The sequence below is a fragment of the Candidatus Thorarchaeota archaeon genome (assembly GCA_021498125.1).
GTDB lineage: Archaea > Asgardarchaeota > Thorarchaeia > Thorarchaeales > Thorarchaeaceae > B65-G9.
This window is the reverse complement of the sequence record JAIZWL010000001.1, coordinates 1,326,446-1,441,788: the sequence shown is the minus strand read 5'-3', so window position 1 is coordinate 1,441,788 and position 115,343 is coordinate 1,326,446. Positions and strand designations below refer to the sequence as shown.

Annotated in this window: 102 protein-coding genes (2 of these 102 running past the window's edge); 43 read left to right on the top strand and 59 right to left on the bottom strand. The window is 47.2% G+C overall.

All coding sequences use genetic code 11. The features are described from left to right. On the top strand, nt 1-282 hold the final stretch of the coding sequence (locus tag K9W43_06815; GenBank protein MCF2136943.1) for a GNAT family N-acetyltransferase. Its footprint begins 588 nt before the window's first position; only the last 282 of its 870 coding nucleotides appear in the window; its start codon lies beyond the left edge, outside the window; it ends in the stop codon at nt 280-282. Here the strand turns inward: K9W43_06815 and K9W43_06810 are convergent. Next, nucleotides 274-1,854, bottom strand: a complete 1,581-nt coding sequence (locus tag K9W43_06810; protein ID MCF2136942.1) for a hypothetical protein — start codon at nt 1,852-1,854, stop codon at nt 274-276. The genes K9W43_06815 and K9W43_06810 overlap by 9 nt on opposite strands. Before the next feature lie 164 nt (nt 1,855-2,018). Here K9W43_06810 and K9W43_06805 point away from each other — a divergent pair, with 164 nt between their 5' ends. From K9W43_06805 to K9W43_06790, 4 genes are all read left to right on the top strand, one after another. After that, nucleotides 2,019-2,606, top strand: coding sequence for a hypothetical protein (locus tag K9W43_06805; protein ID MCF2136941.1), 588 nt, complete (start codon nt 2,019-2,021; stop codon nt 2,604-2,606). Continuing rightward, complete coding sequence (locus K9W43_06800) at nt 2,599-3,222, top strand: GNAT family N-acetyltransferase (GenBank protein ID MCF2136940.1); 624 nt, start codon at nt 2,599-2,601, stop codon at nt 3,220-3,222. Before K9W43_06805 ends, K9W43_06800 begins: the two co-directional genes overlap by 8 nt. 140 nt (nt 3,223-3,362) lie before the next feature. Further along, a complete protein-coding gene (locus tag K9W43_06795) occupies nt 3,363-3,872 on the top strand; it encodes an amino acid-binding protein (protein MCF2136939.1) in 510 nt (169 codons plus the stop codon). A gap of 113 nt (nt 3,873-3,985) precedes the next feature. After that, nucleotides 3,986-5,290 carry an MFS transporter gene (locus tag K9W43_06790; protein ID MCF2136938.1) on the top strand — a complete coding sequence of 435 codons (1,305 nt, stop codon included), beginning with the start codon at nt 3,986-3,988 and terminating at the stop codon, nt 5,288-5,290. A gap of 8 nt (nt 5,291-5,298) precedes the next feature. Here the strand turns inward: K9W43_06790 and amrB are convergent, their stop codons facing one another. From amrB to rimI, 8 genes are all read right to left on the bottom strand, one after another. After that, nucleotides 5,299-6,129, bottom strand: a complete 831-nt coding sequence (gene amrB / locus K9W43_06785) for an AmmeMemoRadiSam system protein B (protein ID MCF2136937.1) — start codon at nt 6,127-6,129, stop codon at nt 5,299-5,301. 115 nt (nt 6,130-6,244) lie between these two features. Next, a complete protein-coding gene (hisS, locus tag K9W43_06780; protein MCF2136936.1) occupies nt 6,245-7,555 on the bottom strand; it encodes a histidine--tRNA ligase in 1,311 nt (436 codons plus the stop codon). A 342-nt stretch (nt 7,556-7,897) separates the two neighbouring features. Further along, the gene (locus K9W43_06775; GenBank protein ID MCF2136935.1) at nt 7,898-9,085 is read right to left on the bottom strand and encodes an anaerobic nitric oxide reductase flavorubredoxin; all 1,188 of its coding nucleotides are present in this window, start codon (nt 9,083-9,085) and stop codon (nt 7,898-7,900) included. 148 nt (nt 9,086-9,233) lie between these two features. Beyond that, nucleotides 9,234-10,562, bottom strand: coding sequence for a DUF4010 domain-containing protein (locus K9W43_06770; GenBank protein MCF2136934.1), 1,329 nt, complete (start codon nt 10,560-10,562; stop codon nt 9,234-9,236). Between the two features lie 101 nt (nt 10,563-10,663). Next, nucleotides 10,664-11,329, bottom strand: coding sequence for a DNA-directed RNA polymerase subunit K (locus K9W43_06765; protein MCF2136933.1), 666 nt, complete (start codon nt 11,327-11,329; stop codon nt 10,664-10,666). Between the two features lie 33 nt (nt 11,330-11,362). Continuing rightward, complete coding sequence (locus K9W43_06760) at nt 11,363-12,997, bottom strand: TCP-1/cpn60 chaperonin family protein (protein ID MCF2136932.1); 1,635 nt, start codon at nt 12,995-12,997, stop codon at nt 11,363-11,365. A gap of 151 nt (nt 12,998-13,148) precedes the next feature. Further along, entirely contained in the window at nt 13,149-14,066 is a 918-nt protein-coding gene (locus K9W43_06755) for an ARMT1-like domain-containing protein (protein ID MCF2136931.1), read from the bottom strand. Beyond that, a complete protein-coding gene (gene rimI / locus K9W43_06750; GenBank protein MCF2136930.1) occupies nt 14,056-14,559 on the bottom strand; it encodes a ribosomal protein S18-alanine N-acetyltransferase in 504 nt (167 codons plus the stop codon). The genes K9W43_06755 and rimI overlap by 11 nt, the downstream gene beginning before the upstream one ends. A gap of 256 nt (nt 14,560-14,815) precedes the next feature. Between rimI and K9W43_06745 the strand changes: the two genes are divergently transcribed. After that, nucleotides 14,816-15,793: an SPFH domain-containing protein gene (locus tag K9W43_06745; GenBank protein MCF2136929.1), complete on the top strand. Its 978-nt coding sequence runs from the start codon at nt 14,816-14,818 to the stop codon at nt 15,791-15,793. A gap of 87 nt (nt 15,794-15,880) precedes the next feature. On the opposite strand, the gene K9W43_06740 is transcribed toward K9W43_06745, so the two are convergent. Continuing rightward, nucleotides 15,881-16,624, bottom strand: coding sequence for a hypothetical protein (locus tag K9W43_06740; protein MCF2136928.1), 744 nt, complete (start codon nt 16,622-16,624; stop codon nt 15,881-15,883). A gap of 103 nt (nt 16,625-16,727) precedes the next feature. On the opposite strand from K9W43_06740, the gene K9W43_06735 reads away from it, so the two are divergent. After that, complete coding sequence (locus K9W43_06735) at nt 16,728-17,309, top strand: adenylate kinase family protein (GenBank protein ID MCF2136927.1); 582 nt, start codon at nt 16,728-16,730, stop codon at nt 17,307-17,309. Between the two features lies 1 nt (nt 17,310). Here K9W43_06735 and K9W43_06730 read toward each other — a convergent pair whose 3' ends face one another. The 3 genes from K9W43_06730 to K9W43_06720 form a co-directional block, all read right to left on the bottom strand. Further along, complete coding sequence (locus tag K9W43_06730; GenBank protein ID MCF2136926.1) at nt 17,311-17,913, bottom strand: hypothetical protein; 603 nt, start codon at nt 17,911-17,913, stop codon at nt 17,311-17,313. 47 nt (nt 17,914-17,960) lie between these two features. Next, a complete protein-coding gene (locus tag K9W43_06725) occupies nt 17,961-20,555 on the bottom strand; it encodes an N-6 DNA methylase (protein MCF2136925.1) in 2,595 nt (864 codons plus the stop codon). Nucleotides 20,556-20,667: 112 nt separating this feature from the next. Continuing rightward, complete coding sequence (locus K9W43_06720; GenBank protein MCF2136924.1) at nt 20,668-21,558, bottom strand: SPFH domain-containing protein; 891 nt, start codon at nt 21,556-21,558, stop codon at nt 20,668-20,670. A gap of 147 nt (nt 21,559-21,705) precedes the next feature. Between K9W43_06720 and K9W43_06715 the strand changes: the two genes are divergently transcribed. Continuing rightward, nucleotides 21,706-22,164: a hypothetical protein gene (locus K9W43_06715; protein MCF2136923.1), complete on the top strand. Its 459-nt coding sequence runs from the start codon at nt 21,706-21,708 to the stop codon at nt 22,162-22,164. A 398-nt stretch (nt 22,165-22,562) separates the two neighbouring features. On the opposite strand, the gene K9W43_06710 is transcribed toward K9W43_06715, so the two are convergent. The 3 genes from K9W43_06710 to K9W43_06700 all read right to left on the bottom strand — a co-directional run bounded on the left by K9W43_06710 (nt 22,563) and on the right by K9W43_06700 (nt 27,094). After that, nucleotides 22,563-25,631, bottom strand: coding sequence for a right-handed parallel beta-helix repeat-containing protein (locus K9W43_06710; protein MCF2136922.1), 3,069 nt, complete (start codon nt 25,629-25,631; stop codon nt 22,563-22,565). A gap of 290 nt (nt 25,632-25,921) precedes the next feature. Continuing rightward, nucleotides 25,922-26,677: an MBL fold metallo-hydrolase gene (locus tag K9W43_06705; GenBank protein MCF2136921.1), complete on the bottom strand. Its 756-nt coding sequence runs from the start codon at nt 26,675-26,677 to the stop codon at nt 25,922-25,924. Nucleotides 26,678-26,722: 45 nt separating this feature from the next. Continuing rightward, nucleotides 26,723-27,094, bottom strand: a complete 372-nt coding sequence (locus tag K9W43_06700; GenBank protein ID MCF2136920.1) for a hypothetical protein — start codon at nt 27,092-27,094, stop codon at nt 26,723-26,725. Nucleotides 27,095-27,200: 106 nt separating this feature from the next. Between K9W43_06700 and K9W43_06695 the strand changes: the two genes are divergently transcribed. After that, the gene (locus tag K9W43_06695) at nt 27,201-27,866 is read left to right on the top strand and encodes a hypothetical protein (protein ID MCF2136919.1); all 666 of its coding nucleotides are present in this window, start codon (nt 27,201-27,203) and stop codon (nt 27,864-27,866) included. 146 nt (nt 27,867-28,012) lie between these two features. Here the strand turns inward: K9W43_06695 and K9W43_06690 are convergent, their stop codons facing one another. The 3 genes from K9W43_06690 to K9W43_06680 all read right to left on the bottom strand — a co-directional run bounded on the left by K9W43_06690 (nt 28,013) and on the right by K9W43_06680 (nt 30,010). Next, nucleotides 28,013-28,573, bottom strand: coding sequence for a hypothetical protein (locus tag K9W43_06690; GenBank protein ID MCF2136918.1), 561 nt, complete (start codon nt 28,571-28,573; stop codon nt 28,013-28,015). A gap of 292 nt (nt 28,574-28,865) precedes the next feature. Next, on the bottom strand, nt 28,866-29,015 hold the full coding sequence (locus K9W43_06685) for a hypothetical protein (protein MCF2136917.1): 150 nt from the start codon (nt 29,013-29,015) through the stop codon (nt 28,866-28,868). A gap of 29 nt (nt 29,016-29,044) precedes the next feature. After that, nucleotides 29,045-30,010: a hypothetical protein gene (locus tag K9W43_06680; GenBank protein MCF2136916.1), complete on the bottom strand. Its 966-nt coding sequence runs from the start codon at nt 30,008-30,010 to the stop codon at nt 29,045-29,047. 257 nt (nt 30,011-30,267) lie between these two features. On the opposite strand from K9W43_06680, the gene K9W43_06675 reads away from it, so the two are divergent. Next, on the top strand, nt 30,268-30,963 hold the full coding sequence (locus K9W43_06675; protein MCF2136915.1) for a hypothetical protein: 696 nt from the start codon (nt 30,268-30,270) through the stop codon (nt 30,961-30,963). Between the two features lie 34 nt (nt 30,964-30,997). On the opposite strand, the gene K9W43_06670 is transcribed toward K9W43_06675, so the two are convergent. Next, nucleotides 30,998-31,471, bottom strand: coding sequence for a helix-turn-helix transcriptional regulator (locus tag K9W43_06670; GenBank protein ID MCF2136914.1), 474 nt, complete (start codon nt 31,469-31,471; stop codon nt 30,998-31,000). Between the two features lie 393 nt (nt 31,472-31,864). Between K9W43_06670 and K9W43_06665 the strand changes: the two genes are divergently transcribed. Next, nucleotides 31,865-33,301 carry a hypothetical protein gene (locus K9W43_06665; GenBank protein MCF2136913.1) on the top strand — a complete coding sequence of 479 codons (1,437 nt, stop codon included), beginning with the start codon at nt 31,865-31,867 and terminating at the stop codon, nt 33,299-33,301. A gap of 133 nt (nt 33,302-33,434) precedes the next feature. After that, a complete protein-coding gene (cyoE, locus tag K9W43_06660) occupies nt 33,435-34,382 on the top strand; it encodes a heme o synthase (protein ID MCF2136912.1) in 948 nt (315 codons plus the stop codon). A 94-nt stretch (nt 34,383-34,476) separates the two neighbouring features. Here cyoE and K9W43_06655 read toward each other — a convergent pair whose 3' ends face one another. Then, the gene (locus K9W43_06655; GenBank protein MCF2136911.1) at nt 34,477-35,676 is read right to left on the bottom strand and encodes a methionine adenosyltransferase; all 1,200 of its coding nucleotides are present in this window, start codon (nt 35,674-35,676) and stop codon (nt 34,477-34,479) included. 119 nt (nt 35,677-35,795) lie between these two features. Here K9W43_06655 and K9W43_06650 point away from each other — a divergent pair, with 119 nt between their 5' ends. After that, a complete protein-coding gene (locus K9W43_06650) occupies nt 35,796-36,359 on the top strand; it encodes a CBS domain-containing protein (GenBank protein MCF2136910.1) in 564 nt (187 codons plus the stop codon). A gap of 36 nt (nt 36,360-36,395) precedes the next feature. Here K9W43_06650 and K9W43_06645 read toward each other — a convergent pair whose 3' ends face one another. From K9W43_06645 to K9W43_06630, 4 genes are all read right to left on the bottom strand, one after another. Continuing rightward, on the bottom strand, nt 36,396-37,166 hold the full coding sequence (locus tag K9W43_06645; GenBank protein MCF2136909.1) for a hypothetical protein: 771 nt from the start codon (nt 37,164-37,166) through the stop codon (nt 36,396-36,398). Between the two features lie 87 nt (nt 37,167-37,253). After that, nucleotides 37,254-38,858 (bottom strand): cation:proton antiporter, encoded by a 1,605-nt coding sequence (locus K9W43_06640; protein ID MCF2136908.1) that lies wholly within the window; start codon nt 38,856-38,858, stop codon nt 37,254-37,256. Between the two features lie 10 nt (nt 38,859-38,868). Then, on the bottom strand, nt 38,869-39,489 hold the full coding sequence (locus K9W43_06635) for a hypothetical protein (protein MCF2136907.1): 621 nt from the start codon (nt 39,487-39,489) through the stop codon (nt 38,869-38,871). Beyond that, entirely contained in the window at nt 39,486-39,743 is a 258-nt protein-coding gene (locus K9W43_06630; protein MCF2136906.1) for a hypothetical protein, read from the bottom strand. The genes K9W43_06635 and K9W43_06630 overlap by 4 nt, the downstream gene beginning before the upstream one ends. A gap of 169 nt (nt 39,744-39,912) precedes the next feature. On the opposite strand from K9W43_06630, the gene K9W43_06625 reads away from it, so the two are divergent. The 3 genes from K9W43_06625 to K9W43_06615 all read left to right on the top strand — a co-directional run bounded on the left by K9W43_06625 (nt 39,913) and on the right by K9W43_06615 (nt 42,640). Beyond that, nucleotides 39,913-41,058: a tryptophan--tRNA ligase gene (locus K9W43_06625; protein MCF2136905.1), complete on the top strand. Its 1,146-nt coding sequence runs from the start codon at nt 39,913-39,915 to the stop codon at nt 41,056-41,058. A 337-nt stretch (nt 41,059-41,395) separates the two neighbouring features. Then, on the top strand, nt 41,396-41,626 hold the full coding sequence (locus tag K9W43_06620) for a hypothetical protein (protein MCF2136904.1): 231 nt from the start codon (nt 41,396-41,398) through the stop codon (nt 41,624-41,626). Nucleotides 41,627-41,812: 186 nt separating this feature from the next. After that, entirely contained in the window at nt 41,813-42,640 is an 828-nt protein-coding gene (locus tag K9W43_06615; protein ID MCF2136903.1) for an acyltransferase, read from the top strand. Here K9W43_06615 and K9W43_06610 read toward each other — a convergent pair. Both K9W43_06610 and K9W43_06605 read right to left on the bottom strand, forming a co-directional pair. Beyond that, the gene (locus tag K9W43_06610; GenBank protein ID MCF2136902.1) at nt 42,603-42,968 is read right to left on the bottom strand and encodes a nucleotide pyrophosphohydrolase; all 366 of its coding nucleotides are present in this window, start codon (nt 42,966-42,968) and stop codon (nt 42,603-42,605) included. The genes K9W43_06615 and K9W43_06610 overlap by 38 nt on opposite strands. A gap of 5 nt (nt 42,969-42,973) precedes the next feature. Next, nucleotides 42,974-43,537 carry a hypothetical protein gene (locus tag K9W43_06605; GenBank protein ID MCF2136901.1) on the bottom strand — a complete coding sequence of 188 codons (564 nt, stop codon included), beginning with the start codon at nt 43,535-43,537 and terminating at the stop codon, nt 42,974-42,976. Between the two features lie 151 nt (nt 43,538-43,688). Between K9W43_06605 and K9W43_06600 the strand changes: the two genes are divergently transcribed. Beyond that, the gene (locus K9W43_06600) at nt 43,689-44,282 is read left to right on the top strand and encodes a tetratricopeptide repeat protein (protein ID MCF2136900.1); all 594 of its coding nucleotides are present in this window, start codon (nt 43,689-43,691) and stop codon (nt 44,280-44,282) included. A 48-nt stretch (nt 44,283-44,330) separates the two neighbouring features. Here the strand turns inward: K9W43_06600 and K9W43_06595 are convergent, their stop codons facing one another. Further along, entirely contained in the window at nt 44,331-46,025 is a 1,695-nt protein-coding gene (locus K9W43_06595) for a phospholipase D-like domain-containing protein (GenBank protein ID MCF2136899.1), read from the bottom strand. Nucleotides 46,026-46,123: 98 nt separating this feature from the next. On the opposite strand from K9W43_06595, the gene K9W43_06590 reads away from it, so the two are divergent. Then, nucleotides 46,124-46,381, top strand: coding sequence for a hypothetical protein (locus tag K9W43_06590; protein MCF2136898.1), 258 nt, complete (start codon nt 46,124-46,126; stop codon nt 46,379-46,381). Between the two features lie 104 nt (nt 46,382-46,485). On the opposite strand, the gene K9W43_06585 is transcribed toward K9W43_06590, so the two are convergent. Next, on the bottom strand, nt 46,486-46,671 hold the full coding sequence (locus tag K9W43_06585; GenBank protein MCF2136897.1) for a 4Fe-4S binding protein: 186 nt from the start codon (nt 46,669-46,671) through the stop codon (nt 46,486-46,488). A gap of 419 nt (nt 46,672-47,090) precedes the next feature. On the opposite strand from K9W43_06585, the gene K9W43_06580 reads away from it, so the two are divergent. Then, complete coding sequence (locus K9W43_06580) at nt 47,091-48,449, top strand: APC family permease (GenBank protein ID MCF2136896.1); 1,359 nt, start codon at nt 47,091-47,093, stop codon at nt 48,447-48,449. Nucleotides 48,450-48,453: 4 nt separating this feature from the next. Here K9W43_06580 and K9W43_06575 read toward each other — a convergent pair whose 3' ends face one another. From K9W43_06575 to K9W43_06550, 6 genes are all read right to left on the bottom strand, one after another. Further along, nucleotides 48,454-48,684 carry an Lrp/AsnC ligand binding domain-containing protein gene (locus K9W43_06575; GenBank protein ID MCF2136895.1) on the bottom strand — a complete coding sequence of 77 codons (231 nt, stop codon included), beginning with the start codon at nt 48,682-48,684 and terminating at the stop codon, nt 48,454-48,456. A gap of 258 nt (nt 48,685-48,942) precedes the next feature. Beyond that, a complete protein-coding gene (gene uvrC / locus K9W43_06570) occupies nt 48,943-50,763 on the bottom strand; it encodes an excinuclease ABC subunit UvrC (GenBank protein ID MCF2136894.1) in 1,821 nt (606 codons plus the stop codon). Between the two features lie 20 nt (nt 50,764-50,783). After that, nucleotides 50,784-53,621 (bottom strand): excinuclease ABC subunit UvrA, encoded by a 2,838-nt coding sequence (uvrA, locus tag K9W43_06565; GenBank protein ID MCF2136893.1) that lies wholly within the window; start codon nt 53,619-53,621, stop codon nt 50,784-50,786. Further along, nucleotides 53,618-56,512 carry an excinuclease ABC subunit UvrA gene (uvrA, locus tag K9W43_06560; protein ID MCF2136892.1) on the bottom strand — a complete coding sequence of 965 codons (2,895 nt, stop codon included), beginning with the start codon at nt 56,510-56,512 and terminating at the stop codon, nt 53,618-53,620. Before uvrA (K9W43_06560) ends, uvrA (K9W43_06565) begins: the two co-directional genes overlap by 4 nt. Then, a complete protein-coding gene (gene uvrB / locus K9W43_06555) occupies nt 56,509-58,491 on the bottom strand; it encodes an excinuclease ABC subunit UvrB (protein MCF2136891.1) in 1,983 nt (660 codons plus the stop codon). The genes uvrA (K9W43_06560) and uvrB overlap by 4 nt, the downstream gene beginning before the upstream one ends. 223 nt (nt 58,492-58,714) lie before the next feature. After that, on the bottom strand, nt 58,715-61,198 hold the full coding sequence (locus K9W43_06550) for a hypothetical protein (GenBank protein MCF2136890.1): 2,484 nt from the start codon (nt 61,196-61,198) through the stop codon (nt 58,715-58,717). 148 nt (nt 61,199-61,346) lie between these two features. Here K9W43_06550 and K9W43_06545 point away from each other — a divergent pair, with 148 nt between their 5' ends. Further along, the gene (locus K9W43_06545; protein ID MCF2136889.1) at nt 61,347-63,251 is read left to right on the top strand and encodes a leucine-rich repeat protein; all 1,905 of its coding nucleotides are present in this window, start codon (nt 61,347-61,349) and stop codon (nt 63,249-63,251) included. Between the two features lies 1 nt (nt 63,252). On the opposite strand, the gene metG is transcribed toward K9W43_06545, so the two are convergent. The 5 genes from metG to K9W43_06520 form a co-directional block, all read right to left on the bottom strand. After that, a complete protein-coding gene (gene metG, locus K9W43_06540) occupies nt 63,253-65,301 on the bottom strand; it encodes a methionine--tRNA ligase (GenBank protein ID MCF2136888.1) in 2,049 nt (682 codons plus the stop codon). 317 nt (nt 65,302-65,618) lie between these two features. Continuing rightward, entirely contained in the window at nt 65,619-66,395 is a 777-nt protein-coding gene (locus K9W43_06535; protein MCF2136887.1) for a hypothetical protein, read from the bottom strand. 22 nt (nt 66,396-66,417) lie between these two features. Continuing rightward, nucleotides 66,418-67,086 carry a hypothetical protein gene (locus tag K9W43_06530; protein MCF2136886.1) on the bottom strand — a complete coding sequence of 223 codons (669 nt, stop codon included), beginning with the start codon at nt 67,084-67,086 and terminating at the stop codon, nt 66,418-66,420. A gap of 183 nt (nt 67,087-67,269) precedes the next feature. After that, nucleotides 67,270-67,425 (bottom strand): hypothetical protein, encoded by a 156-nt coding sequence (locus tag K9W43_06525; protein ID MCF2136885.1) that lies wholly within the window; start codon nt 67,423-67,425, stop codon nt 67,270-67,272. 249 nt (nt 67,426-67,674) lie between these two features. After that, nucleotides 67,675-69,429, bottom strand: a complete 1,755-nt coding sequence (locus tag K9W43_06520; GenBank protein MCF2136884.1) for an ATP-dependent DNA ligase — start codon at nt 69,427-69,429, stop codon at nt 67,675-67,677. A 93-nt stretch (nt 69,430-69,522) separates the two neighbouring features. On the opposite strand from K9W43_06520, the gene K9W43_06515 reads away from it, so the two are divergent. Next, the gene (locus K9W43_06515) at nt 69,523-69,771 is read left to right on the top strand and encodes a 30S ribosomal protein S17e (GenBank protein ID MCF2136883.1); all 249 of its coding nucleotides are present in this window, start codon (nt 69,523-69,525) and stop codon (nt 69,769-69,771) included. A gap of 45 nt (nt 69,772-69,816) precedes the next feature. Here the strand turns inward: K9W43_06515 and K9W43_06510 are convergent, their stop codons facing one another. From K9W43_06510 to K9W43_06500, 3 genes are all read right to left on the bottom strand, one after another. Continuing rightward, nucleotides 69,817-70,770: a hypothetical protein gene (locus K9W43_06510; GenBank protein MCF2136882.1), complete on the bottom strand. Its 954-nt coding sequence runs from the start codon at nt 70,768-70,770 to the stop codon at nt 69,817-69,819. Next, nucleotides 70,770-71,171 (bottom strand): hypothetical protein, encoded by a 402-nt coding sequence (locus tag K9W43_06505; GenBank protein MCF2136881.1) that lies wholly within the window; start codon nt 71,169-71,171, stop codon nt 70,770-70,772. The genes K9W43_06510 and K9W43_06505 overlap by 1 nt, the downstream gene beginning before the upstream one ends. A 343-nt stretch (nt 71,172-71,514) precedes the next feature. Then, complete coding sequence (locus tag K9W43_06500) at nt 71,515-74,223, bottom strand: oligosaccharide flippase family protein (protein MCF2136880.1); 2,709 nt, start codon at nt 74,221-74,223, stop codon at nt 71,515-71,517. Nucleotides 74,224-74,320: 97 nt separating this feature from the next. Here K9W43_06500 and K9W43_06495 point away from each other — a divergent pair, with 97 nt between their 5' ends. The 5 genes from K9W43_06495 to K9W43_06475 all read left to right on the top strand — a co-directional run bounded on the left by K9W43_06495 (nt 74,321) and on the right by K9W43_06475 (nt 78,943). Beyond that, nucleotides 74,321-75,388 (top strand): site-specific DNA-methyltransferase, encoded by a 1,068-nt coding sequence (locus K9W43_06495; protein MCF2136879.1) that lies wholly within the window; start codon nt 74,321-74,323, stop codon nt 75,386-75,388. A 190-nt stretch (nt 75,389-75,578) separates the two neighbouring features. Further along, a complete protein-coding gene (locus tag K9W43_06490) occupies nt 75,579-76,769 on the top strand; it encodes a cation diffusion facilitator family transporter (protein ID MCF2136878.1) in 1,191 nt (396 codons plus the stop codon). Nucleotides 76,770-76,898: 129 nt separating this feature from the next. Next, complete coding sequence (locus K9W43_06485; GenBank protein ID MCF2136877.1) at nt 76,899-77,423, top strand: hypothetical protein; 525 nt, start codon at nt 76,899-76,901, stop codon at nt 77,421-77,423. Nucleotides 77,424-77,642: 219 nt separating this feature from the next. Next, a complete protein-coding gene (locus K9W43_06480; GenBank protein MCF2136876.1) occupies nt 77,643-78,083 on the top strand; it encodes a hypothetical protein in 441 nt (146 codons plus the stop codon). Between the two features lie 218 nt (nt 78,084-78,301). Then, a complete protein-coding gene (locus K9W43_06475; protein ID MCF2136875.1) occupies nt 78,302-78,943 on the top strand; it encodes a HEAT repeat domain-containing protein in 642 nt (213 codons plus the stop codon). Here the strand turns inward: K9W43_06475 and K9W43_06470 are convergent, their stop codons facing one another. The 7 genes from K9W43_06470 to K9W43_06440 all read right to left on the bottom strand — a co-directional run bounded on the left by K9W43_06470 (nt 78,944) and on the right by K9W43_06440 (nt 88,524). Then, on the bottom strand, nt 78,944-79,684 hold the full coding sequence (locus tag K9W43_06470) for a succinate dehydrogenase/fumarate reductase iron-sulfur subunit (GenBank protein MCF2136874.1): 741 nt from the start codon (nt 79,682-79,684) through the stop codon (nt 78,944-78,946). Then, nucleotides 79,684-81,360, bottom strand: a complete 1,677-nt coding sequence (locus K9W43_06465) for an FAD-dependent oxidoreductase (protein MCF2136873.1) — start codon at nt 81,358-81,360, stop codon at nt 79,684-79,686. Before K9W43_06465 ends, K9W43_06470 begins: the two co-directional genes overlap by 1 nt. A gap of 749 nt (nt 81,361-82,109) precedes the next feature. Next, entirely contained in the window at nt 82,110-82,886 is a 777-nt protein-coding gene (locus tag K9W43_06460) for a hypothetical protein (GenBank protein ID MCF2136872.1), read from the bottom strand. 167 nt (nt 82,887-83,053) lie between these two features. Further along, complete coding sequence (locus K9W43_06455) at nt 83,054-84,199, bottom strand: hypothetical protein (protein ID MCF2136871.1); 1,146 nt, start codon at nt 84,197-84,199, stop codon at nt 83,054-83,056. 331 nt (nt 84,200-84,530) lie between these two features. Further along, a complete protein-coding gene (locus K9W43_06450; protein MCF2136870.1) occupies nt 84,531-85,916 on the bottom strand; it encodes a class II fumarate hydratase in 1,386 nt (461 codons plus the stop codon). A gap of 29 nt (nt 85,917-85,945) precedes the next feature. Next, nucleotides 85,946-86,809 carry a thiamine pyrophosphate-dependent enzyme gene (locus K9W43_06445; protein ID MCF2136869.1) on the bottom strand — a complete coding sequence of 288 codons (864 nt, stop codon included), beginning with the start codon at nt 86,807-86,809 and terminating at the stop codon, nt 85,946-85,948. After that, a complete protein-coding gene (locus tag K9W43_06440) occupies nt 86,809-88,524 on the bottom strand; it encodes a 2-oxoacid:acceptor oxidoreductase subunit alpha (protein MCF2136868.1) in 1,716 nt (571 codons plus the stop codon). The genes K9W43_06445 and K9W43_06440 overlap by 1 nt, the downstream gene beginning before the upstream one ends. A gap of 233 nt (nt 88,525-88,757) precedes the next feature. Between K9W43_06440 and K9W43_06435 the strand changes: the two genes are divergently transcribed. The 7 genes from K9W43_06435 (at nt 88,758) to K9W43_06405 (ending at nt 97,751) form a co-directional block, all read left to right on the top strand. Continuing rightward, nucleotides 88,758-90,416 (top strand): TCP-1/cpn60 chaperonin family protein, encoded by a 1,659-nt coding sequence (locus K9W43_06435; protein ID MCF2136867.1) that lies wholly within the window; start codon nt 88,758-88,760, stop codon nt 90,414-90,416. Nucleotides 90,417-90,486: 70 nt separating this feature from the next. Further along, nucleotides 90,487-91,338, top strand: a complete 852-nt coding sequence (locus tag K9W43_06430) for a hypothetical protein (protein MCF2136866.1) — start codon at nt 90,487-90,489, stop codon at nt 91,336-91,338. 53 nt (nt 91,339-91,391) lie between these two features. Further along, nucleotides 91,392-92,339, top strand: coding sequence for a thioredoxin-disulfide reductase (gene trxB, locus K9W43_06425; GenBank protein MCF2136865.1), 948 nt, complete (start codon nt 91,392-91,394; stop codon nt 92,337-92,339). A 199-nt stretch (nt 92,340-92,538) separates the two neighbouring features. Then, on the top strand, nt 92,539-93,756 hold the full coding sequence (locus tag K9W43_06420) for a hypothetical protein (protein MCF2136864.1): 1,218 nt from the start codon (nt 92,539-92,541) through the stop codon (nt 93,754-93,756). Between the two features lie 81 nt (nt 93,757-93,837). Beyond that, the gene (locus K9W43_06415; protein ID MCF2136863.1) at nt 93,838-95,415 is read left to right on the top strand and encodes a hypothetical protein; all 1,578 of its coding nucleotides are present in this window, start codon (nt 93,838-93,840) and stop codon (nt 95,413-95,415) included. Nucleotides 95,416-95,629: 214 nt separating this feature from the next. Further along, complete coding sequence (locus K9W43_06410; GenBank protein MCF2136862.1) at nt 95,630-96,046, top strand: hypothetical protein; 417 nt, start codon at nt 95,630-95,632, stop codon at nt 96,044-96,046. Nucleotides 96,047-96,107: 61 nt separating this feature from the next. Further along, nucleotides 96,108-97,751: a hypothetical protein gene (locus K9W43_06405; GenBank protein ID MCF2136861.1), complete on the top strand. Its 1,644-nt coding sequence runs from the start codon at nt 96,108-96,110 to the stop codon at nt 97,749-97,751. Here the strand turns inward: K9W43_06405 and K9W43_06400 are convergent. Then, a complete protein-coding gene (locus K9W43_06400) occupies nt 97,723-97,917 on the bottom strand; it encodes a hypothetical protein (GenBank protein ID MCF2136860.1) in 195 nt (64 codons plus the stop codon). The two genes, K9W43_06405 and K9W43_06400, sit on opposite strands and share 29 nt — an antisense overlap. Nucleotides 97,918-98,207: 290 nt before the next feature. On the opposite strand from K9W43_06400, the gene K9W43_06395 reads away from it, so the two are divergent. Genes K9W43_06395 through K9W43_06385 form a run of 3 tightly spaced genes read left to right on the top strand, consistent with a single transcriptional unit; the run spans nt 98,208 to nt 100,852 of the window. Continuing rightward, on the top strand, nt 98,208-99,251 hold the full coding sequence (locus tag K9W43_06395; protein ID MCF2136859.1) for a hydroxymethylglutaryl-CoA synthase: 1,044 nt from the start codon (nt 98,208-98,210) through the stop codon (nt 99,249-99,251). A 12-nt stretch (nt 99,252-99,263) separates the two neighbouring features. Further along, the gene (locus tag K9W43_06390) at nt 99,264-100,424 is read left to right on the top strand and encodes a thiolase domain-containing protein (protein ID MCF2136858.1); all 1,161 of its coding nucleotides are present in this window, start codon (nt 99,264-99,266) and stop codon (nt 100,422-100,424) included. 5 nt (nt 100,425-100,429) lie between these two features. Then, nucleotides 100,430-100,852, top strand: coding sequence for a Zn-ribbon domain-containing OB-fold protein (locus tag K9W43_06385; GenBank protein ID MCF2136857.1), 423 nt, complete (start codon nt 100,430-100,432; stop codon nt 100,850-100,852). Nucleotides 100,853-100,854: 2 nt separating this feature from the next. On the opposite strand, the gene K9W43_06380 is transcribed toward K9W43_06385, so the two are convergent. Then, nucleotides 100,855-101,547 carry a metallophosphoesterase gene (locus tag K9W43_06380; GenBank protein MCF2136856.1) on the bottom strand — a complete coding sequence of 231 codons (693 nt, stop codon included), beginning with the start codon at nt 101,545-101,547 and terminating at the stop codon, nt 100,855-100,857. 83 nt (nt 101,548-101,630) lie between these two features. Between K9W43_06380 and K9W43_06375 the strand changes: the two genes are divergently transcribed. Beyond that, complete coding sequence (locus K9W43_06375; protein MCF2136855.1) at nt 101,631-102,620, top strand: DUF359 domain-containing protein; 990 nt, start codon at nt 101,631-101,633, stop codon at nt 102,618-102,620. Here K9W43_06375 and K9W43_06370 read toward each other — a convergent pair. The 3 genes from K9W43_06370 to K9W43_06360 form a co-directional block, all read right to left on the bottom strand. Beyond that, nucleotides 102,613-104,136: an NAD(P)H-hydrate dehydratase gene (locus K9W43_06370; GenBank protein MCF2136854.1), complete on the bottom strand. Its 1,524-nt coding sequence runs from the start codon at nt 104,134-104,136 to the stop codon at nt 102,613-102,615. The genes K9W43_06375 and K9W43_06370 overlap by 8 nt on opposite strands. Nucleotides 104,137-104,254: 118 nt before the next feature. Continuing rightward, complete coding sequence (gene gltA / locus K9W43_06365; protein MCF2136853.1) at nt 104,255-105,679, bottom strand: NADPH-dependent glutamate synthase; 1,425 nt, start codon at nt 105,677-105,679, stop codon at nt 104,255-104,257. Next, nucleotides 105,679-106,518 carry a sulfide/dihydroorotate dehydrogenase-like FAD/NAD-binding protein gene (locus tag K9W43_06360; protein MCF2136852.1) on the bottom strand — a complete coding sequence of 280 codons (840 nt, stop codon included), beginning with the start codon at nt 106,516-106,518 and terminating at the stop codon, nt 105,679-105,681. Before K9W43_06360 ends, gltA begins: the two co-directional genes overlap by 1 nt. Nucleotides 106,519-106,881: 363 nt before the next feature. Here K9W43_06360 and thyX point away from each other — a divergent pair, with 363 nt between their 5' ends. Beyond that, on the top strand, nt 106,882-107,502 hold the full coding sequence (gene thyX, locus K9W43_06355; protein ID MCF2136851.1) for an FAD-dependent thymidylate synthase: 621 nt from the start codon (nt 106,882-106,884) through the stop codon (nt 107,500-107,502). A 301-nt stretch (nt 107,503-107,803) separates the two neighbouring features. Here thyX and K9W43_06350 read toward each other — a convergent pair whose 3' ends face one another. Continuing rightward, nucleotides 107,804-108,259 carry a hypothetical protein gene (locus tag K9W43_06350; GenBank protein ID MCF2136850.1) on the bottom strand — a complete coding sequence of 152 codons (456 nt, stop codon included), beginning with the start codon at nt 108,257-108,259 and terminating at the stop codon, nt 107,804-107,806. A gap of 148 nt (nt 108,260-108,407) precedes the next feature. Here K9W43_06350 and K9W43_06345 point away from each other — a divergent pair, with 148 nt between their 5' ends. Together K9W43_06345 and K9W43_06340 are read left to right on the top strand one after the other, a co-directional pair. Continuing rightward, nucleotides 108,408-109,322, top strand: a complete 915-nt coding sequence (locus K9W43_06345; GenBank protein ID MCF2136849.1) for a hypothetical protein — start codon at nt 108,408-108,410, stop codon at nt 109,320-109,322. Between the two features lie 232 nt (nt 109,323-109,554). Continuing rightward, nucleotides 109,555-111,873 carry a hypothetical protein gene (locus K9W43_06340; GenBank protein MCF2136848.1) on the top strand — a complete coding sequence of 773 codons (2,319 nt, stop codon included), beginning with the start codon at nt 109,555-109,557 and terminating at the stop codon, nt 111,871-111,873. 65 nt (nt 111,874-111,938) lie between these two features. On the opposite strand, the gene K9W43_06335 is transcribed toward K9W43_06340, so the two are convergent. The 3 genes from K9W43_06335 to K9W43_06325 form a co-directional block, all read right to left on the bottom strand. Beyond that, the gene (locus tag K9W43_06335; protein ID MCF2136847.1) at nt 111,939-112,355 is read right to left on the bottom strand and encodes a DUF86 domain-containing protein; all 417 of its coding nucleotides are present in this window, start codon (nt 112,353-112,355) and stop codon (nt 111,939-111,941) included. Beyond that, nucleotides 112,333-112,746 (bottom strand): nucleotidyltransferase domain-containing protein, encoded by a 414-nt coding sequence (locus tag K9W43_06330; protein MCF2136846.1) that lies wholly within the window; start codon nt 112,744-112,746, stop codon nt 112,333-112,335. Before K9W43_06330 ends, K9W43_06335 begins: the two co-directional genes overlap by 23 nt. Before the next feature lie 154 nt (nt 112,747-112,900). Continuing rightward, nucleotides 112,901-113,392, bottom strand: coding sequence for a hypothetical protein (locus K9W43_06325; protein ID MCF2136845.1), 492 nt, complete (start codon nt 113,390-113,392; stop codon nt 112,901-112,903). A gap of 155 nt (nt 113,393-113,547) precedes the next feature. Between K9W43_06325 and K9W43_06320 the strand changes: the two genes are divergently transcribed. The 3 genes from K9W43_06320 to K9W43_06310 all read left to right on the top strand — a co-directional run. Beyond that, nucleotides 113,548-114,153, top strand: coding sequence for a hypothetical protein (locus tag K9W43_06320; protein MCF2136844.1), 606 nt, complete (start codon nt 113,548-113,550; stop codon nt 114,151-114,153). A 131-nt stretch (nt 114,154-114,284) separates the two neighbouring features. After that, nucleotides 114,285-115,214 carry an ABC transporter ATP-binding protein gene (locus K9W43_06315; protein ID MCF2136843.1) on the top strand — a complete coding sequence of 310 codons (930 nt, stop codon included), beginning with the start codon at nt 114,285-114,287 and terminating at the stop codon, nt 115,212-115,214. Beyond that, nucleotides 115,214-115,343 carry the 5' end (the start) of a hypothetical protein gene (locus K9W43_06310; GenBank protein ID MCF2136842.1) on the top strand. The gene runs 722 nt beyond the window's last position, so 130 of the gene's 852 nt are visible here — the first part of the coding sequence; it begins with the start codon at nt 115,214-115,216; its stop codon lies off the right edge, out of view. The genes K9W43_06315 and K9W43_06310 overlap by 1 nt, the downstream gene beginning before the upstream one ends.

The window sequence follows — 115,343 nt, the reverse complement described above, 5'->3', positions numbered from 1 at the left end:
ACACGAGGCGCAGTATACGAATTATATAAAAATAACGAACTTGTTGGAAGCTGCGTAGTTGCAAGAACCAACAATGGCACAGTTGAATTCATTGCTGATGTCAGAGAGGGGAAGGAAGAGTTGCTGAAGACTGTGGCGATCCGTGCAGCCACACTCGCAAAGAAACTTCGGGTGAAGAGAATAAAGACGATCATTCCAAAAGTACAGTGGGAAAAATATGAGGGGATAGCAGACTGGAGTGTGAATGACTCCAATCTGATCCCAATCACCAGACTATTGTGATTGCTCTTCGGCTTCAAGGAACAAGTGGTAGATCCAGTTCGTAAAGATGAGGGTCACACCAATCGCCCAAATGCTTGCAAGGTTAAAGTGCCAGATCGCAAGGCTCAGCGAACTCACACCAAGAGCAAAGAAGATGGCAAGAACAACTACAAAGAAGAGCACATCAAGGAGAACCATTGAACGGACAGGTCTGCGATTCTTTACGCGATATATGGGAATGAAGAAGGCAACAGCAAGTAAGACAATACCACTTGCGATCTCCTCAAGCCGGATCGAGGCAAATCCAAAGTCACGGCTGGTCTCAGCAGTCAGGCCTTCGGGGGTCTCCACGACGATCTTCAGAGTATGCTGCCATTTGCTGTAAGCACCGACATCAAGAGAGAAATTGTACACTCCGGGACTGACGGTAAGATTGCTAAGGGAGGGGACTAGCTCATCATCAACATAGACGTTCACCGTCACGGTATCCCATGTTGATTTGATCTCTACAGAGAAGGTCACTGTGCCAACAACAATGTCCTCTTTCGGAGAAACAACTGCTACTGTCGGAGCCCCATGATTATTGACCACCAAGAGAAGGTAGGTTCTCCAGCTGTGACCAAATCCATCATAGGCAATAAAGGTGATATTATGATTGCCCTCAGAGAGATCGGTTGTGTCAATTGACAGAATAGGAGAATCCTTGTTAACAGTAATGTTGTTCACAATAGTTGTACCAGTGCTTTCTTCAAACACGGACATCTTGAACGTGTCATAAAGTGTGAACACCTTTAATGTCATATTGATGACACCAGACACTTCGCTGTATTGAGTGTAGCCTGCAATTGTGAATCGAATGTAATCAAGGAAGTAGAGTACACGCGAGGCTGTAGCAGAGAGTCCCTCCTCAGTCCACACTGTGACTTCAACAGTATTATCACCATTCTCATATCGGCTTCCGTTGATAGTATAATTTGCAAGTCCTACAGGAACTAAGGTCTGATTATACTCAGGGGTGATCTCACCATTGACAGTGATGTTAAGATACACCTGTAAATAATCCGACGTGATATTGAGTGTGAGATTGTCCATGCCCGTGAAGGTACCATCACTATCAGGTGCCACAATGATTACGTGTGGGGCGCCATGATTATTGACGAGGAACACGAGATGATAGGTTTCTCGCTCAGGTGCCGAAAATGAAGCATTCTCGAAATAAAATGTGAAATTCAGGTTGCCCTCTGCAAGTGTGGTCGTATCAATCGTGACATTCTGAACTCCAGGACTGATCAGAGTCTGATTATAAGACGGGTAGATCTCATTCTCTATGAAGAGAGTAAGATTGAGAGGACCATTGACCGATGTGATATTCAGAGTCACATTAATTGTTCCAACAATTTGAGACTGGTTTGCAGGAGATAGTAGTGTTATCGTGATGTTTTCCGAATCGTACCCAGCAAAGGTATTCACTGAGGTCGGGCTGTCCAACGTAGTTTGGTTGGCGGACAGACCAACATTCGAAGTTTGTACATGGAATGCACTGATGATCATCACCGATACGATTAGGAGTGTAAGCAGACTCGTTTTCCTCATTCTTACGCCTTCCTGATACCCAATAGCATGTAGTCGGGCGATTGAACGCTCAACTTGTGGGGCATTTTTAAAGCTAGCGCAAATGCAGGGAACGTACCAGAATGACGCAAAAGTGTAAAAGTAATCAGTCCATGTTTTATCAAAAATCTTGTACGGCGATATTATTGGACAAGTGGTATGAAGGGAGATCACAAGAAGAAGGTTTCGGACCACCGGAGCCAAAACCTGATCCCCGAAATAAGATAGTGCGTAACATACATTTTGCCCTTGCTGCGATTATCGTGACAAGTCAAATACTAACTGATTCAATTATCTTTGGCATTTACGGTCTTCCATTGGCTGTCACACTCTGCATAGGAGGCTTCTTGTACTCGCGGTTTCCGGGAAGAAACTGGTATGAGAGCGAACTCATTCCATTCCTGTCACAAAGGTATGAAATCTCAACAGAAAAGAAAGAGCGGCTGATCACGTACGCTGCTACGGCCAAGCATAATTTTCTCATTCTCTCATGGCTAGAGGGAGTAATAATCCAGACATATACAAATCCATTGGACTTCTGGTTAGGCGGTGATATGATGTTCATGCATGATCAGATAATGATAATCATAATGACCATAATGCTCAGCAGTGTGATCATTACCATAAATATAGGGACTTTGCAAGTCGTAGTTCGTGGGACTGAGCGCGTTTTCACGGACATCTCAGATCTGTTAAGAGCAGCAAGAGGATACATAGTTTCCGGAATTGATTAGACGACCAACTGACTTCGTCAAAAAGGAAACTGCCACACCACAATCCTTTTTCTATGCAGCTCGTCGCATTGGCCGGGTCCTGCCATTGAAAAATTGGGAGTTTACAAGTACGGACAATAGACACATCATAGTGCGCCACGCCTTTCCTGAAGATGCACAAACACTTCACAAAGGGTTTCGAGAAGTCGTGAGCGAACAGAGATGGCTACCAACACTTCATCCAAATGGGACTGTCTCAGATTGGATATCGTGGATACACCGGACACGTAGAACGACCGAGGCACTTCTTGTTGCGGAGATCGACTATAAATATGCAGGACACTTGAGCCTTCAGCCGGAAGAGTGGGAAGCATCTAAGCACGTTGCACGACTGGGAATCATTGTGATCAAAGGGCTACGGGGGATCGGCGTTGGAAAATCGCTGATGATAGCCGCGGACGACGTAGCTCGTGAAAATGGCTTTGAGAAAATTGTCCTCAGCACTTTTGCGGATAACGAAGTGGCACGACATCTCTACGAATCAGTTGGATATCGACTCGTAGGTATCAGAGAGAAACATTTCAAAATGCCACACGATTACATTGACGAGGTTCTCTATGAGAAGAGAATCCAATAACGGTTGCGCTACTCCGTCGATCTCCACTCAGGTTCGAGGGAGCGAAAATGAACAATGTTGCCCAAATCCGTACATAATATAACGGAGTATTGCCATGTGATAAATGCCCCCAAAATATATTAAAAAAGGTCTGTGATTATATGTGGCAACTTCTTGCCAAGAGATTTCATGACTCGCCCCAACGATTGCGTGTAGCACAAGCAATCATTCGTCATGGATTTCGAGTGGCGGGAATAGGTGATGTTCGATGTGGGGACATCCGAATCCCTCTCAAGTCCTTGGGAGATGCGTTTCGGATCGATCGAAGGACTGTAAGGGCGACTACTGAAATCATCATCAATGACCCAGAACTGCAACCATTCTTTGCAAACTTGAGACCTGCTGGTCCTTCACTTGAACGAGTAGCACATCTCTTTGGTTTTGGGATTGTTGTGATCTTTGTAAAAGACCCGGAAAACTCGGGAATCCTCTCGGAAGTCACAACCACGATTGCTGGCTATGGAATCTCGATCCGTCAAGTCATTGCGGAGGATGCTGGAGTGTATCCTGAACCCTGCCTGAAGGTCATCACACAGGAGGAATTGTCAGGAGGCATCATCAACGCCTTGACTGGCATCCGTGGAGTAAGCCGAGTCGTGATCCAGAAGTAAAAAGAACGTCACAAGATCTGAGCCATGAGCCACGGAGTAGTACATTAAAGATAATGCCGATGCGCATATGTTGAAAAGCAGAGTGCCTATCAAGCTCGAAGGCGAATGAAGTAATGAGTTTTCCATCAGACTCCGAGCAATATCCAGAACCGGACCAACTAGAATTGGCCACGACAACTGAGTCTGACCATAGTACAGGGATGTATCAGGTATGGATGCTGGCGTTCTCATTGGCACTTCTTCAAGTTGGATTTGGGATCGTGATGCCGATCTTTCCGTACTATATTGTTTCACTCGGAGTTGGTGCAACGGAACTCGGAGTCCTTGCCGCATCATTTGCGATCACTAGAATTATATTTGCGGGACCACTTGGCCGACTCTCGGACAAGACTGGAAGAAAACCCGTGCTTCTCGCCTCGCTGATCGGTTTTGCCATTGCGAATGTCATCTATGCCATGGCTGAAGATATTTTCATCATGATCCTTGCGAGGGCTCTTGAGGGTGGAGTCTCAGCCGGATTCTTTCCTGCGGCAAACGCATTCGTATCGGATGTCACATCTCCAGAAAATCGCGGGACCGCCATGGGATACCTGAGCATGGGGAACATGGTGGGATTCATCATTGGCCCGATGATCGGAGGCGCACTCGCCCAGTTCCTTGGAATACGCCTGCCATTCGTGATTGCGGCCATTGCCACTCTAGCAACATTTGTGGCAGTGATGGCACTATTAGTAGAGCCAGCATACAAGTTTTCAGAAGAGCATGAAAAGCAACCGGAGATTCCTTTGAGAGACGTCTTCTCAAGGCATGTGAAGTCATATACGGCATTGGGTATGGCTATGTTCGCAAATATGTTTGCAATGGGCATCCTTGAGGTGGCATTCCTTCTTGATGCGGTTGTGCGATTTCATGTCTCGCCATTGGAGATCGGTGTCTTCTTTGGTCTCATCGGAGTCTTCACTGTCATTGGCAACGTGGGTTTTGGATATCTCTCGGATCATCATGGGCGAAAGTGGCTCATCGTCAGTGGTGGTCTCATTGGTGCGGTCTCGTTGTACATGTTCATGATCTCAGGGGATATCATGGGATTCATGTTCGCGGGAATTGTATTAGCAGTCGGCATGTCGATGCGTGGCCCGACGATCCAAGCACTCATAGGAGACCTCACTGATGAGAGTGCGTATGGAGTAGTCATGGGCACTTTTGGAGCAGTAAGCAACGGAGCCTACGCCATCAGTCCACTGTTGAGTGGGATCATGTATGATAGTAGTGGGGATAGCATATCCAGCCTCTTGTTGGCGATCGTAGTAACACTGGCGGGGGTGGGTGTTGCAGCAGTGGGTCTACCGGGAGGGATCATCATATCTGATGAGACCGCTGCTGATGAAGAACCGGATGCGCTTAACACTTCACTGTAAGATCTACATCAGACAAACTCGGCTGCCACGTAGGCAACAACATTATCATCCGACCCTGTGACAATCCCTGAATGTGTATACTTGAGCAGATTGAATTGGACCGCCCCAACTTCATTAGCAAATACAAGGGCCGCGGTTATGGGACTTGCACCACAGATACTAAGTCGGTGCCCATTCACGAAATCTAGAAACCCATGAGGGTCGAGATTCTCCAAGTACTCCAATGCCTGATAGTCTTTCATACGGGCCGTACTTGCACTCTCAAAATGCGTGAAGTCGGAACTGGCAATGACAAGGATATCCATGTCCTCTGCAAGACGCGCAAGGGTCTTGCCCAGAGATTCTAGTACGACCCAATCACGAGTCATCAGAGAGATGGGGACAATTGAGATAGCATTTCCAAAGATGTACTGGAGAAAAGGTAACTGAACCTCGATCGAGTGCTCGCCACCATGAGCGACCGTATCAACTATCGCATATTTGTTAGAATTCACGATCATGTTCGCCAGCGCTCTATCATTGCTAAGTACACCGAGTGGCGTCTCCCAATCATCGGTTGAAACCGCAACGGGTGCGCCCAGTCCTGTATGATTCGGCCCCAGGATCACGATCCCCTCGGGTTGTCCGTCTTCAAAGAGCCTGAGATAGCTGTGTGCTGCCGCAGATCCCGAGTAGACATATCCCGCATGTGGACATATCAGCGCCTTGATCTGACGCGCTGAACCGATATCCCCAGTGGGAAGCGCACCAGGCCCCTCGGGCCCTTTGAAACAAGCCTCAAGCCTCTGGAGCAAGAGATCACGTTCGCCTTCATAAAATGAACCTGCAACAACTGGCATTCTAACCATCACTATCGCCCAAAGAATACTATCACGTGGCAAGAGAAAAACATTGTCAAAGAAGAAGATGAGAGAGGATGGAACAGAAAACGACCATCCTCAATAGAACACGATCTCACTCAGAGAGATGTGAACGTACCATCTTGACCAAGTTGTCGAGAGAAACCTGCGTGGTCTCTTTGGTCATCATGTCTCGAAGACTGACCTCACGCTTCTCAATATCACGTGCTCCCACGATAATGACCAGCCGAGCCTGCTTTGCATCTGCTCGTTCAAGCTGTTTCTTGAGAGAACGTCCCATGAGATCAACTTCACATGTGAACCCGGCCTCTATGAGCTCCTTCTGAAAACGCATAGCGTATCTCAACATCGGTTGTTTTATCGGGGCAATGAAGACATCGAGTTTTGGTAGCAGGGTCTCACCCATACCACGTGCGAGTAAAACATCAATCAGTCTACTGATTCCAAGCGAGATCCCGGTCGCAGGAGTCGGCGGGCCACCGAACCTCTCAATGAGATGGTCGTACCTGCCACCACCAAGAATGGAGCCGACATTAGGTTTCCCAAGGTACCGACCCTCAAAGACAGGACCCGTATAGTAGTCAAGGCCTCGCGCAAGGGACATGTCAAATTCTATAAAACCCGCAACATGTGCCTCCTCAAAGATCTCCGCCATCAGGTCGAGCTCATTAACTCCCTCAATTCCAACCTCGGAGCCAACCAATAGCTCACGGAATTCTTCAAGTATGTCTCTGCCAGTACCATTGATCCCAATGGCATCTACAAGAAATTCTATCTGATCGGAACTTATACCTCGCTCATGTAGCTCCTCAGTCACGCCTTCCAGACCGATCTTGTCCAATTTGTCAATTGCACGGAAGCATTCGAAGGCAAGGCTATCTGGCACCTCCGCCTTCTCTGTCATTCCACGCAACACCTTACGACTGTTGATGCGGACGACGTACTCTTTTCCCAATAGTCGCCGCAAAGCCTCAAGAGCGACCATGACCACTTCCGCGTCAGCAGCAGGACTTGGAGATCCTATGATGTCAACATCAGCCTGCATGAACTCACGATACCTGCCGGCTTGAGGCCGGTCATATCGCCACGCCTTTCCAATCGCATATCTCTTGAAAGGAAGTGAGAGGTCAGGGCGCGAGGCCACAATTCGCGCAAGAGGAACCGTGAGATCGAATCGCAGGCCCACCTCACGTTCACCCTTATCAGTGAACTTGAAGGTCTCAGCTTCTACTTCTTCACCACCTTTTGCGGATAGAGTCGCCCAGAGCTCCATGACTGGAGAGTCTAGTGGTTCGTATCCAAACTGTCTGAAGACTTCCGTGGCAGTCTCCACAAGGTAGTCACGAACACGTATTTCCGGACCCATGAGATCCCGCATACCACGTACTGTTCTTAGTTCATTCAAAATTAGAACCTCCATCGGAGTTCTGGGACAGATACTCATGATTGTTCAAAGAATTATTGAGGGAGATGAACAAATCCACCAACCATTATCTGTCACCAATTGACCCTGCAAGGAATCACACTTTAAATCTTGCGTTACAAAAGAATGTGCTAGAGAAAATATAGACGTGCTCGATGAACCGGACAAAAACACTTGTAGCACGTTTCTGTTTCGTATACAGATGTGGGGAAACAGAATGCTAAAAGAAAATAATTGAATGGCGTGAGATTTTTCCTCGGTGGCCGAGTCCCCGCCATTCAATAGAATCGATGTCGATCACATCTCAAGAGGAGGAACTGATTTTTAGAGTCCAGCAACAAATTTCTTTCCGAACTCGATGCAGTCTGCGATTGCCTCCTCATTTGGATTCCATAATGCGCCAAGGCCCTCACTGACAATTTCAAAGCCTGCCTCTTCAAGTAGTTTGGTGATCATCTTAGGGCTCTCAGCGGACCAGCCATAGGAACCAAAGGCGGCTGCTTTCTTCCCCTTGAAGCCAAGACCACGGATCTCTTCAAGAATACCTGAGGTCGAAGAGAGAATACCCCGATTGATAGTAGGTGATCCCACAAGAATCGCTTTAGACTTGAACACTTCAGTAATGATATCATTCTTGTCGCCACGAGCTATATTGTAGAGCTTCACGACCACATCTTTGTCAGCCATGCCAATTCCTTTGGCAATGGCCTCAGCCATCTTCCGAGTGCTATTCCACATTGTATCATACAGGATCGTGATCTGGTTCTCTTGGTAGTCCTTTGCCCATTCAAGATATTTGTGCACGATCTGAAGGGGATCATCACGCCAGAGTACGCCGTGACTTGGACAGATCATGTCCACTGGCAATCCGAGACCCAAGACTTCTTCGATCTTTCGGACCACTGACCTGCTGAACGGTGTCAAGATATTAGCATAATATTTGATGCATTCCTGATACAACTCATTCTGATCCACCAAATCGTTGTACAAGAGTTCTGATGCAAAGTGCTGTCCGAAGGCATCATTGGGAAAGAGAATGTTATCACCAGTGAGGTAGGAGAACATACTGTCCGGCCAATGGAGCATAGGAGCACTCACAAAGACCAATTCACGTGAGCCGAGATCGAGCTTGTCGCCTGTCTTGACCGTATGAAAATCCCAGTCCTTATGATAATAGCCCTTGAGCGACTTGACAGCGTTCGGTGTACAATAGATGGGGGTGTCAGGAATGGCCTCCATCAACAATGGGAGAGCACCACTATGATCAGGTTCGCCATGATTTGCAACAATGAAGTCAATATCTTTCAGAGGGATCGTCTTTGCTAGATTCGCAACAAATTCCTCAGCAAAGGGGGACCATACTGTATCAATCAGGACATTATGTTCGTCCTTGATGAGATACGCATTATATGTCGAACCTCTATGCGCAGAGTATTCTTCACCATGGAACTTACGCAGTTCCCAATCGATCTTTCCGACCCAAAATACATTATTCTTTATTTCAAATGCCATTTACTAAGCCTCTGATTTTATTTTTAATAGACCAACGATAAATAAGCGTACGCTAATAGATTAAGGTTTCTCAACAGTCGCGGCCTCTATGAGAACACCAAATGTTCACTCAGGAGACCATCAATGAGGCAGGGGCGTGAAATACGCTCTATACTAATGAAATGACGTTTGCTGCAATTAGCAAGAGATACACGACCACACCAACTGCCATGATAAGTGAATCTTTTGCAACACGGCGAGCAAGGGTCCCCTCGTGATCGGCAGTATAGACGTAGATGATCTTGTTTAGCACAGAGATAGTTGTTGTGATGATCACTGCAAAGACTGCGGTCTGAAGAGAGATGATATGATGTGAGTAGGCAGGCACTGCGATGGCAACGACTGCACCAGCAGATGTAAACCCTCCAAAGAGCGCAGCCACAAGGATACCTACATCACTAAATGCATTCTGTAATGCGATTGAGATGAACGACACTACAGTGAAGACAGCAGCAAATCTGAAAGCGGCCCCAAATTCAAATGGGGACACAAGTCGAATGTCAATATCATGTGTGACGTCATCACGGACCTCATTACGTTCACTGAACATCCTAGTCACACCCACAAGAACTAGAATCCCCAAGGGAATGAGATAATAGCGCATCACTGCAAGGGAATGATCAAACAAGATAATGATAACAGTATTTCGTAGAACCATTGCGAGATTGGCAAAGATCGCACCCAGAGAAACCCGACCAGTGAATTGACGCTCGGTCTTCACATGAAAATCGGTAAGACTTGCCACTGTCGCCTCGCTATTAGCGAACCCACCAAAGAACCCAAAGAAGTATGGACCCTTGTGTTTGTATTTCTTAATGAGAAGATAGTTCGCAAAACTGATGGACAAGAGGAGTACGATCAGCCAGTACGTCTGAAAGATAGGAAAGTTGACTGTACCGATCTGAATAAACTGTGGCATAAGTGGCCAGAGGAAGAGTATTAGAACTGCCAGTTCGACTGCACTGATCATCTCTTCGCGGGTAATCACTGCAACAACTGCACTCAATTCTTCCTTGAACCCAAGGACCAGAAACACAAGAAATGAAACGGTCATAGCGAGTACTGCAAGTGGACCAATGAGATGCGGTGGAGTCGGTGGTTCATCAAGCCCGACGAGAGTACCCAAGACGAAAGAGATCGCAAAGACGATAGCAGTGGTCATACCCTTACGCATTGTGCGAAAGATCTTGTAGACGATTTGTGCTGTGACAAAGACCAGTGAGATTGCTATTGCATAGATCAGTACGACTGCGTTGCCGGTGACCGTATAGGTGTAAGCAGCAAGAGTACCCAATAGACTGTGCAGACCAAAGGAGCGCACACCAATGGCGTCACCCTCGGACATACGTTTCTGTCTCTCGAGACCTATCAATGCACCTACAGCAAAACCCAGAACGCTTCGGATTATAAGATCAGGAGAGAGAAACAACTCTTGCATAATCAGTCACCAACTATGGAGACTGAAGTTGCTACGAAGTGGCATTTAGAGATTGTGTTGACGGAACAAATAGGAAAAAATAGGAGAATGAGGTCTGGAACTTAGTCCAGCCTCGTATTTTTCAACAACACAGCAAGAGGAATGTCTGTATATTCGCCAGTCGGTTTTGAGCGGCGCACAGTCATTGGAAGAACACCTGCACGCAACTCGGCCTCGGCAAGTGCAAATAGGCCAGGAGGTGCAGAGGCCATATCGATCAGAGTGGGTGCACCCATAGCGATCTGTAAGGCACGGGCTCCAATGATCCTTGCCTTTTCAAATCGGGTGAGCCATTTAGGACCAATAGTGATGCCCATCTCTTCCTTCTCGCGTTCAAAGCCAGTGGTCAGAGAGGTGACTTCCTCTTCGGCCGCGAGCTCGTCCATAGGTTCCAACTCATGCCTCTCAGGCTCCGGCTCTACTGCGCCTTTCCGTTTTGACTTGGACTTGTGGGTGAGATCTATAGCCCCGGAGGCCACTGCCTCAAGGAGAGAAACAGCCTCTGCGACCAGTATCTCGGCCTTGGACACACTGAGGCCTGTAACTGCACTCGCAATCTCTTCAGCAGGAGCTGATGCGAATTTCTCAATTGTGTCATAGCCTGCGGCCACCAGTTTTTCTGCGGTCCGGGGCCCAACACCAGGGATATTGGTCAACATGGCGGCCTTCTCTTCAAGTGCCATCTCTTCTTCCGTTGTGGTCTCATTTTCTTCGGGGCTGTTCGACATTCCTATACCCTCGTATTCTGTTGTTTGAATTGTTTAATCTTCGTCACCAAGGTCACGGTCGGGCTGGCCGCCACCGGGCATTGGCGGAGCCTTTGAGCTAATAACATCATCGATTTTTAGAATCATCTGTGATGCTTCAGCCGCAGAGGCTATGACCTGCCGTTTGACGACTGTGGGCTCGACAACACGGGCCCTCTTCATGTCAGACACCTTACCCTTGGTAATATCAATACCGTAACTGGCATTTCCTTCACTGTGGGCAGACCTAAGTGAAACGATGATGTCAATGGGATCGAGTCCGGCATTCTCGGCAAGCGTCGCAGGGAGTGCCTCAAGAGCATCGGCAAATGCATTTACAGCATATTGCTCACGGCCCTCAAGCGAGGATGCATACTCACGAAGCTTCACTGCAATGTGTGCCTCGGCAGCACCTCCACCATAGAGGATCTGAGGATGCTCAACTACATCTTTCACTACATAGATCGCATCATTGATTGCACGATCAACCTCATCAACAACATGATCTGTACCACCACGAACGAGTAGCGTGACAACAGAGCTCTTGGGGGTTCCCTCAATAAAGAGCATCTTATCATCAGCCACACGCTTCTGCTGGACAGACTTTGCCTTTCCAAGACTCTCGGCTGTCAAATTCTGGATCTTGCTCACGATGGTCGCACCTGTGGCCTTGTGGATGCGCTCGATATCGGATTTCTTTATCCTGCGCACTGCCAAAATACCATTCTTAGCCAGATAATGCTGGGCTACATCATCAATGCCTTTCTGGCAGATGACAACATTTGCTCCAGACTCGACAATCTTGTCCACCATCTCTTTGATCATGCTCTGCTCTTCATCAAGGAAGCGCTGCATGGCAAGAGGATCGGTAATTGAGATCTTAGCATCAAACTCGGTCTTGATGATTTCAAGTGGACATTCTAGAAGTGCTATTTTGGCCGCCTCGACCTTCTTCGGCATTCCTGCATGGACAACCTCTTTGTCAAGCACAATGCCATGAATAAGCTCGGTCTCAGAAGTATTCATGCCAACCTGTTTCTGGCGTGGAATGTTAGAGAGATTGATCTCTTCGCCTTCCTTTCGCTCCTTGTTGACTGCAAGAATAGCAGCCACAACAACATCAGCAAGAGCGTCTTTTGATGTGGAAACGAATTTGCTCGACATTGCTGTCTTGGCAACATCCTTGAGGGTCTTCTTGAATGCAGCAGAAGAACTCGGGTCTACTGGTTCAGATATCTCCTCAAGATATTCCATTGCCTTATCGACTGCCTTTCGGTAACCGCTGATGATCGTGGTTGGGTGGATCTTCTGGTCAAGCAAGGTCTCGGCCTGCTTTAGCAGCTCTCCAGTGAGAACTGCGGCAGTAGTAGTCCCATCGCCAACCTCGCTATCGACGGTCTTCGATACATCGATGACCATCTTTGCTGCGGGATGTGCGACATCCATTTCTTTCAAGATGGTTGCGCCATCATTGCTCACGGTAACATCACCAAAAGAATCGACAAGCATCTTGTCCATTCCCTTTGGTCCAAGCGCTGATCTGACAGCCTCTGCAATGACAACAGCAGCCATGATGTTATTTCGCTGTGCATCACGACCACGTGTCCGTTCGGTGTCTTCTCTCAGCACAATAATTGGAGTTTGACTCATTGATACTTCCTCCGCGTAGTAGATCTTTTCAGACTAAGTCCGACAAAACTGTACATGGACTTCGCACCATCTTCCGCATTTAAAGGTTGAGTTTGGACTCTGACCTCCGAAACGCCTGTTGGCATGTTTAAAAGCTTTGTCGAATGAACGTTTACTTGTTCGAGGGCCAACGCCTCACAATATTCTCACCGCTATTTGCACCAAGCGCTTGCGAGATGTGTGGGCATTTTCCTTTTAACACATAATATGCTGCGACCCCAAGTTGTTCTTGAATTTCGGGAAGGGTCTCAACATTAGCCTGACCCTTGGAGATCATGAGATCAGCCTCGCTTACCAAGGAGAGAAATTCGTGGCTGACAAGACTAAGAGGTACACCATGTGCTTTCGCACCAGTGTCAGCAATCTGTGCCAGTTCTTCAAGTTCTGTACCATGAATATCCTCACGAGTCACATCATTAGCCATGGCCCCACCTTTGACGACATATGTGACATGCCAACCCTCATCACGAAGAAGATGGATCAGGGGGATATCAAAGAAAGACTCTCCCGCATTGTCAGCGATAATGACTGCATGACCCTTGTGCGCTTTGATCTCCTGCCACATCAGGGCTGAATCATCAGGGGAGAAGCCAGCATTGAGGATCCCATAGTAGTCCTGGAGAAGAGTGTCAAGATTGGGCGTGTGTGCTGCAGTAGTGTAGTCAATGAGATTTCCTGTGATAGCAGCACTTAGAGCTGCACGAAGACGAGAGAGCCCCTCATACTGGGACACAATGCGATCCACTTCAGGAATCAAATCACGAGCTGCCTCGATACCAGAACGTTTGATCTCAGCATAGGGGTCGGTCACACCAGCCATTTCATAGAGCTGTGTATAGATGGCCACAGAGAGGGGATGTGGACGAGTTCGTTTTTCAAACCCATCAGAAAGTATAGACATTGCATGAGCAAAGTATCGTATTTGCTCATGAGGGTCATCGGTCAGCAGTGGTACGAGTTGGATAAGGCTATGGATAATACAGGCTGAACATCTAGGAATCAGGGGGACTTCGATCTTATCACCAAGCATGTGCATCGACCTCATCAGACACTTTGAGCGTCTTGACCATTAAATACGCATCTTCACCATCTCGATAGTATCCTCTCAGTACTCGTTTGACTGTGAACCCAAGTCGCTCATACACTGAGATTGCATTAGTATTGGTCTTGCGAACTTCAAGAAAGACCTCTGAAGCACCATATTCGATCATGCCCTCAAGACCGCGAGTCACTAGAGCAGTGCCAATTCCCTGATGTCGATATTCAGGACGTACCGCTATAGAAACAACATGCCCTTTCTTTACAGGAAGTCTTCCAAAGCTGGAAACCCCTCGCTCAATGCGACACATGATGTATCCCACGATGTTTCCATCAATCTCCGCCACCAGGAATGTTCGTGGTGCGTGCTGATAGAGACCCATAAAGAATGAGTCGGGATAGTTCTCTGGTAGGCAGGTCTGATTGATACTCATGACTGCCTTCAGGTCATCTTGATCAAAGTGCCGAATGCTCCAGTCGCTCAATTAGCATCACATTCTGGATATTAGCTTGGACTCGTCAGAACTCCACCTCTTTTTAGCGTTTGTTGTGGTCAGATTACTCGTGAAAAGGCTCTACCGAGGCCGTTTAGTCAACCATCGAGTATAACGGATCAAATAGTCAAAACCGTCATTCGTTCATACAAATGGCTATCCTGAAAAAAAAAAACTACGAGTAAACATTCAAAAGACTATTCGTAATGTAAGTGCCAAGAACAGGGTTGCGGACAGTTGATTTGAAATGGGGACAGAGGAACAACACGATAACACATACGAATATTCAGGTTCGCCAGCACCTTTTGTGACGTTTCTAATATTATTTATTCTCACTATAGCAATACCAATATTGAAATTACCGATCACGTTTTTGCCAGAGCCAGTGGTATGGATTCTAGCATTGGTATTCCTACTCATGATCCCACTGACCATTGCGATCAACAAGCAATGGGAAGAGGCTATCATCTTACGGTTCGGCAGATACAAGAGATTGGTCGGTGCGGGAATATTCTTCAAATGGCCATTCGTTGAAAAATTTTTGAGAATTGATAGACGAATCCAGACTATTGATGTGTCCCGTCAGGAGGTCATGACGAAAGACAACATCAGTCTTGTCGCAGATGCGGTCGTCTTTATGAAGGTCGTCAAAACAGCAGATGCATTGATGAATATTCAGGACATCAAGACAAGTGTGATCTCCTATGCTCAGACGACCATGCGGGATGTTATCGGTAATGTCGAGCTTGATGATCTACTTGCAAAAAGAGACGAGATTGCAAATGCCATTGAGGAGATAGTCGATAAGGAGACCGCCGAGTGGGGCATCGATATTATCAGTGTCAATCTGCAAAATATCGAGATTCCTGAGGACATGAAGAGAGTGATTGCCAGACAAGCGGAGGCTGAACGTGAGCGGCGTGCAGTCATTATCAAGAGCGAGGGAGAACTGAGGGCTGCTGAGAACTTGGAGGCGGCTGTCAAGAAGATGAGCACAAAGGCACTCTATCTAAGAACACTCTCGAGCCTCGAAGACATCAGCTTTGATCAAAGCAACACGATCGTCTTTGCAATTCCAATGGACATGACACGTGGAGAGATCATTGGCCTTACTGGACTTGCTGGAGGAACAACCAAGAAGAAGCAAATAGCGGCTCCACCTGAGAAAAGACCAGAGGAGTCAAAAAACGAGGATGAAGAACGTTCTACCAATACGACAGAGTGAGTAGCAGAAAAATATAATAAATTGCACCTGAATTGGCTGCAAAATGATCTCATCTACTGAGTGTGGACGGACGACAAGAGGTCAGACTCACAAATTCTTTCTGCCTCGAAAGAACTCTGTAAGAGACCGTGCCATCACGACTTTGGCAGTCTGAATCCATCGGTCAGCCATCTCCTCAAGATACGAGAGATCGTCATCGGAGGAGTAAATGTCACTCCATGGCCCATTTTCTATTTTCAGGATGATCTCTTTCGGAGTCATCATTGCGAGGTCCATCAGACTCTGTACATTGGCCCCGTAATAGAGCAGGTTGGCCCTATAGATCAGGTCCTCCGCCTCCGACTCGTCAATATCAAGATACTGCGAGAGCTCTTCGGGGCTTATGTCTGCCAGATGACGGAGATGCCGGATCCCAACTGAGAAGAAATCTTCGTCAGTGACCGACTCGTCCTCAACAACTATCGAGGGAGGCATTGGAACTTCGGCTGCTGCACCATCGCTTGGCAGGCTCAGTGAGCTTGTATCTGCTTCATAGATCGATGATGCACGGATTGAGAATCGTGCCATATCACCCGGTTGATCTAAACTACGCTCTGCAAGCATCTGCCGTAGAGAATCGAGGTCCACCGAGGTGGGCTCCCTCTGCATTCGATCAAAGAAGAGATTGCCAACAGCTATAACTATGATGTATAGCACGACCATGAGGAGAACCAGACTGATGATCTTGTTCATAGGCCAGATTACGACTGCACAGGCACTCAAAAACACAGCAATAAGATCTTGTACAAGTGAATGCTGCAATCGTTCATGGGTTTTGGCATTTGTTGACATCAAGGGGCCCCTCAAAAGAGTACTGTATCGTTAGCCTAAAGAACCTTGAGTTGACGGAATCAACATATTGTGATATTGCCAACGGCAAATTCAGTAAAAAAAGGTGGTTGTAAATCTGACAGCGATCATTATTGGCGGCTCACCCGGCACGGGAAAGACTGAGGTTGCAAAAATAGTAGGAGCACTCCTCTCAGTTGAAGTGATTTCCATGGGGGACCTCGCAAGAGAGAAGGGATGCATCAGTGAGATGGACTTCAAGAGAAACACAGGAGTCATCGACGAAGATTGTCTTGTGTCGGCGCTCATTGACATCTTAGACAAAAAGAGAGGCCGCATGATCATCGAGGGCCATTACATAGATCTCGTTCCAAATGGAGAAGTCGAATGGGTCTTTGTACTGCGAACGCACCCTGAGACCCTGAGAACCCGTCTTGAGAAGCGAGACTATACCAAGTCAAAGATCGCTGAGAACGTAGAGGCCGAGGTCATCGGCGTATGTCAGATGGATGCAATAGATGCCTTCGGAGAGGATGCGGTCATAGAGATCGATACCACATCGCTCAGTCCGAAGGACACGGCTTCAAAGATCCTTGGATTTATCAATGGCAAAGAAGAGCGACTGCATATTGATTGGATGGAGATGTTAGAGGAAGAAGGGCGACTAGATGAGTTTCTTGAGCCATGAGTCATTCCCGCTCTCGCATCACAATTGCCAATAGACATAGAACAGCCGCAAGGATCATTGTGAAGGGTGCGCCTGTTGCTGACACGCCGACATTTGGATCCGCAGCCAATGCAAAAGACACCAGATAATACACCGTCATCCCAGACATTGCCATCATCATTGCAGGGATGATTGACACAAATGAACCACGGGGATCCTCATACGCCCAGAATGCGCACATAAACAGAAACACGCCAGAAATGATTGGAAAGACAAAGAAGACCGAGCCATGCTCCAGATAGGCCTGTAAGAATGTGTCAAAACCGATTCCGGCAGGATGGATCATCACGACCAAGAATTCAGACCAGATCGAGAGAATACCAGCACCTACCAGTATGATGGCGGGCCACCTATAATTGAGAACACCCATCTTTCGCTCCTGTAAACGCTTGAGTGCAGCCTTTCCTTTTTGCCTGCGCTCCTCTTCAACCCGGCGCGCTATTTCCCGCTCACGCTTGGTAAGGCCATCGTCTTCAACAGATTCTCTTTCGGAGGTCGCCGCATCTATGAGTTCGTCAGCCATCTCTTTAGAGTCATCATGTGGCTCTGGTGATTCTTCGTTCATCGCGATTCGGTTTGCACATGGAGGCCTGCACTATATAAACATCAACTTCAACGAGACCTTGACATCCGGGGAGAGGTTTCTACTCTACGGACTATCGGATCATCCAACACACTCAACATACTCTGACGGAGAGAGCCGCCGATCAAGTTAGGAATCAGGGTCTGAGTATCACGACCCGCAGCATCTAGCAAAGAGTCTCTTGCTGTAGTATGAAGTTCATCCGAATCAAGAAGATAGAGTTCGTATACAAGAGCATCTGTCAACATCTCAACAGAAGCGATGGCAGCAGAATCATACTTGTTACTAGTATGAACATCATGCAGAATCTCAAAGAGAACAGGGTACACATCAGGGACAGAGAGAGGAGGCACGGGAATCTCCTCAAGGATGCCAGTGTTAAGACAGGTGGTCAACTGCGAGTAGTTCGTAAAGTACCGCAGACAGAGATACCTGACAAAACGGGAATTCAAGATCACAGCAGCCGCTCGTGGGTCTAAGTGTGGATCATCAATCGTGATACGAACTAGCCCCCCACCATGAAGGACTCCGATAGGCTTCAGTGTGCACCGAGGATAGGGTAAATTCTTGGTTGCGACAAGAAACGACTCGTGAAAAGATGCGCGCATCAAACGATCTTGTTCAAACCAATCATCGGAATATCTCATAAACGAATCAACGAACGTATATCGACTCACACAGCGTCCAACTGCTGCATAAGGAATTGAAAAGCGAACGGATGGGGAGAAAGCATAGTGCTCGCGGGGAATATCTCTCCCTCGTGATGCGTGAAAGACTCCTTTGGTTCCCCGTTCCAGAACAAGATCGAGAATGTCATCGTGATACAGGACCACAATCGTGTCGTCCTTTGACGCTCTGCGTGGTATGGCATGAGCCGGTCGTAGATCGGGACGCCGAGAGAGAACACGAATATACGACGACTGGGAATCGCTCACGCTCAAAAAGAGCGTCACGGTCTCAAGGGTCACTCCGTCAAAGGGGCTCCCCTCATCAACAAATTCCTGAGGGAAGAACTGGCTCGTAATGAAAGAACGAGTCTTGGCGAACTGTCGCACCCGGAGAATACTATTCGGTACAAGAAGACCAAGCTGCCCTTTGCTATTCAACAACATCCTTGAACGAACAAGGAAGAGCGAGGCACTATTCCAGGTTCCTGTACGTTCACCACTCACAGACCATGGATAGGTCAGTATAATGTAGGCACGTTCATCATACGACGTGATATTTCCGTAGGGCGGATTACCAATGATAATATCAAATCCCGGATCCTCTCGGTCATATATTTCTGGGAATTCTTTGATCCAATCAAATCGCTTAGGGATGGATGGGACATCCAATGCGTCATGTGAATAGTGCGTACGTCCAACTAGACTGTTACCTACTCGGATATGCAAATGAGTCGGGAGGTCATTCGTGAGAAAAGAGGCGGTATCCAGTGACCAGAGCTTTAGCCGTAATGTGGCACATTCAACAGCAGAGGGGAGTATATCGACTCCGTATAGGTTGTGCCTCACTATCTCGGATCGAATGTGACCATCAGGTCGCCGATCCCCAAGCAGCTTTCTCAATCTCAGCAACACTTGAGCAGCAGCCATAAGAAAAGCCCCACCTCCAACCGCAGGGTCGAGAATACGAATTCGCTCCACTCTGGCGAGGAGAGCCTTTCGCCTGATCTCGTCAAGTTCCAACAAATCATCCGGCTCGTAGATGTCAATCCCCGTCGTCGCAGCAAGCCAGTACGCAATTGCCTGACTTGCAATATAGTAGGCTATGCCCATAGGCGTATAATATGAGCCAATGCGACGATTGATCCCCGATGTTGAGATGAGATACTCATGTAAGAATTCAAGAAACTGCAGGGTTAGAGAACGGGACTGATCGGTATCATCCATCCCAATTGCATAATTTTTGATAAAATTGGCGAGATAAGATCCAGCAAAGGGCGGCAGTGTGTGGGGGATATCCGCATGATCTCCGAAGAGAGTCTCAAGAATCTGCGAGAGAGAGACCCCGGCTACAGTTGAGTCCACAAGGCCCATGCCATCACCCGTGATAATCCGAGGAATTGCCAAGTCAGGACCTACAGAAGATAATAGTAGACGTTCTCCAAAGTCGCGTATCGTTTCTGCACCTTTGACCGTCACCATACCCATCTGTATAAGAAATATAATAGTAAAAAATCTGAAGAGAAGTCCATGCATGACACCGGATCGCTCTCGTTCAAGCGGTCTAAGACTGTCAAGTATAGATGGAAGCCGATCAGTGAAGTCAGGAAGTCCGATCATATCACTGAAGAGCCGTTCTAGACCAGTATGGTCGAATTCACCCGGCTCGTGCTCATCAAATAGAGCTTCGCCACGGTGTTTGCAAATGTAACAGGTCCTGTCAATGAGGCGGAACACCTCAAGATGATCACCCCAGAACCAGATGTAATCGACAAGCATCGAGTCGGTCACAACTGCAACTATTTCCTGAGGCGTGAGCGTCGGAGGCATGTTAAAGTAGAGCAGTCGATTTGCACGGTCATAGTGGAATTCTACTTCGGTGCCCCTGATAGCAAGAGATCCCTTATGTTCTTGAACCATCAGACCGTGCGCCTTTAGGAATTCCAAATCATACTCCATTCGTGCCACTCAACAGAAGTGAAATAATGCAACGTTAATGCCTTTCGGATTCGATAAGACATCCACTAACCAGAATGAATATGAAAATAAAAAGAAAGGGAAGGCGTGTAGCCTACCCGATTTTCGTACCACAGTTCGGACAGAACTTGACACCTGGTGACAACTTCGTACCACAGTTCGGACAGAACTTGGCACCTGCGGGTGCAGCACCACCGCCGCCACCGCCTTGTTGTCCACCACCCATCATGCCGCCCATAGCACCCATGAAGCCCATTCCTGCACCGAATCCGGCACCGGGACTGTGACCAAGTGATTCTGCGGCATCTTTCATTGTTTCCATTCCAGCGACCTGCTGCCCTGAAACTCCACCAGTTCGCAGCCAGAAGAGGCGCTCACGATATTTCTCGGTGGTGTCAATACCTTCGAACTTCAGATCAACAAGCTCTAGACCAATGCGCTCAAAATTCATCCGCACCTTGGTCTTGACCTTCAATGAGGTCTCATCAAGTTGTGTGAAGACTGCTTGTAGGTCATAGTGCGCGAACTCGTCGATAATTCGCTCGTTCATGAAGGAACGAAGGAAATCATTGATCTTCTTTGTCGTGAATGCTCTCTGATTACCCACGACCTCTGTCACGAAGATCTTGGGTTCCTTAACACGGAACCAAAAGTTACCATGAAACATCAGTGGCGCAAGATCACTTGTCTGACCTCTACCTCCAAACTTGCCTTGGAACTGGCCTCGCGATACAAAGATACAGGTGGCCTCAAAGACATCGCCTTTAATCTTCTTTTGTAGCCAGCCAACAAGGCCGGGCATGCTACTGGTAGTCAGTTTATGACGGCCAGCAAGAAAGGTATCGAGTGCCTTTCCATCTCTGTAAAATATCGCAACCTGGTTCTCCATGACGATAAGCTGTGACCCCCATCGGATCCGATTGTCAGGATAGCGCCAGACAATCTCCTCTGGGCCAGCATTTGTCCACTCTATAGCATCAGCCATGAATCTACACTCTCTTAATAATCGAGTCTGCCCATTCTATCGCCTATTGTGTTTTAAACATTCACATGATATAGCTCTGACGTATTTCGCATTTTGCTGATAGAGCCCAAGTTATTAAGACCGACCACAAGGAGTATGTGATTCATAATGGCCACTTTTTCAAGCGAACCAGAAGGTTTCGACATTCCCGGAATGAAGGCAGAACGCCCATTTAATCCGATGTCCACCTACATCTACATTGCCATCGCAATGATCATCTCCTATGCGATCTTCTACATGTTCGGTTACGAGATGCTCATCATCGTTATGCTCTTCTTCACCATTGATGCTCTTCGAATGGCTCATTTCATCCTCGCCCATTCCACTAGATCTCTCGCACGCAAAGCCAGCTATTACAATGTAGTTCTCGCAATTGGCGCATTCATTTTATTAGCAATCAATGGAATCTCATTCGTACACATAGGAAGCTATCTTATTCTTCCCTCCATTGAAAAACTAACCCTTGCCTGCCCCTTACTCATCCTCACAGCAGATTTCGGTCTACTCAATGTTAGGGGTATGTTCATGAACGAACCGGAAAAAAAAGAAAAAACAGGGCCGCCATAGTCAGCACGTAAAAGTCAAGGAAATCGGGGATGGTTATGGGAGGGTTGTTTTTGTCTTGAGTGCAAATGTGATCGCTGAGGCAAAGCCCTGACGTATAATATATAGTATTCAATGTTAATAAGTAATATTGTGATGTCTGTGGATGTGACCTCATCCATTCTCTGTGGATACTGCAGTTCAAAATAATAAAAATAACATACTAGTTAGCAAGTAATGTGCTACACAAACCTATCGTACAGGTGCAATTACGGATCGAAAACGGAGATAACAGTCCGCCACCTAGGAAACAGAATTTTGAAAATGGCGACAAAGGAGATCCGGAAATAAATCTATAAATAGGTCGCAAAAAAAGAGAGAAGACGAGAGGAGGACGTACCTCCTCTAACATCTTATGTATACTATACGGACTTCTTAGGTCGGATAACGAATACAACAACTAGGATAACAATAACACCAGCTACACCAGCCACTACCACAAGAATCATGGTCATGTCCGGTGGAGGTACCTGGATCGTTGTTGGTGTAGTCGTCGTTGTGGTCGTTGTCGTCGTTGTGGTCGTTGTCGTCGTTGTGGTCGTTGTCGTCGTTGTGGTCGTTGTCGTCGTTGTACTTTCAGCTACGACTGTGACGAAAACTGTGTCATATCCAACATTATCAGACTCATCACTGAAAGCAATTGTAAAGTTATACACACCGATAGCTAAGCCATCAATAGAGTAGTGTACCGACGTATTCTCCCATAGGTAACTCCCTACAACAGTTCCATTTCGATACACATAGCATGCATGCGGATAGAGTTCTTCGATAGTCCAATTGATGAAATGACCAGTGGTACCAAATGTGTATGAAAAGTCATCCGGCCCAGTAACAATTGGGGGAGTCGTGTCCTGAACAGTAACCTGAACATAATCCACAGTAGTATGATCGGATCGATCCCAGACGGTCAGTTGGAAATCGTATGAACCAAGATCCAGCCCATCCACATTTACTGAGATGACTTCTGAACTGCTGTTCCACGAACCTTCTCTGATAACATCACTCCCACGCATTATCTGGTATCGGCTGGGATTGCCATCTGACGGATGCCAAGTGATGACATGACCCGTTGTGCCAGCCTCATAAGTGACATCTGCGGGATGGTCAAGCGTTGGCCCTTCATTATCAGTCACTGTGACCATAACAGTATCCTTGGCACTATTACCAGAGGTGTCATAGATCACAAGGGTGAAGTTCTGTTGTCGGTTCTCCATGAACCCGTCAACAATGTGACTTATGTCCGAACCGTCCCACGCAAGTGACTTTATCACGGTGCCATTATGATACAGTACATAATGATCAGGTAAAAGATCCGAACATTGCCACGTAAGTATGTTATCGGTTGACCCCACCTCATAAGTGATATCTGCTGGTTGTGAGATACTTGGAGGGGTCGTGTCGCTGACTGTAAAGATCACAACATCAGTATCATTATGGCCGTTTTGATCAGTCACGTAGAGCGTATAGTTGTATGCCCCTAGCCCAAGACCATCTACATTGATGTCAACATAAGAACGTGAGTCATGTTCTGATGTTTTGTTATAATGGCCACTTTGAATAGGAGTTCCGTTGAGGTAGATAGTGTAGGTATTATTGAAGTATTCATTGATAGTCCAATTGATATTATGTCCTGTAGTACCATACTCGTAATTGTCACCACCTGAATGATACGCCAGTGGATCTGTGGTATCTTCACAGATGAGCCAAGTGGTGAAAGTCGCAGTGTTCCCATAGGTATCATTGACCCACACGGTGAAGTTGAGAGATTCAACATTCCAAGTGTTATGACCAACGCTAATATTATTCGGATTATCCCAAGTTCCCGATACATAAAACGAATTGTTTTTATATATAATATACGTGTCAGGATGAAGATCGGTAGCATTCCAGTTGATAAAGTAAATTTGTGGCGTTTCTATATGGATAGTACCAACTCCCACTATTTGAGGATTGGTGATATCACGAACATGCACAAACACAGTATCAGTTGCATTGTTACCAGCTGCATCTTGAGCCACAGCTGTGTAGTTATGATCTCCAGCAGGAAGCCCATCTACCGACACCGTACCCGAGTCTGAACACCAATACTCGGTCTCATTCTCGACCCCATCAACATAGAGGATCAATCTGTAGGGATGCGCGTCTGAAAAAGTCCACGTGATGTTATAACCTGTGTCCCCTTCATCGTAGGTCACATCCGCAGGTGAGCTGAGCGTTGGAGGAGTCGTGTCTGTAAAAGTCGAAGGATGGTTATCAATAGAACCAGCTGCACCGGGAATCGGCATTGTTCCAGATCCCGTGTAGTTACTCCATGCATTTCCAATCAATACCCCGTCATCCCACGAATTGGAAGAGCCGTTATCAAAAGCGTTTCGACCATTCCAGCCGATTTCGTTGTTAACGATAGTATTACTACTAGATGAATCATTAAGTATGATTCCCGTATCAAACGCCTTGAATATCGTGTTGTCTACAACAGTGGAGCTTGATGTTCGGCGTAACCAAATCCCATTCTGTGCGACCAGATAGATCTTATTGTTCGTAATAGTTACTTGACTATTATAAATATACATACCGTTTTCATTAATACAGTGAATTGTGTTATTATCAATGACTATCGATAGAGATGAAGTAGAAAACCTAATGGCATTGCCGTTTATCTCGTGGATAATATTATTTTGAATAGTCACATAATAACATTGATCGAATTTAATCACATCCGAACTTAGACTGTACATAGTGTTGTTAAAGATGGTCACACGATAACATGATTCTAGGTATACCGCTCCTTCAACAGTAAATCGAGAACCATGCGACATTACGTTATCGCTAATTGTAATATTATAACTCAATGAGGAGGTAGGGACTATCCGTATAAAATCAAGGTCCACATCCTTAAACTCACTATCGCTAATAGTGAAATTGACAACTGTGGCGGTATTGACACCATACCAAGATTCAGTGAACTCAGAATCAAGAACTTCTGTAAAGTTCACATTCGATGCATAGAGATCATAGTAATGGTCAATGAACGTACAATTTTCTATTGTACCATGTGTAACATTTTTCATATACAGCCCATATGCATTCGGAGAGCTTTTACCGTACCCATCAATCAGCGAGTTCCGAATGATGAAATACGAAGTTGAATTCTCGATATGAATCGCTTTCGCATATGTTGCCATTGTTATACTAACATCATCAAGTACATACGGATCAGCTTCGGTCCCAGAACCGCTGAACCCAGCAGCTGTGAAATTATCATTTACAATATTAATTGGGCCATGTGACGTATACGCCAAGACGGACCTATCTGAGTGTACCAGATTTGAAGGGGCAATCGTTCCATTTTTCGTGGAAGAAGAACCACCGAACAAAAGTAGTACGCATAAAGTAACACTTACCATGAGTATTGCGTGCTTTCGAATCATTAGAAAATGACCTCCAAGTATTAGGCGAGCGTCAGTATGAACACCTATATCTTTTTGCGAAACATAATCGCCGATTTGGTTAAAAAAAAGCGATAAATATCAATAATTGATTTCAGAACTGCTATTCGAAATGGTTGATTGTGTGAAGCTCGGTAGTAAATCATTCAATCATTAGAGCAAGATATACAAAATAATTAACTTTCGGAAATCACCCGTTTTGCCAATCTGCACGGGAGAATAGTACTAAATAAATTTCTAAGCCTCGCAAATATGACACACGACTTACACGTTCAAACATCAAAGGTGGTAAGGTCAGTACCCATGAGTGTCTTGGCGTCAGTCCGACGTTGCACGATAGAGAGGACCTGCTCAGCCGATTCAACAACCTCAGGCGGCACATGTGTTAATATAACCACCTTGGGTGCGATCCGCTCGACCACATCAGCTAATTGTAAGGGGCTTGTGTGTACACCGGATGGATGATCGCCGTCAAGCCAGTTACACTCATGAATCAACAAGTCGGTACCGCACGCAAGATCTATCACCTCGGGGCAAGGAGCCGTATCGGAGGTATAGACTACAGAGGACCCATCATGTTCGATGCGAAACGCTCGTGACTCCATTGACCCATGCAATGTTGGACATGTGATCACCGTCACGGGGCCTATATGTACCACATGATTCTCTTCAAGGATCGTGACTTCCATTTTGAGTTTATGACGCAAGTAAGGAAAGGCGACATCAAAGAGACCGCGTAACCAATCACGGATCATAGGAGGGCCATAGAGATGAAGTGTCTTATCGAACCCTGATAACCAAATAGACTGATAGAAGGTCAAAAAATCCGAACAGTGGTCAATATGAAAATGAGAGAGAAAGATGTGTTCGATGGATGTCAGTGGTAGATCTAATTGGGTCAGCCTTTGAAGAATCCCAGATCCGATATCGAAGAGAAGAGGAAGACCTGCTGCCTCAACGAGCACACCCGACTGTACACGGTCAGGGTCAGGATAAGATGTGCCTGTTCCTAAGAGCGTTACACGCATTGTGATCGAACAGCGGATGACATAGAGCAGATAATAGCCTTACTATTAGTCATCCCGTGGGGGCGGAGCAACAAGATTTGTCAGGATATTGAGCATGGCACGAACTTCTCTGATGAGATTCTCAGTCTTAGAACTCGCATCGGTCAGCATTAACCAGAGATCTCGACCATTCACCGCGCGCAGGGTTCGCAAAAGTGAGACAGGTTCAACATCAATCAGACCAATGTTCACATCATGGATAAGCTGAACGATCGAACACATCAGCCGATCATGGAGATAGAGGAGATGGGTGCGTGTCCTGAAACTCGGTTCGCCCAAGAGCAACACATCATACATGGAATTGAGGTACTGGAGAGCCCGTAGATATGATGGAACAATCTCGTGCGCAAAATCTGTAGAGAGAACGTTACGTGACATCAAAGAGACCACCAATTTGTTCAATAGCGGCATATTTAAACTGCTATAATATTCAGCCACTCACGGCGTCCCAATGAGTTGAATTTTGAGACGCGGAGGCGTAATTATGCCAACCTCACAAGAGCACCTTGAAGAAGCAAGGACTCTCCACGGTAGAGGGGAGTTCAAGAAAGGGATGAAAGAGGCCCTGAAGGCACGGAAGAAGTTTTTGAAAGAGGATCAGCAAGGACAGGCCACCGAGGCATTGCGAGTCATGGCGGATTGTACCCTCAATCAGCATGATTTCCAAGAGGCAAAACGGCTTTACAAAGAGCTTCTTGAAGAGGCCCATACAGTTCACGCAACCTATTATGAGGCCGCTGCAAATTGGGGGCTCGGCGAGATTGCAAATCACCAGATGAATTACAGAAAGGCTGCAATCTATTTTGAACTTGGCCTCCACCATGCAAGATCCGTATCAGACAAGTGGTTCGTGGCATGGAATGCATTTGGCCTTGGAAAAGCACTACGCGGCCAAGGAAAGGCCAGTGAGGCAATCCCATATCTGCAAGAGGGAAAGAAACTATTTCTCGAGTTAGGTCATGCGGCCTATGCCTCATGGGTCGAGAAGATGCTTGACGAGATGGGAGGAGACGAGATCGCAACAGCAGAGAGAGAGGTCCGAATCTGGCTCTGCCCGCTCTGTGGTAGCAAGTTCAATCAGAATGAGGCTCAAGCAATTCTCACAGGAAAGATGGCCACCTGCCAGTATTGCGGTACAACTGTGGGATAGATCATGAGTGGCACAAAAGCATAGTATGAAACAATACTGGAACTTGCAACTGGTTAAACGACCTATAAGGAATAGTGTCCAGAAACAGAATAAAAAAACAGAAATGGTCAAGGAAGAGTGAGATCTTCCGAGACCTTGACCAGAGATCAATCTTGATAGCCTTTCATGTAGCCCTCACGCTGCTTCCACTTCTCTTCAAGACGCTGCATGATGGTCCACATGCGATACGTGTAGTTCCAGGCCTCATCAAATTGTCCTTGGTTCATCTTGTCCAAGAACTCTTCGGCGACATCATTGATCTCGCCAATGTCATCAATGATAGTGGCATCGAATTCGTACATGCGATCAAGGGCGTCTTCATTGATCTTTTCCTTGGACCCCCATGCGGCATAACCATAATCGGCGTAGCGAATTGCCGATTCAATCTTGTCGGTCAGGTTCAACATCCTGTCAAAGGTCTCCCACGTCTTGGTGAGATTATAATCGACAGCCATCATCTGCAGCTTCTCGAGGTCTTGCTTTACCAACCTGAGTTGATCTGCAATAAACTCTCTGAGGACTTTATCTGCGGCGCGCCGCTCCTCTTTCTCTTGGTACCCATGCCAGCCAGGAATATAATGAGTGATCTTACCAAAAAAGCCACCCTTAATGTCCTTGGCTGCCTTTTTCCGAATCCGCTTTGCAATTGGGTCAGTGATTTTACCCATGCCGTGTTTTCTCCTTAATTAATTATTTACACAACCCAAATTCCCGTGGTGGTGTGGGTTGTCCTATGCAGAATTTAGACATGTATGCTTTTAAACAATCTTACGAACAAGTCTCTGCAAAAACCAGTTTGATGCACATTCAAGACCACCTTGTCAAAAGGGGTTCTTGGTCAACAGTTGGCGTTCTCGATTATTGTTCTGAAACGGAAATATGATCCACCATTTGCACAGGCCTCTAATGGCGTAGTACCAAAATGGTGCTCATTCAACATACTTGACCTGAAATAGTAGATTATTTCTGTTCATCAATAATTGTGGTACTGCGGTCGCATATCTCCTTAAGTTGTAACGGATTGAGATCCCCTTCAACGGTGATGCAACCACGTAACTCATTGATAACATCCTCAAGATCCACCATCCCTGACACAACCATTTCAGTCATTCAATCTACAACACACGCTAGTGAAACCACTAGACACATTTCAACGACTCATAGACCATCTCAGGAAACTTGAACGTGACCTGAGGTAAGACGAAGGAGGCCTCATCGAGATACTCGTTCGCCTCAGTACGAGTGCGCTCAATTAAATTAAGACGTAAAGCAATTTCAGAGAACATCCTAACATTTCCGTGCACCAGACTTGAAACCATGGTTTCTACTTCATCGCTAGAGCAGAATCCGAGTGCATGAGCCAGTGGATAGATGAGTTCCCCAATACGAAAAGCAAGAGGGAAATCACGAGCCGAGGACTTGACCATCAACTCAAGATTAGAGGCTTGGCGCACTAGTTGAAAGGCACCCCCAAATGCGGTTGCAAATGAGCGTAACATATCGATGTTGATGGCTCTCTGTTCGTTGAGCAAGGCACCAACAATAGCAGCCTCCCCGACAAACGAAGTGACTCCAAACTGGGGGGACTTGAGGATGTGTTCTAGTTGATCCATCAGATCATCGGATGTACTTAATGACAATAATCGAGCACTCAACCTCAAGAGCTGTATGAGTCCGTTTCCAAGATGAACCATACTCTGATGTGTACCATGATCGGCCATGATCCTTGTCGCCTCTGCTAAAAGCAAGTCCCCAGCAAGAATCAGCAATTTGTCAAGCCCTCTACTGCCACCAATAGTACTAACAGATTCAGGCTCGTTAATGACATCGTGTAATAGTGAGGCTGTGCGTACAAACAAGACTGCCGATGCAACATTTAGTGCTCTAGTAGGTAAGACACCCATTGCCTCTGCACTAACAAGTGCCATCACGGATGAAATCTCGATATCATAAGCCTTGAGAAAATCAATGATGACTCCACGGATAAGTGGTTCCGTCGTGCTTCGAGCGTTGATCAATCCAGTTGCAAAAGATACAACATCATCAGTCTTCTGATGTAGAGTGCTGCAATTGAGGAGATTTCTAAATTCAATTTCTGTGTGCAAGAGGCAGTCTCTCCATCTCAATGACCACGGATTTGCCTTAAAAATTTAGACACAAATTCAGGGCATTGATGATTTGTAAACAAGTCAATGCTACATAAACGATTGTTTTTCGGCCATGATCTCAAACTATTGATAGTTACTAAAACATTACTGTGATATTGATAAGATACGGTGACTACAAAATTACTACATTTGTGGTGAACATAGTGTACTCACGGTTCACCTTTAGTTCAACTCAAGAATTGGAGAGATAGTCAATGGACAAGATTGTAAGAAACCTAAGCGTTCTGTCAGCAATTGCTGCGGTCTTAGGAATTGTTAGCGGTTACGGAAGTACCTGCCCCACACTGGATCCACCGACTGATCCAACTAGTAAACTATACATCATGCATACTCTTCAACCAGTCTTCATCATTACAACTGCACTCACATGGGCTGTTGGCATAGCATGGATACTATTAATCTGGGCAATAATAAGTCGTAAGGCTTGGTTCTACACGTCTGCGGTGCTAGTGAGCCTAGTCGGTGCACTAAGTGGCTTCATTCCAGCAATCCTCGTAATGATAAATGGCATGCCGTTTAGCCCCTCACTGCTGAGAGCATTTCTCAACCTATTCATTCTAATCTATCTCGTACTGCCATTTAAAGCACCAACCATCAAGGCTGTCTTCACAGCATCCAGCACTGTGACCACAGGCATCACCTCTTCAATTGTCATGTACATGCTCATTGCGATTGGAATAGTGCTCATGCTGCAACCAATTGTAGTTCCTTGGACGCATGTCATAGACGGGGTCTACGAGTATGGTCTCGAAGCACTGCAATTCTTCGGCGGACTTTTTTCGGTCCTACTCGCAGGATCCATCAAACTCTCTGAACGCATTCATGCAACACATCTACTCAAGCTCGGCAGAGCTACAGAAATTCCCCATGATGAGACCATCACACAATAGCAATAAGCAGTGACTGAGGTAGTAGAATACTGCCTCAGCCTGCCTTTTCATCTGCGTCATTTTCAATGGGCACCTCGGATTCTGGCCCAAATTCAAGGAACTGACGAACCTTGTCAACATTGATCGTAGCAATACCATTGTGAACACATGTAAAGGACTTGCATTTCTTTTGTTGAATATCGCCCCACTTAATGCCCCAACCCTTGAGAATACCAAGGACTACATCAAGATCCCGGCCTTTCTGAGTGAGCAGGTACTTCACACGAATAGGCATACTCTCGGATTCTACCAGTCTAATGACAATTCCCTCCTGCTCCAAAATGGTCAATGACTCCGAGAGCACACGAGCCGATATCTTGGTGCCAGTGACATTGATCACTCTATTCAATAGGTCTGTGAAATACAACTCCTCACCAGTCATCAGTTCGCAGAGAATCCATGGGATCCATTTTCGCCCAAGAATCTTCAATGCGCGCAGAACACTGCAGGTTTCCATCGGTTCGTCCATATGGCAACACTCTGAACGTCTAATTAGTAAGAGAAGAGGAGAAAAATTTCGAGTTTTAAGAATTGTCTTTCGGTCAGCAAATCACTACATCGTAAGCCACTTACAAAATGATTATTCATTAGATCAGTTACACGTACACAAGAACATCATCATCATCATCATTATTATCATACCATCATAGCATATGAATCATGCTATACGATAACACTACTTAGGATAAGCCATAGGAATCGCCACAAGAAAAATGGTTACGGACAAAAGCTCTAATGAAATACATCAACATCGTATATTTCCACCTCGTAGGTTATCAAATGGTAACATGCTTACCGTATTGACACGGATTCCTTTTTAGTGAGGCTTCACCTGAAGAAAATCATTCGGATGGTGATCACCATGTCGTCAGAAAGTGGAGAACAGACAAGCAATAGTAGATTTCAGGCATTCATCAAATGGCTTGGGACCTACAAGGGTTTGATCACAGCAACAATTGTGTTTGAATTTGTTATTGTAGCATTTCTTTCTACAATGTCACAACCAGTTGTAGATATGCTAGGCGGATACATACTTCCCTTTAACTTGAATCCGTCACATGAGGCTACTGTAGCACGAACAATAATGCTGTATCATTCATTGGCAATCACATTCCTCGGTGCAGTCGTATTATTTGCACTGGATATCTGTGATGTGCGACCAAAGTTTGAGAACTTGGTCAAATGGACCATTGTTCCCGGATATTTGATGACCACTATCACAGGACTGATTTTTGCATACATCCTTCCAGGAGAGATGGTCACACACGCCTTGTTCATAGTCGGACTTACACTTGTCTTCTTTAGCGGAGTTCTCTTTTTGATAGGAGTCTGGCCAACCAAAAACTTCCCCGAACGAAAGGAAGAGGGACCGTACATCAAAGGGATCAATCTTGCACAATGGAATCTTGCAATAGCTGCACTCTGTATTCTTATTTCATCCACACTTGGCGCTTCTGTAGGTGCATACTTCGGCAGCGGCGTTGAACCATTTTTGGCGGAGGAACTTCTCAGACTCGAACATAATATCTTCGAGCGGGCGATCATTGGACACCTACACATCATGCTTGCGCTCATCGATACTGCACTCATGCTTATCGTGTTCAGGTGGACTAACCCTGAACAGAAGGGACGATGGTATCTGCTTGGAATGATCCTTACTATCCCTGGGACGATTATCATCTCAGTAGGCGCTTGGCTAGTACCAGTGGGTTATGAGAAGGCCCACACAGTCATCAATGTAGGAGCAACTTTCGCACTCATGGCGGCACTCATTCTGATGTTCTTTGGATGGGTCGAAACATCGAAGAAAGTCCTTGGTGAGAATTACGACACTGCATCACTTGGACGAAAGGTCATTGCGGTCTTTAAGGATCCTGTACGTTTTGCGCTCTATTTCATGTTCATGTGGGTGAATGTAGTTGTCACGGCTCCGGGGATTTATCTGGCGTTCAACCTTGATTACTTTAGAACGATTGACTTTGCAATCGAATTGACGATAGCGATTGGACACTGGCATGTACTAGCCACATTGACAGCAGTGATAGCGTTACTACTTGCATTCGATTATCTCAATATCAAGGGAGTGGCACGACAGATTATTGGATGGACTCTGCTCATTGCAAGCATAGTTGCATTCTTCTTTGCTGACGCATACATGTTCGAACAGGAACTGGGCATTCCGAGATCAATTGCATCATTTGGCATTGATATTGGTCTCATTCTGCTCATAGCAGGTATCGGACTTTTCTGTGTCTACATGCTATCGGAACTCATTCGAGGCCGATACGATAGAGAATAAGACCGTATGATATAGCGATGGACAGAAGGAATCTCTGAGAGCCAGAACAATACTGACAAGAATTAGGTCAGTACCTCTGTCCATACGCAATATCTTTTATCACAAGGCGTAATCGCAAAGTAGGGACAAAGAGATGTCAGAGAGTTCAACTCCCTCCAAAACAAAAGAAGACTCGACCAAATCGTCTATGTTTGGCCTCTATGGAGAATTGATCAAGAGCAAACAGACTGTGCTTCTTGTCTACACAACAGGTTTCGCATATCTGATGAGCACATGGAATGTAGGTATCAACCTACTCCAAGCACTCCTGCTAATCGTAGGGCTCACTCTCGCAGTCTCAGGATCCACTCTACTGAACATGTATATCGACAGGGACATCGATGCAGTAATGATTCGCACACAGAACCGTCCGATTCCAAGTGGGAAGATTGCCGCGTGGAAAGTACTCATACATGGTATCATTCTAGTGGCGCTCGGAGTAATCACCTGCGGACTGTTCATTAATCAGGTCACCATGATCATAGTATTTCTTGGATTCTTCTTGGATGTGGTAGTCTACTCGGTATGGCTCAAGCGCAAGTCCCCAGCCTCTATTCTCTTTGGGGGTATCGCAGGAGGGATGCCAGCCCTGGCGGGTCGAACTGCTGTCATCGGCATGGTAGATCTGACCGGAATTATGATGGCCCTATTCGTCATCTCATGGATTCCACTGCACATCCTAACCCTTGCACTACTACCAGACAATCTTGCAGGCTACAAGGAGGCAGGAGTCCCCATGTGGCCCGTTGTCCGTGGGGAGCATGAGACCATGGTAGTCATAACAATCTCTGCTGTGATTAGTGCAGTCGTAGTGGTGCTCACAGGAATGGTCATGGGATTACATTGGGTAGTCATGCTACCTCTATTGATTCTTAGTCTTGTGATCACTGCACGGGCGGTCTCGAATCTAAGAGGCGCGACACAGGAGGCCACCTTCTGGATCTTCAAGATGGCGTCCATGTATATGGGCTTTGCATTCCTATGGCTCTTTGTAGGAATTGTCATCACACCATTCTTTGTCACATTGGTGCCATGGCCTTGATGGCATGACATCTTCTTATTTTTATTAAAGCGGGAAATATAAAGAAAAAAAGTCACGAGTGGTCAAAAAGACCATCTCGTTAGATTCGTATCATTTACCATAGTTGGAATTCACGCTTTACAAAGCCCTTCCAGACATCAGGCAACTTGGCGATGACCTCTTCGACAATGCTGCCAACGGACTTCTGTGCTGCCTTAAGATCACAGCTGCCATAGAGTTCCACGTTGACGGCCTGAGGCTCGGTAATGGGTGCACCAATTTGGCTGACCACATAACAGTAGACCTGTTCGAGGTCGGGGTTCTCATTAACGATCCGCTCAACAATCTCACGGGCTGCAACGTTGTAGGTCTTACCGACGTGTGAGACCGGGTTCTTACCGGCTGCTGCCTCAAGAGTCATTGGTCTGTATGGAGTAATGAGACCGTTTGCACGATTGCCACGACCGACCTGTCCGTCATCACCATGCTCGGCTGATGTACCAGTGACTGTAAGATAGAAGAGTCCCTGATCAGGTTTGTCAGCCGTATTAACAGCAACATCGACCGGCTTGTCAGTTATCTTTGTAGAGAGATCGAGAAGAAGGTCTTTGATCGCCTGCATGACACTGGAATACTCATCAGCATCATGGGTCTCGGTGGAGATAATGGCTGCTGCCACTTGGAGGTGGATCTGATCACCAACTCGCGTACCCATGACCTTGATGTCCTCACCAATCTGGGGCCACTTCTTCTTAATAGCTTCGGAGTTAAGCAGCTCCTCGGACTCAAGCACAAGCTTCTCTGTTGGTGACAGTGGTGCATAAGCGACACCAAAGCTTGTGTCATTAGCACGGGGAACATCAACACCGACATCAAAGTTTCCAACAAGATCAGTACTGCCAGCACGAATCTTGTAATCGATGATCACATCGGAGTTCACATCAAGATGAGGAAGCTCCTTACTGAGCCAATCTCGTGTATGTTCAACAGCAAATTTACCGACGGGTACCTGACGCTCATAATCTTGATCAACAACGTCAACGGCACGGCCACTCAGCAAGAGATAGATAGGTTCAATGACATCACCGCCACCGAACCGAGCATTGGACTGGCCACCAACAAGAAGCACCTTGTCTACATTGTGATGTTGCACACGTCCAAAGGTCTCGAGGTAGTATTCACTCAATCGAATGGAGAGTTCTTCAGCCGCTTTGTCACAAAGCGTATCTGGATGGCCTCGGCCTTTTCGCTCTACAATCTCAACTTTTCGTTTGGTGACGGGGAGACCCTCACCGCAAGTGACTTCCAGATTCATTTTAATCACTCCTAGAGAGGTCGCGGCGATGGATGGCTTATAAGGTTTGTCATAGGTATTACCCACAGGAATAACTTTAAAGTGTCATTATTACTGACAGTAATATGTTGTGATATACTGTGAAAATTCCGATCGACAGTATTGCGAAGATGAGAAGGCGACTCGGAATCACTCAGGCCGAGCTTGCAGAAAAGGTCGGGGTATCTCAAGCATACATTGCACGATTAGAGAGCGGCTCGCTTGACCCAAAGGTCTCGATTGTCAACAAGATCTTCGAGGTCATCGAATCATGGGGTGTCACGTGCGCAGATGTCATGAGCAGGAACCCTGTGACTGTGGACGCCAGAGAATCAGCAAGTCATGTTGTCAAACTGATGCTCGAACATGGATTCTCTCAACTTCCCGTCGTACGAGTGGGCAAGATCGTCGGAATGGTGACTGAGAAAGACATCATAAAGAACCTGATGCGAGACCTCAAGGAGATGTCAGTACAAGCAATAATGGAGTCGCAAGGTCCACCAGTTGTCGAAGAGGACACACGTGTCGAAGACATACTCCAGCTCTTTGACGCATTTCAAGCAGTACTAGTACGACACAAAGGGAGACTCACAGGAATAATTACAAGGTCGGATCTATTACCGCTAGGAATGGAAGATGCTCCACTGCCTGCTCGAAACAAATAGGCAAACAAATAGGCAAGCCCACCGGATGTGGGCCGATCAGGAAGGAAGGAGCTTTTTGGTCACATCAAGAATACCAAAATCACCCTTGCTCATCAGGGCGTCTCTAAGCAGATCAAGATGCTCATCAAGATCTTTTCGAAGGTCTTCAAGTGTTCTAGGAATGATATTTGGCTGAGCAGTCCAGACGGTGAGATAATTGCTCACAACACCAATGTCAACACCACCCTCCTCAAGATCCTTGAATATTGTGATCTTGACAAGGAATTCCGCCTCGAACATATTGAGAATTTCTTGAATGCTCATCAGGATGACTTCGAGATAACCGATGATGTCTTCAATGAGCGGGCGCTCGGAATCGCCACTATCATACTGGGATTGACCAGTACGACTCCGGCCGTAACGAGAATGTAACAGTTTCTTTATAGATGATGGGTCAGCGTCGCCCAACCAACTGGTGATCGGTTCGGTATTTCCCCTAAGACTCTCTACAAATGTTTGAACACGGGCGGCCTTTGATCGCAGATTTTCAAACATCTTCATGAGCTTTGTAAATTCCTTTATTGAGGACTCAAGTGCTGGGACTAACTGATCAAATAAGGTGACAAGGAGCTTGCCCTTCGTGTTGTCACGGATCTTCTGGAACCCCTCAAGTTTTCCCAAGGGGCCGTCTAAATGCTCGATCTGAACAAGAGTGTTTGTTAGAGCTTGAATTGATTTTACTGAGGCCCGCTGGATCTTAGTCCAACGGTCAATGAAGGAATCGATGCCTTCACGCAAATCTTCAATTTCATCCAAGGGATCGTCCACGGCGCACTCTCCATAATCAACCTCGCGGCGAGGATATATAATTCATTCTGCGGTGGCATTTTATGCGAGTCGCTACAATTTTTTGAGTTATGTGGTCATACCGCGGGAGAGAGAACGCATCCGCATCTGTATCTCCTCGATCTCAGCCTCTAGCTCACGGCGATAGGTCTCATATGAGGAGTCATCAATCTTGCCAGCCTCGTACTGCTTCCGATAATAATCCAACTTTGCTGTAAGGAGCGACTCACGGACTTCAAGCTCTCTTAGTCGAGCACGGGTCTCAGAGATGATCTTACGTAAGTCGTCCTCTAACGTAAAGATCTCTTCCTCCAACTCAGCCTTCAGCCGCGTATAGAGAGCATTGTCGATCTTGCCTTCAGTATAGAGATCAACAAGGTGTAATAGTGCCTGCCGTGTAGCATCACGTCGCGCGGTTATTTCGAGAGTGACATCCTGTTTTTCTGTGAGACCGAGTGCCGAGGCAAGGAACGGGGTAGTGATCCCCTGAACAGTCAGGCTCACCATTAAGACGATAAAGACGATACCGTTGATGGTCCGTGCAATCTCTGCAAAACCAGGAACCGCATAGCGCGTTATCGATGCAATACTGATCGCCGCAAGAGCCGCAGTCGCCACACCCTTGACTCCAGCCCAACTCACAAGAAAACGATCTCGCCAGCCCATCCCCTTGTCGTAGGCGGTCACAAGAAACACCGCAATTGGACGAGCGAGCAAGATGACAAGTGCGGCTGTTATGAGACCGGTCATGACAAGATCGGGATTCAAAAAGAGATGCTGAATGTCCACAGTGGCGCCCAGTAGGATGAAGATGACAATCTCAAAGGCAAATGAGACATTCTTCATCGCACCTCGCATGGATTTTTGCGGGAGAGGATCCATCTTCATCATTCGTCGAGCATTGGCCATGAATATTCCAGCAAAGACCGCCGCAAGAGCACCCGGATGAATTCCCAGTGGAGCAAATAGTTCACCAATACCGTACGCAAGAATTGGAGTAGCAGCAGTGAGTATTGAGAGTGATGTGTCTTCGCCAGTACGAACAATAATACTGCCGATCACATATGCTATACCAAAACCGATGAGAATTCCAACGATCATACTTAGGAAGAACTCTTGAACAACAACAAACCATGGCACAGACAGTGCGGGGATGATGATAGGAGTAAAGACGGTAATAACAAGTACAACGGCCGTTGCATCATTAAAGACAGCCTCACCTTCGAGAATCGAGAACACTTTACGTTTGACACGAACTCCACCGCTCTCAAGAACGGAGAACAACGCGGCAGGATCTGTCGGAGAGAGAACGGCACCGATCAGAAAAGCAACAACACCAAGAGAGGTGAACATCGCAATAGTGAATCCTGCAACAATGGAAGTAACGAGGACGCCTAGAGTTGCAAGAAGCATGACCGAAGTAAGTGAGAAGCGAAGTTCACGGATGTTCATCGTCAGTCCTGCGTAGAACAGAACTGTAGCAAGAGTGAGCTGCGCAATGAGGTCAAGACCGATGATCTCTGTAGACAGGTCGTTGAGAGGAACGACTTGACCGATAAGGACTCCTGCAATGATTAAGGGGATGGGATAGGGAAACCTGTATCTCTCTGAGAGCTTAGCAATGAGTGCACCGCCTATGAGAATAGGAGCAATCAGATAGAGATCAAGTGCCACACATGCCACCTCAAAAGTCGGTCAATATCTCAGCGATCTCTTTCAGATAGTCAGAAATATGCTCAAGCTCGCTCACAATTTTACGCATCATGTAACAGATGAAAGGCGAATCCCCACCCGTTGCAACAGAGACCTGCCTGCAGATGATGATGTTGTCCTCATCGATCTCGCGTTCCAACCGGATAATAGTAGCACTCTCGTTATCGGCAGCCTCTGACTTTTCAATTCTAAATTCGATAAGTCGAGCAAGCGCCTCGAACTGCCCATGAACTTTTGAGGCAATGGATGACAGGGAGTCCATATAGACCTCCTGGAATGATTCACCACGGACCATATCAATTAGGATCTTCACTTGTGCGAAAGTATACTGGATCTTGAGAAGATGCGAGATGATCGAGAGGGCCACTACACCATCTTCATTCTGTGGCAACCTCTGACAGAACTCGTAAGGGGACATCAGATCCCTGAGATGAGAGATGATCGTCTTTCGTTTCTCATGCCAGTCAATAACTTTACCACCACAGTCCTTACAGAGTTTCTCGCTCAGCACCCGACTAATCTGCAGGTGCATCTGGACAATCTCTGCTAGATATTTGAGGATCTCATCTTTTGTGAGATCAGGCTCACTCATTCCTTCTTCACCTCTGTAGTTGGTCGTGTCCATGACAGATCAATCCGGAGATGGATGTACTCTTTCCGGAAGGCAACTTCAATTCCGGTCTCCACAGGTTCGCCGAGAGGCAGAGTGATGATACCATCCCTGAGACTTGGCATTGGGAGCTCCAACTCTGAGCCTTGCGCGACCTGTTCAGCAATCCTCGTAAGGAGTTCTGCCAGATTCCTCAGGGTCTTTTCCTCTTCGAACTCATAATCGTCGATTCTCATGCTATGCACCTAATGAGTCAGTGTCTTCACAATACAACACACTTGGCCCTTTTTAGGCTAACTACATGATACAATTTCGATTGGACAACCAACATCCTTAATTTAGTGCAATCAAGGGTCGAAAGTGATTCGCTCACCAGTGAGTGAATCGCCAAGGAGAAAATAGAAAATGACAAATGATGAAGAGATGGTAGTCACCCCTTGGGAAGTCAAGGGGAAGATAGACTACGACCGACTGATCGAGCAGTTCGGTACTCAGCGAATCAGTGAGAGCTTGAAAGAGCGGATATTCAAGATCGCAGGTGAGAGAAACCTGCTACTCGACCGCGATCTCGTCTATGCACACAGAGATCTCGATTGGATTCTTGACAAGTATGAGAAAGGTGAGAAGTTCGTCCTGTACACGGGGAGAGGCCCCAGTGGTCATGTACACATTGGCCATCTGATTCCTTGGCGGTTCACAAAATGGCTTCAGGAGAAGTTTGACACCCGACTCTATTTCCAGATGACAAATGATGAGAAATTCCTGTTCAATCAGAATATGTCAATTGAGGATGTCCACAAGTACACACGTGACAACATCATAGATCTGCTTGCGCTGGGATTTGAACCAGAGGACACATACATCATCGATGACATCAAACATATCGACCTCATGTATGAGATCGGCATCCGCGTGGCAAAGAAGGTGACCTTCTCTACTGCAAAGGCGGTCTATGGTTTTGAGAACAGCATGAACATTGGGGCCATCTGGTACACAGCTCTCCAAGCAGTACCTGCCTTCCTCCACTCGGAGATATATGGCGTCAAGACTCCATGCCTCATCCCCTGTGCAATCGATCAAGATCCCTATTGGCGTGTCACTAGAGATGTTGCAGAGAAACTCGGATACTACAAACCAGCCTCGATTCAGAACAAGTTTGTACCCGGTCTCGCAGAGGGCGGAAAGATGTCAGCGTCAGATCCCATGTCGGCTGTGTTCACTACTGATACACCAAAGATGGCTAAGAAGAAGGTCATGAACGCATTCACAGGGGGTCGTGCCTCTGCTAAGGAACAGAGAGAGCTGGGAGCGAACCCGGACATATGTTCGGTCTTCCAGTACTACAAATTCATCTTCATGCCTGACGATAAAGAGTTGGCTGAGATCGAACGGAAGTGCCGTGGGGGCGAGATACTCTGCGGCGAGTGCAAACAGATGCTCGCACCGATGATGATGGAGTTCCTTGAGAAACATCAGGCAGCCCGGGAAGAAGTAAAGGATCGTGTTGACGAGTTCTCTGCTGCAAGACTACGAGAGGAGGCGCGGCGATAATATCTCAAGGGGCGTTGTGATTCAATAGCATAACGCCCGTCTTTCTTCAGATCATTGCGGATAACTCACCTTTTGCATGTGGAGTTTCCTCCAATTGCCATGGTGTAAAAATCAACAAGAGATACAAAACATTTGGAGATATTTTGAAGGCGTGGCCATCGGAACGAGTTTTCATCAGATGAATTTCATTCTATCATCGATCTTCAGAAATACAATTACTAACTCGACAGTTTTCATCGTACACTTGTAGCATACTTGATGCTGAGGGAAACTCTTCCTAATGGTGTGTGTAAAACAGTATATATCTACATGCAACATGTTACATAGATGATGCAACATGACGGTTGTACAGACAAAGATCTCTCGTGAGGAGCATGCTCTCCTACTGCAACGCGCCAAGCAGAAGGGAACAACAATCAAGGAGATGCTGCGTCAGATCATCCGCGAATATCTCATGAGGTCAGAGGCGGACTCTGATGACCCATTCTTTAAACTGGAATTCCAAGGCCGAGAAGGTGAACACGGATCAGTAGATCATGACGAGATCCTGTATGGTGTGGGGGAATAAATGCACAGGTATTCCTCGGGTGTACTTTTTTCCGTTCATATATATGACCAATCAGAAATGGACGGCAAAGCCCAAGAGCAAACCTAACTATGCATATGTGTTTCACCGTGAGCGATTCGAAAACAAGATAATCAGGCCACACACGAAATGGAGATTACCTATCCGTTCCCAAGAGAGAATTGAGGTATGATCGAGTTGATACGACTTGGAATAGCCCAGACACACCCCGTGATCGGCGACGCCACCCATAATCTTGAACAGACAGCACGCTTACTTGCAACAGCAGAAGAGGAACGTGTTGATGTTCTCGTATTACCGGAATTAACAAACTCGGGTTATGCGTTTGAGTCACGTGAGGAAACCGAGGCCGCCGCGGAGACTATTCCAACGGGGCCGTTCTCACAACTACTCAAGAAATGGTCAAGAGGCAGATCTGTCGTTGGAGGAATCTGTGAGAGAACCAGTGGAGGTCTCTACAATTCGGCTCCGGTATTTGTTGATGGAAAACATGTTGTGACCTATCGTAAGGTACATCTCTTTAATCGCGAAAAGGAGTTCTTTTCACCGGGTAATCAAGAGCCACCCGTGTTCAAGTTCAAAGACGCAACATTTGGTGTAATGATCTGTTGGGACTGGATTTACCCCGAGATGGCCAGAATACTCGCGCTCAAAGGCGCACAGGTGATCCTGCATCCGGCTAACCTCGTACTTCCATATTGCCACAACGCAATGATCACACGATCTATTGAGAATGGAATATTCACCGCGACCGCAAACAGAATTGGCCGCGAGCGCGACCTTTCCTTCAACGGACGGTCTCAGATCACTTCGAATAAAGGAGAAGTCCTCGTTCAAATGGACGAGATGGAGACCGGGATTCGATGGGTGGATATTGATCCAGCAGAGGCAGATAATAAGAGACTAACGGATCGTAACGACCTGCTCAAGGATCGGAGGCCAGAATTATACACACGACTCATTCACTCGGAGGACCATGGGGAATCCGGCCACTGAACGAGTCCACAGGATACTTTGCTCGATTCTTTTTCATCTTTGACAGAATCGCCTCGGTCAGATCGATTCCGGTGACATCAGCCAATCTGATGAGATAGATCATGACATCCGCGATCTCATCGGAGAGTGCCTCAATGTACTTGCTGTCATGTACATATTTCTGGATATCATCTTCAGAGAGCCACTGAAACAGTTCGAGAAGCTCGCCCATCTCAATCGAGGCTGAGATCGCAAGAGGGAGCGGCCGCTGGTACTTGGTCCAGTTCCGCTCCTCTACAAACTTCCGGACAATGGAAGTTAGCTCGTCTATTGATTTCTGTTCTGGCACAGAGATCACTCAGCATCATCGTCTAGATTCTGCTCACCCTGAACCACACGTTGGACAAGCCAGAGACTGTAAAGCATGAGTACAACAATCATGGTGCTGGCCGTGAGAAGAGACCCCTCAAGACCACTGACAAGACCGCCACCAACAGAAACGAAGAGTAGAGTGTCTATTGTTCCGGCTGCACCTGCGGCAAGTGCTACTGCCAACGTAATCAGACCCGAATAACGGATCTTGGACTTTGTGGGAGTGTTCCAGATCCCAAGACTGATGACAGTCGTCACTATCACGAGAATCCAGAGAAAATACATCCCAACCAGCATCCAGTTCCATTGGGCCCAGATTGGATTTGGTGTGCCAAGGACAATAATGAAACCGATGATCATCAACACGAACGTGGCCGAGGGCCATGGATCTTTGATAAATTCCTGCAACCTGCTCGGAGCAGAGGGCGCTGCGATCTGTTCCTCTAGTGAGGCAGTAGGTTCAAAATCATCATCTTCAGTAGCGGAGAAGGTATCCTCGTCAACCTCAGTATCGTCATCAAATGGATTGTCCTCGTCGAAGGGCATTATAATTCCTCATTCAGTTGTCAACTATTTACAATCCAAGGCTTACAATGCCCCGTTAAAATCCTTGTGACTGACAACAATCTGGATCTGGCAGAACCTGAAATCATAGAGGCAAGATAATGTTAAAACCAAGTCTATCGGAAATTAGGGTATGCCCGACGCAAAACGTCTTTTAATGGAGGCACGAGTGCTCCGTCAGAAGGGAGAAAACAAAAAGGCCATTAAAAAATATCTCGAAGTCCTTGAGGCCGATCCCAAAAACATAGCCGCACTCAATGAGATGGGACTTGTCAGAATCAAGATCGGCGAACAGGATCAAGCAGTACAAGATTTTGACCGGGCAATCTCAATCAATCCTAACGACCCACAGGCATACTCGAACAAGGCTGAAGCATATCTGACGATAGGTGCGTTTGACGATGCTCTAAAAGCAGCCGAAGACGGTCTCAGCAAGGTGCCAAATTCAGGAGATCTTTGGACAAAGAAAGGTCGTGCCCTAGAGAGCATGCTCAAGGTCAAAGAGGCTGCTGCTGCATTTAATGAGGCTCTGAAACATGATACAAATAATCCCGAGATCTGGAAGGCGCTAGCGTTGTGCCTCGATGCTCTGCAACAGTGGGATGAGGTGGCGAGAGCTTACACGATCGCGGCTGATCTCCACAAGCGTAAGGGCGAGATGCGAGAGTACGAGAGCTGCATCAAGTTTGCAAAGATGGCAAAAGAAACAGCGGCCGAAGACGACTAGTATAAAATAAGTAGAGGACAGGGCCCAAGTGGGCACCTGTCATTGAAATTATCGTTTCCTTCTTCTACGAGAGCGCTTCTTGGAGAAAGTGAGAACACCCTTCTTGTAGGCGATCACACCTCCTCCAAAAACAATAGCTACCACTGCTGCAATGACAATCGGGCCATATTGGATCATGAATTGCTGGAATGGTGTCAGAGTTGTTGTTGTCGTTGTCGTTGTTGTCGTTGTTATGGCTGAACCCAATGAATCACGAACACGAATCACCATGGGTACACCAGTATGCCAAGTTGAGCCGACCTTTATTCGTGCAACAACTGTGATGTTTGTTCCATCTGGCTGAGGGTCAAGGGTATAGAAGTAATTCTCGGGATCGCTCTCTGCCGACTCGGTCAGATTATTGACTATTGAGAAGTTCGACCATGCACCATTGCCAATCTTCAGATCCAGCTCGACATCATCGACTGGAGAAGAGTTGAGGGCATGCGCAAAGACTGTGATGTTGATCTTCGAGGTGCTCTTTGGAATGTTGGGATCCCAATACAGGTTCACATCATCTTGGACATCAGTATCACCGATGCCCCAGTCAAAGTCATAGATCGCTTGGTACCATTGAGCAACATCCTGATTCTCGATGATCACTCCCGCCTCACGGTTCTTCGTAATAGAACCCTCAGAATAATTGATGCTGCTGATCAGCACAATTCGACCGTCTGCAATGATACCCTTGTTATGGTTCGCAGTGAACCAGCGTGTGTCCTGCCAGACGATTGGTATGTTGTGCGCATGAAGAAGATCTGCAACTTCCTGATAGTCTTTCTCTTCCTCAGTTATGACACGAACAGTGACGCCTCTGGCCTTAGCGGCGAGAATTGCATCAATGATCTGATCGACCTCTCCAGAATCACCAACATTTGTAAAGTAAGGTATCTGGATGTCAAGGGTCACACGAGCACTATTGATGACGTAGAGGATTCCCTGAAGACTTGTGTCAGGACTGAATATCGGGGTAACATTCATGGGGCCACTGAAGTGACCGGGTGTAGCAAAAGGTCGAGGATAGGTACTGCTCGCTTCGCTATAGCTTAGAGGCGAACCAGTTCCGTCACTAGTACTATAGGCCCTACCACGACCCCAGTCATAATCAAAGACTGAACGATAGTATCCAGTCACATCAGGATCGGTCATGGCAATGCTCCACTCACGATTGGCCTTCTTTCCGGTCTCGGGGAAGGAAGTCTTAGCCCAATTCCCAGCATGAACGACCGTAGTCTTGTTGTCAATGATGAAGAATTTTTGATGCGCATAGGTAAAGTCCGATGAGTTCGTCCACTTGACCTCAAAGCCAAGTTGGGTAAGGTTATTTGCCACGTACTTGTTCGGATCCGGATATCCAAGGGAATTCCAGCCGATCAAGAATTTCATAACAAGAGAAGGACGGGCTGAATGAATCTCATGAATGAGATCAAGAATGTATGGATTATTAATCCCATAGATTTCAACGTAGATACTCTGTCGTGCACTCTGCAACAACTGCCAGAGCGCATCTCTGCTCCCATCAGGACTCGCAAAAGTCGTGACGTTCATATTCTTATTGAATGTCTGCCATGTGAAGGCCGCAGGCTCCAGACTCTGCGTCGGAAGATCTGTGGCTGATGCTGGTGCTAACACAAATGTGAACACACCTGACATCATTAACATGATCAGAAACAGACTTGTAATTTGATGGTGGACTCTCTGCAAATGTAGTCTCCTCGCTATATTAGATTAGACTAGTCACATATCATCGATGATTCACTTATAACTTATCATTGGGCACTTATCCCTTAGAGGCGATATCCTTGAAGCTATACTACCGAGTCGACCCTGTGGTCTACAAAGAAAAGCTGGAACTTGTTAAACAGGAGTTCAAGATGCATGAAGAGATAGATGAAGAGAACACCTTTCTCACCCTTGATGATGAATCAAAAATCGAACTTGTACGCGCGAGCTATGACCCGTCCAGTGATGAGACCGCACATATCCGTGTGGTCATCAATGATGAATCGTTACGCCAGTTCTTCGACTCCGTATTTGGAGAACCATATAGAGTAAAATAGAACAATAAAATCAGATGGTGCTGACAGGGGCCAGCCCCCCAAGGGAGCCTCATCCTGTCACGCTACCGGACGAACGAAAAAACGATCATCCGGTCAATGTTACATTACTCTTCCGAGATTGCACCTTCGGGACACGAGTCAACGCAGGCGTAACACTCGGTACACTCATCTGCACGGTCAACCAGATAGATTGCGTTCTCCTGGATGTCGTACAGTGGGGGATCGACTGGACACACATCAGCACATGTGCCACAGGCAGTACAGAGAGACTCATCAACTTTCCAGATCATTTCTGTCACTCTACCTCCGGACTCGATGTCCGGCACCGATGGCCCAGTATGAATTCCATTTAAATCATTCTCAATATACGAATCTGTGTGAAAAGTCCACAGTCATAGAGTGTTCAAGTCAGAGTGAATCCCGAAAATTCTGAATCCGAACATAAAATGAGGTTCATACTTTTCATAACCACTATGTTACTGACTTTTCACACAGAGCCTCAACATGCGGTATTGCGTGAAATATTCACAACCATAGATCTGTCAAAAAGAAAGAACCGCGCAGAATTTTGGGACCGGACTTGTAAAATCATTCAATTACGGATTTTTCGCGCAAGACTGGCGAATACAAAACTTTCAAAAGCAACACGGATTGCCCATGCAGAAATAACCCGTGTACTGTTGGTTGCAAAGAGCAAGTGGTGACCTATGTGATCGAAAAGTTTGGCGACCAGGAGGGTGAGGAGAAGTTTGCACGACGCCTTGGCCTCATCGGTGCTACGAACATAGGTCTTGGGGCAATGCTGGGTGGCGGTATCTATGTGATCAGCGGTGCGGCTGCGGGGATGATCGGTCCATCACTCATCTTGGCATATCTTGTGACCGGGCTTCTGACTGTTTTTACTGCAATTAATTACGCTGAGCTTGCCTGCTCAATCCCCAAGCAGGGTGGTGGCTACACCTTTGCACAGGGGACCTTTGGAGGGTTCCCAGCATTCTTGACAGGATGGTTTCTCTTCATCGGCAATCTTGTGGCGTGTGGACTCTATTCACTTGCCGTCGCACACACCCTCGCAGTATTTATCCCAAATGCAACCGAAACCACCATTGGCCAGATTGCTGTCGTGATCATCATCATCACGTTCATCACTAATGTCATCAGTATTAGAGGGGTCTCAGGAGTCCTCGGCGTTCTAAATATCCTCCAATCGATCGTCCTCTTTTCGTTTATCGCCTTCGGCCTCTTTTTTGTAAATCCCACCAACCTTGCTCCATTCTTCAAACCGGGAGCGGGACTCTTTGAGTTCATGGGAGCGGTCTCGTTCATCTACATCAGTTTCGTCGGATTCGAACTGATCACTACAGCCAGTGAGGAGATCAAAGAACCTGCGAGAAACATCCCACGCGCCATTCTGTTGACTTTAGTCATTGCAACAGTGGTCTATATGGCCGCAGCACTTGTCATCGTGGGAGTAGTACACTACACCAGTGTTCAAGGATCATTCACGCCCATAGCTGATGTCTATGGGTTTATGTTCGGAACAGGGGCGTTCTATTTTGCTCTCGCAGGAATGGCCGCCTCAAACTACGCTGCACTCAATGCAACGTTTCTCGCCACCGCAAGAGTGGCCTACTCGATGAGCAGAGATCATTACTTCCCGTCAATTCTTGAGAGCGTCAATAAACGCCTAAAGACACCAATCCCAGCATTGATTGTGACCCTGTTCATAGTGAGCTTCTTCGCAATCAGTGGCAATGTCAGTCTTGTTGCATCTCTGTCTGACTTTGGATATTTGATCGGCCTTGCAATAGTCAATGCGTCCGTCATCATGCTACGTGAGAAAGGACTAAGCGTTCCGGGAACCTTCAAGGCGAGATTCTATCCGATAATTCCAATTCTGGGTGTGATAACTTGCCTTCTGTTGGTCCCAAGTCTACATATCGAGACCCTTTACCTTGGCGGAGTTATGACGATCGTGGGCTTTCTGGTCTATATTGTGTATAGCAGACCGCGATCACGAAAGAAGATGCTCACCCAAGAGAATGTGGATACAATTGCAAAACACTAGAATTCTACACCGCAATGAATGACTCAAAATCTGCGATCCCAGTATGGACTGCAAGCACATCCTGAACAAATGCGTGATATGCTTCCAAGTCTGGCACATCTATGATCATGACAATATCGTATTGACCCGCATATACTTTGTATATCTCTTGCACAAGACTATCTTTTACCAGAGTGGACATCACAGTCTCTGACTGATCCGGTTGTGTTTTAATCCCAACAAACACAAGAGGCATTGTTCTCTCCGCAACTACATAATGGACCTTTCCTTTAAGTCCTCGCTGTTAGAGAATGAACGGATATTTGAGAAACATGATACTCATCATTAACAATCAACGTTCTGTCGTATCGTTTTAGACACATTCGAATCATTCTACGAACAGCGTCAAGTAGTGACGCAATTCCTGAAAAATCAACTCGATCGAAGACATAAAAGCAGCAATACAACAGTAGTCAGACAGATCGAGAAATATTGTAATAATCACGCGATGCTTCTAGGAATGTTGTGGATCATCCAGCCACGAATGTAAGGCACGCGCCGCCTGTTCGGTCATACTATCGACTGAGGACAGTTCTTCAACACTTGCCTGCCGAATACGTTCCACGCTCCCGAAGGCTCGAAGCAATGCAGTCCTGCGTTTTGGTCCAATGCCCGGGGCATTCTCAAGAATAGACCCCGAGAGTCGTCGTTCACGAAGTTTGTGATAATATCGTTGTGCAAACCTATGGGCCTCATCACGGATACGCTGGATAAGGCGAAGAGCAGGCGAACTCATCTCCAAGTAGATACCGTCAAGGCGGTCTCGAGTAAAGAGGATCTCTTCACGCTTAGCAATCGAGACAACAGGAACATAGTCCAGCCCGACTTTTTTTAGTGCATCCAAGGCGGCGTTGAGCTGACCCTTACCACCATCAATGACGATCAGATCGGGAAGGGACTCACCTCTTTGAAGGACACCCTTGTATCGTCGATAGACCACCTCATTCATCATCGCATAATCATCAGGAGTCTCTTTGCTGCGAACTCGGAACATCCGATAGCTCTTGTTGTCAGGGGAACCGTTGCGAAAGACAACACACGAACCTGTAGGATCGGTCCCCTGAATGTTAGCGATATCAAAACCCTCGATGTGGAATGGCGCACGACTCAGTCCCAAGACCTCATGGAGTTCCTTGACACCATCATCAACAACCTCCGCCTCACTCTCACCCAAGATGAGAATCTTGCGCAGGGAACGGACTGCATTTTGATTGGCCATCTTGATGAGTCCACTGAGTCGATCTCCATGAGGAACATAGAGCTTTACAGAATGGTCTGTGTTTTCAGAGAGCCACTTGCCCAATATGGAGAGATCAGGAATTTGGAGGGGGAGGAGAATCTCAGCAGGTAATTGTGGCAGTGTGAAATAATATTGTTCTACAAAAGTAGTGAGCACATCCACATCTTTGATCTCCAAGCCGACCTCGAAATAGAAATGGTCAGAGCCGATCAGGCTTCCGCCACGGACCGTCATGACCTCAATAAGGGCAGCCTCTTCAGTTCGCGCAATTCCAATAATATCCCTGTCAATCCCCTCAGTGTCAAAGACTCGTTGTTTTCTCATGAGCATCTGAACATCATCAAGTCGATCCCTCAGCGCAGCAGCGCGCTCAAAGTCAAGATTCTCTGCTGCCCGGTCCATCTCATCGCGGATCATTGTTGCAAGGCTATCTTCATCCCCACTCAAGAAAAGAATAATCTGTGTGATGAGTGCTCGATAGTCAGCCTCGTCAATATGACCTTTACACGGCCCTGAACAACGCCCAATGTGAAAGTCCATACATTCTCTCTTCTGAGATGAAGGATCACGGCAGGTGGCCACGGGAATGAACCTCCGAACCGCATCGAGTAAGCGTTCTAGACGCCGAGTGGAACCGTACGGGCCGAAGTACCTTGCACCGTCTTTTTCAAAGTCACGGGTGACTACAACAGAAGGAATAGGATCATTCACTCCAACACGAATCCACGCATGTCGGCGATCGTCCTTCAATGCCAAGTTGTACTTTGGCTGATACTTTCGGATCAGCGCCGCCTCGACTATGAGAGCTTCTCGCTCCGTTGAGGTAATGATGGTCTCAAGGTCTCGGGCGCGTTGCATCAGTTCCCACGTCTTTCTATCGAGACCTCGAACACGGAGATATGAACTCACTCTTTTCTTCAGGGCCTTAGCCTTGCCAACGTAGATCACCTCACCTGCCTCGTCCTTCCAGAGATAGACGCCGGGAGAGTCAGGCAGGTCCTTGACCAGACGAGTGAGATCAGACATGACGGGCATTCTTAGCACCTCTTCGATAATCAAGTCTTCCCTCGGAGGACGCTCTTCAGAAACCGGCCGGTGTACGATCCACGAACGCGCGCAACCTCCTCAGGCGTCCCCGTCGCAATTACACGACCTCCGGCATCGCCACCTTCAGGACCCAAGTCAATAATGTGATCCGCAGTCTTGATCACCTCTAGATTGTGTTCGATAACAATGATCGTGTTGCCCGCATCGACCAACCGACTGAGAACATTGAGAAGAACATGAACATCCGATGCGGAGAGACCAGTTGTGGGCTCGTCAAGAATATAGAGCGTCCGACCCGTTGCCCTTCGTGACAATTCTGCGGCCAACTTCATTCGCTGGGCCTCACCCCCTGACAGAGTGGTGGCGGGTTGGCCTAGTGTGAGATAACCAAGTCCGACATCCATAAGCGTCTGGAGCTTGTGTGCGATCGGAGGAATGTCACTAAAGAAACCAAGTGCCTCCTCAATCGTCATATTGAGGACCTCGTTGATGTTCTTTCCCTTGTAAGTCACCTCAAGGGTCTCACGATCAAATCGCTTGCCCTGACAGACATCACAGGTGATAAAGACATCACTCATGAAGTGCATCTCGATCGTGAGAACACCACTCCCCTTACACTTCTCACAGCGGCCATCACGTGTATTGAAGCTGAATCGTCCAGGTCTGAAACCACGAGCCCGAGCCTCCGGTGTCTTTGCAAAGAGACCTCTGATCTCATCAAAGACCTTGGTATAGGTTGCCGGATTAGAACGGGGAGTCCGACCAATAGGAGACTGATCGACCAGAACGAGCCGATCAATATTTTCCCAACCCTCAATAGCATCATGAGCACCGGGCTGGACACTCGCACGATTCATCAGGCGCGAGAGAGCCTTGTAGAGGGTCTCATGAACAAGTGTGCTCTTCCCGCTTCCGGAAACACCAGTTATGCAGACCATTTTTCCTAGAGGGATTGTAACATCGATATTCTTGAGATTGAACTGACGGGCCCCACGAATGACTATCGCATGACCGTTTCCTGTGCGTCGTGTCTCGGGAATAGGGATACGACGGTCTCCTGCAAGATATTGTGCAGTCAGGGACTTTGGATGCGCCAGCACTTCCGCAGGGGGCCCCTGAGCGACAACACGACCACCATGGATTCCGGCGTTTGGCCCAAGATCAATAATATGATCAGCAGCCAGAATCGTATCTCTATCGTGCTCGATCACCACAACTGTATTGCCAAGACTCCGTAGATTGTAAAACGTCTTGATGAGCCGATTGATATCTCGCGGATGGAGACCTATGGACGGTTCATCGAGACAGTAAAGCACACCGGTCAGGGCGGAACCAATCTGAGTGGCCAGACGTATTCGCTGGCTCTCCCCACCAGAGAGAGTCATAGATAGCCGATCAAGAGTCAAGTAATCAAGGCCCACTGAGACGATGAACCGTAATCGAGCAACTATCTCTTTGAGGATCAATTCTGCAATCTTCTCTTCTCGCTCGGTCAGTTGAATGTTCTCAAAATGCTCCAGCGCCTGTCCAATGGTCAGAGATGTGATCTCATCAATCGACTTGCCCCCAACAGTCACAGCAAGACTCTCGGGCCTCAACTTTTTTCCATGACAGGCTGGACAGACCGTCTTGCTGCAATACTCATTTGCTATCTCCTGCTTGTACCATTCTGAAGATGTGTCGCGTAGGTGGCGCTGAAGCCTTGGGATCATACCCTCCCAGCGTCGTGTCACCTTGATCTTCTCTGTCTTACCATGCCACGACTTGTCCGTATACTCGAAACTGACCGTATAGGTGGGTCGGCCCCAGAGAATGATATCTTTGACCGTCTGAGAGAGATCCTTCCAAGGAGTGTCAAGTGAGAACCCTGCGGCTTTCGAGAGAGCCTCCAGAAATCGCTGATTCCACGAACTTGGGGACTTGCTCCATGGTTTGAGTGCACCCTCGCTCAATGAGAGAGTCTCGTCAGGAACCACCCGTGCCGGATCAACGTCGAAATTAACACCAAGACCGTTGCATGTTGGACAGGCACCATGAGGGGTGTTATAGGAGAATGCCTTGGGGCCAAGTCGTTCATATTGAATACCACACTTGGGACACATGAGCTGCTCGGCAAAGATCAGATCGGGATTGCCCTCACGAGCAACTATAGCACGACCATCACTGGTCTCAAGAGCGGTCTCAAGAGAATTGATGAGACGCTCACGATTTTTCTGACCCAACTCGAGTCTGTCAACGACAACATCAATATCGTGCTTCTTACGACCATCCATCTCCACAGACTCAATGTCAAAGAACTGACCATCGACCCTGACACGAACGAACCCATTCTCAAGGAGACCTTGAAGAACATCCTGATGTAGCCCGGTCTCTCCACGAATCACTGGCGCAAGCACAAAGATACGTTGACCACCATTCTCCTCGAGAAGCAATCTCGCTGCTGACTCGGCGGTCAATTGTTCCATCGGCTGCCCACATTTGACACAGTGCGGAATTCCAATATTTGCATACAGTAGCCGGAGGTAATCATGGATCTCGGTGCTGGTCGCAACCGTACTACGAGGGTTCTTTGTTCGCCCCTTTTGCTCAATCGATATGGCCGGAGGAAGACCTGTGATCTTCTCGACCTTGGGCTTGTCCAGTCGTCCAAGGAAGCGTCGGGCATATGAGGAGAGTGATTCAATATATCGGCGTTGGCCTTCTGCAAAGATCGTGTCGAAGACGAGTGTAGATTTCCCCGAACCTGAAGGGCCGGTTATTACAACTAGACGGTCTCGTGGAATATCCACAGTGATGGCCTTGAGGTTATGTTCCTCAGCCTTTTCTACATGGATATATCCGGTCACCCTTCAGCCCTCCGAGACCTCTTGTACGTATCTAACACCGAACGCAGATACTTTCCTGTATACGAGTCCGGATTCTCTGCAATCTCTTCAGGAGTTCCTTCTGCTACAAGATAACCACCGTCATCTCCACCCTCCGGACCAAGATCAATTATCCAGTCAGCAGTCTTGACAACATCAAGATTGTGTTCAATAACAAGAACCGTATTTCCGAGATCGACGAGCCGATGAAGTACCTCAAGCAATTTTTTGACATCAGCAAAATGTAGGCCAGTCGTGGGCTCGTCCAAGAGAATCAATGTCTGACCCGTGGCTGGGCGGGAGAGATATTTACTGAGTTTGATCCGTTGCGCCTCGCCACCTGAGAGCGTGGTCGCAGGTTGGCCCATCTTGACATAGCCCATTCCCACATCACAGAGGGTCTGCAATCTTCGTTGAATCGAGGGAATATTCGCAAAGAAGTCAAGGGCCTCATCGATCCTCATGTCAAGGATGTCGGCAATGTTCTTTCCCTTGTAACGTACTTGAAGGGTCTCCCGGTTGTATCGACGCCCTGCACATTGATTACAGGTGACCTGAATGGGCGGCAGGAATTGCATCTCAATGATCTCCACTCCTGCACCTTTACATTTCTCACAGCGACCGCCCTTTACATTGAAACTGAATCGTCCACGTTTGTAGCCACGCACCTTTGCCTCAGGAAGGTTTGCATAGAGTTCGCGTAGCGGGGTCCACAGACCAACATATGTAGCGGGATTGGAACGTGGGGTGCGCCCAATCGGACTCTGGTCGATGACGATCACTTTGTCGAGCTGGTCGATACCAACAATCTCATCATGATCTCCGGGTTGTGCCTCGGCACCGTGAAATCTTCGCGCGAGGGCTCGTTGCAGGGTCTCCACAATAAGACTTGACTTGCCGCTTCCACTCACACCTGTCACACAGACAAAGAGACCAAGTGGAATCTTCACGTCGATGTTCTTTAGATTATGATGACGCGCACCCTTCACCTCAATAAAGCGACCGTTGGGATGCCTGCGCTCGGAGGGGACCTCGATGGTCTCATCACCACGTAGATATCGGCCAGTCAGGGAATTACGTGATCGGAGAATCTTCTCTATCGGCCCGGCGACAACTACCTCGCCACCTTCCGCACCAGCACCGGGACCAAGGTCTACTATGTAATCTGCGTGACGCATGGTCTCTTCATCGTGTTCAACAACTATGACCGTGTTCCCAAGATCACGAAGACGCTTCAATGAGTTAAGAAGACGGAGATTATCACGTGGATGCAACCCGATAGATGGTTCATCACAGACATAGGTCACGCCCACTAAATTTGAACCGATCTGACTGGCAAGTCGAATACGCTGAGCCTCACCTCCGGCCAACGACGGCGCAGGGCGGTTCAGGGTCAGATAGTCGAGACCCACTTCACACAGGAAATCAATACGCCCCATGATCTCGCGTATGATGGGCTTCGCTACAGGTTCCAGATGCGAAGGTATCTCAGCAGATGTAAGAAAGTCACGGAGATCTCGGATTGACAACTCATCAAGTTCTGTGATCGATTTCCCATTAAAGAGAACAGCCAATGCTTCGGGCTTGAGGCGTTTCCCCTTGCAGACAGGACACGGTTGCATTCGCATATACTTCTCAAGCTTCTTTCGTATGTATTCCGATTTTGTCGTACGATAGTTACGTTCCATTCGTGGGATTAGACCCTCGAAAGAGCGATTGTAGATCCCTTCAACAAGAAGCCGAGAAGACTTGTCACCCCACTCCCAGTTCATCTCGAATTCGTCATCGGTGCCGTAGAGAACTATCCGCTTGTGCTCGTCAGAGAGATCACGCCATGGAGTGTCAAGACTGAAACCATACTTCTCAGCGACCAGTCTCAAGAGCTTGCTATTCCGCATCCAGTTATAGACTTCAATTGCACCATCTGCAAGCGAGAGGGAGTCATCAGGAATGACAAGGGCCGGGTCGAACTTGCGGACGACGCCGAGTCCAGTACAGTGAGGGCATGCGCCGTGTGGTGTATTCCATGAAAAGAGCCGCGGTTCAAGTTCGGGAAGACTGATACCACAGTCCACACACGCAAACTTTTCGGATAGCGTAAGATCCCCATTGTCGGTGGAGATGATCACAACGCCCTCCGCCATCTTCAACGCGGTCTCCACAGCCTCAGAAATCCTGCTCTGATGAGCAGCGGAAACCCTCAATCGATCAATGACTACTTCAATCGTGTGCTCAAAGTATCGGTCGAGCGACATTCCTTCTTCAATATCACGGAATTCTCCATCTATACGACAACGGACAAAGCCCTTCTTGAGCAGGTCTCGAAACTCTTTGCGATATTCACCCTTTCGCCCACGCACAATGGGAGCGAGAATGGCGACTCGTGAGCCGTCCGGCAGTCCCAAGACTTGATCTACAATCTGTTGTGATGTCTGTGGGTGAATCTCCTTGCCGCACTTGGGGCAATAAGGCACACCGACTCGCGCATAGAGAAGTCGTAGAAAATCGTAGATCTCGGTAATGGTTCCGACTGTACTACGTGGATTCCGCCCTGCGCTCTTCTGATCAATAGAGATAGAGGGAGAAAGCCCTGAGATATGATCTACCCGGGGCTTCTCTAACATTCCTAGGAATTGACGAGCATAGGCGGATAGTGATTCTACGAACCGCCGCTGCCCTTCAGCAAATATTGTGTCAAAGACAAGACTCGACTTCCCCGATCCTGAAACCCCTGTGACAACTGTAAAGCTCAGACGTGGAATCTTGACGGTGATATGACGGAGATTGTGCTCATGCGCACCAATGACTTCAATAGAACGCGGGCCATCAAAGTCGGTCTCCTTCCCCTTGGCAGAGGTTGTCTTAGCCGTCATGTCGTACGCCCCTCAAGCCGTTTCTTCAGTTCAATGATCTCATCACGAAGTGCTGCGGCACGCTCAAATTCGAGTTTCTGGGCGGCCTCCTTCATCTGTGCCTCAAGATCCACAATCAGTCCGGCAATGTCCATCCAGTCTTCAACCTCAAATTCGTCAATCTCTGTCTGTTCAGAGGTACGCCCATGAATCCCCTGAGCAATGTCCTGAATGGACTTCTCAATCGACCGTGGCGTGATCCCGTGTTCCTCATTGAATTTGATTTGATACCGCCTTCTGCGATTCGTCTCATTTATGGCAGCCTGCATGGCCTCAGAGATATGGTCGGCATAGAGAATGACACGACCGTTCACATTTCGAGCAGCACGCCCCATCGTCTGGATGAGCGCCCAATCCGTACGGAGAAAACCTTCTTTGTCTGCATCAAGAATTGCAACAAGCGCAACCTCAGGAATGTCGAGGCCCTCACGTAGAAGATTAATCCCGACTAGGACATCGAACTTGCCTTGACGAAGTTCACGGACGATCTCAATTCGTTCAACTGTACCAATGTCTGAGTGCAGATATCTTGCACGAACCCCCGATTCGACAAGATACTCTGTGAGCATCTCGGCCGACTTCTTTGTGAGGGTCGTGACCAAGACCCGATCACCCTGCTCTACAGTGGTATGAATCGCTCCCAAGAGATGATCGATCTGATTCTCGATTGGTTGAACGGTTATCTCAGGATCAACGAGACCTGTAGGTCGCACAAGCTGCTCAACAATCTGTTGACTCATCTTGTACTCATACGGTCCGGGCGTGGCACTGGTATAGATCACTCGCCGCATGAAGGTCTCGAACTCATCAAATTTGAGAGGACGATTATCGAAGGCAGATGGCAACCGGAATCCAAAGTCAATCAGATTTCTCTTACGTGCCTGATCACCATGATACATTCCGCGGACCTGGGGAATCGTCATATGACTCTCATCAATGATCATTAGAAAGTCATCAGGAAAGTAATCAAGTAATGTGTACGGTCTGCCCCCTGGCTGCCGACCGTCAAAATATCGTGAATAGTTCTCAATGCCCTTGCAGTGCCCGGTTTCACGGAGCATCTCAAGATCATAGAGGGTGCGCCTGCGAATCCGATCCGCCTCTACAAACTTCCCCTGCCGCTTAAACCACTCAACGCGCTCTTCCATCTCCTGTTGAATAGTATCAAGAGCGGCCAGAATCTTCTCGTGCCGCATGACGTGATGCTTGGCTGGAAATATCTGAATCCAGGTCTCATCAGCAAGCCGATGAGCAGTCACGACATCAATCGTTGAGATTCGGTCGATTCGGTCATCGTCGAGTTCCAAACGAATCTTGTTGCGAGAATAAGAGGGGTGGATCTCAATAACATCCCCGCGCACACGAAAGAGGCCGGGGCCAACCTCCATGTCATTACGGTCGTATTGTAGAGCCACCAGCCGTTCAAGTAGGTCTCGACGATCTACAGTGTCATTGATCTGCAAGAGGAGCGACATCGTATCATACTCTTCCGGATTGCCAACACTGTAGATACAAGACACTGATGCAACTACAATGACATCATTCCGTGTCCGCAGTGATCGAGTCGTCGAATACCGGAGTCGCTCTATCTCGGTATTGATATCGGTCTCCTTCTCGATATACATGTCTTTTGACGGAACATAGGCCTCAGGTTGATAGTAATCATAGTAAGACACATAGTACTCAACAGCATTATCCGGAAAGAATTGGCGATACTCTGAGGCTAACTGTGCGGCTAAGGTCTTGTTATGTGATAGAACAAGGGTGGGTCGATTATACTGAGCAATCACATTGGCCATAGTGAAGGTCTTTCCCGATCCGGTAACACCAAGAAGCGTCTGATGCCTCAGCCCGCTCTCTAGACCTTCTACTAGTTTGGCAATTGCTTGGGGTTGATCCCCAGTTGGATTGAAGGGAGCCTCTAGTAATAGGTCTGTCACGTGTCCTGCCTCATCCAGTAGTAATCAGAAGGCATCTCATTCAGTTGTAATCTTATCGATATCTGCTAATTTTCTGACGCCTTCTTACAACTCCACTACTAGGTGCTTATGCCCCGAAAAAGTACATTCTAAAAGATAATAGCGGTTTAGAGAGATTGCTGAAAGTAAAACATTGGAAAAAAGAGGAGGAAGACTCCCCTACTGGGAGTCTACCACATATGGATTATCGACGCTTCTTGATCACTATGACAATGACGACCAGAAGCGCCACGCCAATCAAGATGTAGATGAGATAATTGGTAGGTAGCGTAATTCCGCCAGGTAGCGTAATTCCGCCGCTGGTAACTTTGACTATAACCGTATCTGTTGCAGTCTCACCGTACGCATCTGTGACCGTGATCACATACACGTAAGTACCTGCGGCCAGACCATCAATGTCTACCGTAATATCGCTACCAGTCCAAGTTCCATTGACAATACCAGTTCCATTCCTCGTGATAGAGTATGATGCGGGAGCGTGACTTTGTGCGGACCAAGTAATAGAGTGACCAGTTGTTCCCGCCGTGTAGGAAACATCAGCAGGACTATTAAGTGATGGCCGCAGCATGAACGCGATCTCATTGAGATAGAGTTCAAATGAGTCAGCATATCCCGAATTGTCGTTATCCTTCAGGACATCAATGATATACGAATTTAGAAGGGTCTGCCCATCGTTTCTGACCACGATGAATGACTCGTTCTCTTGCGACAGGGACGTTCGCCCAGCAAGACCTGTTGCGTTATCAAAGACATGAACTGTATCACCATCATCAAAGTATAGATCGTTACTGCCAAATTGAGTGACACCAAAATCAATGGGGATATTGAAGATAGGATGTTCAGCGTCCCACATATAGAGTGGCGGCGCAGTTGAAAATGTCTGACTATAGGCAACTCCCAGCGAAGACCACAGAGGAAGAGTTGGATAATCATCGATCTGATAGGTCGTCATAAGAAGCAACCCGCCATCGGTAACATACTCATTGATGCGTTCAAAGGTCTGCTCGCGTTGTGTCGAATTCCCAGGGAGAAGATTAGGTAGGTCCATTACCAATAAGGATCGACTCATTGCTTTTAGAGCCTCGTCAAGATTGTATAGGGAATGGACAAGGAAATATTTCGTATTGAGCTCGTTAAGGGCAAGGGCAGCAGACGAAATTTCGTAGTAGGGAGCATGCCCATCAGTTGTGTAGAGCACAACGGGTGCATCGAAACTCGTTAACCAGTTGGCCACATTAATACCGAATTTGCGATTGCTGGCATCACTGAAGTGACTATCTTCGAGCCAGTTTATATCACTGACAAGAACAACCCGTCCCGAACCATGAATAGCTGCTGCTGCAATAATGTTACCAAATTTCTCCCATAATGCTATCGGAGAACTTGTTGTAATATTGATAGCACCAGGGGCGAAGACGTTCAGTCCTGTGCAGTCCTCGGTCGTTGGATGCGCTAATGGCTCCGCAGTCAAGGAAATTAGGAGCACGCTATCATTGATAGCCATGCCCATAGGCGAAACTATCCGATTAATCTGCTCATTTGGCTGTATGAGGGAACCGGATGGCCTATCACCAAGGGCTAGTAAGGAACCTCCAGCGTCAATCCAGCCTTGGATTGCTGTCACCTCAGCAGAGGTGAAGTTAAACCTTGGTAGATTAATAAACAGCATATCATAAGACTCGAGCCGAGAAGCGGTAAGATTCCCAGTCGAAGAGGGATAGATCTTGTCGAAAGTGTAATCTCGTACAACAAGGGCATCCCGAATATTCTCATAACTGCCTTTAATATGGGTCAAATTATCCCAATCATCAACACCATAATATGGTTGATGACTGAGATCGAATGCGATACGAGCTCGTGGTCGAGGACATAACCAATTAACAGCATCAATGTATATCGGTTGGAGTACGTCTTCAACCTCATAGACTCGACCGATTAACTGAACAATTCGACCACCTCGATATCGACCATCATAGGCAATTCCACCTACTTTGTTAGAATTGCCATCGTTCACAAGAAGACGGGTCAACCGAGAGTTATCAGTAACAGCCGATGTGAGAGCAGTCCAATCATAATATGCAAAACCAGTATGTGTGACATCTATTTTTTGTGTGGCAGTATAGGAATGTGTCGGGGGGGCAACTTCCTGTACGACCATGAGTCCAGTGGTACCATAATACCAGAGGGATCCATACCCGTTATTACCAGCAGAAGAAGCAGGCAACATTCCGGTATAGGTAAGAACATTGATGGAGCCATCAATGGACATGATTCCGCCGCCACCCAACCAAAACTCCTGAATGGCTGGAAGAAGATCGTCCTCTGGAACCATATCTGGGAGGACAAGAACATCATAATTAGAAGGTTGCAATTCATGTGCTACCAAATTTGCCCGGGATATGTTGGTCACCTGATACCCAGCAGAGCTGAGAAGGCTCATGAGCCCGGAGAAATTAGAATAATATGACCCTACTGATGCATAAGTTGCATCAGAACTATCGGGATCGTATAGAATTGCGACCCTCACGTTCCTTGCAGGCAATGCAGCCGGAAGCATAGTATTTCCATTAGTGGTACTAGTACTCGCAGTGGGAATTGCCGGGGAGGCTGGCATCATTCCGAGGAAGAGTACTAGGATTAGTAAAGTGGAGAAAATCCTGAATTTCATCGCTCATAACCTCATAACCGCTCCAAAAATAGGTACGCGGCCACCGTTAAAACGCACATTTACTAATTAAGCTATCGCCGAACGAAAATTCGTGAAAATTGAATACAACACATGAGATAAGAGGCATTGTATATAGCCTGACGTACCGATGTCAAAGATCAGAATTCAAGCTATCAAGACATTTGGCGAGAACATTGAAATTGCAATGGACACCAGCGCTAATGCACTTAGTGTGGCGGAGAGCGGTATCGAGTTCATAGACCTTACAGAATTACGCAAGGTTCCATCTCTCAAAAGACTAAGCCTCTATAGAAACGCACTCAGAGAACTTGATCTCACACCATTGTCAAATTGCGCCAGCCTTGCACAGATAGACGCAGCTTACAATCGAATTGAAGAGATATCACTAGAACCAATAAGGAATCTTGCAAACCTGCGGGAACTTCGCCTTGAGAGCAATCTGCTTCGACGAATCGATCTCAGGCCGTTAGAGTCATGTCCATTACTGACAGTCATCACAATTGGCACTAACAGACTGGCATCAATCGACCTATCCCCACTCAAGGGATGTGATAGACTCCGGGAGATATCCCTCGCAAAGAACTTGATCACCAGCATAGACCTGACGCCCTTGCGTGATAAGAACCAATTACGGATCTTGGAACTTCACGAGAACAGACTGACCAACATTGACCTGAATCCCATCAAGGAGTGCCGATTCCTTCTCCGGCTCACACTCACGGGGAATAGGCTCACAACATTAGACTTGGCACCATTGGACTCTAATGAGGGCGCCAAGGAAATTGATGTGTCACATAACGCCCTTCAGGAACTCATACTCCCATGTTCGAACGTTCTCCGCTCGATCAGCGCTGCACATAACAAGTTGAGAACAATAGATCTCACACCTCTCGGTATTGGAACAAATGTGGAGATCGTCAATTTGAGCGACAATCAACTCATACAAGTTGACCTTCGACCACTTGCCAATTGCCCACGACTGAGACGGCTCATAATATCAAAAAATAAGCTGGAACAGATCGACCTCTCGCCACTTGTTGATTGCAGATCTTTGAATGAGATTCGTATTGATGAAAATCATCTACAAGAGATAGATCTGAGACCCTTAGCTCATGCAGCAAAGCTACGGTTCATCGAACTGGGCCAGAATCAATTCACCAGCCTCGACCTCTCCCCGTTAGCAGGAGCTTCGAACCTGATCGAGATCGGTCTGGAAAAGACTGGAGTCAAGGTCCTTGACATCCTACCACTATTTGCCTGTGCGTCATTGGAAAAGATAAAGGTCGACCGAGGGACCCGACTGCGAACGATCTACATACCGAAATTCATCAAGTGGCCAAAGGGAATCGAGGCACACAAGTCCAAGCTCAAGCGGCTGGTCAGGTTCCGGTTCAAGATTGACGAATGGTCATCTTTTGTGAACCGTGTTAATGCATTCTGCGATAATGTTCAGAATGAGACAGAACGCATTGCGTTCCAAGCACATATACTTGGACTCCTCGGACTAGAAGAGTTCTCGATGCTTGATATCAACCTCTCGCAATACCTCAAGCTGATAAAGGACGCAGACTCGCTTCAGAAGGCGAAGGCGTATCTCCGAGATCTATTACTTGAACCTCTTGAAATACAAGTGAACAATGAAGGACCAACACACTTCGTGAACACAGAAAGATTAGCTCAGGAACCAGCCACACAGAAATTGGCGGATGCAATTGAACAACTGCGTGATAAAGAGATGGGAATGGCATACGCGAGAGAGGAAGAGGAAACGATCGATATTCGCCCACTCTGGCTGACGTATGTGGGATATCGCAGACTGAAACGTCTTGGAGTCGGACTTGAGGTCACACATGAACAATTCGAGTCCGTGAAAAAGGCATTTTCTGCAATAGGATATGAGATCAGACTAGTGAAGAAGAAACCTTCAGAAACACTGCCAAAGATGTCGGCGGGGATGAGGGAGTTTCTCTTGACCAGCTTTGAGAAGAAAGAAGAAGGGGAGAAGGAACCTCCCGCCCAGAGTAAAAAATAAATTACGAGACCTTGCTCCCCGGAGGAACACCCTGTACAGTAATAGGGATCCAGTGACCTTCCTTCTCTGCATGCTCGATTGCAAGAATCATACCCTGACTCTCGATTCCAGCCAGCTTCTTGGGTTCGAGATTGACAAGGAAGAGTGCAGTCATGCCTTCAAGCTCTTCAGGCTTGTAGAGATCGGCAAGGCCCGTGACAATAGTTCGGGTCTCGGAGCCAATATCGACCTTCAGACGCAGGAGCTTCTTGGTCTTTGGAACCTTTTCACATTCAATGATCGTTCCGGCGCGGATGTCCATCTTTTTGAAATCGTCGAAACTTACGGTCGTCATCTCAGGTTCACCCTGCTCGTTACGTTCGGCCTCCTTAATACGGGCTTCGATTGTGGACTTGAGATCCGCCAAGAGATCGTCATCGACCTTGGCGATCACGGGTCTTGGTTTCTGAAGGGGTGTACCAATCTTCGGAGGCTCAAGTGCCTCATCAAAGTGGATCGCATGAATCGAAGTTGGTTCGGACCCCAGTTGGCCCCAGATGGTTTCAGCAACACTCGGCATGATAGGTTCGATCAGTATGGCGAGCGCCTTGACTATTGCCACCGCATTATACAAAACTTTGCCACAGGCGGGCTTGTCCTCTTTAACAAGGGACCATGGAGTATTCATCTGGAAGTATTCGTTACCGATAGAGGCAAGATGAAGAATCTCATCGGCGACTTTTTTGAGTTCGTACTCGTTGGTACCAGATGCAATGGTGTCGAGGGCATGCTTGATGGCTGCTCGAATGTCTGATGAAACCTCGCCATCAGGAATCTGACCAAAGTGCTTGTTCGTAAAATGAAGCGTTCGATAGACAAAGTTACCAAAGACCCCGACCAGCTCAGTATTGACCTTGTCTTGGAATGTGTCCCATGAGAAATCGAGATCGCGTGTCTGTCCCGTGGTTGCGACCATATAGTAACGGAGATAGTCCGGATTGAGACCTTTGTCCAGATATTCATCTTGTATCCATACTACATATCCGCGACTGCGACTAAAGTTGTGGCCCTCGATCTTGACCATACCCGAGGCGACAAACGCATAGGGGAGATTGTAGCCACTTCCCTTCAACATTGCTGGCCAGAAGATACAATGATGATACACAATATCCTGACCGATATAGTGGACAATCTTTCCATCGCCGGGCCGCCAGTAACGTTCCCATGCAGTAGGGTCACCCGTCTTTGCAGCCCACTCCTCAGTACTTGAGATGTAATGGATGGGAGCATCAAACCAGACATAGAGTGTCAAATCATCTTCACCGGGAAACCTCACGCCCCAATCAAGATCTCGTGTAATGCACCAGTCCTGCAGCCCCTCACGCACCCACTGAAGAGCATAGTTCATTGCGTTCTTTGTGCCATCGACCTTCTGAAGATACTCTTCAAGAAAGTCTTTGAACGCTGTCACCTTGAAGTAGTAATGCTTTCGAGTGATCGGTCGAGTTGGAGACCCACAGATGGCGCATCGCGGATTCAGAATCTCACCGGGTTCGAGATAGCGACCGCAACCCTGGTCGCACTCGTCACCACGTGCATCTGCACCACAGTACGGACAGGTACCTCTGACGAATCGATCGGGTAGTGACCGCCCACAATGATCACAGTAGGGACTCTCAAGGTCCTTGGGATAGATGTAGCCATTCTTTTCAAGTTCCTTTAGGATCTCTTGAGTCCGATGATGATTCTCAGGATCATCCGTCGTGCCGTAATTATCAAAGTGAATATTCAGTTTGGGAAAGATCTCAAGGTAGTGACTATGATAGGTCGCGTAGAGTTCCTTAGGTGTCACACCCTGTTTCTCAGCAGCAGTAACGATTGGAGTTCCATGGGTATCAGACCCGCAGACAAAGGTGACATCGGTGCCCATCTTTCGGAGGAGCCTGACAAAGACATCAGCCGGAACGTACGTTCGCAGGTGCCCAATATGCATGGGTCCGCTTGCATAAGGTAGTCCACAGGTCACTAGCACAGGCGCCTCGCTTGGGTATGTTGGTGTACTTGCATTCATATTTGTCACACTCCATTAAAGCGGAAGATAGGCTCACATCTCACTGCTGAATTATTGATAAGATCGTGAAACATATGACAGCCGTAAAAGAGATAGACTTCTCTAATGATGACACTTGATACCGAAAGCACGAAAAGATACGGTTCCAGCTGCCAGTGGCCACTGACCCACTGGGTCTCTTGTGGTCGGTGAGCGATGTTTCCTTGTTCCAAATTTTCTTTGAGCTTTTTGTCCCGCCTTTGAATAGTTATTTCTCTCATCACGAGGAGGAAATATAACTCTAACGATTACAAAGGGAGAAAAACTTGCACAACGACCTAGAATCCGTCAAGGTCACCCATCACTATAAGATCGGCAATTTTGCCGTGACCCTGTGAACGTAGGATGAGCAAAATCGCATGCAAATCATCATATTTCAATTGAATCCCTGTAGCCTTCGATATAGCCTTCAGAGCATCACGGGCGTTCATCCGAGAACTCACAATCTCTGCAATGTACGAAGCGGCCTTTTGAAGAGCAGATAGTCTCTGACGCACAAAGACAATTGCTGCCTCATTGTCATTGACCGCAACGGCCTCGTCCACAAATCGTTTGATAGTCAGGTGAGCACCAGTCGCCACACTGCCCTTCACAACAACAGAATAGCGGCAATTCACAACAAGTGAATCGGTTGAGGATTCGACACAATCATCCATGATCACCACGTCACGGCCCAGTTCTGGAGGCTCATGAAATATCCTCACGAGCGTGTTATACAGAGTCATTGCCACATCCACATCATCACAGAGCACAACCATGTGCTTTTGCAGTATAGACGCGATGATATCAATTAGCGTGGAACCAAACACTCTCCGTGAACCACGAAGACTCATACCCCTAGCCATGTATTGCCCAGAGAAACTAACATCGGCGATATGATCCAGTCTCTGGATACGACGAATAGTCAGATCGTGGTCGATAAAGACAAGAAGTGCATGTGAACAGGTCTCATCTGGTGAAACTGAAACTGAAACAATACCATGTTTGTCGGCCAGATCAACATGAATAGTACGAGTTTCTTGACAAACAGGACAATTAAACGTTACAGTCTTCATTGTTTGGATCTCCGAAAATTAGTCATTGCCGCGATAGTTTGATACCTCCAATACCTAGTAGAAGTACTGACCCAGTACGTAGAATATAGAATAATGGTTTCAGTTCAACTACGGGCCAAATAAAGAGAAGACCTGCATAAATCAAGAAACTAGAACCAATCCATAACGCCCATGAGAGTCCCGTCACACGATAATGGTTCACAAAGATAGAACCAATCACTAGAACAATAGGAACAAGGGTGACAACAACCCACCAGCTCATGTTGGTGACAGGTGTATGCTGGAGGGGATTGAAAAACGCATAGAGAGTGTCACCTGGTAACACAAATGCAAACAGCGTTGTACCACCAGAATAGATGATCATAAATAAGAAGGTTATAATCCAACATAGTTGACGCTTCTGTGTCAGTAATGAGAGTGTCGCAAATAGTACGAGTCCTATTGTGCCAGTCCCACCAAAATTCACATACAACCACATTGCAAACAAACCAACTCCGGACTCGATAGATATCTCCCAAAAGACGAGCCATGAATTAATCAGATGCCCAATCGCATAGAAGAGAAATGCAACTCCCCAAAGAAGACGTGCTCGTCTTCGTGTCTTCAAATATGCCAATGTAAAGATCAATCCTACGACTATTGCAACCGAGGCGGATATCATTGATGACACAAAGTGAAGCCACTCAATCATATGACTCACCGCTTTGTGTATTGTAATTCTGTGTCTTAAGAGTATCCTGTAGAAATACTATACCACAACAAGTGGTGTGGGGGCATTCTGAAGATTTCTTTGCCCCCACAGTGTCTCGAATGCCGGGAGGTGCAATTGAGACAGCGAATGAAGACCTCATGTTAAATGAGGAGCATAATGAGATTAGGAGCTGGAATAGAGATATCGAAGAGTCTCTGCATCGTCATCAGTGGGGTCTCTATCACTATCCAGTAGACCATAGAGCACATGTAAGATCTGTGCACTCTTCTGAAGTGTTGAGGTGGGTCGGGTGTGATGCTTGATTTTTTCGGCCATCATTCGCGTCTCCGTATTCGTTTTCTGTAGGCTAACTCACCTCTATTTCCACTGCATTTTCATTTAAGCATTGGTGTACCCCACATACGCTGGAGATAATACGAAAATGTTCTGTATGTATTACATACAGAATACAGCAGGAAACACCGGTTTTGCCACAGAAAAACGCGACTACAAAACAGGGGAAAAATCAGCTCCACAAGAAGAGAGGGGGAGAGAGTGCCAACGAACATGAGAGATACAGAGTGGTACTCATGAGATACCACGCTGCTGTTCAAAGAGATCGATCAGGTCAGCCACAGTGGTTGCTTGAGTGGGCGCCTTATCATCACGAAACCGGCCAGTAAAGCGGGGGAACCTGATGGCCAACCCACCATCACGAATCTGATCTCTGCCAGCAGGATGGGTGGGGCTGACCGTGATCTCGTCACCAAGGACTTCAATAACCAACTTGGGCTCGAACCAGACATCAGCCTCCAAGTCAGAGATCACGCGAGGATCACGGGTCTCAAGAACTATGGGATCAAGCCGTGCCTTGAGTTCATCAAGAACATCATCGGTGAACCCAGTACCAATCTTGCAGACTGTCGGAAAAGTATCCGTATCTTCATCATAGGCGGAGGCGAGAATCGTACCATAGACACCAGTTCGCTTCCCGCGCCCATGAAATGCACCAACAACTACGAGATCCACAGAATCGGACAGCCCCTCAGTGTATGATGCCTTTAATTTAATCCAGAGCCAGCTTCGGGAACCGGCCTGATACCGTGAACCGTCGTGAATGGCCTTTGCGATCACACCCTCATGCCCGGTATCCAGAGCAGTCACGAAGATCTCTTCCAGTCGATCAGGACTGTCGGTGACCTCGCCAGTAGTAAGGTGGGTATGTTGGCTCGACTCAATACTCTTCTCAAGAATAGCGCGACGCTCAAGCATGGGGAGTCCGGTCACATCACGACCATCAACATAGAGCACATCAAAGAAGAAGAGTGATACAGGAACCTCCTTGGTCATCTCGGTTATGTCTGTCTTCCGACGCCGACGCATCAGTTCTTGGAATGGACGCATCTCACCTGTTCCGGGATCTATAGCAACGCATTCACACTCGATGACGCACTCATTGACGCGGACGTATTTCTTAACGTACTCTACAACATCAGGATACTGATTTGTGATACGTTCCTGACGGCGAGAGAAGAGAACAACGTCATCACCCTGTTTGTGAACCTGGATACGTTCGCCATCGTATTTGTATTCCACGAGCGCCTTACCGCCCACCTTTGCCATGATCTCCTGAGGACGAGAGAGTTTCTTAGCTGCCATCATACGGATAGGACGACCAACTTCTACGGATACGTTCCGGATAGCTTCCATGCCTTCAGTCGCCAGCAGTCGCGCTACATACGCCAAGTCACTTGACAGGTTGAAAGCCCGCTCCAGATCAGCACGCGCTTCCTTGGTACCAGTGAAGGCAATAGCCAATGCATCAAGGAGACCCATGTGACCGATTCCTAGGCGCAGGTCTCCGGTAACTGTGCGCATGATGTATTTTGCCTCAATAGGTTGCGCTTCACTTAAGAGACCAACAAGAAGTGAAATCTTCTCTTTGCTGCTGCCTTGGCCCGAGGTCTTTGCAACTGAATAAAGTACATCAAAGACACGCTCCACTGTGATCTCATCAGACCATAGAGTAGTCTGAACACTCTTGCCAAGCAAGTCCTCAGCCACTGCACCGATATCACCACGTTTGTGGAGCATCTCTCGGACTTTCTTTTCGGGAACAGAAGAAGCGGAGGCAACAACCTGAACCGCCATCTTTTCTGCAATTCCAAGCTCAGGCTCTCCTTTCCAATCCGGAAAGAGCTTGCCCATGGTCAGGGCAATCACCTTGTCCACCTCAGAGGGGCCAGCCTCTTTCAAGGTCGTAGCAAGAAGAGCGATCTTGTCGATGGAACCAGAAGTTGATTCGATCGTTTCATACGCCTGAGCAAGTTTCACATACTCCATGAGAAGAGCACTCCCAACATAGAGTCCCACCATATTGTTTATAAACGCAGTCAAGAGGTCGAGGTGCAGACAGGCAATAATGGTGATTGACCCTTGGGAAGTATTAGACCTGGTTACATAAAGAACGCTGCTCGGTCACTATTGCAGCACTATCCAGACGAGTTTACAGTCGATTTTGAGACCAACAAACGGCTTGTTGAGCAGTATACGGATGTTGAAAGCAAAAAGGTCAGAAATCGTATTGCAGGATACGTCGTTCGACTCGTCAGAACTCGCATGGAACGAGAAACTCAACTTGCTGAGGCCGAGGATGCAGATTATTCCGAAGAAGCCGCGGAATAGTTTTTGAAGATCCGGAATGGGCATTCAACAACAAACCGAGTACTATTAGTATGCAGACAGTTTAGGTATCCGCCATATAGTATCAGGCGACGGCTTTTTGCCCCACATTTCAATCATTTTACTCCGGAGCTCACTAGTACCGTGATACAGTGATTTGGACTTGCCAATAACGCCAACCTTGACCAATTTATATAAATTAAGCTTGATACTGCTAGGAGAAATACTAGTGTCGTACTCGCAGGAAAATTCTTTCATAAGAGTACTCCAAGATCGTGGTACCTCACTTTTTGTATGTAACTCCGTGTAGTATACAATATTTGCCACACGAATTATACGTTCGAGGTTTCCAAGGGACATTACTTCACGTAGAAACTCGTATTTACGTCTCAAGATCTCAGACATAACAGCAGTAGTGATGTTTTCAAAACTAAGCTGTTTTTCAAGTAACATTACAAACAAATTTCCCGGCACATAATAGTGGTCACTCGGCCTGAGAACTTCAAGTTCTTGTAGAAGAGCAATATACTTGCGCATCTTCTTTTTTCGGCCCTTTGTCTTACCCTCAATACTAAAATCTGTTAGATTTACATGTTCCTCCTCATACAATGTGAGGAGAATCTCATATACTGGATTTAGTGCTGTAAGTACCTCAGGAAGTTGCGCAATTTTATCGGCTGATGATCTCAGAAGAAGTGATTCGGTATATGATCGCCACATGTGCAAATAAGACCTTAAACGGGACACAATTGTTTCACGCGGAGTTATTAAATCAGGATGTGGATGAAACTGTTCATTAAATACAACGTATCCTAGTGGAGATACTTTGAGAAAGCGGATACGAGTTTCGGAGGTCAAATCATTATGAATAATAATTGGATAATCAGATTGAAGCCGTGCTATCCAACGACGTGAAACTTCATCATATGTGGGATCGTCATTTCGGATTAAATTCCCATAGTGTGTTATGACAAACTTGGTGATAGTCTCTCTTGAGTTCATTAGACACCCACTCCAAAATCAGTTAGTTGCGTATCTCGATGTTCAGTCACCTGTATCCGGACATGTACGTTAAATATGTGGCCCCAAAGCTCTAAGAAGGCTCCGCTAGGGATGTCAGAAGGCCCATCAGATAACGGATTGTTTACATGGATAAGAGTCAAATCATCCGAATATCCTGTGACTACTATTGCATGATGTATAACGCAATCATCATGTGGCTCGGCCAGATATACAATAACCGGACGACCAGCAGTTATCTCCTCTTGGATAAGTGAGAAACCAGTAGCATACGAAAATGTAAATTTTGGCCGATAAGGAAATTGCCTAAATTCGGGACGACCATTAAGCAGCTCTATATTCTGTAGGGGAGTGCCATCAATTTGACAATCTAGTATTTTCATTAGTTTTTCGTATGATAATTCCGCTATTTCAACATATTCCGATTTCGGGAGCTGTGTGAAAAGTCCACAGACATAGATCGTCCAAATCAGAATGGATCCCGAAAAATTTTGGATTCAAATGTAAAATGGTGTTCATGCTTCTCATAATCACTATTTCACTGACTTTTCACACAGAGCCCCGATTTCGCCCACTTCAAAACCATCATCGTACATGCAACTACACAGTCCACCGCACTCATCTGATGAATAAAAGGAACTTCGATTTTGGGCATACGAAATTTCACCACTTGAAGTGTACAGGTTTCATCAAGACATATCAAACTAATATGACTATATCCCCTTGTTAAATGACCAATCGTTTCTTTTCACGAGTCAATTCTTCAGCCTCGGCCATTGCCTCGTCATAAATGTCAATAGGGAATCTATTATGCAGAGGTGATATCCGGGCACCAAGTGCAACTGAGCCGTAGAATCGTCGTGCAAGCCAACCGATACCTCGAATACGCACCATTTGCGAAGCGCGTTTGAACTCACTCATGGTACGATCGTCCCAAGTTCCGGTGAGACCGCTTATGAAGGAGTACAGGTACAGTGACGGGAGCGTGCCCAAGAAGAACAAGAGCGCTGATGTCATAATATCGTTAACGCCACCCCAGATCAATCGAGCGATATATTCAAGGACCAAGTAATTGAGAACGGCTGCAATAGCGGGGCCCACGTAAGTCTGCCAGAAATAAAATTTCGGGGCAGAGATGGTACGGCGAATCAGAACCCATGCGACAATATCTTTGATCGCCAGACCCACACAGTAACCGATGATGATCCCGGGCATCCCGCCCAGATAGATACCAAATACCACAGGCTCAGTCACTACAAAGAAGGTCATGGCGATGGCACGGATAGATTGTTCTAAGATCCACACACCGGCTGCAAGGCCTGTTCTCTCTGCACCTGCAAACATCCAATCGCCGAGCCAACTCCAGAACCCCAAGACTTGGAAGATCAGGAAGAACTGGAGCAACACTGCGGCGTAAGCCCAGTCTTCACCTGCGGCGCCAAGAATTGCTCTTGCACCAACGGCTGCTAACATCGACACCAACCAGAAGACAAAGAAGGCCCCATATTTGAGACCCTGAGCGGTGTAAAGTTCTGTCAGTTTTTTCTTCGCATGTGAATATGCCTCGGACACACCGCCAAGCATACCTTCCATGAAGAGCCCAACAACACTCACCATGATTGCAAGGTCCCATGCGAGCTGGTACTGGCCCTGCAATGCTGACCAGTTGAGCAGATGAGTGCTGATCAAGAGCATCTGATAGAACCAGACCAGAGGTACTGCGGCTGCACCGAGCGTCCACTTTGCACCAAACTTGAGAGCCTTGCGGATCTGCTCTGTACTAAAGTCGATTCTGAACAGTGTACTAGTCTTTAGTCCCAGCCGACGGAAGAGAACGATGGAAACACCAAAGACCATCCATTCTGAAATATAAGAGCCAATGGCCTGCCCGATGGCCGCACCCAGAGCCTCGCCAAAGATAGGGTTATGTGCACCCCACCAGCGGAAGAAAAGAATCAGAGTATAGGGGCCAAGTGTGTCAAAGATGATGTACTTTGCAACAGTTAGTACCTGTTGGTAATCTATCCGGTTCATACCCCTGAACAAGTGAATGAAGAGCAGGGTGAATCCCGGAAACTGGAATAATGAGTGCGCAATGAAGACGTAAGACAGATGGGCAAGGTATGTGTGTGGGAAAATGATCGATCCAAGAAAGGCAACAAGAGTTATCTGGATCACTCCGGTTATGCACTGGAACCAGACAAATATCTGAACGTACTTGACCGCTTCCTCGGGCTGAGTGACACGATACTCTGCAAAATATTTGGCAAGTGCAACACTGGTTCCGAGATCGAAGACGGTCCATAGACCCATGAAGAGATTCACACTGAACGAGTACCATCCTGCTGCCTGCGGGAATGGCATGATGAATCGCGGATAAATCATGATGGCAAGAACAACTCGGGGTATGACCAGAAGCAGTGTTATGAAGAGCTGGATGAGAAAACCACCTAGTTGACGATGCATGCCGATCTCTTCCCATTCGTCAATCTGCTCTTCAGTCTCAACAAGCAATTCCGCTCGTTCTATCTCAGAAAGCACCTGCCGATCACGGGTTGACTTCTTCTTCATGCTACGATACGAGACGACGGTGACTGCACCAATCGCGAACACCAATATGCCTATGATAAATTGCTGTTGCGTATGGGGAACGGGACTATAGGCCCACTCAGCATAGGTATAGGGCGACTCTCCAGAGAGATAGACCGATGACGAATATACAAAATAATTATAGTACGGCCAGAGCGTCAACTCATCATTGATCTGTGATTCGCCAGCAGTTGTATTGACCATAAGCCATGGTGTGAACACAAGAACCTCTCCAGCACCAGTATCCACGGAGACCAAGAGCGGAGAACTATATGTCCCAAATCCCGTGTCATTTGCTAAGAGAACATGAGCATTGGGGCCAAGTGCTGGAAGAACTGTGATCCGATCAGTAGGTGGTGCAGAGGACCAGTCAAAACCCATGACAGGATGAGTCTTGTTTACCATTCGTGTGATGACTCCACCACGACCAGTGTTGACCTTCATGACGTTGCTAGTTGTCACTCCAAGTTCTTGAAGACCTGTACCATTTGCAGTCATGCGAGGACCGAGAAAAATCATCAGTCCATGACCTGCTGACAGAAAGGTCTGCAATGCCGACATATCGGACGGCCCCATAGGCGTATCAACGATTAGAAGAGTATCAATCCCTGTCGCAGAGACCGCCGAATTGATAGTGCTAAAGTCTGAGACCGAGATAGCGGTTTGATCCAATTCCAGAGCCGTGAGAATGGAGGGTGCTTGGTCGCCACCGACTACAGCCACATGAATTTGAGTTGGTGCCTGCAATGGTCTATTTGGGCCGATAAAGACCGAGGCCATAACGACCCCAGGGAGCAACATGATCATAATGAACATGGAAACGAGAGGGACTTGCGACCGCAGCAATAGGAGCATCCTCCGTAATAATACACATTGGGAATGGCCCTTAATATTAGTAACTGGTAACGAAAATCATAAGTATGTGCTCTCATCCAAGTGTACTATGAGTGAGTGGAAGAATATCATCATCCATGATGATTGTCTCAATCCATTAGAGGGGCAACTCAAAGAATTACAAGGACAGGTTCGCACAATATACATTGATCCGCCATTTTTCTCGGGGACTGATTACACACTCAAGAGCCTGCACGGTGGGAGCGGGACCGCAGCACCGAATCTACATGAAGTCGAAACCTACAGCGATAAGTGGAAAGGCGGATTGGACGAGTATCTGGAATTCCTGCGGGTTCGCATCAGATTAATGCGAAATCTCCTCTCTGAGAACGGTAGCCTCTGGCTGCATCTTGACACACGGACAAGCCACTACGCAAAAGTGATGATGGACAAAATATTCGGCCAGTCTAATTTTGTCAATGAAATCATCTGGAGAAGAACTAACAGCCCAAAGGCACAGAGCACAGGTTTCGGTACTCAGCATGACGTGATTCTCCTCTACGCAAAAGACGCCTCGAAATTCAAGGTCAAACCAATCTATAGGAAACATGATGAGAAATCGATGAAACCTTATCGCTATAGAGATGAGCGTGGCCAGTTCAGACTCATCGAGATCGAGGCCCATGGAATTCAGCGAGGCGCAGGTCGCAAGCAATTCGAGTGGCGTGGGCGCGTAGCACCGTATCTGTACAAGAAAGAAACGCTGGATAAATGGTGGAGAGAAGGTTTCATCTACACAAGCAAGAATGGACGATATTCGAAAAAACAATATTTGCACGATACAAAAGGAGTACTTGTTTCGGACTTGTGGTTGGACATTCCGCCTCTTCAAGGGGGATCTGAGGAGTTTACAGGCTTCCTGACCCAAAAACCCCTCGCACTATTGAAAAGGGTTATCGAATGCTCTTCTGAAGGGGGCGATCTTGTTGCCGACTTTTTTGCAGGATCAGGGACAACAGCAGTAGCAGCGCAACGACTGAACCGTCGTTGGATTGCCTGTGACAAATCACCAGTAGCCCTCAATCTCCTGCTGAAACGACTCGGTTTAGAAACAGATGATTTGGAAAAAGCGGGTGTGAAAATAATAGGGAAGCAGGTCCAGAGGTGTGAATCCTAAAAGAAGACAGCATATCCTCATATGTGACCACTATCATGCATAAGACAACTTACAACGCAATTCCTTCATCATACATGTAACAACCTTCAAGAGCAAGTACGCCATCACTTAGAAGAACAATGATCAGGAAAATCCTGCCGGCCACGATCCACTTCGCTTCAAAAAAGGCGAAACTGTAGCAAAGAGTTCGATACTTGCTATGGTAATGCTGACGATTGTAAAGGGGACAGTAGGAACTACATATCATAGTATGGCTCTAGTTGCGGATGCGTCGAATTCACTATCGGATATTTTAGCCTCGACGCTCATCCTGTCAGGACTCAGACTCGCAGGAAGAACTCCCAATGAACGATTTCCATATGGATATTATCGGGGTGAAACCGTTGCCTCTCTCTTTGTTGCAATCATGATAATACTATCTGGATTTGAAATCATTCACGAGAGTATAAATAAATTAATCGCACCGGAGCCAATCATTGTTTCCGTCATCCCTCTTCTTGCTGCAGCCCTCTCGGCTGTGACCTATTTCCTCCTGTCACGGTATAAGCTGAGCGTAGGGAAGGCAATAAGAAGCCAGAGCCTTATTGCGGACGCAACTCACTCAATGGTTGATGTATACGCAGGCATCATGGTGTTTATTGGAGTTGCCTTCTCAACACAGGGATTGACAATAATCGAAGTATTTGTGGCACTTGGCCTTGGTATATATATTATCATTCAGGGAGGCGGATTGGCCAAGGATGCAATTATGTCACTGATGGATGCAGGAACCAGTCCCGAACTCATCATAGAAGTTCATGAGATCGCATCAGAAATAGAAGGTATTGTGGATGTTCATGATATCCGAGTTCGAAGAGCAGGACCAGTTTATTTTGCGGACATGCATCTTGTCGTTAGAAGAGATCTGTCCATTGATGAGGCCCACGAGCTATCGGACATTCTTGAAAAACGACTGCGCAAGAAAATATCAGATTTAGAGTCAGTCACCATCCATGTGGAGCCTGATGGCCGTGTGAGAAAGAAACTGGTCATCCCGGTAGATACCGCGGACGGAGCGAGGGCTCATGTGCAGCGACACTTTGGAAAGACGCGATATTTTTGTATTGTTGATCTTGATGCGACAGAAGTCAATGGGATGCATTTTATTGAGAATCCAGCATATGAGGCCGAAAAGAAAAAGGGGCCATTGGCTCTCGGTGTTCTAAGTAGAGAAGGAGTCACAGCTGTTACGGTCGATAATATTGGAGAGGGCCCGCTTGCTCTACTCAGAGGAAAGTACATCACTGTTTATTCTCTTCCTGAAAATGCAGCGGTTGTAGCAGATGTAGTGAGAGCCTATCGTGAAGGACAACTGTTGACTTTGAAAACAACTACAGAATAGAATTATCAGAAAATAGCGAATAGTCCGTTTCCAAATATATACTAAGAACTATTATACAGTATTTCTCAGACCTTTGCCTCCAAGAACGTAGACGTTCTGAAAATCTCCTTACCCCAAGGTGACAGTATTATGAGTGAAGAATTCAAAAAAATGCTAGAATCTCTAAGCTACGAAAACGGCGTGATAAAGCAAGGTGATGGACGTGTCTATTTGGCATCAGTACCTTGGCTTGCAGGCCTACAAAAAAGAATGGAAGAAACCATTGGACCAGATGGGACCTATGCCGTCATATATGATGCCTCTGCATCCGGAGGCAAAATCTTGGGAAAGGTTCTTGCAAAGCAATACGCCGGACTCTCACCTGAGGATCAAATACGAACATACTTCAAAATTGCAACTCTCAGGGGCATTGGCGACTTGTCAGTCACTGAAATATCTCTGGATCCAGTGCGGATTGTAGTCAGATATGATAACAGCTATAACACAGGTCTGTACTCTGGAGAGACCGAAGGCAAGTGCTATCTTCTTTCCGGCTTTTCAACAATAATCCAGTCACTATTAGAAACCCACGGAATAAACAAGAATTTGTTTCAAGAAGAAACCATGTGTGTTGCCATGGGGCATGATCACTGCGAAGTAGTAATCCATGAATAGACAAGTAGGAATACCGCAACACCGACATGTGCAGGGCAACAACCTGCACATTTCTCAACCAAAGAAGATTTTTAGAGTGTATTACGGCAGTAGAAGTTTTTTTATCGATAACGTGTAATAAAGAATCAGAGGAGATGCAAAATGGAAGAGGGATCCTCAGATTCGAAGAGCAATCGCGTTTTGTATATTATTGGGCTTATTATTTTTATGACGTGCGCGTTGACTCCAGCAATAGTACTGCCCACAAGCGCCTATGGAGGGGGCACAACCTCAATACAGTTCATAATGTTTGCACTGCTATGGACGTATAATTCAAATCCGTGGACATCGGATGCAAAATTCCAATTCCTCAATCCATCATATATGATCACGTCGTTTCCCTTCACACTGCCAATGCTCATCTTCGCATACGGAGTAGTGCGCTATATTCAAAACAGAATTTCTTTTGCCAAGTTTATTGGCTCTGCAATACTGAGTATAATTATACCATTAATAACAGCTGTCATATATTTCATCATCGTCATGACAACGGGGGGGATTGGCTATGCTGGCCCCGTACCAATCCACATTATCATAGGCCTGCTTCTCGTAAAAAAAGGAAAACAACCAGAGATCACACCTTGGGATGGCGAGGAGGAGAGCCCATGGTGGGAAGAGTGAATCCGACCTAATTGAAATCAAGTGGCACCTTGAACCAAAAGGACCAGTGCCTGAAAAGATAATGACAAACACAAGAGGCATAGACGCCAATATAATACTTTTGAATTTATTTTACCTAGGACAACGAAGAACAAGATCGAGAGTGAGAACGACGATTACTACGAAGTAGTACAATAAACAAGGAATCAATAATAGAAGAGCCAAGGTGTATAGTATCTATGCCTAGCACAAAGTGGAACTATTTTATGGAGAATTTTTTCGGTGATCCATATATGATGTGGCATGATGGGATCGATCCGAAAGCGGTCACATACCTCGAAGGGGAAGAACGCAAAAAGGCCGAGGAGATGCTCATACAGTCCTTACGTGAAGGAAGTAAGTATGCTGCAATGGGTCTAAGAGAGCTGAGATCACAGAGAGCAGTACCGGTCTTAAAGGAAGTTCTCAAGAGTGCGATTGGTGACCTAAAGGTACAGGTATGTATTGCGCTGAATGAGATAGAAGAAACCACCACATATGTAGATGGAATCATTGAGGTGCTTCTGCAATCAGGAGTATGGAGCGAGCAGATCGAAGCGGCAATAAGTCTTCGAAGATATAATACACCAGAGGTCATCAGAGCTCTGTTCACGGCAGTGTCAGACCCAGAGTATCTTGTTAGAAATCATGCGTCTGAGTCATTATTGGCATTGCATGGCTTTACACCAGACATCTCTTCTCACGAGAAGATCTTTGCAGAGATCATACCATCGGTTGAAGATGGAGTGCCTGAAGAGGAATGCAAGAGACATTATGAACGTGCAGCCAAGATGCTTGTTGACCTCTTCGAGTTTTCCCCACTGATCGACAATATCAAGTAACTATGATGAACCGCTCTGTTTGATCCTGCGAATTGCGCCACCAGGAGCAACATCCTTCGGGCAGACACGAACACAGTTCATCACAAGGTCACACAGTGGTGCCCCATTGGGAGCAAGAGCAGCCTGAAGATAACGCTCGCGTTCCTCAATTCTTGTATCCTGATAGAATCGCCAGGACTTGGCCAATGCAGCAGGACCAAGATACTCCTTGTGCTCCGCATTGACCGGACAAGAACCATAGCAGAGACCACAAAGTATGCAGTTGACGTAGCGATCAATGAGTTTGCGTTCTTCAGGACTCTGCTTTCGTGGCTCAGTACCTTCCTTCGGAACAACCCATAACTCCAGCTGCTTTAGCGCATCAAAAAAGGGAGCCATGTCTACAATCAGATCTTTGAGGATAGGAAGATTTGGGAGAGGTTCAACGAGGACTTCGGACTCAGGGTTCCAACCAAGAGGGGCTTCTGTCAGAGCAAGGAAAGGTTTCAGTTTCACCTTGGTATCAGCAAGCTCAAGAATCTGCGTTCGGCAAGCTAGCCGGGGAACCTTATTGATGAGCATGGCGCAGCTACCACACACAGCTCCACGACAGGAATATCGAAAGGATAGGCTTGGATCCATATAGTTTTGGATTTGGAACAGTGCATCTAAGACAGTCATACCTTTTTTCACATCGACCTTGTAGAGATCGTAGTGCGAAATTTTTTCACCACTACGGCTTCGTGCAACTCGGAATAACACTAGTAACTCCTCTCCTTCACTTCGAATTTGCCAAGATTGACATCCTTGTAACTGACCGAGAACGTGTCATCAGTCTTTGTGATCAATGTATGTTTCAAGAACCGCTCATCATCACGATGCGGAAAGTCGAGTCGCCAATGAGCACCTCTGCTCTCTTCACGAGAGAGTGCACCCAAGATTATAGACTCGGCGAGATCAAGCATGTTGCGTAATTCCAAAGTCCGGACAAGTGCATAGTTGAAGCGCTCATCACTCCGACCCAGACTGACATTTACAAACCGCTTCTTGACGACACGGATCTCTCTTAACGCGGTCTCAAGCTCTTTTTTGGTCCGGAACACCCCCACCATCTCGTCCATAACATGTTGCATAATCTCTCTTAACTGTGCGGGGGTCTCACCGCGATCATGCATGAGCAGGTGCTGTAGATCCTGTCGCACCGTGAATGCGGCCTCATCAACCGGAGCCGCTTGTGGCTTTGGAGCCGCTTCGAGATACTTGGAAACAGCTTGCCCAACTAGGCGACCAAATACTAACGTCTCAAGTAGAGAGTTACCTCCAAGACGATTTGCTCCGTGAACGCTCATACAGGCGGCCTCTCCAACTGCATACAGACCCTTCAGTACGGTCTCGCCATGAACATTACAGTCAATGCCGCCCATAGAGTAGTGCTGCCCCGGAAGCACAGGGATAGGTTCCTCAATGGGATCGATTCCTGCAAAGTGCATGCAGATCTCCCGGATACCCGGCAGTCGCTCCTTGATCTTTTCTGCACCCAAGTGCCGTAGATCCAGATGGACATATTGACCCTCAAAGCCACGCCCTTCCAAGACCTCAGTCCTGATGGCACGGGCCACAATATCACGCGGTGCCAGTTCCATCTTATCCGGAGCATACCGCTTCATGAACCGTTCATTGTCCTTATTGAGAAGATACCCTCCTTCTCCACGTGCTCCTTCAGTGATCAGGATACTTGAACCGTACAGAGTAGTCGGATGGAACTGCACGAACTCCATGTCCTTGAGCGGCACACCAGCTCGAAGAGCAATGGCACAACCATCACCAGTATTGATCAGAGCGTTGGTCGAGTGGCCATAGACTCTACCGAAACCACCAGTAGCAATGACGACAGCACGAGCTGCGAATCCGTGAATCGCTCCTGTGGCAATATCAAGCGCCGTGACTCCACCAATTCGATCACCTTGACGTACGAGAGATGTCACAAACCATTCATCGAAAAACTGTACACCATGACGCAGTGCTTGTTCATAGGTCGTATGAAGAAGATTATGTCCCGTCCGATCAGCAGCATAGCATGTTCGCGGAAAGGCTGCGCCACCAAAGGGTCGCTGTGCGATCTTTCCATCTTCGGTCCGTGAAAAGGCGGTCCCCCACCGTTCATTCTCAATAACTGCAAGAGGTGCGTTCTTGGTGAGGACCTCGACAACATCTTGATCCGCAAGATAGTCAGATCCCTTCACAGTGTCAAATGCATGTGACTCCCAGGAATCGTTCTCGCTCATGGCCGCATTAATGCCACCTTGCGCGGCTACAGAATGAGAGCGAAGGGGATGGACCTTTGAGAGAACTGCCACCTCATAGTGCTCAGCAAGTTCGATGGCCACTCTCAGTCCAGAGAGACCAGCACCCACAACGATTGCATCATACTCGTACAATTACTCATTCAACTCCAAAGCGTATCGCATAACATATTTTGTAAAGCATCATTCCTTAAGGAGATTTTTGAGTCATGGGTTCTGTGTGAAAAGTCAGGAAATTAGTGGTTAAACTACGTATGAACACCATTTTGTATCTGTATCCATGACTCTTCAAGACCCATCCTGCCTTAAACGATTTATACAGGGGACGTTTCATACAGCCCTCATATCTGTGAACAATCGGTGATTGTACGTTAGACTTTCTTGAACAGTAGGTCCAGCGTCCGCCCACCAACGGCAGTGGGCACTAACTACCTCACCATCATAGCGAAGGCCATTCGTGAGATATGGCCGGATGTTATGTAAACTCCTATCGTCTTGTCCAGGAATGCCCAAGTCTTCAGCGGCTGCTGGCAACCCTTGAAGAGAAGAGGAGGAACTGATGGATATGACTGCTGACCAACATGTTCAAAGTTCATCCCCTATACCTAAAAAAGGATAGATTCTCAGTGTTCAAAGCAAAGGTGCAGTCAGACGAAGAACAGTCAATGCTGAGAATGAAAAGCTAATTGCTAGACCACATTCTATCGTGGGGCGGGTATGGCTCCTTATACCTTCACCTCTATCGCTACTGAAACTGAAACTGAATATGAGATGGATAGATGGATAGATGGATGGATGGATGGATGGATGGATAGACCGCTCCGATACTATTGATGAGCTGAATGAAATGAGTTGTATCAGACACGAACTGCTACGATAGAGATCTATGTTTGGGACTGTTGTGCTGCAGCAGCAGCAGCAGTAGCATGGTATTCTGCAATTGCTCTTGCGACCACTTGTTCACTCTTGCGCAGTAGTACCAGTCCCAACACCAGCGAGACCATGATCACCCACAGTGCCGTGATGTTCAGGAGTAGGTTTGGATCTGGAAAATACTCCCGCCCCACCAAAACGTCCAGGGCATAGAGAATTGGCCCATCAAGAAGGAGAAACATGATGATTGGCAATGCAATCAGCTGCAGATGCAAAGATGATGTGCGCATATCATCACCCAATTTCCCTGTCTTGAACAGGTCACGGTACTTCGGGTCAACGATGCGCGTGGAGAAATAAGTCAGAGAGCCTACAGAGAAGACACACAATGTTACGATTGCTATGAGATAGAGAAGTGCAGACACCAGAGGCAGGGTTGGAATAGCATAGAGCGGATGCGCTCTAATATAGAGCACCCAGATGAACGTCCATGGAAGGCATATCACCATACCCAACACAATGAATGGCATTGAGAGTTTCTTCACATAGCCCAGAAAGACTTCTAGGGATGGGAGGTCGCCTCTGCTCTTCATAAGATCGAGAGTGGCCAAGATAGCAATATTCAGTAGACCTGGAAGATATACCAGTATCAGCACGTACGTGAGGACCGGCTCACCGTATCCAAGTAGGCCCAGACCATAACCAAATGCGCTAACTCCGAGAATGAACCCCCAGAAGACTTTCTTGTAATAAGTCATGGCCTTAAACGAGAGTGCCTTCACCACCATTCCAACCACCCCTAGACTAGGCTAGCTCACTGCAGAATGGACTCGGACCGACCAGCCCTCCTCTTGACTCTCCTCACGTTCAGCTGATATGTCTCTTGGTTGTCTCAAATCAATCATCAACCCAATCACATCCATTCATTCGTCTATTATATGTGTCTTAGCTTTATCTAGCCAACCTCAGGATCTGGGTCCACCCAGTCATTGTAGAGATTCAGCATGATGGGCGCCAGTGCAAGAAGAATCACTGCCAGTTTGTAGACGGTGCTAGTTCCAGCACTACCGGCTAGCTCAGCAATGAACTCACCAATACTGGCGATAAGGATGACACCATAGGCCAACCGCTCCCATAATGGCAATATACCTAACCAAGCGTATAACGTCTCCATGAATACTCCTGCAATCTCCACCAGACCGGAGACGATACGTACTGCCGCAGTCACTACGTCAATCGCACCAAAGAAGAGGTACAGAAGTGTGTCTGCAATTTCTACCACTCCGGTACCCATGAAATTTGTGCACAGCATTACGACGAGTCTCTCAAGAGTTGAATAGCCACTGACCGGAGCAGTCTCCATTGCGTATATGTTTAACAACTTTCCAAGTATCACAAGTACAGAGATCGCAGTCCAGTAGGCTTCTTCCACCTCCGACAAGTAGAGGAACAACGGTTGCTCTGTGCCAACTGCTATTCTTGCAGCTCTTGCTAGTGCTTGTCTTATTATTAGGTTGATTCCTTCATCTGCTACTGCTAGTACATCCACAGTCCCTCGAACACGGTCTCTTGCTGAGGTCGATGGAGCACCGCGGTTTTGAGATGTAGATGAAAGGTAAAAATAGGAGGCCAAGATACCACCGATGACCGCATCAACAACTGTGTTGAACGTTAAGACCTTTGAAGAAGAACGCGTGTACGCACGAACAGCCTCAGAATCACAGGCAAGAACAAGATCAAGACCGGGATGTACATCAAGAACTCTTCCAAACGACCGCCAGGGAATAATGCCCGTGCCAGCTAGAATCCCGTCCTCCGAGCCATGGGACACCCAGACGACTCGTCCCACAGTTCGATGGATGGTCAGAGCATACTCTAACGACCCATACTCCACCACCTGCACATACGGATCATTCTCCCTGATTGTCTGAACCGCAGTACTCACCGCACGATCATGATGCATGACCACCACCACATCCGAGACTACTGGTGCCGAGAGCGGCATGACCCACAATGGTGATAACACTGCGATCACAAGCAGCACAGTGCGTAGTTTCACAAGAGCACGTCTATGACGACCGACCGACCGACCGACCGACATAGTTCAACTCGTGCACCTAGTGCACGACCCACTAGCCCCATTTCACTCATGAGAATTCCTTCCTCAATCGCTCAATAGACCAAATACGTATAAACTTTCGGGCACTTCTGAGCTTTGTGTGGAATCACAGAAGAGGGAGGCCATTGTACCACGACTTTTGGGACTCCTCCAGTTTTATCTTCTCCGCTCATCCCGGCTCTGTGTGAAAAGTCAGTGAAATAGTGATTATGAGAAGTATGAACACCATTTTGTATCTGTATCCATGACTCTTCAGGACCCATCCTGACTTGAACGCTCTATATGTCTATGGACTTTTCATACAGCTCCCGAGTCATACCATCTCTGTGGGATCAAGTAAGTCATCAATATTCTCAATCTCCAAGCCCATCTCGCTAACGACTTGCCGAATCGTCTTTCCGGTCCGAAGGGCTTCCTTGGCCACCTCGGCCGCCTTATCATAGCCAATGACTGGGGCCAGCCGAGTCACAAACATCAGACTCCGATCAAGCATCTCCTTCATTCGAGTAGTATTTGCTTGCAACTCAAGAAGACATCTGTCAGCAAACGAGCGTTGAGAATTCCCCAGGATATCGATAGACTCCAGTATGGAGGTGATTATCAACGGTTTTGTAACATTGAGATCAAGCATGCTTCCAAAACCTTCGGCCAATGCAATAGTCGCATCATTTCCCATCACTCGCAGACAGACCTGAATCATTGACTCGGCCTGTGTGGGATTGATTTTCCCAGGCATAATTGAGGAACCTGGCTCATTTGCAGGTAGATGCAGTTCGCCCAGACCGGCTCTTGGACCGGATCCCATCCACCGAATGTCATTGGCCATCTTTAGGCAAGCAAGAGCCATTGCACGCAACGCTCCACTCAGTCGGACAAAGAGGTTGTGCGAGGCGATAGCTGCGGCCTTCATTGAACTGGTCCTGATCGGGAGCTGTGTGATCTTTTGAAGATGTTTCACGACACTCTCAGCAAAGCCGGGTGCCGCGTTAAGACCAGTTCCCAAGATCGTGCCGCCAATAGGAACATGTGCAAGGTCATCACGAATCGTCTGTATGTCACTGAGAGCAGCAAAGATATGATGTCGGTACACTTCAAACTCCAGAGAGAGGGGGATAGGTACTGCATCTTGTAGATGCGTTCGCCCCACCTTGATGACTCCGGTGAATTCCCGAATCTTCTGATCGAGAACATCAAGCAGGTGCTCAGTCGCAGGAAATAGATGGTCGGATAATTGTACAAGCACGGCAAGATGCATGGCCGTAGGTATCACATCATTCGAAGACTGGCCCATGTTCACATGGTCATTTGGATGAACCGGGCTCTTGGTCCCAAGAGGCTGCCCAAGAAGCTCATTGGCACGATTAGCAATGACCTCATTCATGTTCATATTAGTCTGAGTCCCAGAACCAGTCTGGAACACATCGACTGGAAATTGCGTGAGAAATCGTTTCTCCACGATAATATCATCTAATGCCTGCAATATGGCATTGCCACGTTCAGCATCAAGACTTTTCAATTCCATATTGGCTAGAGCGCAGGCCTTCTTGACTCGTGCCAGAGAGAGAATAAACGTCTCCGGCATGGTCTGATCACTGATCTGAAAGTTGCCAATAGCTCGTTGAGTCGTCGCACCCCAGTAAGCATCTTGGGGAATCTCGACTTCGCCAAGAGAGTCTGATTCTTTTCGTCGCTTTTTCAAACTGGCCATTCCTCCCAAGTTGATTCCAACTAGAGAATCTGATCATCAATTAGTGCCTGCAGTCGGCTCCTATCAGTCACATGATCCTTGAGAGGGACATCAGGCAAAGACAGCCCGTCAATAAGAAGAGGAGCCTCTGTACGATAGAAGATCCCAATTGGAATCTTCCCATTATACTCGAATGCCTTCTGAAGCGCGAGACCTCGATCTGTGGGATCGTGACCGGCCTCTTCAAGAGAGTATGTCCGCTCATTGAAGTAGCGCCAAGTGAGTTTACGATTCCATGTGACACAGGGTTGCAGAATATCAACGACCGCAAATCCTCGATGAGTAATGGCCGCCTTCATGAGCTCAACCAGCATCTTCTGATCACCAGAGTAGCCCCGTGCAACGAATGTAGCACCTGCTACAATTGCGTGAGCGACCCCGTTGACAGGTTCCATTGGGGAACCAGGAGGCGGAGGCGAAGTCTTTGAGATGTAACCTCGTGGAGCAGCAGGCGAGAACTGGCCCTTGGTTAGAGCATTGACACCGTTGTTATGAATGAAGACTGCGAGATCAACATTGCGTCGGGCCGCATGTATGAAGTGTCCCATGCCCTCACCGAGACAGTCACCATCTCCCGTATGCACAAGAACATGAAGATCTTTGTTTGCCATGTGTAGCCCTGTTGCTACAGGAATTGGTCTTCCGTGTAGAGTATGAAACGAGTTCAGGTTGATATAATGCGGGATCTTTCCAGAGCAACCGATTCCCGAGACCAACACGTAGTCCTCATGAGAAATGTCTAATTCCACGATTGCTTTCTTTAACGCGGCAAGGATCCCGTAGTTCCCACAACCCGTACACCATGTGATCTTTTGTGGTCCTTCAAGGGCTTCAACTGTGATCATTAGATACCAACCTCCTTCAACTGTAAGATGACCCATCTCGGCGTCATCGGCCTCCCGTCAAATTTGGTAATATATCCATCAAACTTCAGACCGGTCTCCATAGTCACTAGCTTGGCGAACTGTGATGTGGCATTATGCTCAATGGAGATGACACGTTCAGCCGAGGTAAACACATCCTTCAGAAGCTTCGTACGAAGCGGATAGATGTCCGTAAAGTGAAGATGGCCAATAGAAACCCCTTCGTGTTCTAGATGTTCAATCGCCTCACGGACCGCACCCCACGGAGACCCCCAAGTGACTACCACTGTCTTGGTTGTCTTTGCCCCATAGAGGTCAGGAGGCTTCAGTGCATCTTTAATGGCGGTGATTTTCCGGAGAAACTTTTGCACCATTGCATTTCGAATTGCCGGGTCCTCAGTGATGTGCCCATCTTCGAGGTGACTGTTACCAGAAGACACAATGAATCTGCCACGATCGCCCGGAAAAGCACGTGGAGAGATACCATCATCGGTTAATCGATATCTCATGTAAGGATCGTCCAACCTATCGGCTGCAAGTTTCCCCCGGTCGATCTCCACGTTGGTCACATCAATTCGTGGAACATTCATGACTGAATCCGCGAGGTACTGGTCGCCAAGAATGATGACGGGGACTTGGAATCGTTCCGCAAGATTGAACGATCGCGTCACGACATCAAAAGCATCCAGAGGGTCTCGGGGTGCAAGTACGATCCGTGGAAATTCGCCCTGACTTGCAAATATTGTGAAGAGAAGATCAGACTGCTCGGTACGCGTCGGAAGTCCCGTGCTCGGTCCCGGACGCTGAGCATTGTAAATGACAACAGGGGTCTCCGTCATTCCTGCCAGACCCAACGCCTCAACCATGAGAGAGAAACCGCCACCGGAAGTGGTCACCATAGATCGCACACCACCATAGGAGGCCCCAATGGCCATTGCAAGAGAGGCCAGCTCGTCTTCTGTCTGAAGTGTACCTATCTTGAGATCGTTCGCGTGAGAAACTATCTCAATGAACGCAGAAGTTGAAGGGCTCATGGGGTATGATGAGACCCATTTGACATTAGCTGCCATCGCACCATAAGCGATCGCTTGGTTTCCATTGATAATGAGCCTATTCTCAGACGGGATACTGTCGATCATACTGAGATTATGGCGACAAGAACCGCTGAATGTCTCCTCTGTTAGGTCGTATAGAGATCTTGCTACACGAACATTGGCCTCAACTATCTTCTCCCCCTTTTTGCCAAAGATCTCTGTGAGAACTTGCTCAGCCAAAGAGAACGGAAAACGAATTACTGAGAGGAGCGCACCTAGTGCAGCGGCATTTGTCATTCGTGTCGAGCCGCCGACCTCTCTTGCCTTCTTGGACAAGGGAGCTGGATAGTGACACTCTTCAAGGGCATCAAAATCGAACCGATCATCAAAGATGATGATGCCACCCTCAACCAACTGGTCACGCTTGGCCGAGATCGCATCTTTAGAGAGCGCCACAATTAGATCAATGTCATCCACTGAACAATGAACAGGATTGTCAGCCACCCGAATTTGAGTGAAGTTGTACCCACCTCGAATCCGTGACTCAAAATCCTTGACCGTGAAGATGTAAAAGCCAGTCTTAACAAAGACCTTTGTAAGCAGGTCACCTATTGTGTCAATTCCTTGTCCGGCCATACCACCAATATTTATCGAGAGATCCATCCAGCAACCACCTTAACAAATTACAATACGTAACATCTTCACCGCTGTCATTATTGATTGTTTGGGTATGGTGTCCCACCGAATAATAAATAATATATTACGCTTTGGTGCCATGCCCCAATATTTTTAAGCGAATTGCGGGGTCGAAGTCCATGTACAGTTTTGTTGTTAACGACAGGACCTATGCCAATCTGAGAAGGCATGGTTCAGAACAAGACTAGACGGTGATAAAAATGGCACAAATGTCAGGTACACCTGTGCTAATCCTCAAGGAAGGCACTTCACGCACGCGCGGTAAGAGCGCGCAGGAGAACAACATCATGGCCGGAATTGTAATCTCCGATGCAGTCAAGTCCACCCTCGGACCACGAGGTATGGATAAGATGCTCGTAGACTCACTCGGTGATGTGACGATTACAAACGATGGTGCATCAATCCTCAAAGAGATTGATGTCCAGCACCCAGCTGCAAAGATGCTTGTTGAAGTTGCAAAGAGCCAGGACCAAGAGACTGGTGATGGTACAACAACTTCAGTCATCATTGCTGGAGAGCTCCTGAAGAGAGCACAGGACCTTTTGGACAAGAAGATCCATCCGACGATCATCGTCAGCGGATACCAGAAGGCCGCAGAGAAGGCGACTTCGATTCTTGATGAACTGTCGGTCTCAATGGAGGGACTTGACAAGAGCACCCTGATGAAGATTGCTTCAACCTCCATGAACAGCAAGTCTGTGATTGGTGCAAAGGACCACTTTGCAAACATCGCTGTCGATGCAGTCCTTCAGATCACTGACAAAGTGAACGGTAAGGTCAGAGCAGACATCGACATGATCGAGGTCATTAAGAAGCAGGGCAAGAGCCTCTCAGAGAGCGAACTCGTAAAGGGCATGGTCATTGACAAGGAAGTCGTACACGCCTCCATGCCACGGAAAGTCGAAACCGCCAAGATTGCACTGGTGAATGCTGCAATTGAGGTCGAGAAGACAGAGTTCGATGCTGAGATAAAGATCGACAGCCCGGACCAGATCAAGGCATTCCTGGCTGAGGAAGAGCGCATGCTCAAGGACATGGTCGATAAGATCATCGCCACTGGAGCAAACGTCCTCATCTGCCAGAAGGGAATTGATGACGTTGCACAGCACTACCTTGCAAAGGCTGGTGTCATGGCAATCCGCAGAGCCAAGAAGAGCACACTTGAGAAGCTTGCAAAGGCTACAGGCGGCAAAGTCGCCTCCAGCCTCGAAGAGCTTGGTGATGACTACCTTGGCCACGCAGGTGTTGTTGAAGAAGTCCGCATTGGCGACGACAAGCTCGTCTACGTGAGGGACTGCAAAGACCCCAAGGCCGTATCCATCGTCATTCGCGGTGGTACAGAGCATGTTGTTGATGAGGCCGAGAGAGCCCTTCATGATGCACTCTGTGTTGTAAGAAACGTCGTCGAAGACGCCAAGTACGTCGCTGGCGGTGGATCCACTGAGATCGAGATTGCCAGAAGACTAGAGTCCTTCGCATCCGAGGTCAAGGGCCGTGAGCAGCTTGCCATTGAGGCATTTGCTGAGGCACTGCGCATCATTCCAAAGACCCTTGCAGAGAACGGCGGCCACGATCCAATCGACATTCTTGCCGACCTGAACAAGGAACACTCCAAAGAGGGCGGCAGCTGGTACGGTGTCGATGTCTTCGCTGGCAAGTCCAAGGACATGATGAAGGCAGGCGTTATTGAACCAACCCGTGTAAAGTACCAAGCCATTCGTTCCGCAGCCGAGGCAGCACAGATGATCCTCAGGATCGATGATGTGATCGCTTCAAAGGCCAGCCCACCAACTCCACCTGGCGGTGACATGGGCGGCATGGGCGGCATGGGCGGCATGGGCGGCATGGGTATGATGTAAACGCTTGTGCATAGTTAGGAGCCTTCGGGCTCCGCACACTTCTTTTTTTTATTTCATGGAGTCGGTTTCGTTGGTCAGCAAGCTCTTGGTTCTCGGCATGATCCCTTTTGACTCGGGTAAGACCTCACTTGCAATACAGCTTGCTGAGTACCTGAAGAGTCAGGAGAGAAGGACCGAGTACTTCAAACCGGTCAGTGGGCATAACTATTGGTACAGATATGCTCACACACGAGAATGCATCAATACTGGGCAACTGGTGTCCTACGATGCGACTCGTGCCAGAGAGAGCATAGGATCAACAATATCGCCATTGCTGGTGAATCCAGTCCACTCATTATTTGTTCCCGCACGATTAGAGAGACCAGGAAGAGCCTATCTGAGCACCTTAGGTCTTGCAGGGTGGGACTCGTTTCTGGCATTGCAACGAATAAGCATTGCCAAGGACAATGCGATACAGAACAAGATGGCGATGGCACGTGGACTGATCGAGAGAGGCAAATTGATCATCACTGAGGAAGAGGCTAATGCATTAGCCGCTGACTCCGAGATAGTTGAAGTATCATCCTTGGAAGAGGCACACAAATTCGAATGCGCCCATTTTGAGACCGCAGTCAACAGTGCCTTCAGGGTTGTTACAAGAGAAACCGACTACGTGATCATCGAGTCCTTCAACGACTCGATCTGGCCATGGGAAGGCCTTGAAGCAGTAGATAACGTTCTTGTCGTAGGACCAGGGCAGGTCTTTGTCTATGATCCTGCAAAGATGAGAAAGGCTGCATTTCTAACAAAGCGGGGAGAGGCACCAATTCGAGAAGTGACATTTACACGGATCGAAGATATGTTATTGCCCGTGGAACGTATAGAACTACATCCACAAAAGGGCATCGACAAAAAGCTGATTAGAGCACTTATTGACGAGTGACAAGAAAAACAGATTAGTGACGAGATAGACCAAAAATCAAAGGGGTAACCAAAATGAGTACAGACAGTGAATGGGACCTAATAATAGTCGGTGCCGGTCCAGCCGGTATGACATCCGCAATATACGGAGCAAGATATGGTATGAAGACTCTACTCCTTGAGAGTAAAGTGGCTGGAGGCGCACAGGCAACTAGTCCGGGGATCGAGAACTATCCGGGTTTCAACTTCATCCCTGGAATGGAACTTGCCGAGAAGATGAAGGAACAGGCCTTGAAGAGCGGGGCGACAATTAAGGAGATCACAGAGGTCTCATCAATTAGTAAAGATGAAGCTACTGAAGAGTTTACGATAGTGACAAAACGAGGCGAGTACAAGGCAAAGGCAATAGTACTCGCAATGGGTGGAGAATACAGAAAGCTGGGAGTGCCGGGTGAGAAAGAATATACTGGTCGAGGAGTGTCATACTGTGCCACATGTGACGGACCACTATTCAGAGGAAAGACAGTGGCAGTGGTTGGTGGAGGAAACACGGCCGTGACCGAGGCGCTCTACCTCTCCGAGATCGTAGGCAAGACCTACCTCATCCATCGAAGAGATGAACTCCGTGCAGAGAAGGCGTTACAGGATCAAATTCTTGCAAGCAATGTAGAGATTCTGTGGGACACGGTTGTCAAAGAGATCAAGGGCGAGCAGCTCGTGACCCATATTGTCATTGAGAACGTGAAGTCAGGCGAACAAAAGGAATTACCGACCGATGGTGTGTTTATGGCTCTAGGGATCGTTCCCTCAAGCGAGGTCGCCAAGGAATTTGGGGTCAAGGTGAATGGCCGAGGTGAGATCATAACCGATAAGAAACAGGCCACCAACATCCCGGGAATCTATGCTGCGGGTGATGTCACGGACACAATGAAACAGGTCGTTGTTGCGTGTGGCAATGGTGCAATCGCTGCTGATTCTGCGTATGAGTACGTTCGTGATCTAAAGAGTAAGTCATCAAAATAATCGAAGAGGGCCTCTGCGCCCTTTCCATTCTTTTTTTTTTTAAGTGACTGTGGTCGCATAGATTGAAAAGAGACCTTCAGTGATGCTCTAGTACGACTCTGAACTCGTGGGAAACGTTAATAACTGCCCCGCAGTCCGAGGCTTCGACGCAAGAGTATTCTTACTCGAAAAGCGAATGTAACAGCATAGGTGTCATTCCATGAATAAGATCAAGGCTGCAGGTCTAATATTCGCAGTGACGTTTGTGGTCCTAGCGGTATTCATACAACCAGCTTCGGCAAATCCGAGCACACGGATAGATTCTCTATATGCGTACATAAGTGATCAACACGATACCGTAGAGGGCGGGTACTCCCTGAAGGCAGAGACTCTGTCACGAGTCGAACCAACCTTTGCGGCATTGGAGGCATACAACATCTTTGGTGATTTATCAGCCCGACCTCCAGTGATCAATCTCACTGACACGAAGGACTTTATTTCGAGAACACAATGGACACTGATAAGTGAAGAAAAAGACAATTATGGTGGGTTCTCCAGCTTTATCGCAGGAAATCCAGAAGTTCAGGCATCGTACTTTGCCATTCGTGCCTGGCAGATTCTCGAACTTCAGAATGATTACATTGGAATGACCAGCGTGGACATTAACGAGACCGCAATGCTTGTCTTTCTGAACCGAACCTTCACCGATGAGGGTGGCTTTGCTCAGACGATAGATGGTAAGGCAAATCTTCTTGCAACATATCAAGCACTCTATGTGATGGACTATATGGCCACACGAATAGAAACTGAAGATAACATACCTTACGCCACAACGATGACTAAGTGGCTAAATAAGACCGCAGTCATCGAGTATATTCTTAGTTGTAGAGAAGGCAACGCATTCATGTCCACACCAGACTCAAAGATTGCGGGCGTGACACCGACAGCTGCAGCGCTTCTTGCAATGGATATTCTCAAGAGCCTTACTACACTTGCAAACACGCAGGGGATTCGAGACTGGCTCCTTGCGCGACAAGTGATCACTCCAATCGCAGAGGAATACATTGGTGGATTCACTGAGGGATACCTGACCAATGACACAAATCTGGTAAGCACTTACTATGCCCTTGAAGGCCTTAAACTTCTGGGCGCTCTGGATAGCGTGAACTCATCCATAGCCACAGACTTCATCATTGACTGTCAGGCTGCCGACGGTAGTTGGGCACTCACACCCAATAATGACGAGGGCGAGACCACCTACATAGGTTATGCAATGCAGACACTCAGCATGCTCAATGGAGAGAATGTCAGGTCCCTTCTCTCAGTAGAGGATCCGAACAATCCGGCACCACCATTAATTGATTGGCGAATATTGCTGATTGTGGTGATCTTCGTTCTTGCGGCAATAGCAGGTGTTGTCGCATTGAGATTGGACTAATTGGCCAAGATTCATATGTATCAGATATATCAATCCACTACACAGGACCGTGATTCGACGGCCCTGTGAGGTGGCACATACATGTCCGAGGCAAAGATCGAAGTAGTTCCAAAATACACTCGCGGTTTTGAATGGTTTTATCATTTAGCTAAGACTCAGCTTGCCGACAGGCCTTGGAAGAGATTAGGACTCCTCACGTTCTATGATGCCCCTTATGTTGAGAGCGAGATGCTGTATCTTTCACCAAAACAGGTCATGCTAGCAATGGCAAAACTTGCAAAGAAGAGAGAGAATGGGCTTGTCATTGTAGTCGATGCGATGGAAAAAGGAGAGATGGGCCTTAGCACAGAAAAGGGATACAATCAGTTCATGGAGATATTTGATAAGACATTCCCAAACTCTGTAAAATATTATTTTGGCGCAGCAAACTCTGAGAGAACGTGGTTACATAAGCACAAGAGCCTCAAGATCCCACTTCAATGGATTGTCAAAAAACCCAATATCTTTGCAGAGGTGATCTCGGATGCATCACCAGTAGGCGAAGAGGTCAGCCCGGCAGATGCTCAAATCGAGAACTTTGAGGGAATGCGAGAAGTACTCATCGAAAAACTTGGGCCACCATCAATCACTGAAGAGGTCATGGGAAGAATCAAATCTACGGAGGCCAGCGAGTATGTAGGCGAAGCGGTTGGTCTCATGACGGTATTCATCTCACCAACGACCGCAGTGACTCGTGGAGTAAAGTACCTTGGAAAGTTCATGAGCCTTGTCAAGGACAGACGGAAACAGGAAGTCAAACAGGTATACCAAGAGTGGCAAGAGCGTGTCGAAGAAGGATATACAATAGACAATCTGAGAAAGTTCTTCTATGAGAAAGAAGAAGAAGATCAGTCCGGGCTCGAAGAGCATGTCCGCCAGTACAAGACCGTGCTGCTGATCACAGAAACACGTGGAAGCCTGTATGATCTTTTTCTTCCGCTCATTCTTCAGCACCTTGTTGAGGAGGTCGGGTATCTCCCACCTCATCTACGACCAAAGAAGAAACCGAGTCCAGAGGATGAGAAGAAGACTGAAGATAAAGACTATTCGCCAGAAGTCGACGATACGCTTCAATATGAGGAACTCAGTGGAGATGATTATAGAGACCTTCCCGACATGGACACCCAAAAGATAGGATCTGAGAAAGAGGGTCTTCGCCCTGAGATCGATATCTCAGAAAAAGAATATGAAGGCAAGCCCGAAACCATACTTTTCTTGGACGCTACCACCCACCTCTCAAAGTTCACACGCTCATTCAATTTCGCACTTGGGATTCCAGATCGATATCCCAATATCATTGTGAGTGCTTCGTTCTTTACAGATATCGATCCAATCTCGGACACACTGCGCAGAGGAGTCATTGAATACATGAGCGACAGAGCTCTGGTCTTTGACATGCACCCACACCTCTTTGATGATGTGACTGCGAATATTCCAATCACTCGTAAAGCATGGCTACTCGATCGGCTACAGGAGCTTGAGCGAGCAAGACGTGAAGGAGGCGTTGGCTTCTTGGAATATTATTCATCTGCTAAGGAACTGTGGAAGCTTCATCTTGTCGAGAAACCTGAGAAGGGGATAATTGGTGAAGTCAGAGGATGGTTCCGCCGGAAAAAATGAGTGATTGTGAGTTCCCGGAGCTGTGTGAAAAGTCCACAGACATAAATCGTTCAAGTCAGAATGGATCCCGAAACGTTTTGGATTCGATCGCAAAATGGTGTTCATACTTCTCATGATCACTATTTCACTGACTTTTCACACAGAGCCTGAGTTCCCACAAGAAATATAATCAGAATGTGCAATGAAAGCTTTGGTTATCCCGGAGGAAATTTACGTGAGCAAACCAGATCTTACACAAGCACGGGTCATGAAAGTACAGACAGGTACGGTCATCACGCTTCCAGAAGATTTTGTCGAGGGTATCAAGAAACCATACAGTCTCGTCATCCTTGTAAAGAAAGACGGGAATGTCAAGCTCTATCCTGTGGACACGGACAAGGTTCTCTACCTCAAACTTGAGATCGAAAAGTTGTCCAAGAGTTTCTTGGAAGACCTGACAGGCGTCTTCAGTGAAGGTGGCCTTGAAGATATACTATTTACAAGTGGTATTTGTCAGACGAAGAGCCAGTGTTATTATGAATGCTACTTCCCTCCAAAGCAGTTGCTACTGACCAAAGAAGAGTTCGAAAAGAGGCTCCGGGCCATCTCGGGAGTTCAGAAGGTCATTCTCGAGTATGTTCCGACAACATGATCTTCATGGATTTGGAAGATGTGCTTACAGCGACCATACCCTCAGTCTAAGGTGCTAAGTAGTGGGCGCTGTCTGTATGATCTGTGGGCGTAGCCTACCGGATGATTCGCTCAGCTCCATAGAGTCCATGTACAAGATGCTGAAGCATCGTGGGGACATCACAATCGTTGAACGAAAGTACGATCCCATCAGTGTGATCATAGGAATTATAAAAAAAGATGCTCTTACACCCGAGCTACGTGAACTAGAGCAATCTATTGAGATCATTGACAAGATGGGGGATTTCCAAGACACCTCTGCTGACACTGATGACAGACATGAGTCGTTACACATTGTCATCAGCAACGAGAATGGTGTCACGATCGCTCGTGGAAACTTCTACATGAGAGGAGCCTTCTATGCAGAATCTAATAATATATTCTATTTCGCAACAGAGAGAAAGGCATTCGGCCCGTTAGAACTACAGAACATCTCACGTTTGGAGACAGGCTACCAGATTAGCTATGATGGACGCGAGGCCTCAAATGTCCGCTTTGCTCAACCGTTGATTGCAAGTTGGACTTTCTTGGACAGGAGGTCCATAGTCCGCCCACCAACGGCAGTGGGCAATAACAACCTCACCATCAGAGTGAAGGTCATACGTGACTTGTGGCTGGGAGTAATTAAACTCCTACAAACAATGTCCAAATATGTCCAAGTTTGGTGTAGCTGCCCGCAACCCTTAGAGGCACAGGCACAGGGCAAGGACATTTCTGAGGACACACTTGTCGAACATCTAGCAGACGTGCTACTGAGATCATTCAAGAGACTCCAAGGCATGAACACAGGGATTCTATTCTCAGGCGGGGTGGATAGTGGACTCGTCGCGCACCTGAGTAAGCGCTTCTGCAAGAGGACGGTGTTATACTCGGTCAATGCAGAGAGTTCTCATGATGCAAAGGCAGCAGCAAGAGCAGCAGACCTCCTGAATATGGAATTACGAAATATCACGATTGATGCTGACTCGACATGGAGTCTTCTCCCTGAGGTAATCTATGCCATAGAGGATAGTAACCGAATGAACGTGGCAATCGCCTTACCATTCATGGTGGCTGCCAAGGCGGCAAACAAAGACGGCTACGGGATCCTGCTCTCAGGCCAAGGACCTGATGAATTATTTGCCGGGTATGCGCGTCATGTCAAGATCATGCAAGAGAGGGGATCAGAGGCACTTGAACGCGAGCTGCTGCACGAGGTCTCAATAACACATAGGGCAAATCTCGAACGCGATGAGAAAGCAGTTGCGTATGGTGGTTGTGATCTTATCTTTCCATACCTCTACAACGATTTTGTGTCACTTGCGTTAGGAATTCCAGCGAGATGGAAGATACGAATTGAGGAATCTATCACGCGAAAGTACATCTTTCGAGAACTGGCACAAGAATTAGGGCTTCCGAAGGAACTTGCATGGGCTCCGAAGCGTGCAACACAATTCAGCTCGTCTTCGGACAAGCTCTTGATCAGCGCAGTCCATTCCAATATAGGAAAGCCAAACAACTTTTCAAAGAAGGGATCGGAGAGACTTGTTCAGGTAGTCCTTGATCGGATTGCACAAGAACTTGGGGTTGACAGCGTTTCCACTGTTTCTGAATATGATATAGATTGGAGTCCGGTAGTCTCACTTGTCAGGAATAACTCTATCCGCCAGCAATCAGCGGCAAGATGATAATTGTGTCATCGGGATCTATAAAGTCATCCAGGGAGAGGCGTCTACCTTCAACCAAAACAACATGATCTGTGCTCAAGTTGAGTTCCTGCAAAAGCTGGACTACGGTCTTGCGCTCCTTAACATACACTGTTGTCGGCTTGACAATTCCTTGCAGTTCGGCCAATTAAACACCCAAATGAAAGATGTGAACGGGGCCTTATAGCCTTAATCAGTTCGGACATTTTCGGCTAATGCCGACTGAAAAAAAGACATTGCAAGTTGATAGGTCGGTATTGATAAATAGTAGGCACTGCGAGCAGTATCGTCATACTACGATATTGGAACACATCATTCGGTGTGTGTCGTCATGGCGCTCATGTTATACGAAAAGCTTCATAAGAGGCTCTCGCTCGAAACCTGAGCCAAGTGACGTAATACAATTCGGCGTTCACCGAAATAAAGAGGTAAGCGACCATGGTTGGAATTATTGGTTATGGTGTATACATACCAAAATATCGCATCAAGACCGAAGATATTGCAACTGTCTGGGGTGAAGACGGTGCAAAATTAGGAAAAGGCCTTGGTGTATTTGAAAAGTCCGTACCGGGTCCGGATGAGGATGTTATAACAATCTCAACTGAGGCGGCTCGGAATGCGGTCAAATATGCAGGGATTGACCCGAAGGATATCGGAGCAATCTATGTTGGTTCAGAATCTCACCCATACGCGGTCAAGCCAACCGGAACGATCGTTCTTGAAGCGATTGGCTGCGACCACAACATCACATGTGCTGACTATGAATTTGCATGCAAGGCTGGAACAGCCGCGATTCAGACATGTATGGGACTGGTCCAATCGGACATGATCAAGCTGGGAATGGCCATTGGCTCGGACACGGCTCAAGGCAGACCTGGTGATGCTCTCGAGTACTCGGCAGCAGCAGGTGGAGCAGCCTTTGTCATTGGAAATGACAACCCTGTAGCGACCATTGAAACTACAGTATCGTTCACAACAGACACTCCAGACTTCTGGCGAAGAGAGGGTGAGGACTTCCCAAGCCATGGAGCACGATTCACAGGTGAGCCCGCATACTTTAGGCATGTCGGTGCAGCCGCAAAACTTCTCTTTGAGAAAACAAAGACAACCATTGATGACTGGGACTACTTTGTGTTCCATATGCCAAATGGAAAATTCCCTGTTGCAATGGGAAAGCAGTTGGGCGTGCCAAAAGAGAAACTCGAGGATAGTCTTGTTGTCAGACGAATTGGCAATACCTACTCCGGATCCTCAATAATAGGCTTGGCGCGGGTACTTGACATTGCAAAACCGGGTTCACGGATCTTCATGGTGTCATACGGCTCAGGCGCAGGAAGTGATGCGTTCGCCATAACAGTCGAAGACGAGATTGAGAATCACAGAGGTAAAGTCCCGACGGTTGATGACTATATCGAGCGCAAGAAGTACGTTGACTACTCAACCTATGCGAAATACAGGAAGAAGATCAAGTCATTAGCATAAGGAGGGAAAATAATGGAAAAAGATGTAGCAATTATTGGAGTCGGAATGAGCAAGTTTGGCGAGCTCTGGGACAAGAGCATTCGAGAAATCACCCTTGAAGCGGCAATGACAGCCATCTTCGATTCTGGAGTACACGGTAAAGATATTGACGGAATTGTCGTAGGAAACATGAGCGCGGGTCGATTCACAGGGCAAGAACATCTTGGGGCCCTTGCAGCAGACATGGGTGGCATGAGCAGTGTCACAGCCTATAGTGTGGAAGCTGCCTGCGCAAGCGGTGCCGCTGCGGTCCGTCAGGCATACATGGCAATCAAGTCCGGTGAGCATGATATGATGCTTGTGCTGGGTGCCGAAAAGATGAGCGACGTGACTCAGAGCGCAGCAATGGACACCATGAGTGTAGCAACTGACTGGGAATGGGAAGGCATGTTCGGTGCAACACTACCAGCCCTATACGCATTCATGGCAAGGCGTCACATGAAGGAATACGGTACTACTGAGGAACACCTCAGCATGGTGACCGTGAAGAACCATAAGAATGCCCAGTGGAACCCATGGGCGCAGTTCCAGCGACCGGTCCCATTAGAGGTCGTCATGAGATCAGGGTTGATAGCAGACCCGATCAGGGTCCTACACTCGGCCCCAGTGACAGATGGAGCGGCTGGCCTCATCATGTGTTCTGCCGAGAAGGCAAAAGAGTTCACGGACTCGCCTGTCTATGTAGTATCATCTGAACAAGCAAGCGATACATTGGCACTCCATGACCGTAGAGATATCACGACCATGGATGCAGCAGTTCGTGCAAGTAAGACCTCTTTACAGGAGTCAGGTCTGACCATCAAAGACATTGATGTCTTCGAGCTACACGACAGCTTCACGATCGGAGAGATCATTCTGACAGAAGACATTGGGATCACCGAGAAAGGAAAGGGCGGTAAGATCCTAGAAGAGGGACTTACGGAATTAGATGGCAAATTCCCGGTCAACCCCTCAGGCGGACTCAAAGCAAGGGGTCATCCAATCGGAGCCACAGGTGTCGCGCAGGTCGTAGAGATCGCACTTCAACTCAGGGGCGATGCCGAGAAGAGGCAGGTGGATGGTGCCGAGAAAGGAATGACGGTCAGCGTCGGAGGTACGGGTGCAACTGCAATCGTGCATATTCTTGGGAGGTAATGTAAATGTCAGATAAAGGTGTAGCACAGATTTGGAGAAAGATCAAGTCACTATACAACATTGAAGGCAGCCATTGCAAAACGTGTGACACATACTACTTCCCTCCGCGTCTTGTCTGTCCAAAATGTCGAAGGAAAGGAGACCTTGAAGAGTTCCACTTCAAAGGACTTGGAAAAATACACACATTTGCAATTGTACGACAAGCACCTCAAGACTTCAAGCGACAGGTGCCGTACATCGTAGCCCAAGTAGAATTGGACGAGGGCCCACGTTTGACAGCACAGATTGTCAATTGCGAACCCGAAGAGATCGAGATAGGTATGCGAGTACGTGCCTGCTTCAGAAAGATTCGCGAGTTCGGACAAGAAGGGATTATCGTCTACGGATACAAGTTCGAGCCTACGATGAAAGTGACAGGTCACAAGTGAGTTTACCAGATATCAAGTTCGGTCACTCGACCAACTGCGGGGAGCGCGACGTTACGCACTAGCGTTCCCCCAATCTCTGCCTCGTGGACCACAGCATTATGTACATGCCCATGGATCACGAGGTCAGGTCTTTCTTTTATTAAAACACGATAGAACTTACGACTTCCAAGCCAAGGGAAGGATCGAGTGTTCTCGCCCTCGCAGGTCTCAAGACAGGGACTGTAATGCATTAGTAAGATACGACGATCAACATCAGAACGAATCTTTCGGAGCAATGATTCTGCACGATGTGCCCGACGCTCAAAAGTACTACGAATGCTGGGCATATGTCGTTCCTGCCAAGTGGTGGGACGATCTAATGAACCTTGAGTGCCAACAATACCGACACGGACTCCATCAATCGTAAAGATCTCAGCCTTCTCATCAAGTATCACTACACGCCCCGACACTAATGAGATAATGTTCTTCCGGACCTCAGTATATTCCTCATTTCCAAAACACGATACTATTGGAAAACCCTTGCCGAGTACGTCATCTATGGTATCGAGTACCACTGCGAATTGTTCAGCGCTCCCGCGTTCGATGATATCACCCGCTAGCAGGAAGATATCAGGTCTCTGACATTCCTGAAGACTCATTGTGAATTCCTGTAAGAACCGGGGACTGTGGACATCTGCTACTGCCGCAATCCTCATTTTCTCTACTCTACAAGTTTTTTGATGTAGGCAGTGAAACACTGATATTAAACTTCGTCTCTCGGAAAGAAGGAGATGTCTGAATGACCAAGACATATGCCCTAAATCTCTTTGATCGCCTGCATGTAGGACATCAAGTACTCATTGACTATATCCAAGATGCGGACAGACCGATTGCCGTTGTCACGGATGGAGAATTGATGGGGCATGACCTTGAACTTGGTCAGATTATCCAGCCAGTTGAAGTTCGTGTGAAAGCTTTGCAAAAGTATCTGGAGCTCAATGACCTTGAGGGCATTATTGAAATCACCGTGTTTGATAGGTATGAGGACCTATTGAAAATAGAGGGTGCTACTACCTTTGTGATGTTTAAAGGTCCGTGTTGTACGGAAATTGATGAGAAGGGAGTACATCAACGGAAAGAGGTCTTTGGGGACATTGACAAGCATAAGTACATCAAACCTGTACGAGCAGATGATGGCGACAAGGTCTCCTCTGCAAGGATACGACTTGGCCAGATCGACAGGGAGGGCCGCAGACTCGTTGGTACAGAAGAACCTCCACGTAGATTAGAGATGGAACGGCGTGGAGACCTAAAGTCACCAAAGGGGGATCTCTTCGATGTGAGGGATGGCCCCCCTGAAGAGCAAGCTGTGAAACGACTTGAAGACGAGACTCCAAAACAAGTGATCACTGTGGGAGATGTGACAAGTGCCACGCTTATCGAGGCTGGAGCCAAGCCCGATCTATGTATAGTAGATGGAAGCACAAAACGAGGAATCTATGACAAGACCATCACACTCCAGAGAGAGTATAGAATCTACAATCCGGCTGCGGCCATCTATCCTGAGGCTTGGTCGACAATAGGCACTGCTCTACGTGACAGACATCAATCACTTATTTTTGTTGAGGGCGAAGAGGATCTACTTGGCTTCCCGGTCGTATTGCTTGCTCCCGAGGGATCCGTCATGTTATACGGCCAACCAGACAAGGGAATCGTATGGGTGCCCGTGACTGAAGAGAACAAGAGCCGTGCACGCGCTCTACTTGATCAGATGCCAGTCATCACTTAGACTCAGCGTGCATTACCAACGGTATCTCTTCAATACAATCCGTTGCTACGATGTGATCACCAAGCTTCTCAAAAGCCGCCTCCCCTGCAAGACCAGAGACAAAGGCAGCAGCAGAAGCCGCCGCAAAGGCACCCTTGCCTCGTGCAAGAAAAGCAGCAGTGATCCCGGTCAACACATCACCAGTTCCACCAACAGTCATCGCAGGACAACCAGTCTTGTTTAATTTGAATTTCCCGTCAGGCCGAGCAATGATGTCCGTGGCACCCTTTAACAGGATCGTTGCGTCATACAGTCTAGCCGCCTCGATTGCCTGAGATATCCGGTTATCCAAATCATGTGAGTCACCAATATCATGGCCAATAATGATACCCAGCTCCCCCCAATGGGGGGTCAAGACCGTATGCTCAGGACCGAACTTGATGCCACTGCCAGCCACCAGTTTTAGACCATCAGCATCCAGAACTATATTGTGATGATTAGAGACCAGATCGTCTAGGATGGACTTCACCGCTGAACGGGTTTCATCAGCACGACCAAGACCGGGACCCAAGATCACAACATCGCTCTTCCGCGTATGGTGGAGAACAACATCTACCGCTTCCGGCGAGAGAATCTTAGTCCCAGTGCTAGCCACCATAAGGTTGGGACTGTACGAGCGGATTGCTGAGACCACAGGCTCGGGAGCAACAACACTCACAAGATCTGCACCTGAACGGTACGCGGCCATTCCGGCCAGAGCGGGAGCACCAGAGAAGACATCGCTCCCACCAACAACAAGGATACGACCGAAATCGCCTTTCTTGGATTGTAACGAACGAGGACGGTTGAACAGCCAGAGGTCACCATCACCACAGATCGTATAGGCCTCTGGAGGTATCCCAATGGGTACGACCACTAGATCCCCAACATGATCGGTCGCCTTCAAGAGACCATGCTTGGGCGCATGGAGCGTAATAGTCACATCCGCCACAACAGCAGTATTGAGCACTTCACCAGTCTCAGAATGAATACCTGTGGGAAGGTCGATAGAATATTTGCGAGCAGAAGAATCATTGATCATTTGTATCGCGGTTGCAATCGGTTCACGTATCGGACTACGGAGGCCAAATCCAAGAAGAGCATCAATAATGATCGAGGCCTCCTTGAATGCAGAACAGGAACTCACTGCACTCTCAGTCCTCAGCTCGGTGATCTTGACCCCTGAGAGATTTTGCAGGATGTACCAATTGAACTTTGCATCAGGGCTGGTGATCCCACGTGAACCCCCAACGAGCAAGACTTCAACCTTCGCACCAGCCTCATGTAGATGACGGGCGGCCACCATTCCATCGCCACCATTACCACCACCGCCACAGACCGCAACAACACGAGCACCAACAATCTTTTCACAATCAATAATGACACGCGAGACCTCTCGTCCGGCAGCCTGCATCAACATTCCGTGATTAATCCCAAGATACTGGGCATTCAATTCTGCTACTTGCATTTCCTCAGTGGTGATTGGATCCTGCTGCATGATTCTGACCTCGACTATCATCAGAGATAACGCCTAATCAAATCTTTCTTTTGAAACAAAGCAAAACAAAACAAAAAGAAAAGAGGGATGGCCAGTGACAGGCACATCCCATATTAAATTATTTCTTCTTTTTAGAGAGATATTCGTGAATACCGCGAGCGGCTCGCTTACCAGCACCCATTGCACTGATGACGGTCGCTGCGCCAGTGACAATATCTCCACCAGCAAAGATCCCTTCACGGGAAGTCATCCCAGTCTCTTCGTCAATGAGTATACCGCCCCACTTCGATACTTCAAGACCAGGAGTGGTCTGGGAGATAATCGGGTTCGGAGAGTTACCCACTGCAATGACGACCGTATTCACATCAATGACAAAGTCAGAATTGGGGATAGGTACAGGACGCCTGCGACCGGATTCATCAGGCTCGCCCAATTCCATGCGAATACATCTCATGCCCACAACATTTCCCTTCTCATCGCCAATAATCTCAACGGGGTTAGTGAGCAACTGGAACTGTACACCTTCCTCTTCTGCATGATGGACTTCCTCAGCTCGGGCAGGTAATTCCTTGCGGGATCGACGATAGACAATATGGACATCAGAAGCACCTAGACGTAGAGCCGTCCTTGATGCATCCATTGCCACGTTGCCACCACCAATCACAGCAACTTTCTTCCCGATCTTGATGGGAGTATCATACTCAGGGAATCTGTATGCCTTCATGAGATTGACACGTGTCAGGAACTCGTTTGCTGAATAGACATCGACAAGATTGATTCCGGGAATGTTTAGGAAGTTAGGGGCTCCTGCTCCCGAACCAACAAAGACCGCGTCGTAGCCGTCTTCATTCATCAACTGGTCGATCGTGCGGATCTTTCCAATGACATAATCACACTTGAGTTCGACACCCATTCGCTTGAGATAATCAACCTCTTTCTGAACGATGTCCTTTGGAAGCCTGAACTGTGGAATGCCATAGACAAGAACTCCACCCGGCTTGTGAAATGCCTCAAAGATCGTGACTTCATAACCAAGTTTTGCAAGATCGCCAGCGCATGTGAGACCCGATGGGCCCGAGCCAACAACTGCGACACGAAAGCCGTTCTTTGGTGCCATCTCAGGCAGACCTTCACCATGCTCACGTGCATAGTCTGCAACAAAGCGTTCTAGACGACCGATGGCAATAGGCTCATTGCGGATGCCATAGATACAACTCGCCTCACACTGACTCTCCTGAGGACAGACTCGACCACAGATGGCAGGTAGACTGTTTGTTTCCTTGATCTTTGCAGCCGCGCCCATGAAGTCCCGTTTAGTGATCAGTTCAATGAACTCTTTGATTGGTACCTCAACAGGGCAACCGCTCATACAACGGGGGTTGCGACACTGCAGGCATTTCTCTGCTTCAGCAACAGCAAGCTCAACAGTATATCCAAGAGCAACCTCTTCAAAGTTCTTGATCCTCTCAGCGGGGTCTTGCTCAGGCATCGGAATCTTCTTTGTGGGTGGTTTTCGTACCCGTTTCGGCTTATCTGAAGACATTAGTTGCTACCTCCATGTTCTTTCTTCCATCGTTCCAGAGCAATGGCCTCTTGCTCCCTGTACGCATTCAAACGCCCGAGAAGCTCATTGAAGTCAACCTGATGACCGTCAAACTCAGGACCGTCAACACAAGCGAACTTCATCTGACCACCAACATGAACTCGGCATGCACCACACATACCAGTTCCATCAACCATAATACTGTTGAGGCTGACAATGGTCTTTATCCCCGTCGCCTCAGTGGTCTTCGCCACGAACTTCATCATGATTGCAGGTCCTACCGCAAAGACGAGGTCGATCTTCCGACCCTGCTGGATGAGGTCTCCAAGAACAGTGGTAACAAACCCGTGAATCCCACAGGTACCATCGTCAGTGGTCTCGTAGAACTCATCACTGATTGATTGCATCTCATCTCTGTAGATCAGAAGGTCCATTGTTCTTGCGCCATTGATCGTGATGAGATGGTTACCGGCCTCTTTGAAGGCCCTTGCAACAGGATATGCAATTGCTGTTCCACAACCGCCACCAACAACACACACTGTACCAAATTTGTCAATATGCGTCGGTCGTCCCAGAGGACCTACAAAATCGAGGATCTCATCGCCCTCATTGAGCGTGCCGAGGAGCATCGTCGATTTGCCGACCTCTTGAAAGACGATTGTGACGGTTCCCTTCTCTCTGTCGAAGTCTGCAACGGTCAACGGAAATCGCTCACCAGTCTCATTCACGCGGATCATGATAAATTGACCCGGCTGGCATACTTTTGCGATGTCCGGCGCGCTGACCTCCATCAACTTGACGACAGGATTGAGTACCTTTTTTCGTACTATCTTGTACATGGGTTACGCCTCGTCCCTTAATACGTGGCGTGCCGCATCTACAGCAGTCATAAAAGTTTGGGTTGTAGACAGTTACAGAAAACTTTGGCTGTTTTAGGATAACTAGTTCTGGTCAGTCAAATACTGAAACGAATGATATCATCTTGAAACGTATTCTAATTACAGAAATGGTCAAAATCACTAAAAATCTGGCACCTAGAGAGATTACAGTTTTGTCAACTTTGATAAGAGAACCAATGAGCAGCACCAACATCACCTTGTCAGAGTATCTGTTCATTCGCCTAATAGAGCAAGAACTTGGAACTCATAGATTCAAAAGGTAATGTAGTGCGTGAGAATAGAGAGAGGATTGGAGTGGACCACATGAAGATCGAAGTCATTCAGATACCCGATAGTGACACAGTGATAAAGACCGCAGCAATAACAAAGACCTCTTACCATTCTGCCAGCTATAATGAACTAAAGAACATGACCTATGATGAGGCAAAGACATTTCTGCGAAAAATAATAAAAATGGGCCACGAGACTGCCATTGAACCACTGATATTTATATTTAACATCCAAAGAGTCAGCCGAGTTCTGACGCATCAACTAGTACGCCATAGAATCGCGTCATTTATCCAGAAGAGCGCAAGGCGCAGAAGAAAATATGGTCCTGCGGACTTCGTGTATCCGGAGAATTCCGAATATAGAGAGATCTACGAGGATTTCTGGAATACTTGTCGTGACTACTATGAAACCTTGATAGAAAAGGGCGAAGATCCAGATTACGCACGGAGAGTCCTCCCACAGGGTCTCGCAACAGAGATCACGATGACCATTAACGCACGAGCGCTACGTAATTTTCTCCGGCTCAGGCTGCATCCACGTGCGGACTTTGAGATTAGAGAGTTGGCATCAAAAATAGCGGCCATTCTGAAAGACCATGACCTGTCGTTTCTTATTGATGATGTAGTTACTAAATACAAAACAGAAGAACTGTGAAACTATTGAATGATCCAAAACAAAAGGTCAAACAAAAATGCTACAAGTCCCGTCATTTATCTCTGAACATCTAATTATTCCATGTTCAATTAGTAGGTCAATTGACCGTCCGCGATCCCAACAGAAATGAAACATATGACTCATCAACATATATCAAAACCAATCATGCTACTAGAAAACAAAGGCGCATCTACCATATTTTTCATGTATCTTTAACAACTATCTAGTATCTTCCGCACAAAATTAGTAAATAAAAATGGGCAAGAGAAATGCCCCGTATCATAACCAGAATAGAGAGCATCTATGGAGCACGCTTACGTTTAGTCACTTGCCATAGAACAGCTACAGAAACCAGCCCCACAATTGCTATCATAATAAGAAAAAGATAATCACTTGAGAACCATGGAATCCATGGAATGTTAGTCGTATCTGTATTTGACTGCGTAGAAGTATTTGGTTGTGTAGAAGTTGTAGGAGTTGTTGTCGTCACGGTACCTGAAGTTTCTATATTGAAACCTATGGGGATCGTTATTGTGTCGGGCTCGCCAGTAGCAACAAAGACCAAATACCATGTCCCAGAATATGGGACTATAAAGGAGCCAATAGTCCCAGATTGAAGTTCAGTCTTGCTAGCATATTTTGTCACGTTACCGCCAGCAAGCCATGTGGAATAGTTGTTCGAATCACAAATAAAGACTTCAACATGATCGGCTCTGTGTGAAAAGGCGATAAGCAAGATCGTAAGAGAGAAAATCACCTTAACGTGATATCCTATTCAGATTACACTAGTTCCCTATCTTGATTGATCCTGTTCATACCTGTGGACTTTCCACACAGAGCCACTGGTGGCAGTATGTCTATAAGAACCAAGTAGTCCTGTAGACTAAACTAAGAGAGGCACCCAGTTGACTGACGAACGTGACCAGCATGACTCGGCCTTCAAGGGCATTATGGAGTTACTTCTATCACGTGACTGTGTCCGATCAATTGCTGGGTCCGAAGTGGCAAAGTTTCCACTTCGAGTGGACTTTATCACCCAACGTATCTGTCCCTTGCCTCAGGATATGGGCGTTGTCGCCTGGCTCATCAACCAGCTTCCACCATTTGTCGTTTACGAGTTCAAGGGCCCTACCGATCCGCTAAATGAGTCGCACATCTGGCGATTGATCGGGTATTGTGGCTTATTTGCCATGGAGAAGCGGCTCCACTTTTTTGAGCCGGGGATCGCTGCCATGGTGGTCTATGTCGGGGCGTCTGATACTCTCCGGCATCTGATCACTTCACACACCGAGACTATGGCTCCGGGTATAAGCAGATATCCGTCGCCCACGGAAGCGGTCGGCGGTGGACTCCAAGTATATTTCGTGGACGTGAACGGTCTCATGCTGACCCCTGAAAACCTGCCGTTTCTGCTCTTTCGAGAGACAGATATCGAGCAGGTGCTGGACATGGTCCTTACAAGTCCTGAGACTAAGAGATTATATGGGTATACGCTCTATAAGGTCAAACGGAAGACAATTCAACGCCTGTTAAGAAAAAAGGGGATCACCATGACTGAAGTAGCCACATTGAAAGAACTCATCGAGGATTTTGGCGTGAAGGCCGTCATTGACGAGGTGGGCGTGAAGGCCGTCATTGACGAGGTGGGCGTGAAGGCCGTCATTGACGAGGTGGGTCTTGACATTTTGTTGAGAGAGGCTGGCTTGAAACAGACATTACAATATATTCGGGAGCGTATAGGTAAAGAGCAATTAACCCGTGAAGAAAAGCAACAGTTGTTGGAGATCGTAGATACTATTCGTGAAACGATTGGCAAATAGGAATTAGAATTCATTATGAATATTTGGATCCGTGGGAACCGCGCTATAGATTTACTAAAAGATAGGCCTTTTTATTTATTACTTTCCTTTCTGTTCTACCGCTGATCCATTTAATAATATGATAATATTTAGGCTTTGCAGTGGCAAGGAATCCAAATGGGCAGTCCACATGTACTCGATTTTTCGCAGGATTGAGAATTCAAAAATCATAAATTGATTTTTGACAACATTCATGCATTCAGAAATATGGATCATTCTGCTAAGAGAGAGTAAGCGTATGGTTTCAAGGTGTATTTGCGGTGCATCTATTGTCTTAGTTCTACTTCAGATGGCAATAGTCCCATGCACTGTGGCCATTGACACCATGCACGGAGGTCTCTTCGGTCTAGATGACCTGATCATCGGGAACTTCACTATCTGGTATTCGGCAGGACAACTATCCCCCTTTGATCTTGAATACATAGATCGTGTGGCATCTGCTGGTGCAAAAGTGATCCATATGACCGGGTTCTGGTGCAACAACATCACAAATCCACTGGACATCATCTACAATACAACAATCCGACATTGGGCCGAAGAAGCAGTAGATTTCGGTCTCAATCTCGGGCCAGTTCCAAGTTATGAAGATCCTAACGCACCGCCTCCGGAACGGTACATGAATACCTCAAGTATTTGGGCTGTAGGGGTTGGCGATGAGGAACCTGCATGGCTACGGTTTTCCGACATCTACTCCAAGGTTTCCGACGATATTGCAAAGTACGACAACATCTACTTTGCAGACACGGGATTTCATCTCAAGCCACTATATGAGGCGAACAACTCTGAACGGTGGACTGAAGTTGAATGGCTCAACAACAAGTCGGTCTGGGTCTACAATTATTTTTATGATTATATCAAGAGCAAGATCCCACACGCTCTGGTCACCCAATTCATTCTCATGCCGCCCACATGGGGCATAGTCGATGATCTCTGTGCGGCATATGAAGTGAATGCAGACATCAACCTGCTCGATTGTTACTATGCAAAAGACTATCCTTGGCTCTTGTACGAGACCATCCGCAGATACAAGACCTCACTCTCGGAGAGGCCTCTCTTCATGACCATCTGGGGAACGATCTGGGACTTTCTCAACACGGCGGGAGATGGGCTCTATTATCACGAGGGAAGCTATGAGCAGATCCGCCGGGAGACCTGGACATCCTATGTCTCAGGAGTCGATGCTCTCGGTTTCTTTGATTGGGCACCTGAGAACAATAACAGTTACACATGGAGCTGGGGACAGGGAAGAACTGATGTGATGGGGCGCAAGTTGTTCAAGTATGTTGATAACTTAGCAGGCCAGCTGAACTACCTTCCGACTCTGAACTCCAGTCCGGAGGTACTTGTTGTGGGTGATGGCTACCAGACCGGAGAACCGATATGCCACGTTTCAAATCTAAGACTGTTCACTGAATACGATCTCATCAATCAGAGATGTTTCGCAAAGACGGACGTTGATCTCTCCAAGTACTCGCTCATTCTGCTGACGGACTATTGGCACTACAATGCTACAGTCACCAAAATCAACGACTATATTGCGAATGGCGGAAATGTTGTGTTTCTGGGAGGTGTGGGTAATGAACCGGGACCAGAGGAGTCAAGATTGGCCTATCTCATCGAGCACAATTCCACTGAATATGTTCGCAGCGGACATATTCTATTGAACATTACAACTCCAAATCTGCTCGACCTCAATCTTGTGTATGATGCGCCATACTATTATTCACGCTATCTTAGATCGGATAATTTCAGTGCCGATTATCACCTATTAGGACTCGAATACATTGTGGACGACAATGGTACTCGCACAAGAATTAATGACACATCCATTGTACTCTACCATAATGCCTCAATGCCCGATAGTGGATGGATCCTCTATTGCGGAACGCTTGACGCCACGACCGACCCGGGAAAAGTCGCAAACTATGACCATGAGAAGGAACCAGATCTTTGGTTGCTCTATAGAACGCTGATACGAGCATTCGCAAAGTTTCTCAACATCACAAACTCGATCTCCACTAACGCTACTGAGAATGTGCTCATCACGCAGGGACTTGTCGAGGATGACACTCTGTTGGCGGCCATCTGTAACTTCAACAATGAGAGCCGCGTGTTTAATTATACAATTGATTTGAGTCAGTATGGTCTTCCGGATGGCACATATTTTGTTCATTCTCTTGATGCAAACAGGTCGCTGGGGACTTTCACCTCACATAATAAAATTTTCTCATTCAATGTCAGTGTAGTGACCAATGGAACACGCATTCTCCTAATCTCGCAGAATCAGATCCAACCGGGCTACACAATCAACATCTTCCCGAAAATTCCAGATATCAGTGCCACTACAACAACTAACTCTGAACAACCATCAACGACAACAAACGTATCTATCCCGTCAACCACAAGCACCACATATTTTGGTATGGCAGTTGCAGGAGTTCTGCTTGCAACAGGACTCACGATAATGGTCATAGTGATCTTTGCCCGCAAGAAACAGGCGTATGAGGAATGAGTCTACATTCGTGAGCATATCAGATATAATTTAAGTAAATATATCACAGATATTTGCGGTATGAATCAGTCATGCGAAACCAAGAACTGACGAGTCAGGTCGGAAATCTTTGCCAGATTACTCAAGAGCTCATGTACAGCCTCTAACACATAGGCGTCATCGATGTTTCCATATCTGTGAACAATCCTATTCCCAAATCGTTTCATTTCCCTAAGTTTCACAATAGTTGATGCATCAAATACTATCCCCTCCAATTGTGAGAATACATCCATTTCAGAAGAGGGAATCCCAAGTCGTTGAGCGCTCACAATCACTGCACAGAGATCAATCACGCACTCTATTGCTATTTGAATCAGGCGTTCGATTGCACGTTTCTGAGTAAGAGAACTCTTGTATTCAACATAGCTTGGAGGCAAGACTATCCTGATTTCATGCATGATCTGGTCATGCTCATCAAGTTTACTTAGAATCCTTTGGCCCATCTAAGACTGTTTCCAAGTACATAAGATAGCGAGGGCGAAAGTCCTCCCATTCTTTAATCGTCCATATTGCAATGTCATAATAGGCATCTTCATCTTTCATGTATTTGATGACTCCATCCTTTAGAACCTCGACCTGAATGTATAGAGGCAATCGCTGATAGATCGACACATCCAATCCATGCTCAGAATACTTGATCTCTTTCTTGAGAGGATTTACGGACTCTACACACGAAGGCCAGAGGACTATACAGACATCAACGTCATTGTATGGTTCACCGCGAGCATAACTACCAAAGACAACAACTCCAAGGACATCTTCATCTTCACGAACCATATGGACTACGGTCTCAAGAGAATGATCTATCACCTCAAGAGGCTCGCGCGTGACCAACGTTCATTCAACTCCGTTCTATTTCAATTACTTCTACCATGTTTGAGTATATTTCTCACACGTTGAAACAGGCTCTGGAAATTGAATGGATCCATCCACTTTGGAGATAGAACGTTTCTTCCGGAATCGTCTAAGAGCATAGATGACTCCTTTATCATGGGGCCCGATATATCGCGTGAATATCACGCAGAACAAGCCCCACGAGATCATTGACATTGCGTACAGGAATTACAGTGGCTCCAGCCCGGGATAGACTGACACGCGCCTCCTCCTGTTCACCAGTATCAGCAGCGCCGATATGAAAGAGGAACAGGTGATGCCCCCGATCTGTGAGATGCCGGGTCATGGCCACCATCTCATCCCAATTATCTACCTCAGCATCAGTGATCATCAGGACTAAGACAGGCCTCTGCGCGTCAGCACACAACCGAGTAATCTCGTGCACGGGCATGACGGTGCCCCCACCCTGATAGGAGAGAAGAACATCCTCAATCTTATGGCGGTCACGACCCCATCCCGTAGTACGGATCTCAACAGAGAAGTTGATTGCAGCCACACGACAGCCCCGACTCAATGCAAAGTCAGTAGCCCCAAATGCAGATACAAGCGCAAGATGATACTCACCGGAAAGTCGCGTCCTGTTCATCAACCCATTTTCTACAGCATATAAATCAACAACAAGCCAAGCTGTGTGTGGTATAAAAATAAGTAATGTTTATAAAGCGCTTGTTTTTTTTTGGTTGAGCTTGGGGTGTGAGTTCCAACAGGCTCAAACAATAAAGTTTGGAGGAAATAGAAAATATGAAACATAGGACTATTGTTCTTCTATTACTGGTTTGCGTCGTATGGACATCGGTAAATCTGCAGGGCGTTGCAGCATACTCTAATAGTGATACGCCAGGGTACCCCTATTCTGATCACGGCGCAGGTGCGGGATGTACTTCAGATGCATATCCGTATGATAATTATGGATATGTCGTTGCACATGTTAATGCAATAGGCTTTCCCTCAAATGGATGGGCCCTTCTTGGAGCCCGGGATAATATCAATGGCAATCACTATTTGACAATAACCGCAACTGTTCGAATTTACGCATATATATCGACCAATATTTTTGGTCATGGCCAAATTGATGTGAACGTTCTAATTTTGAATGCCGATACACATACAATACTTTGGGAACATTGCGCATGGACTAGTGGTGACATTGGACCATCCAACCATAAATCGTATATTAACTTCCAGCCCACGATATCTGCAACGACAAATGATGTCTATGGCGGAAACCTGCTCATATGCGTCAAATTTGTTGCAGGTGGGGCATATGGTACATTGATAGGATATACGTCAAAAGACACCACAAGTTCAGCAAGAATGTACATAGATCAAATATCTTGGAGCTATTAAATAATAATTTCACCATGTAAATTCGTAAAGTGAAAGGTGACCGAATTTATGAAACCCATCAGGGTTTCGGTCACCACCACTATTGCTTAATCTCATACTGTTGCTGGAGAATATGTTGGAGAGAACGAGTTGTGAAAATAATACTCGAAAATGTTACAAGGACATACGGAAATAAAAGAAGAATCATTGCAGTCAATAATGTGAGTCTGGAGATCGAGAACCAAATATTTGGTCTTATCGGGCCAAACGGAGCAGGAAAGACAACAATTATCCGAATGTTATGTGGACTCTTACAACCTGATAGCGGTTCGATTCACATAGAGGGTATGGACTGTTGGAGGGAAGCGTATGAGGTCAAGAAGAAAGTATCATTTCTACATGAAGTGGCGGAGTATCCTGCAGGCATATCAGGACTGGAGTATCTCATCTTCATTGGCCGAATACGGGGAATGCAATTCAAGGAGGCAAAGAGGCAGGCTCAGCAACTTATCAGCTATTTGAAACTGGAAGATGCGGCCGACCGATGGATCGTCGATTACTCCAAAGGAATGAAACAGTTGATTGGAGTTGCAGCAAGCTTTATGGGAAATCCGTCACTAATCATTCTGGATGAACCGACCGCCAACCTTGACCCTAATGGACGGTTTTTGGTACTTGATCTTATCAAGCAATACTTCACCGAACACGGTGTCGGCTTCCTTATTTCTAGCCATATCTTACACGAGCTTGAGCGCATAAGTACTGAGGTGGGATTTCTCTTTAATGGACGCATAATAGCTAAAGGAAGCCCAACCCAGATTCTAGCAGATTTGCCGAGAGGTAATGTAGTAATCCGTGCCACAAAATTGGCTGATCTCTACAATCGACTGAAAGAGCTATATCCAGAGATGGCAGTTCAATTCCAGGACGATGAGCTTGTTGTGGAAAATGCAGACATACAAGAAACATCCCAACGCATTCATCAGGGACTTCAAGATTGCGGAGGCGTCTTGCTCGAGTTTCGACAGGAAGAGGGAAATCTTGAACGTGCGTTCAAGGAGCTTGCCCGGAGGAGGGAATAATGCAAGTACCCGACTCAATTGATCGGTTTACGCTCGTTCTCAAATTGACGCTCAACTCAATTTATAATAGAGCGAACCTTCGTAGACTACTGGCTATATTCATTATTCCAAGCTTTTTTACAGTTGTGT

Bases quoted from the DNA above. Each gene is read 5' to 3' on its own strand.
- K9W43_06795 (MCF2136939.1), top strand. From the start codon at position 3,363: ATGTGGCAACTTCTTGCCAAGAGATTTCATGACTCGCCCCAACGATTG.
- gltA (MCF2136853.1), bottom strand. From the start codon at position 105,679: ATGTCTTCAGATAAGCCGAAACGGGTACGAAAACCACCCACAAAGAAG.
- K9W43_06775 (MCF2136935.1), bottom strand. From the start codon at position 9,085: ATGGCATTTGAAATAAAGAATAATGTATTTTGGGTCGGAAAGATCGAT.
- uvrA (MCF2136892.1), bottom strand. From the start codon at position 56,512: ATGACGGCTAAGACAACCTCTGCCAAGGGGAAGGAGACCGACTTTGAT.
- K9W43_06550 (MCF2136890.1), bottom strand. From the start codon at position 61,198: ATGAAATTCAGGATTTTCTCCACTTTACTAATCCTAGTACTCTTCCTC.
- K9W43_06535 (MCF2136887.1), bottom strand. From the start codon at position 66,395: ATGAAGACTGTAACGTTTAATTGTCCTGTTTGTCAAGAAACTCGTACT.
- K9W43_06445 (MCF2136869.1), bottom strand. From the start codon at position 86,809: ATGATCACAGTTGAAGCCCTTGAAGGACCACAAAAGATCACATGGTGT.
- K9W43_06755 (MCF2136931.1), bottom strand. From the start codon at position 14,066: ATGCTTGGTGATAAGATCGAAGTCCCCCTGATTCCTAGATGTTCAGCC.
- K9W43_06415 (MCF2136863.1), top strand. From the start codon at position 93,838: ATGTCCGAGGCAAAGATCGAAGTAGTTCCAAAATACACTCGCGGTTTT.
- metG (MCF2136888.1), bottom strand. From the start codon at position 65,301: ATGAATGCAAGTACACCAACATACCCAAGCGAGGCGCCTGTGCTAGTG.
- K9W43_06790 (MCF2136938.1), top strand. From the start codon at position 3,986: ATGAGTTTTCCATCAGACTCCGAGCAATATCCAGAACCGGACCAACTA.
- K9W43_06720 (MCF2136924.1), bottom strand. From the start codon at position 21,558: ATGGCTGATGCTATAGAGTGGACAAATGCTGGCCCAGAGGAGATTGTC.
- K9W43_06635 (MCF2136907.1), bottom strand. From the start codon at position 39,489: ATGAGTGAGCCTGATCTCACAAAAGATGAGATCCTCAAATATCTAGCA.
- K9W43_06685 (MCF2136917.1), bottom strand. From the start codon at position 29,015: ATGACTGAAATGGTTGTGTCAGGGATGGTGGATCTTGAGGATGTTATC.
- K9W43_06475 (MCF2136875.1), top strand. From the start codon at position 78,302: ATGCCTAGCACAAAGTGGAACTATTTTATGGAGAATTTTTTCGGTGAT.
- K9W43_06620 (MCF2136904.1), top strand. From the start codon at position 41,396: ATGACGGTTGTACAGACAAAGATCTCTCGTGAGGAGCATGCTCTCCTA.
- K9W43_06740 (MCF2136928.1), bottom strand. From the start codon at position 16,624: ATGTCAACAAATGCCAAAACCCATGAACGATTGCAGCATTCACTTGTA.
- trxB (MCF2136865.1), top strand. From the start codon at position 91,392: ATGAGTACAGACAGTGAATGGGACCTAATAATAGTCGGTGCCGGTCCA.
- K9W43_06705 (MCF2136921.1), bottom strand. From the start codon at position 26,677: ATGCGTGTAACGCTCTTAGGAACAGGCACATCTTATCCTGACCCTGAC.
- K9W43_06585 (MCF2136897.1), bottom strand. From the start codon at position 46,671: ATGATCTGGAAAGTTGATGAGTCTCTCTGTACTGCCTGTGGCACATGT.
- K9W43_06670 (MCF2136914.1), bottom strand. From the start codon at position 31,471: ATGGACGAACCGATGGAAACCTGCAGTGTTCTGCGCGCATTGAAGATT.
- K9W43_06320 (MCF2136844.1), top strand. From the start codon at position 113,548: ATGAAACATAGGACTATTGTTCTTCTATTACTGGTTTGCGTCGTATGG.
- K9W43_06605 (MCF2136901.1), bottom strand. From the start codon at position 43,537: ATGCCCTTCGACGAGGACAATCCATTTGATGACGATACTGAGGTTGAC.
- K9W43_06390 (MCF2136858.1), top strand. From the start codon at position 99,264: ATGGAAAAAGATGTAGCAATTATTGGAGTCGGAATGAGCAAGTTTGGC.
- K9W43_06715 (MCF2136923.1), top strand. From the start codon at position 21,706: ATGGCCACTTTTTCAAGCGAACCAGAAGGTTTCGACATTCCCGGAATG.
- amrB (MCF2136937.1), bottom strand. From the start codon at position 6,129: ATGCCAGTTGTTGCAGGTTCATTTTATGAAGGCGAACGTGATCTCTTG.
- K9W43_06340 (MCF2136848.1), top strand. From the start codon at position 109,555: ATGCATTCAGAAATATGGATCATTCTGCTAAGAGAGAGTAAGCGTATG.
- K9W43_06760 (MCF2136932.1), bottom strand. From the start codon at position 12,997: ATGAGTCAAACTCCAATTATTGTGCTGAGAGAAGACACCGAACGGACA.
- K9W43_06435 (MCF2136867.1), top strand. From the start codon at position 88,758: ATGGCACAAATGTCAGGTACACCTGTGCTAATCCTCAAGGAAGGCACT.
- K9W43_06600 (MCF2136900.1), top strand. From the start codon at position 43,689: ATGCCCGACGCAAAACGTCTTTTAATGGAGGCACGAGTGCTCCGTCAG.
- K9W43_06335 (MCF2136847.1), bottom strand. From the start codon at position 112,355: ATGGGCCAAAGGATTCTAAGTAAACTTGATGAGCATGACCAGATCATG.
- K9W43_06745 (MCF2136929.1), top strand. From the start codon at position 14,816: ATGGGGACAGAGGAACAACACGATAACACATACGAATATTCAGGTTCG.
- K9W43_06725 (MCF2136925.1), bottom strand. From the start codon at position 20,555: ATGGAGTATGATTTGGAATTCCTAAAGGCGCACGGTCTGATGGTTCAA.
- K9W43_06370 (MCF2136854.1), bottom strand. From the start codon at position 104,136: ATGCAGCAGGATCCAATCACCACTGAGGAAATGCAAGTAGCAGAATTG.
- K9W43_06510 (MCF2136882.1), bottom strand. From the start codon at position 70,770: ATGAACTCAAGAGAGACTATCACCAAGTTTGTCATAACACACTATGGG.
- K9W43_06695 (MCF2136919.1), top strand. From the start codon at position 27,201: ATGCCAACCTCACAAGAGCACCTTGAAGAAGCAAGGACTCTCCACGGT.
- K9W43_06710 (MCF2136922.1), bottom strand. From the start codon at position 25,631: ATGATTCGAAAGCACGCAATACTCATGGTAAGTGTTACTTTATGCGTA.
- K9W43_06810 (MCF2136942.1), bottom strand. From the start codon at position 1,854: ATGAGGAAAACGAGTCTGCTTACACTCCTAATCGTATCGGTGATGATC.
- thyX (MCF2136851.1), top strand. From the start codon at position 106,882: ATGAAGATCGAAGTCATTCAGATACCCGATAGTGACACAGTGATAAAG.
- K9W43_06440 (MCF2136868.1), bottom strand. From the start codon at position 88,524: ATGGATCTCTCGATAAATATTGGTGGTATGGCCGGACAAGGAATTGAC.
- K9W43_06525 (MCF2136885.1), bottom strand. From the start codon at position 67,425: ATGATGGCCGAAAAAATCAAGCATCACACCCGACCCACCTCAACACTT.
- K9W43_06325 (MCF2136845.1), bottom strand. From the start codon at position 113,392: ATGAACAGGACGCGACTTTCCGGTGAGTATCATCTTGCGCTTGTATCT.
- K9W43_06395 (MCF2136859.1), top strand. From the start codon at position 98,208: ATGGTTGGAATTATTGGTTATGGTGTATACATACCAAAATATCGCATC.
- K9W43_06455 (MCF2136871.1), bottom strand. From the start codon at position 84,199: ATGTCGGTCGGTCGGTCGGTCGGTCGTCATAGACGTGCTCTTGTGAAA.
- K9W43_06770 (MCF2136934.1), bottom strand. From the start codon at position 10,562: ATGCAAGAGTTGTTTCTCTCTCCTGATCTTATAATCCGAAGCGTTCTG.
- K9W43_06675 (MCF2136915.1), top strand. From the start codon at position 30,268: ATGGACAAGATTGTAAGAAACCTAAGCGTTCTGTCAGCAATTGCTGCG.
- K9W43_06665 (MCF2136913.1), top strand. From the start codon at position 31,865: ATGTCGTCAGAAAGTGGAGAACAGACAAGCAATAGTAGATTTCAGGCA.
- K9W43_06520 (MCF2136884.1), bottom strand. From the start codon at position 69,429: ATGGAGTATGTGAAACTTGCTCAGGCGTATGAAACGATCGAATCAACT.
- K9W43_06690 (MCF2136918.1), bottom strand. From the start codon at position 28,573: ATGGGTAAAATCACTGACCCAATTGCAAAGCGGATTCGGAAAAAGGCA.
- cyoE (MCF2136912.1), top strand. From the start codon at position 33,435: ATGTCAGAGAGTTCAACTCCCTCCAAAACAAAAGAAGACTCGACCAAA.
- K9W43_06625 (MCF2136905.1), top strand. From the start codon at position 39,913: ATGACAAATGATGAAGAGATGGTAGTCACCCCTTGGGAAGTCAAGGGG.
- uvrC (MCF2136894.1), bottom strand. From the start codon at position 50,763: ATGCCCGTCATGTCTGATCTCACTCGTCTGGTCAAGGACCTGCCTGAC.
- K9W43_06615 (MCF2136903.1), top strand. From the start codon at position 41,813: ATGATCGAGTTGATACGACTTGGAATAGCCCAGACACACCCCGTGATC.
- K9W43_06485 (MCF2136877.1), top strand. From the start codon at position 76,899: ATGAGTGAAGAATTCAAAAAAATGCTAGAATCTCTAAGCTACGAAAAC.
- K9W43_06385 (MCF2136857.1), top strand. From the start codon at position 100,430: ATGTCAGATAAAGGTGTAGCACAGATTTGGAGAAAGATCAAGTCACTA.
- K9W43_06375 (MCF2136855.1), top strand. From the start codon at position 101,631: ATGACCAAGACATATGCCCTAAATCTCTTTGATCGCCTGCATGTAGGA.
- K9W43_06505 (MCF2136881.1), bottom strand. From the start codon at position 71,171: ATGAAAATACTAGATTGTCAAATTGATGGCACTCCCCTACAGAATATA.
- K9W43_06630 (MCF2136906.1), bottom strand. From the start codon at position 39,743: ATGAGAATCGACGATTATGAGTTCGAAGAGGAAAAGACCCTGAGGAAT.
- K9W43_06460 (MCF2136872.1), bottom strand. From the start codon at position 82,886: ATGGTGGTGAAGGCACTCTCGTTTAAGGCCATGACTTATTACAAGAAA.
- K9W43_06765 (MCF2136933.1), bottom strand. From the start codon at position 11,329: ATGTCGAACAGCCCCGAAGAAAATGAGACCACAACGGAAGAAGAGATG.
- K9W43_06495 (MCF2136879.1), top strand. From the start codon at position 74,321: ATGAGTGAGTGGAAGAATATCATCATCCATGATGATTGTCTCAATCCA.
- K9W43_06700 (MCF2136920.1), bottom strand. From the start codon at position 27,094: ATGTCACGTAACGTTCTCTCTACAGATTTTGCGCACGAGATTGTTCCA.
- K9W43_06530 (MCF2136886.1), bottom strand. From the start codon at position 67,086: ATGATTGAGTGGCTTCACTTTGTGTCATCAATGATATCCGCCTCGGTT.
- K9W43_06420 (MCF2136864.1), top strand. From the start codon at position 92,539: ATGAATAAGATCAAGGCTGCAGGTCTAATATTCGCAGTGACGTTTGTG.
- K9W43_06380 (MCF2136856.1), bottom strand. From the start codon at position 101,547: ATGAGGATTGCGGCAGTAGCAGATGTCCACAGTCCCCGGTTCTTACAG.
- K9W43_06730 (MCF2136926.1), bottom strand. From the start codon at position 17,913: ATGAACGAAGAATCACCAGAGCCACATGATGACTCTAAAGAGATGGCT.
- K9W43_06575 (MCF2136895.1), bottom strand. From the start codon at position 48,684: ATGCCTCTTGTGTTTGTTGGGATTAAAACACAACCGGATCAGTCAGAG.
- K9W43_06655 (MCF2136911.1), bottom strand. From the start codon at position 35,676: ATGAATCTGGAAGTCACTTGCGGTGAGGGTCTCCCCGTCACCAAACGA.
- K9W43_06545 (MCF2136889.1), top strand. From the start codon at position 61,347: ATGTCAAAGATCAGAATTCAAGCTATCAAGACATTTGGCGAGAACATT.
- K9W43_06360 (MCF2136852.1), bottom strand. From the start codon at position 106,518: ATGTACAAGATAGTACGAAAAAAGGTACTCAATCCTGTCGTCAAGTTG.